Genomic DNA, 112089 nt, shown 5'->3' on the forward strand with positions numbered 1-112089 from the left:
AAAGCTGGCGGTGGGGCGATCCGCGCTATTGGCGGCGGCATTGCGGATATGGCTGAGGATGCGCGCGGGCAAGGCGCGATAGGCGCGCAGGCTGGTGTAAGAGACCGGCACCCAAAGCGCATCGGGGCGGTAGCCTTGGATCAGATCCATCGCCCAGCCGGTGGCCAGATCCATCAGCGCGGGATGCAGAAGCCAGCCATTTTCAGGCTCTAAATCAAAGGATTCGGGCAAGGAGAGCTCTGCCAGCCCTTCCCCTTGGCCTGTCGTGCGACTGGTCAAAACCCGCCAGCGCGGGCCGAAGCTAAGATGCGCTTCCTGCGGGCTTTGCAGCCCCTCGCCCCGCTCGGGCGCGGGCAGACGCGCCGCAATTGCGCTGGGATCGATGCTTGGCGCAGCCGCGCTTAGCGGCAAAAGCCGGGCCGAGGCATGCTGCATCCAGCCCCGCCGACCTTGCAGCTCTTGCGCGGAATGCAGGTCGAAACCATAGCCCTCATCGCTGCGCGTCAGGCGGGCGCGGATCTCGCGGGCCTCGCCCTCGGGGATGTTGAGCGCGCGGAAGAAGGTCAGATCGCGCAGCTCAAAACCGCCCGCCTCGCCTTGGGCGCGCCAAGCCTCGGCGGCGAGTTCCAGATAGCCGGTGCCGGGGATCAAAGCGGTGCCGTCCTTGGTGCGGTGGCCGTCCAGCACCCAGCGGTCAAAGCCGATCTTGGCGGCGAAGATGCGGTTGCCAGCGGCGTCAAAGCCCGCCTCATCCAGCATCTGCGCCTTGATCGGCAGGCGCGGGGCCAAGGGGCGACCGACGCGATCGGCAAGGCTTTCTGCCGCCATGCCAACCCCGGTCCAAATCCCCCAATTCAGCGCCAAGACCTTGGTTTTGCAGCCCTTCCGGCTTTTGGCATAGGCATTGAGATATTCATTCGCCGCCACATAATCGATCTGACCAGCGGGGCCGGTGACGGTGGAAGTCGAGGCAAAAAGGATCAGATGGGCCAGCGTTCCATCCGGGAACAGCCGCTCAAGCACTTGAGTGCCGTGGAGCTTTGGCGCAAAGACCTCTTCCACCTCGGCCGGGGTTTTCGCCAGCAACGGCCCGTCATCGACCACGCCCGCGGCATGGATCACCATATGCACCGGGCCAAACCGCGCCTCGCCAGCGTCGCGGGCGGCCTGCATCTCGACAAGGTTCGCCACATCGGCCTGCGCGATATGAAGCGTGCCACCAAGCGCTTCCAGCCGTTGCAAAGCAAGGATGCGGCGGGCGGTGGGATCATCGGGGCCGAGGTTGGCCAGCAGACGCGGCCAGTCTGCGCGGTCGGGCATCGCACGGCGGGCGATCAGGGTGATTTTGACGCCGTGGCGGCGGATCAGATCCTCGGCCAAAGTCAGGCCAATGCCGCCAAAGCCGCCGGTGATCAGCACATGCGCGCCTTGCGGCAGATCGGTTTCCGCCTTTGGCAAGGGCGCGGGCCGCAGGGTCAGCCCGTAGCGCCGCTCGCCGCGCAATGCGGCGAAGGTCGGCGTCGAGATCAGCTCTTCAAGGATGCGCTCGACAAGGGGCGCTTGGTCCTTCGGCAAGGGGCCAAGGTCAAGACTGCCGGTCACCAGCCCCGGCACCTCGCGCGGGATCACCCGCAGCGGGCCAAGCACCATGGCCTTTTCAGGATAGGGCAGCGCCTCGGCCTTCACCTGAGCCGCCCCGGTGGTGAGGGTGGTCAGATGGATCGGGCCAGAAAGCCCTTCATCAGCAATGGCTTGGGCCAAGAACATCAGGCTGTAAAAGCCCTGCTCAATGTTGCGATGCAGAAAGCTTGAACCGGGGCGGAAGCTTTCCCGCGAAGTCACCAGCCAGAAATGCGCAATCCGTTGCGGCGTCAGATCACGGGCGACAAGATCGCGGATCAGAAGGTCATAGCCCTCCCGGCCCCGTTCGGGCGAAAGGATGTAATCGCTGCCCTTGCGGGCGAAAGTGTCGCCAGCATGGACAAGGGTGACTTTATGCCCAGCCTGCCGCAGCCGCGCGGCGCTGGCGGCGGCAAGGCCGGTCTCATCGGCAAAGAAGAGCCAGTTTTGAGGCGCTAGTTCGGGCAAATCTTCCAGCTCGGCGCTGGTGGTCTCGGGCTTCCAATGCGGCCGCCAACCCCATTGGCCAAGATCCTCGATCCGCTCGGGCAGAGGGTCTTCCTGCGGGGCCGAGGCCACACTCGGCTCAATGAAATAGGGTTTCTTTTGAAAGGCATATGTCGGCAAAGGCACCCGCAGGCGACGTTTGCCGCCCCAGATCGGCGCCCAGTCCACCTTGACGCCGCAAGCCCAAAGCCGCGCGATCGTGGCGATGTGCCACGCATCATCGGCCATCTTCTGCTCGGGGTGCCGCAGCGCCGCGATCACTTGCCCCGCCGCAAGACCATTCGCCTGCGCCAGCGACGACAGCGCCCGGCCCGGGCCCATCTCCATAAAGACCCGGCCGGGTTGGGAAAGGCTCTCCATGCAGGCGCGGAAATTCACCGTATTGCGCAGGTGCTGCACCCAATAATCGGGGCTGGTCGCCTCCGCCGCCGTGAGCGGCTGGCCGGTGCGGTTGGAGACAATCGGCAGCTGCGGTGCGTGCAGGGGGATCGCCCGCAGATAGGCGCCGAAGCGTTCCAAAATCGGCTCTAACATGCGGCTATGGGCGGCAATGTCGATCGCGATGCGCTGCGTCTCAACCCCTTCGGCGCTGAGCTGCGCGGCCAAGGCCTGCAAGGCAGCATCGGGGCCAGAGACCACGCATAGCCCCGGCGCATTGACCGAAGCCATGTCGAGATCCGGGTTTTCGGCCATCCGCTCTCGCAGCACGCTTTCCTCCAGCGGGACCGAGAGCATGCCGCCCGGCGCTATGCTGTCGAAAAGCTGACCGCGCAGAAGCACAAGGCCGATGCAGTCTTCAAAGTTCATCACCCCCGCCAAGGCGGCGGCGGTGTTCTCGCCCATCGAATGGCCGACCAAAGCGCCGGGCGTCACGCCCCAGCTTTCGTAAAGCTTGGCCAGCGCAAATTCTGTGATCATGATCAGCGGCAGCTGAACGGAGGGGCGTTTCAGCGCCGCATCCGCCGCAGCCTCGGCCCCCGGCTCAGGCAGCCAAAGCGCGCGGATGTCATAGTCAAGCTGCGGCTCTAGCACCGCCAAACCCCGGTCCATCCAATCGGCAAAGACCGGCTCGGTCTCGTAAAGGTCGCGCGCCATGCCAGCATATTGCGCGCCGCCGCCGGGGAACATGAAGATGACCTCGGGCGCGGTGCCGAGATGGTCATGGTTAAAGACCCGGCGCGGATCGGCCCCTTCCAGAAGGCTTGCGGCCTGCCTATGGCTCTCGGCCACGATCACCCGGCGCTTCTCGAAAGCGCGGCGCCCCTCTTTCAAGGTCCAAGCCACATCGGCCAAGCTTTGGTCCGGATGGCTGCGCAGATGCGCCGCAAGCCGGGCGGCTTGGGCATCAAGCGCCGCTTTGGAGCGGGCCGAGATCACCAAGGGCTGGAACGGCCAATCGCTGTCCTCGGACGCCGCCCGCAAAGGTGCCTCTTGCAGCACCGCATGGGCATTGGTGCCGCCCACGCCAAGGCTGTTCACCCCGGCGCGGCGCAAGGGCGCATGCCATTCCGTCAGGCGATCATTGACCCGGAAAGGACTGGTCTCGAAATCAATCGAAGGGTTCGGCGCTTCATAGCCCAAAGAGGCCGGGATCTGCCGATGATGCAGCGAGAGCGCCACTTTGATCAGGCTCGCCACCCCGGCGGCGGTGTCGAGATGCCCGATATTGGTCTTGACCGAACCAATGCGGCAGGTGCCGACAGTCTCGGCGCTTTCGGCAAAGGCTTGGGTCAGCGCGGCGACCTCAATCGGGTCGCCCAGATAGGTGCCGGTGCCGTGGCATTCGACATAGCTCACCGTATCCGCGCTTACCCCGGCGATCATCTGCGCCTCGGCGATGCAAGCCGCCTGACCATCGACCGAAGGTGCGAGATACCCCGCCTTCGCCGCGCCATCATTGTTGATCGCCGAGCCCTTGAGGATCGCCCAGATATGGTCGCCGTCCCGCACAGCATCCTTGGCGCGGCGCAAGACCACACAGCCCGCGCCGGAGCCGAAAACCGTGCCTTGGGCGCGGTGGTCGAAGGCGTGGCAATGACCATCGGGCGACAGGATCTCGCCCTCTTGATGCAGATAGCCGCGCGCATGGGGCAGTTCGATCGTCACGCCCCCGGCCAAAGCCATATCGCATTCGCCCGAGAGCAAAGCCTGCGCCGCGTAATGCACCGCCACAAGCGAGGTCGAACAGGCGGTCTGCACATTCACACTCGGCCCCTTAAGGTCAAGGATATGGCTGACGCGGGTCGAGAGGAAATCCTTGTCATTGCCGGTATGGCGCAGAAGGAACATGCCGGTCTGATCGACCAGATCGCGGTTTGAACAGAGGTTGAAGTAGAAATACGACCCCATGCCGCAACCGGCATAGACGCCAATCGCGCCCTTAAACGCCTCGGGCGGGTGGCCCGCGTTCTCCAATGCCTCCCAAGCCACCTCGAGGAAATGCCGGTGCTGGGGATCAAGGATCGCGGCCTCTTTTGGCGAAAAGCCAAAGAACTCGGCATCGAACTCTTTGAACCCCTCAAGCACCGCCGCCGAGGGGACGTAATTCGCCCGCCGCATCCGGGCCGGAGTTTCCCCCGCCGCCAAAAGCTCGGCCTCGCTCAGCACCCGGATCGATTCAACGCCCCCAGCAAGGTTCTGCCAATAGGCCGCGATATCCGGCGCCCCCGGCAGATGCGCCGCCATGCCGACAATCGCAATGTCGGTCTCACTCAGGCCGGAAACATCGGTCGTCGGGGTCATCCAAAACGTCCTTGCGGTCTGCCTCAGCGGCGCGAATCTCAAAGGCACGGCCGCGCCTTAGTTCAAAGAGCCAAGAGGCCGGGGCAAATTAACTTATTTTAACTCAATGCGATACCCAAAGCCCCCCGCCTAGGTGATCTTGCCTAAAGCGAAGACAATGCCGCTTTGGCACCGCAAGATGCAGGGGGATGCCTGTGCAGAATGGGCAATAGAGCTACCAAAACCCCGCGCCGCCGCCGCGCATCATGCGGATTTGCGCCTTTATGTAGACAATCAAATCAAAGCCAAAGCCGATGACCGCGATGGGAAGTCGCTTCAAAGACGCCCGCGCAAGCCGCTTGACCAAGAAATGCAGCGGCACATAGCCTTGCGGAAAGCGCGGCAGGCGCGCGGCCAAAACCCTGCCAAGCGCCTGAGGGTCACTGGCCAAAAGCCGCGCCTCGGCCCTTGGCTTTGACGCCTCGGTCAGATGGGCAAACAGCGCCGCATTGACCGCCGAGCCGATCACGATCCGCTCTTGATGGCGGATCAAAGCGCCAAGGCTGCGCTCTGAGGCATAGATGTGACGCACGCCTTCGGCGCCGTCGATCCGGAAGACATCCTCGGGCGCGGTCAAGTTATCCGTCAGCACCATCGCGCGCAGATAGCCATCCTCGACCGGCAGGCCGATCGGCAGACGGAAGCGGCGGGCGCGGGCGGCTGGCATGGCGTAAAGCTGGCCACAAATCGCTGTGCGCCAATCATCAAGCCCGCCCGAGGCTTTCAACGCCAGCTTCTCGACCAAGGTCTTGGCCCCGCGCAAAGCGGTGTCTTTGACGGGCTGGCTGCTCAGCACCCAAAGCTCAGGCCGCGCGCAAAGGCCTTGGATCAAGCGTGCCAGAACATCGCGCTCCAGCATCTCAATGTCGGCATCGGCGAAGATCAAGATCTGTGCATCTCGCCGCGCAAGCCCGCGGGTAAAGCGGTTCCAAGTGCGGCTTTTGCCGCCCTCGGCCAGCTCGGCCACCTCGGCTCCGGCGGCGCGCGCCTGCGCGGCGGTGTCATCACGGCAACCATTGGCCAAGACCAAGATCCGCAGATCGACCCCATCGGGCAGCCTCTGCGCCTGCACAAAGCCCAGCATCTGAGCGATGCCCGCGGCCTCATTATGGGCAAAGATGCCAAGATCCACTTTGATCATCGCAGCACCGCTTGCACCGGCACCAAGGGCGGCACGGCGGCTTTGCGCGCGGCCCGCATCTGCTCGGCCTGACCGAGAAGCGCGCCGGCCATCAGCCAAGTCAGCGGCACCATCGTGCCATTGGGCAACAAATCCAAAAGGTTGCAGGCGAAGATCAAAGCGAGGCCCGCCAGCTCAAGCGAAAAGCGCGCGCCGCGTGCCAAGGCCTCGCGGCCCAAAAGCGCCAAGGGCAGGCACAAAAGCCCAAAGGCACCGATATAGCCAATCCAGCCGAAACTGCCGATTTGAATGATCCAAGCGCCATCGGCAATATTCATCCGGCCCGTCATTGGATCCAAAATGAAATTACGATTATAGCCGCCCCAGCCAAACCAAGGCCGCAAGCTGGCGCGGTCCAACAGCAATTCCTCATTCACGATACGGAATTGCAAAGACCACGCCCGGTCGGCCGAGACACTGCGCGCAAGGTCCAAAATGCTGTCCAAAGGCACCAAATGTGCGCTGCGCAGCAAAGGATAGCTGATCACCACAAAAGCCAGTCCCGCTGCCGCTAAGACCTGCCAACGCGGCGGCGCCAAAAGCAAAAGCGGCAAGAGCATTGCCGCATAGACCAACACGCCCACGGTTTTACAGATCACCAGCATCAGCAGCAGATAGAGCATGACCATCAGCTGACGCGGCCGCGCCTCGGCCGGGCCAAGCCGCAGAAACACTGTCGCCGCGCCAAGGCACAAAAGCGCCAACATCGCGACCCATAGCCCATGCGGCAGAAAGACCACCGGGCGATAGCCGCCCTGCCGGATGGTCTGGAAGAAATCGTGCTGAAAGAAGCCGTAAACCCAAACGTTCATCTGCGGCGAAAGCCGGCTCTCAATCAGCATCGGCAGCGAATAGGCCAGCCCCGCGGCGACCAAAGCCGCCAAAAGAGCGCGCGCGGCCTGCGGCCTGGCCAAGTAGTGCCGGCCAAGGAAGAGTGGCAGCACATAGATCAGGTGATTGGCCACCGCCGCGATGCTGTCATAGATCCTCATCCCCGGCAGGCCTGCGCCCAAAGCCCCCTCGGCGCCCGGCCGCACAGGCGGGATCGGATCGGTATTGGTTAAAACGGTGAAGAAGGGCGACAGCACGAAAAGCAGCATCAAAATCTGTCCCAGCCGACCGGCGGGCATCAAGCTGATCCGGTCGCGCAGCACAAAGACCGAGATCGCCAGCGCCACCAAGATCGGCAGCGAATCCTTGGTGAAATCCGGCACCACCGGCAGGTCGATCGCGGTCGCGGGCGGCAGCACCAAATAGCCCGCCAGCACGGTCCAAATCAGCGCAACGCCCGGATCCAGCTTGCGGTAAAGCAGCCAGACCACCAAGGGCCAGCTGAGCAACACCAAATAAGCGAATAGATTTGGATCAGACACTTACCGCACATTCCTTGGTCAGGCCCTGCCTCTTTATACGAAATCTTCGATTAAAGTTGGAAACAATGTGTTGCGGCCTCAACCGGGCCGCCAGCGTCGCGGTCCGGCAAGTTTTCAGTTAACTATTTCGCCGAGGAGATCGCCAATGCATTTCGATTTTGGCATGACACGGCTGCGCATTACCCACTCGGCCGCCGCTTTGGTGCTGGCGGATGCGGCCTTGCGGCTGAAGCAGGGCCGCGGCTTTGGCTTGGCGACGATTAACCTTGATCACCTGGTGAAACTGCGGCGCGATCCGGCCTTTCTAAAGGCCTATGCGGCGCAGGATTTCGTGGTGGCAGATGGCAATCCCATTGTCTGGCTGGCACGGCTGGCGGGCCATCAGATCGGCTTGGTGCCGGGGTCTGATCTCATGCTGCCGCTGGTGCAAGCGGCGGCGGCGGCGGGGCGCCCGGTTTCAATCCTTGGCTCGACCGAACCCGCGCTTGAGGCGGCAATGCGCCGCTTGCAAGCACAGGTTCCGGGCTTGCAGCGCGGCCTGCTGATCGCACCTCCGATGGGCTTTGATCCCGAAGGCCAAACTGCGCATGAGGTCTTGCAGCTTTTGGCCCCCTTGGGCGGGCTTTGCTTGGTGGCCCTTGGCGCGCCCAAGCAAGAGCGGTTGGCCGCATTGGGGCGCAAGCTGGCGCCTTCGGTCGGCTTTGCCTCGATCGGCGCAGGGGTGGATTTCGTCGCTGGCACACAAAAGCGCGCGCCGCGCTGGATGCGCGCGATTGCGATGGAATGGCTGTGGCGCGCCCTGTCCTCGCCGCGCCGGCTCGTGCCGCGCTATGCGACCTGCGCCGCAATCCTGCCCGGCCAAGCGCTGCAAGCCTTGCGCCAAAGGATCACCGCAGAGCGGCAACCCGGCTAAGCCCTAAGCCTGCCTCATTTATATTCAATGAGCCGCGCCTTGCGCCCGCGCCAGCGATCCCAGTGAAAGCGGAGCACGCCCCAAGCTTCGGGGAATTTCGCCAGCACCGTGAAGAGTGCCGCCTCAGCCCCGCACCGCCCCTCGTCCCGCCAGCGCCATGCCAGCCGCAGCATTTGCAGCGGCCAAAGGAGCAGCACTAAAAGCCCCGCCGGGCACCCGATGAGCGCAAAACCCATGCCCAGCAGTGCCGCAAAGGGCAGCGCTGCGCCCCATAAAAAAGCGCGCCGCGTTTCGGCCTGCCAATGCCGCTCGGGACCGGCGCCATGCAGATGCGCGCCTTCGGCAAAGGCATATCCCGCGCGCTGGCTGCGCTTGGCCCATTGGCCAAGCCGGGTGATTGCAGCGTCATGCAGGGTCATCTCGACCGGCAGCCGCCAAATCTCGCCCCCTTTGGCCCGCAGCCGCAGGCAAAGCTCAGGCTCTTCGCCGGCGATCAGATCTTCGCGGTAACCGCCCACCGCTTGCACGGCCGAGAGCCGCATCAAAGCATCGCCACCACAGGCCTGCGCGCGCCCGACGGGCGTGTCCCATTCACGGTCGCAGAGCCGGTTGTAGACCGAGGCCTCGGGCGCAACCTCACGCCGCCGCCCACAGACGACGACCGCCGCCGGATGGTCAACAAAGCCCTGCAAGCCCGCCGCAATCCAGCCCGGCTGCAGCTGACAATCGCCGTCAAGAAACTGCACAAACCCCTCGCCTTGCAAAAGCGCCAGCCCGGCATTGCGCGCCCGGGCCGCCGTGAAGGGCTGCGCCATATCCAGCGCCACCACCTCGGCCCCCGCCGCCTGCGCCGCCGCGACCGAGCCGTCGGTCGAGCCGCTGTCGACATAAACCACCCGCCGCACCTGCCCTTGCAACGCCGCAAAGCAGGCCAAAAGCCGCGCGCCCTCATTGCGGCCGATCACCACGGCATCGACATCGCGCGGGCCGGAAGGGGGGGAAATAGGGCTCAGCATGCGCCGCAGCTTAGGCGCAACGCAGGCGCTTTTCCACCGCCTCGGCAGGCGCTTTCGGCGGGTTCGGCGGGTCCCAGAATTGGGGCCTCAGGCTTTCATTTGAACGCTTGATCTGCTAAGAATTGCCGCATCTGGGCGGGGGCCTGGACAGGGGAAAACGGCCTTGCGCAAGCAGGGCTGGCCAGCACTCAAGCGTATGTCCGGTGCGATGTCACCGCAGGGTGGCAAGGTGAAACCGGCCGGCGCTTTTGGCGCGCCCGCCCCTGCGACAAGGCCCTCTGACAGAATGGTCAGACACTACATATTGGGTCCAGAACGGGATCTAGAGGAATACAAGGGGCACATCTTGACGTCCGGCAGTGAGGCAGGTGACGGCTCCAACGCAAGCTCCCGCGCCCGCGCGGGGCATGTTTCGGTATTCCGCACGGGCCAACGCTCGCCCCAAGTCTCGATCACATTGGACCAACGCACGGGGCGCGAGGTCTTTCATTCGAACATGGCTTTGGCGCGATTCAACCCCGGTCGGGTTTGGGAGTCGCTGACCGAAATCACTCCGGATCCGCAATTTCTGGATGGAAACGGTTTGTTCTCAAATCCGAGCACAAGCCCCGCGACCGCCACTTTTGACATCCTGCGCACCCGCGTTTTGCAAACCATCGCCAAGCAAAAGTGGAGCCGGATCGCCATCACCTCACCGACGCATGGCTGTGGCAAATCCTTCGTCGCGGCCAATCTGGCGCTGTCGATGGCGCGGCTGCCCTCATGCCGCACGGTGCTTTTGGACCTTGAGCTACGTGACCCGCAATTGGCGCGGCTTTTCGGCCAAAGTGATGTCGGCGCTTTGGCCGAATTTCTGCAAGGCGAACAGCCGCTGGAAAGCCAGCTGCGCCGCCTCGGGGCCAATCTGGCGCTTGGCTTGAACGGCGCACCGGTCTCGCAAGCGTCCGAGCTGTTGCACGGCCCCGATTTCCCGCAGGCCATGTCCAATCTGCGCGAGCTTTTGGAACCTGACCTCATCTTGATCGACACCCCGCCCGCCTTGGGCAGCGATGATGTCCTTGCCCTTGCCGCCGAGGTTGATGCCGCGATCTTGGTGGTCGATGGCAAGCTCACCACGGCCGAGGATGTCCGCGCCTGCGAGCGGCTCTTTGACGGCCGACTGCCGCTTTTGGGTACGGTGCTAAACCGTGCCCAAGACCGCGCCACCGAACGTTACGCCTATGGGCAGCGGAACTGAGCGATGGGCCATATCCAAAACCTTGAAGATCTGCTGATTTTCCTGCGCCGCCGCTGGCTTTTGATCTGCATCCTCAGCCTGATCGGCACCGTAGCAGCGGGCGTTTTCGCCAAAACCCGCCCCGACACCTATGAGGCCTTTGCCGCCATCGAGGTGCAGGGCCAGCAATTGTCCAGCGCCGATGCCTCGGGCTCGGCTCGGCTTTTGCAATCAATCGAGCAGCGGCTCACCACCCGCGAAAACCTTTTGGCGGTGATCGCGCGGCACGGGCTTTACACCGATATGCCCGCGCTTTCCGATGAAGAACGCGCCACCCTTTTGCGCCTGAGCATCTCATTTGAGGGCATCGCAGCGGTGGGCGACGGCGGTTACGGCAGCCCGCCGCAGTTGTCGGCGATCATCATCAAGGCCAGCGATGGCAGCCCCGATCTGGCCGCCCGCATCGCCAATGATTTCGCGCAAGGCGTGCTCGACATGTCCTCGGCTGGCAAGCTCGATCAGGCCCACGACACGCTTAACTTTTACCGCGAGGAAGAGCGCCGGATCTCGACCGAGATCGAAACGGTCGAGGCCGAGGTGGCCCGCTACAAAAACAGCCATGAGATTGCGGGCCTTGCCACGACCCAGCGCGACGAAATCGCCGCGATTGAGGATGACCTGCGCCGTCTTGAGCAAAGCCTTGTCGCGGCTTTGGAAGAGCAGCGCCCCTTGGCCGCGAAAACCACCCTGCGCGCCACCGAACAGCGCCGGATGCAGGAGTTGGACAATCAAATCCGGGTGCTGAACGAACAAAAGGCTGCACTGATCGAGCGCCGCGAAGCGCGCGCCAGCGCCTTGGCCGCCCAGCCCGAGGTTGAACGCGCCTTGGCGGGCTACCAGCGCCAGCTGGATCAACTCGGCGACAGTCTCAGCGTGGTGACCGCCCGGCTGACCACCGCCGAGACCGAGGCCAAGCTGATCGAACGCCAGCAAGGTCAACGCTTTGCGCTTTTGGACCGCGCCACCATTCCTGCGCATCCCGTCGGCTCGGGCGGCAAGAAGCTGGTGGTGGCCGGTGCGATGGCCAGCCTGCTTGGCGCGGTGGCTTTGGCCTTTGCGCTGGACATGCTGCGCCCTGTGCTGCGCACCTCGGCGCAGATGGAGCGTGAGCTGGGCCTGCGCCCGATCGTGGCGATCCCCGAGCTGAAGCAGGCGCAGCCCCGCACGCGGGACATGGCAGCGCGGCGCGCTTTGACCAAGCTCAGCGCGGTCCCGGTGATGGTGCCGCTCTGCTGCGGTCTGGCAGCCGCGCTGTTCGTCGCGGCCGCGCTGATCTAACCGGGCATCTCCTTCGGGACTTGGGCGCGCCGGGATCGCCGGTTAGCAGCCCGTCCCCTTCACCACGACCGAGACCGTGCGCCGCAAGATCCTAAGATCATTGGCAAAAGTGACATCGGCCTCATAAGCCCCGTCATAAAGGCTGCGCGCTTGAAAGCTGGTGCGGTTGCGCCCTGCGGTCTGCCAAAGCCCGGTCAGCCCTGGGCGCAGTCGGTAATAAGCCGTGCCGTCATACATCGCGCGCTGACACAGCATCATCGGACGCGGGCCAACCAAGCTCATCTCACCGCGCAGCACATTCCACAGCTGCGGCAGCTCATCCAAACTGGATTTGCGCAGGAAGGCGCCAAAGGGCGTAATCCTAGGGTCGCTTTGCAACTTCTGGCTCAGATCCCATTCCGCCCGCGCCGCCGGATGGGCGGCCAAATAGCTCTCCATCCGCTGATCGGCATCGCGCACCATGCTGCGCAGCTTCCACATGCGAAACGGCTTGCCGTCCTTACCGACACGCATTTGGCTGTAAAACGGACGCCCACCATCCCGCGCCACCAAGCAAGCGGCCACGGCCACCACAGGCAAGACCACCGGCAAAGCCACCACAACCGCAGCCAGATCAAAAAGCCGCTTCAGCCCAAGGCGATACGGACCAGCCTTTTGCGGCACGGCGACCACCCGCTCGGCCTTTTGGAACGGTGCCGCCTCAAACAGCGGCTCCGCAAGACTGGGGGTTCCAAGCGCTACGGGAACGTAAGTTTTGGTCGCGAAATTCACCGGCACATAATTCATTGCCCCCCGCTCAGAAGCGGCGGTCGTGGCCTTATTCAAAGCTGGCTTATGCGCCACAGCCGGGCCTAAAGGCCCCAAGGAGTTGGGCGGAAAAATAATGGCCATTGTCAGCTCCGCAACAACAATAAGACTTTAAAAACCATGAAAAAATGAGCACGACGGACCGAAGCCAGCCTTAGAAAGTCAGTTGGTAAGCAGCTTAGGCAGAACATTTCTTGGACCTTTGGCAGGGCCCCCCAAGCACATATTTTACCTGCTGCGCCCAGCGCTTGACCAGACGTCAGCTCAAGGTCGCGCCACAAACTTGACACGATTAGGGCCAAGTTTGGTCCCGAAGTTGACGCGCGGACCGTCGGACACCGGCACGCATTCTATTTAGGTTGCGCAAGAGCCGCCGGATCGGCTTCGGGCTGTGAAACTGATTCGCGACCGCGCCAAGCCTTATGGGCCTCGGCCCGGAATATTTGCGCCGCCCAAAGCTGCGCAGCACTGTTTCCCATAGCGCTGCAATCAAGGAGATCGCCAGAGGAATGGGCGCCGCCGCAAACGGTAATCAGCTGGCCCGTCGTGACGCGGGCACAGCCTGCGGCCCCTCTGAGACTGACGGTGCCAAGGGTTTGCGGCGGGTCAGCACCAAACGGCGCAGGCCGTAAGCGAAAAGCACGCAAGCTCCGGTCAGGATATAGGCCACCAAACCCAGCGTCAGCGATTGCCAGACCATGCCCACCGCCACGCCAACCAGCGTTGCCCCTGCCACCGCCACCGCAAGCGTTCCTGCTAAAGCCATAACTCCCCTGCCTCCGTCAGCGCCAAATTCGACCATCCCTCAACTGGAAAACCGCCTCATCGCGCGGCACACAGCTTGCCGCTCTGCGCAGAAAACCAACGGCTGCACGCCTTACACGCCTGCAGAAATGCGCAGGCCATCATGGTGTGTTAATAAGTATGAATATGTCAGAAAGACTTCGGACGGCGCAAGCACGGTCAATGGCTATCGCCGCGGCCCTCATCCAAGCTTTCGCGCAAGATCGCGGTCAGATATTCACCATAGGCGTTCTTTCCGAAAAGCTCAGCTCTTGCCGCCAGCTGCGCGCGGTCAATCCAGCCCTGACGGTAGGCAATTTCATCGGGGCAACCGACTTGCAGCCCCTGCCGCTCCTCCAAGGTGCGCACGAAATTACCCGCATCCAAAAGGCTGCCATGCGTACCAGTGTCGAGCCATGCAAAGCCCCGCCCCATCCGCTCGACCTGCAGCGTGCCTTCCGCACGGTAGATCTCCAAAAGATCGGCAATCTCCAACTCGCCCCGCCCCGAAGGCACCACCCCCCGCGCCAGACGCGAGGCGCGACCGTCGAGATAGTAAAGCCCGGTCACCGCAAAGTTCGAAGGCGGCACTTTGGGCTTTTCAATGATCGCTTGCACCGTGCCATCGGCGGCGAAATCCACCACACCGTAACGTTCGGGGTCAGCGACGTGATAGCCAAAGACCGTGCCGCCCTCGGCCCGCGCATCCGCCGCCGCCAGCATCTCGGGCAGGCCATGGCCGAAGAAGATGTTATCGCCCAGAACCATGGCCGAGGGCGCACCGTCCAGAAAATCCTCGGCCAGCAGATAGGCCTGCGCCAGCCCTTCGGGTCGGGGCTGCACGATCCATGTCAGGCTCAGCCCCCATTGGCTGCCATCGCCCATCAGCCGCTGGAATTGCGATTGATCCTCGGGCGTGGTGATCATCGCAATCTCGCGGATCCCCCCCAGCATCAGCACCGAAAGCGGGTAATAGACCATCGGCTTGTCATAAACCGGCAGAAGCTGCTTTGAGACGCCCATGGTGATCGGGTAAAGTCGGGTGCCAGAGCCACCGGCAAGGATAATGCCTTTACGCGCAGTCATGCGTTCAACTCCCGCAAAATCTCGGTCAATCCGGCGCGCCAATCGGGGCGGCGGATCCCAAAAGCCTCGGTAAACCCTGTGCAATCCAGCCGTGAATTGGCCGGACGACGGGCGGGCGTGGGGTAGGCCGAGGTGGGGATATCCTCGATCCGGCAAGCCAGCCCCGCCTGCGCCATGATCTCCCGCGCGAAATCCGCCCATGATCTGTCGGGCGCCCCGGCGAAATGATGCGTGCCACCCGCCGCCCCGTCCGCCATCGCTTTTGCGGCCACCAAAAGCGCATCGGCAATCGCCGCAGCAGGCGTCGGCCCGCCGATCTGATCGGCCACCACATTCAGGCTCTCGCGCGAGGCCCCAAGCCGCAGCATGGTCTTGACGAAATTCGCCCCGTGCGCCGACACCACCCAGCTGGTGCGCAAGATCAGATGCCGCGCGCCGCTGTCACGCACGCCGATCTCTCCCACCAGCTTGCTGCGCCCATAGGCCCCCAAAGGCCCGGTCGGATCTTGCGGCTGGAAAGCCCGCAAGCCGCTGCCGTCAAAGACGTAATCGGTGGAGAGGTGCAAAAACGGCAGGCCCAGCGCGGCACATCGCTCGGCCATCGCTGTGGGCGCTTGGCCATTCACCACCTTCGCCGCAGCCTCCTCGGCCTCGGCCGCATCCACTGCCGTCCAAGCGGCGGCATTGATCACCGCATCACAGCCTTGGATCTGCGCCGCGCAAGCCGCGGGGTCCATCAGATCCGCCCGGTCGCGGCCCAGAAAAACGGCGCTCACACCGGCGGGCAAGCGCCGTGCCAGCTCGGTTGCCACCTGCCCGCTTTGGCCAAAGACCAACAGACGCATCGCCGCCCCCTATTTCCCGGCCAAACGGTAAACCACCAAGCCCAGATGCTCTTTCAAAGCAACGTTCAGATCATCAAGATGCGCGTCAAGCTTCCATCCCATCCCCAAGCCCGCCCCAGCCGTGCGGAAATCCACCGGATAGGGAATAAGCCCGGTCCAGCCATTGCGCTCAAACGTCTCAACCGCGCGCGGCATATGGAAGGCCGAGGTGACAAATATCCAATTCTGCCCCGGCTGCGGTTGCAACAATGCCTTGGAGAACACCGCATTTTCCGAAGTGTTGCGCGAGCGATCTTCCAGCACAATTTGCGCCTCGGGCACGCCCATGTTCATCCAAAGCTGGCGCGTCATCACCGCTGAAGCATCGGTCTTAACGTCATAAAGCGGATGGGCACTGCCGCCGGTGAAGATCAACTTGGCGTGCGGGAAAAGGCGGGCAAGCTCCACCCCAGCCGTCATCCGCTCGCCCGCTTCATTCACATTGGGCAGCCCCCAGACCTGCGCCGGGCCGTGATCCTCGGCCCCGCCCAGAACAATGATCCCATCCACATGCGCCGGCAGCGGCGGCATTGCGGGATACTGCACCTCAAGCGCGCGCAAAAGCGGGGTGCCAAGCGGAAAGACCGTCAGCGCCAGCACGGCCGCGAAAGCCAACCCCACCACGCGATGCATGGCCTTAACGCGCCCGGCAGCCCCCAGCAAAAGCGCAGCACCCAGCAGGATCAAGATCCAAGTCTCAAACCGCGCCAGCATTCCAATGGTCTTTGAGGCGATGAAAAACAGGCTCTCCATCAGGGTTTTACCGCGCCATCGCCCGCGCCAAGCCTTTGGCCCAGCTCCGCGCGCTCCAGCAAAGGCCGCCACCATGCCTCATTGTCGAGATACCAGCGCACGGTCCGCCGCAGACCTTCCTCCACCGTCACCGAAGGCCGCCAGCCCAGCTCCTCCCGGATCCGGCTTGGGTCGATCGCATAGCGCGCATCATGGCCGGGGCGATCGGTCACGAAAGCGATCTGCTCGGCATACGAGCCCGCTTTCGGCTGCATCTCATCCAGCAAGGCGCAGATCATGCGCACCAGATCAATGTTGCGCCGCTCATTCTCGCCCCCGATGTTGTAGCTGCGCCCCAAAGCGCCCTTCTCCAGCACCAAGAGCAAAGCTTCGGCATGATCCTCGACATAAAGCCAATCGCGGATGTTCTCGCCCTTGCCGTAGACCGGGATCTCGCGGCCATGCAAAGCGTTCAAGATCACCACCGGGATCAGCTTTTCGGGGAAGTGGTAAGGCCCGTAATTGTTTGAACAATTGGTCAGCACCACCGGCAGGCCGTAGGTCTCATGCCAAGCCCGCACCAAATGGTCCGAAGCCGCTTTCGAGGCCGAATAGGGGCTGCGCGGATCATAGGGCGTCGCTTCCGTGAACTGCCCCTCGGCCCCCAAGGAGCCAAAAACCTCATCGGTTGAGATATGGTGAAACCGGAACCCTTCGGGCTTGCCCGAGGCGGTCCAATAGACCCGCGCGGCCTCGAGCATATTGTAAGTGCCGGTGATATTGGTCTCGATGAAATCCCCCGGCCCGTCGATCGAGCGATCGACATGGCTTTCCGCCGCCAGATGCATCACCGCATCGGGGCGATGGGCGGCAAAGATCCGCTCCAATGCGGCGCGATCGCGGATATCGGCCTTCTCAAAAGCGTAAAGCCCCGAGCCCGCGACCGAGGCGACATTCGCCGCGCAAGCCGCATAGGTCATCGCATCAAGGTTCACCACCTGATGCCCGCGCGCCACCGCCAACCGGACCACGGCTGAGCCGATGAAGCCAGCCCCCCCGGTCACCAAAAGCTTCATGGCAAAGCCTCCCAGCGGAAGGGGCGCGGCGCATCGGCCAGAAGCGGTGCGGCTTGGTCCTTGTCGGACAAAACCGGGTTGCTCACCCCCCAGTCGATGCCCAGCTCTGGGTCATCCCAACGCACCGCGCCATCGCAATCTGGCGCATAAAGAGCGCTGCATTTATACTGCACCTCGGTGTCATCCGTCAGGGTGACAAAGCCGTGCAAGAACCCCTTCGGCACCAGCAATTGACGCCCATTCTCCGCCGTCAACTCAACCGCCGCCCACTGCCCAAACCGCGGTGAGCCTTCGCGGAAATCCACCGCCACATCCAAGATCGCGCCGCGCGTGCAGCGCACCAACTTATCCTGCGCATGCGGCGGGCGTTGGTAATGCAGCCCCCGCAACGTCCCTTTTGCGGCGGAAAAGGACTGGTTGTCTTGCACCCAATCGACCCTAATCCCCGCCTCAGCCATCCGCGACGCGTTATACGTCTCCATGAACCACCCCCTTGCATCGCCAAAGCGACGCGGGGTCAGGATCAGCACTTCGGGCAGGCTTGTGGTGTCAATTTGCATGGTTCCACGCGGATAAAAGGGCATGGGAGGGTGGGGCAGAAAGGCGTGTCTCGAAGTAACCCAAGCGCGCAGCTGATCCTATGCGAAGGGGCTAGAAATTGAACAGCCCCAACAAAGCCGGTCCTGTCACCGACAGCACAAGCAGCATCAGCACCGCCATCAGCCCCAGCATGGCCAGATCATGGCGCATATCCCAAACACCATGCCGATGCGCCAAACGTGCGATCAGCGGCAAAGTGACCAGCCCCGAAAGCCCAAGCCCCAGAAAGGCGCCCCCCAAACCGCCCAACTCGGCCCCCAACAGAAAAGCCAAAGTCTGCGCCAAGGCGCGCTGCGCAATCAGCGTGAAATAGCCCCGCCCATCGCCCTCGGCCAAGGCCGATTGGTCATAGGTCATGCCTATGATCCCCGGCATTTCAGCCAAAGCCACCGCCGTCACAATCAGCCCCGCCGCCAGATAACGCTCATCATAAAGCAGGCGCACCAGCGGCTCCCCGATCAAAGCCAAACCCGCCAGCGCCAGCAAAACCCCCGCCGTCACCGCCCAGCGCGCCTTTCGCAACCGGCCGTCGCCCTCGGCCTTGTTGCGGTAAAGCGGGATCATCACCCGCGCCACCACACTGCGCGCCAACAGCGCCGGAAACGAGGCCAGGAAGTAGCCGACATTGTAAATGCCCAGATCCTCAAGGCTCAGATACCTGCCCAAAATCGCCTTATCGCCCTGCGCCAAAAGAAAGCCGCAGACGGTGGACAAAAGGATCCATTTGCCGAAATGCAAAAGCTCTTGCGCGGCACGCGGCTCCCAATGAAAGCGATTGGCAGCCCCCGGCAGACCAAACCAGCACAAAACCAGCTTGGCGGCCGAGCCCAAAAGCGCCCCCCAAACCAAGGCCCAAACCGAGGGCCAAAGCGCCGCCAAAACCACCATCGCCAGAATGCCAAAGGCCTGCGCGATCAAGTCCAACGCCGTCAGCCGGCCCAGCACCAAATGCCGATTGGCCGTATCAATCCGCGTCGGATTAAAGCCCGAGATCAGCAAGGTCAGCCCCGCCACCGGCAACAGCTGGCGCAGCGCATCCGCCTCCCAAAGCGCCGCCATTGGCCAAGCCAAAGCGCAGCACAAAAGCCACAAAAGCGCCCCGCGCCCGACATTCACCGTCCAAGCCGTGTTCAAAAACTGCGGATCATCGCCGCGCGGGCTGCGGCTGATCGCCGGGCCAATCCCGGTGTCGGAAAACATCTGCAAGCCCACCAGCACCACCGAGACCAAGGCCATCAAGCCAAAAGCCTCGGGGAACAATAGCCGCGTCAGGATCAGGTTCGAGGCCAGCCGCAAGCCTTGGGTCACGACATAGGCCATAGCCGTCAGCGCCGAGCCCCGCAAAGCGCGCCCCATCACCCCCGTTGCCTCTTGCGTCATACTGGCCCGACCCCTCACACCGGCCTGACCCTAGGCTTATGCCGCCAAAAGCGTCAATGCCGGGCCGCTTTGCCCCCCGCCGCCCCGGCCCAAGGCTGACCGCTTTGCATCACCCTGCCACCGAATGCGGCACTGCGGCCAACGCAGGCTTGCGCCCATCCAGAGCTTCTTCGATGGTGCGCGCTGGGTCGCTGCGGCCCGAAGCCTGCGCCTTGCAAAAGGACGTTTATCTTTGCTGCCAAGGGCCCGCTTGTGAAACTGGCATATCTGGTCAACACCTATCCGCAACCCTCGCACAGCTTCATCCGCCGCGAGGTGCAAGCGCTTGAGCGGATGGAATGGCAGATCCACCGCTTCGCCCTGCGCTCCAATCGCGCCGCTTTGGTCGATGCCGCCGATCTGGCTGAAGAAACCCGCACCGAACATATCTTGAAACAAGGCCTTGGCCCGCTGTTGCGCCAAGCCTTGCCCTTTGCCTTGCGCCGCCCGGCGGCGACCTGGCGCTCGTTGCGACTGGCTTTGGCTTGCGGCGCGCGCGGTGCCGGTGGTCCCGCCGGCACCGGAGGCCGCCTGCGCCATCTCATCTACTGGCTCGAAGGCGCTTACTTGGCCGCCCGCTGCCATGCTCTGCGCCTGCCGCATATCCATGCGCATTTCGGCACCAATTCGGCCACCGTCGCCATGCTCGCAGCGGAACTTGGCGGCTTGCGCTTTTCGATGACCGTGCATGGCCCCGAGGAATTCGACGCCCCCCACGCCCATAATCTGGCCGAGAAAACCGCGCGTGCCGCCTTCACCGTGGCGATCTCTTCCTTCGGGCGCGGTCAGCTTTGCCGCTGGGCCGATCTGGCCCATTGGCGCCGCATTTACGTTGTGCATTGCGGGATCGAGCCGTGGCGCTTCCCCGCCCCCGCCCCTTTGCCTCAAACCCCGCCAAAGCTTGTCGCCATCGGCCGCTTGACCGAACAAAAGGGCATCCCCCTTCTGATCGAGGCAATGGCCTTGGTCGCCCGACAAAGGCGCGATCTGCACCTTACCCTGATCGGCGATGGTCCGTTTCGCAGCCTTCTGGAAGCCCAGATCGCCCGCGCCGGTCTGCAACAGCAGATCACCCTGACCGGCTGGCTCGATGAGGCCGGGGTGCGCGACCATCTCGCCCAAGCGCATGCGCTGGTGCTGCCCTCCTTTGCCGAAGGCCTGCCGATGGTGGTGATGGAGGCCTTTGCCGCTGGCCGCCCGGTGATCGCCAGCGCGATCAATGGCGTGCCAGAGCTGGTCACAGCGGACACCGGCTGGCTGGTCCCCTCGGGCGACCCGCAGGCCCTTGCCACGGCCCTGCTCACCTTCGCCGCCACTCCGCCAGAGCGTCTGCAAGCGATGGGCCTTGCCGCCCGCGACCGCGTCCTTGCCCGCCACGACATCCAGACCGAGGCCGAGAAACTGACCGAACTTTTCGCCTCTGGGGGCCGCGCATGAGCCGCTTCACCATCGCCTGCGCCAGCCATTCCGACGCGATCCTGTCGCGCAATCTGGCGCTCTCGCCCTGCCTTGCCAGCATCCCTTTGCATGTCGAGCGGAACGCCCCTTCCGCCGCCACCGCCTATAACCGCGCGCTGGACGCCACCGATGCCGAGGTGGTGATCTTCGCCCATCACGACGTCTACCTGCCGCAAGGCTGGGACCAACTCCTCGCCGCCCGCTTGGCCGAGCTTGAGGCCATAGACCCCAATTGGGCGCTTTATGGCAGCTATGGTGTCGGCCTTGACGCTGCGAATATCGGGCCGGTTTGGTCCACATCTCTGGGCCAAATCGTCGGCCGTGTGCCGCTCGCCCCGGTCGAGGTGCAAAGCTATGACGAACTCCTGATCGTGCTGCGCCGCTCCTCCGGCCTGCGCTTTGATGAGGCGCTGGAAGGCTGGCACTTTTACGGCACCGATATCGTCACCCAAGCCCGCACCCGTGGGCTAAAGGCTTGGGCCGGCGCGCTGCCTTGCATCCACAACGATGGCTTTCACGAAAACCTCGGCCCGGATTACGCCGCCAGCTACCAAGCGATGCGGCGCAAATGGCGCGACCAGCTGCCGCTGCGCTCGCCCATCGTGAAGATCAGCCGATCAGGCCTGCATCTCTTGCGCAGCCAGATCGGCGCGCGCCGCTCCACCAGCTTCCGGGCCGAGATGGCTTTGGACAATGGCACCCCTGTGCAAACCTTGGCCGCCCGCTGCGGCTGGAGCGATCTGAGCGCCTCAGCCTGAACTGCCTCAGCCTGAACTGCCTCAGCGCCCGCGGGTAAACCCCGCAGCGCCGCGCTTCAAACGCACCGCCACAGACACCGCCGCATAGGCGGCAAAGCCCAAAGGATCGCGCAGCGCCAAACGGCCCAGCGCCGGCAGGCCAAGCCGCGCCTTGCCCTCGCGCGCGATCAGCTCAGGCTGCAAAGCCGCCAGCTCCGCCACCCCGCGATCCTGCCGCCGTCGGGTGCGTACCAGCGCCGAGAAGCCCTCGACCATCGGCCAAAGATAGCTGTCTGAGACCTGCACCCGCTCTTCCGGTAAGAACTGCAACCGCACGAAACTATCATCCGAGATGATCTGCGGAAAATCTCCCCAGCGTGCCCGCCCCGCCGCATTCACCGCGTAAAGCCCATATCCCGGAGCGACCGAGCGCGCGAAGGGCAGCTCTTGCCAAAACCGCGCATATGCCCGTGTTAGAGACGATTTTGCCCGCGGGATCACCGGCGTCGCCCCGCCGTAAAGCGGCTCTCGCCGGTCCAAAACCCGCGCCAAAGCCGCCAATACACTCGGCGAGATCACGCAATCCGCATCCAGATAAACCCGCACCGCGCCGCAAGCCGCCCGGTCCCCCGCGGTCAACGCCAAGGGTTTTGAACCCTCGGCCAGTTCCAAAACCTGCAGCCCCGGCAGACGGCCCTTAAAGCCCCGCGCCACCTCGGCGGTGGCATCACGGCAACCATTGGCCACCACGATCACCTCAAACCCGCCCGGCACCGGCTCCGAGCCCGCCACCGCCGCAAGGCAAGCGCCCAGCCACGCCTCTTCGTTCGAGGCTGGGATGATCAGGCTTAGCATTCACAACCACGCGCCAAGGCCGCCCAGCGCGGATTGTCATCGCCAAGATGCCGCAGCGCCCCCCAAGAGCCCCATTTGTTCGGCCCATAGACATCGACAAAGGCATTGAAGGGCTGGTCCGAAACCTCTGCCCAGCCCGTCAGCAACTCTCGATAAAGCTGCCCCATCCCTGCAGAATAATTCAGCGCCACGAAGAATTCTTCCAGCGCGCGGTCATCCACCGCCGCGCCGTAGCCCACCACATGGGTGCCGCCCTCATACATGCCCAGTTTCAAACCATGCGCGGCGGCAACCTTGGCTTGGCGCGGCAGGGTCTGGGTCAAAAGCTGCGCCAAAGTATCTTCGCCCGCGCCGCTGCGGCTGCCATCGCGCAGCTCTGCCACCGCGCGCTCAATCGCCAGATCATAGCGATGCGCGGCGCGATAAGCGGTCAACTCGCGCCCCCGCAAGCCCTTGTCCAGCGCCGCCACCTCGGTCACTGCCGCACTTTCCGCGATCCAAGCTTTGACCATCGGCACCCGGTGCTCGGCCCCCAGAAGGCCCGAGAAATACCCCGTCACCGCCCAAAGATCGAAGCTTTCCGCCGGTGCCGCCAGCCCCTCGGCCTGCGCCAAGGGTGCGGTCAGGATCGCATCCTCAACGCCCTCAACCCCGGTCTGAGTGGCCACCACCCGCACCATCCGCTCGGTGCCACCCATCGCATCAGCGAAAACCGCCATCACCTGCGCGGCGCGCAAGCCGTAGAACTGCAACCAAGTGCCATCACGGCCCCAACGCGCCTTGCCCTCGGCCTCGGCCCAATGGGCTTGGGCGAATTGCCAATTCCAAACCTCGTTTGAAAGCTCCACCCAGACCCGCAACCCGGGGTCCAACTCGGCGCGCACCACCGCCGCATAGGCCTGCACCAAGCCATCATCGGCCAGATGCGGCAGGGTCAACCAAGGCTCGGCCTGCAATTCATTGGCCAAAGCCACCATGATCTCGACCGGCACGCCCGCCCGCGCCCAAGTGAAATCTTGCGGCTTCGGACGGTCCTCGGCGCGGGCCAGCGTCGAGTCATTCGTTGCCATCCAATCCATGAAGCGCAAAAGCCGCACGCCCTTGATCCGGGCCAGCCAGTCGGGATTGAAGATCTGCCCCGCCGCCAAAGCCTCGGCCCGGTCCTGCCGCACCACGACGATATCGCGCAAAGGATCAACGGGGTCGGTCTCGGTCAGCGTCAAGATCACCGCGCCCTCGCCGGGGGTGTAGTCAAAGACCACCTCGCCCACAGCTTCTCGGACGACCCGCGCCCGCCCCTCGACCTTCAGCGCGCCTTTGCCGCTGTGACGCAAGATGTAGCGCCCCGCAACGCCGCCCGCCTCGGCCGGCAGATCGGTCAGGATCAGCGTTGCCAAAGCCGTAACGCCTTCGGGTATATCCTTTGGCCAACCATCAGCATCCAAATGGCCAGCCGCGCGCAGATCGGCATCCTCCATACCGCCCCAGCGCCCCGGCAAATGCCCCACCCAAGGCCGCGCCGTCTTCATCACATTAAGGAAAGGCTGCTGCACCGACCAATCATGCACCCCAGCCAGTCCCAAACCCAAATTGGGATTGGTGATCGGGTCAAAGGCGGGCAGTGGCGCGGCGGCCACCTTTGCCGCCTCAGCCTTTGACCAAACCGGAGCATCGGCCGCGCCATATTCCGCCTGATACTGTGACACCGCCTGCCAAGCGATGCGCTGGAAAGCGGCGGCCTGCGCATCGGTGATCACCGCATCGCGGTTGGCCCAAGTCCGCGACAGCTTGGCCGGCAGGCCTTCGGGGCTTTTGCCGGTCACCGCCGCCAGATGCACCATCGTGATAAAGTAAAAGCCTTTGCCATTGGGATGGATGTCATCCGAGAAAAGCGCGCGGATATCCGCGACCCCCGGCACCTGCCCCGCCGCAATCTCATCGGCCAAAAGCCCCATCGCTTGGCCCGCCGGGATCAGCTGGGCATGCGGCCCTGCCACCTCTTGCCAGCGCGGCAGGTCATCGCGCAGTCTTTGCCGCCACGCCACATCGGCACCGTCATCATGCGGCACCTCGACCCCAAGGCCGGAGTTGAGCGAATGCCAGGTCTCATAAAGCCAAACCCGCGTGTCGGGATTGACCTCGACCGCCGCCTCGGCCCAGCGCGCGACCAGCTCCTCACTGTCGTTCCAGCGCATCTGCGCCAGCAGCGGAATGCCCTCGGTCAGCACCAAATCGGTGACATCGCCTGTCGCCAAACGCTCCCGCGCATCAACGCCGACCGCCGCCGCCGAATGCTCCCATGCATAAGACAAGGGCGCGCCGTCGATGATCTGCGACTGCACCTGCGCGGGCGTCGCCATATGCGCCAGCCCCGCCTCGACCATGCCGGGCAGGTCTGGGCCAACCAAACTATGCCCCACAAACAAGATCTTAGCCGCCAGGCCGAAAAGCCCCATCTTTCACCTACCCCACAATAGGCGCGCGCCTCCCGCGCCAGTTGGACCACATGCAAAACGCGGCCCCGCCAAGTTATAAACCGCGCTTTGGCCCCAAACCAAGCGTTCTGGCCCTTTGGCACCGCCCCACGGTCGCCCTGCCAATCCGGCCCCTACATGCAGCGCCTCTTTTCCCCGCCGCACTATCTGTTATTTAAATCTTAGACACACACCCGGGGGGGATAAAAATGCTGTGTTTTCTGCTGCTAAACGCCCATGCGCGCTTCTACCGCGTCGAGGTGACTGAGACGCTTTTTGGCGATTACACCGTCAGCCGGGAATGGGGCCGCGCCGGTTCGCGCGGGGCCAGTCGGCAAATCTGGCACAGCAACCTGCGCGATGCGGTGCAAGCGGCGGATCGCTGGCGCAGTAAGGCCATGCGTCGAGGCTATGGCTTTGAAAGGATCACGGCATGAGCATTCACCTTTGGGTCCGAGCCGAGCAACGCCCCGCTGAAGAGCGTGTCGGTGTCACCCCCGAAGGCGTGGCGGCGCTGATCAAAGCCGGCATCCGCATCTCGGTTGAGCAAAGCTCGGTCCGCGCCATCCCGATCGACGGCTACCGCGACGCCGGGGCCGAGATCGTGGCCGAAAACTCTTGGCCTGAGGCCCCGCAAGACGCCATCATCTTCGGGCTGAAGGAACTGCCCGAGGATGGCACGCCGCTCACCCATCGCCACATCATGTTCGGCCATGCCTTCAAGGGCCAACCCGCGGGGCAAGTGCTGCTCAAGCGCTTCAAAGCGGGCGGTGGCACGCTTTATGATCTGGAATACCTTGTCGATGAGACCGGCCGCCGCGTCGCCGCCTTTGGCTACTGGGCGGGCTATGCCGGGGCTGCCGTCAGCCTGAAATGCTGGGCGGCGCAACAGCGCGGCACAATCTGCGCCCCGCTGAAGCCCGTGGCCTCGAAAGCCGCGCTTTTGGACGCCCTCACCCAAGAGCTGCGCGGCCTGTCGCTTCCCCGCGCCATCATCATCGGCGCCAAAGGCCGCGTCGGCACCGGAGCCGCCGACCTTTGCCAAGCGCTCAATGTCGAAGCCACCCTTTGGGACATGGCCGAGACCGCCAGCGGTGGCCCTTTCCCCGAAGTGCTCGACCATGAGATCTTCCTCAACTGCATCTTGGCCCGCCCCGGCTGCCCGGTCTTCGTGCCCGCCTCGGCCGTGACCGATCCGGCCCGCAAGCTGACCGTCATTGGCGATATCGCCTGCGATCCAACCTCGGATTTCTCGCCGATCAAAGTCTATGACCGCGCCACCGATTGGGATGCCCCCGCCCTGCGCGTGGCCACCAATCCGCCCCTCGATGTCACCGCCATCGACAATCTGCCCTCGCTGATGCCGGTGGAATCCTCGCAAGATTACGCCAGCCAGCTCTTGCCCACGCTCTTGGCGCTGACCCAACTTGACGCTGGCGTCTGGGCCCGCGCCAAAGCCGATTTCGACCACCATTCCGCCTCGCTTTGATTTGACGATAGGGAATACACAAATGACGATCCATTGGTGCGGCACGGGTCTTTCTTCTGGACCCGGTCTGCGACGGCTGATTGCGGCGGGTCACAAAGTGGTGGTCTGGAACCGGACCGTCGCCAATGCGCGCGAAGCGGTGGGCGATGTCGCCACCGACATCCGCGCCTATACGCTTGCCGACCTTAAAGACGCGCTGGAACCCGGCGATATCGCCATCTCGATGCTGCCCGCCGATCAGCATGTGGCAATCGCTAAGGCCTGCTTGGCCAAAGGCGCGCATTTCGTCTCGTCGTCTTACATCGCGCCCGAGATGCGCGCTTTGGATGCCGAGTTCCGCGAAAAGGGCCTGATTAGCCAGAATGAGGTCGGCCTTGATCCCGGCATCGACCATCTGATGGCGCATGATCTGGTGGCGAAATACCGCGGCTCTGCCGCCTTTGACCCCGAAAACGTGCTCTCCTTCACCTCTTACTGTGGCGGCGTGCCGAAGATCTCCAACGCCTTCCGCTATAAGTTCAGCTGGGCCCCCGCTGGCGTGCTGAAAGCCCTGCGTTCGCCCTCGCGCAGCCTGCGGCATTTCTCTGAACTGCGGGTGGCGCGGCCTTGGGATGCGATCACCTCTTACATCGCGCCGCTGCCGCAGCCCGAAAGCTTTGAGGTCTATCCCAACCGCGACAGCTATCCCTTCATCTCGGATTACCACTTCGACCCGGCATGGAAGCTGAAAGACTTCGTGCGCGGCACCATCCGACTCAACGGCTGGGCCGAGGCTTGGGCGCCGATTTTCCGCGAGATCGAAGGTCTCGAAGGTTCCTCCCCGGCCGAGATTGACGCCGCCCTCACCGCCCGCGCCAATGGCCTTCTGGAAGAAAACGCCTATGCGCCCGGCGAGCCGGACCGCGTGGTCCTCTTCGTCGCCCTGAAGGCTGAAAAAGACGGCAAGCCGGTCTTCGATCAGACTTGGGCGATGGATGCTTGGGGTGACGCGCGCGGCTCGGCGATGGGGCGGCTTGTCTCGGTGCCGGTTTCGCTGGCGGTCGAATCGGTCCTGAAGCGGCAGATCGCAGCGGGCGTCCATTCCGCCCCGCATGACCCGCGTTTGGTCTCGGCTTGGATGGATGAGATCCAAAAGCTCTCGCAATATCTGGCACGGATTGACCATCTGGCCTAAGCGCACTGGCCGCAAAGGCCAGCCGCAGCCCAGCCTGACGTAAACCATACGTCAGCCATACCTAAACCATACGCCAGCCATACGTTGGTTTTGCGGCAAACTCATCAAGCGGCGCGCCCCGATTGCGCCGCCTGATGGCGTGACAGAGCCGCCCTCTCGGGCTATGGTCTAGCCCTGAACCGGGGCAACAACCCGGACCTGCCAGAGGATATTGAGCATCCATGCGCCGCCGCGACAGCAATGCCACCGGAGGCCCGAGCCTGCCCGATCGCTGGGCCGCATGGAGGGCTGCGCGCAGCCCCGCCGCCACTGGTTTCACCTCGCAACCCGACCCGCGCTCGATCGGGCTTTACGCCCGCGGCAAGCAGCTTCTGGCGGGAAATATCCTGCTGGCAGGCTACCTTATCGAAGCGCCGGGCGCGCATCTGTGGGATCTCGACGCCCCTGATCCGGTGTTCGAGGCGGAAGCACAGGGCTTTGCTTGGGTCGATGATCTCGCCGCTTTGGGCGCGGCCAAAGCGCGCGTCTTGGCACAGGATTGGACTTGGGGCTGGATCGCGCGTTACGGCGATGGCTCTGGCAACGGCTGGACGCCCGATCTGACCGGACGGCGCATAATTCGTTGGATTCACAACGCAATTTTTCTGCTGCAAGGCCGCGACAAAGCGCAGTCTGACGCCTTTTACACCTCGCTCTCCCGCCAAGCCGCCTATCTTTCCCTGCGCTGGAAAGCCGCCCGCCCCGGCCTGCCCCGGTTCGAGGCGTTGGTGGGGCTTCTTTACGCCGGCCTCTCCCTGATCGGCAAAGACGCCCTGATCGCCCCGGCGCTGACGGCCCTCTGCCGTGAATGCAGCAGCCAGATCGACGCCGAAGGCGGCATCGCCACCCGTAACCCCGAGGAATTGCTCGAGGTTTTCACCCTCCTCACTTGGGCCATCCGCGCCTTGGCCGAAGCCGACCGCCCGATCCCGACCGAGATTTCCGACGCCATCGGCCGCCTCGCCCCGTCCTTGCGCATCCTGCGCCACGCTGACGGAGGGCTTGCCCGCTTTCACGGCGGCGGCAAGGGCCAAGAGGGGCGGCTCGACCAAGCCCTCTCCTTGGTCGGCCCCGGCACGGCCATCGGCCATATCGCCACTGCGATGGGCTATGTGCGGCTAAGTGGCGGACGAACTTCAGTAATTCTTGACGCCGCCAACCCGCCCTCGGGCCGTGCCAGCGCCACCGCCCATGCCTCAACGGCGGGATTTGAGCTCACCTCAGGCCGCCGCCCGCTGGTGGTGTCCTGCGGCTCCGGCCTGCCCTTTGGCCCCGATTGGCGCCTTGCAGGCCGCGCCACCCAATCGCATTCCGCCCTGAGCCTCACAGGCTTCTCCTCCTCCCGCTTTGGCAAAAAGGTCGAGGCGGCCCTTTTGGACGACACCGCCAAAGTCGCCGATCTGCGCATGGCGGGCGGCGAAGGCGCAATGGTCCAACTCAGCCACGACGGCTGGCTCGCCACCCACGGCCTCACCGCCACCCGCGAGTTGCACCTCTCCGGCGACGGCCGCCGCCTTGGCGGCAGCGACAGCCTGACCGCCATGTCCTTCGCCGATCGCAAGCGCTTCGGCGCAGTACTGGATCGCTCGAACCTCGAAGCCATTGGTTTTGCGATACGTTTTCACCTCCACCCCGATGTGGATGCCACTTTGGACATGGGCGGCACCGCGGTTTCCATGCAGTTGCGCTCGGGGGAAATTTGGGTCTTCCGCCACGATGGCACGGGAAAACTCTCGCTTGATCCGTCGTTTTATCTGGAAAAAGGCCGGATAAATCCGCGTCCGACGCTGCAAATCACCCTTTCCGCCGTTGCGCGCGATGTTGAGACGCGCATCGGCTGGACCTTGGCGAAAGCACAGGATACTCCGCTGGCCATCCGCGATCTGGACCGGGACGATCCGGTTCCCCTCTAAGGAGGCACACCGATGCACCACCCTTCCACCGACCGCGTCTATCTTGGCCGCGCGCTCATTTCCGTCTCCGACAAGACCGGCGTGCTGGATCTGTCGCGCGCGCTCATCGCCAAAGGGATCGAGCTGATCTCGACCGGAGGCACGGCCGCACTCCTGCGCGACGCGGGCCTGCCGGTGCAAGATGTGAGCGAAATCACGGGCTTCCCCGAGATGATGGATGGTCGCGTCAAGACGCTACATCCCAATATCCACGGCGGCCTGCTGGCTTTGCGCGATGATGATGAGCATCTTCTGGCCATGGCCGCGCATTCGATCCAGCCGATCGACCTGCTCGTCGTGAACCTCTACCCGTTCGAGGCCACCGTCGCCAAAGGCGCGGATTACGAGACCTGCATCGAGAATATCGACATCGGCGGCCCGGCGATGATCCGTGCGGCGGCCAAGAACCACAAATTCGTCTCGGTCATCACCGATCCGGCTGATTACGCAGAGCTTTTGGCGCAGCTTGACGCCAATGACGGCGCCACCACTTTGGCCTTCCGCCAGCGTCTGGCGCTGACCGCCTATGCCCGCACCGCCGCCTATGACACCGCTGTCTCGACTTGGCTGGCGGGTGCTTTGGCCGAGCCTTCGCCGAAATACCGCAGCTTCGCTGGCCGTTTGGCCCAGCCCCTGCGCTATGGAGAGAACCCGCACCAAAAGGCCGCTTTCTACACCGATGGCTCCAGCCGCCCTGGTGTCGCCACCGCCAAGCAATGGCAGGGCAAAGAGCTTTCTTACAACAATATCAACGACACCGATGCCGCGTTTGAGCTGGTGGCCGAGTTTGATCCGAAAGACGGCCCCGCCGTCGCCATCATCAAACACGCCAACCCTTGCGGCGTCAGCCGGGGGGCCTCGCTGAAAGAGGCCTATATCCGCGCCTATAACTGCGACCAGACCTCGGCCTTTGGCGGCATCGTGGCGCTGAACCAGCCCTTGGATGCCGAAACCGCGACCGAGATCGTCAAGATCTTCACCGAGGTCGTCATCGCCCCCGGTGCCAGCGACGAGGCCCGCGCGATCTTTGCTGCCAAAAAGAACCTGCGCCTTTTGACCACCGAGGGTCTGCCCGATGCGGCAGCGCCCGGTCTGGCTTTCAAGCAAGTCGCTGGTGGGCTTTTGGTGCAAGACCGTGATTCGCAACCGCTTTCGGTTTCGGATCTGAAGGTCGTCACCACCCGCGCGCCCTCGGACGCCCAAATGGCTGACCTCCTTTTCGCGTGGAAGGTTGCCAAACACGTCAAATCCAACGCCATCGTCTATGTCAAAGACGGCGCCACCGTTGGCGTGGGCGCGGGCCAGATGAGCCGCGTCGACAGCACCCGCATCGCCGCCCGCAAGGCCGATGATATGGCCGAGGTGCTGAGCCTGCCGCAAAGCCCGACCATCGGCTCTGTGGTTGCCTCGGATGCGTTTTTCCCATTTGCTGACGGTCTTCTGACCGCCGCAGCGGCAGGGGCAACCGCAATCATCCAACCCGGTGGCAGCATGAATGACCAAGCCGTGATCGATGCCGCGAATGAGGCGGGTCTGGCGATGGTCTTCACCGGCCAGCGTCACTTCCGGCACTGATATGAAAAAGCTTGCGATTTCAGCCATCGCCATCTTTGCGCTTGATCAAGCGACCAAGGTGGGCGTGCTTTTTGGGATGAACCTGATTGAGCGGCAAGTGATTGATTTCATTTCGCCCTATCTCGATTTCCGCATGGCTTGGAATCGCGGCATCAACTTTGGCCTTCTGAGCGGCGAAGCCGAGCTGACTCGCTGGCTTTTGATCTTGGTGGCCCTGGCAATCTCGGCTTGGGTCATCCACTGGGTCCGCAAAGAGCCGCAGAACCAACTTGCGCAAGTTTCCGCCGGCATTTTGGTCGGCGGAGCCTTGGGCAATGTGGTGGACCGGGTGCTCTACGGCGCGGTGGCGGATTTCCTGAACATGTCCTGCTGCGGCTTTGAGAACCCCTATTCCTTCAATGTTGCTGATATTGCGATCTTTGTCGGCGCTTTTGGTCTTGTGCTTTTCACCGGCAAGCCCACTTCTGGCGACAGTGGCGGGTCAGACGGATCGAATGGCAAGCTGCCCAAAAGCAAGGCTCCAAAACCCACTGCAAAGACCCCGTGACGCGGGGCGCAGCTTGGGTTAAGACGGGGCAAAGGACGTGGAGGCTTCGTTGATGCAGGCAAAGGCTGGCGTAACCGCCATCGCAATCGTGGCGATGCTCGGGCTTGCAGCCTGCGGCGATCGTTCTGAGCCGCCGGAGCTTATGAACCTCAAGGCGACAGAGGGGCCGGATGAGTTTGGCATCCTGCCGCCGAAGCCGCTTGAGCTGCCGAAATCTCTGGCTGAACTGCCAGAACCGACGCCGGGCGGTGCCAATCGCACCGATCCGCGCCCGATGGACGATGCCGCAATTGCCCTTGGCGGCACCGGCCAGTCCAGCACTGGTGGCGGCGTGCCCGCCGCAGATGGCGCGCTTTACGCCCATACCGCGCGCTTTGGCACCCAAGACAACATCCGCGCCCAATTGGCCTCGGAAGATCTGCAATGGCGCCGCGACAACAACGGCCGCGTGCTTGAGCGGCTGATGAATGTGAACGTCTATTTCAAAGCCTATAAGAAGTTCTGGCTCGACCAGCATGGTGAGCTGGCAGCTTGGCGTGCCCGCGGCGTCCGCACGCCCTCGGCCCCGCCGGCCAATGCGTCCGAGAAATAAGACCAACTTCGCTTTGGCGGCTTAAGGGGCTCCCCCCACAGCCACCCTTTTCCTGCCCAGCTGCATTTTGCAGGCCAGGTCTTGCCGCTTTGTCGCCTGCTCAAGGTGGCATCACAACCGCGTTGCCCCCGCTTGCCCCCTGCCCACTTGGCAGGACATAGCTTGTGCACTGCCAAACGGAGGCCTTTTGATGCTCTTTCGCTCGTTCCTGTCGGCTTTGAAGATCCGGCCCGGCAAGCTGGTGCTGCCAACGGCGCTGATGGCCAGCCTGTCCTTGATGACCCCGGCACAGGCCGAAACGGTCTCGACCTTCACGCTAGAGAACGGGCTGCAAGTGGTGCTGATTGAAGACCATCGCGCCCCCGTGGTGGTGCAGATGATCTGGTATCGCGCCGGTGCCGCCGATGAGCCCGCGGGCAAATCCGGCATCGCGCATTTCCTTGAACACCTGATGTTCAAAGGCACCGATACGATCCCGCCCAACGCCTTCTCGGCGATGATCGAGGCGCAGGGCGGCGATGACAATGCCTTCACCTCATGGGACTATACCGCCTATTTCCAACGCATTGCTGCTGACCGGCTGGAACTGGTGATGGAGATGGAAGCCGACCGGATGCGCAATCTGCGCATGACCGAAGAGGATGTCACCACCGAGCGGCAGGTGGTCTTGGAAGAGCGCAGCCAACGGACCGACAGCGATCCCGGCGCGCTGATGGCCGAGCAGATGCGGGCCGCGCAATTCATGAACCACCGCTACGGCGTGCCGATTATCGGCTGGCGTCATGAGATGGAAGAGCTAAGCCGCGCCGATGCTTTGGCTTGGTATACGAAGTTCTACGCCCCGAATAATGCAATCCTGATCATCGCGGGCGATGCCGATCCGGCGCAGGTCAAGGAATGGGCCGAGAAATATTACGGACCCATCCTGCCCTCGCCCGAGATCGGCCCGCGCCTGCGCCCGCAAGAGCCGCCACAGCTGGCTGAACGTCGCCTGAGCTATGCCGATGAGCGGGTCTCGGACCCCTATATCTACCGCAGCTATCTGGCCCCCGAGCGCGATCCCGGCGCCCAGAAAGAGGCGGCAGCTCTGACGATCTTGGCCGAACTTTTGGGCGGCGACGGCCAAACCTCGCATCTGGCGCGGGCACTGCAATTTGACAGCCAAACCGCCGTCTATTCGGCCGCCTATTATAATGGCACCGCGATTGACGACACCACTTTCGGGCTCATCCTCGTGCCTGCGCCGGGCGTGTCCTTGGATGAGGCCGAGGCCGCTTTGGATGCCGCCGTGGCGGATTTCATCGCCCAAGGCCCTGATCCAGCGGCGTTTGCCCGGATCCAGACCCAGATCCGCGCCTCGGAGATCTATGCCCGCGACAATATCCGCGGTCTGGCGCAGCGCTACGGCGAAGGGCTGACCATTGGCCTCAGCCTTGAAGATGTGCAGGCTTGGGATGATGTGCTCGCCTCGGTCACCATCGAAGAGGTGCAGGCGGTTGCGGCGCAAGTTCTGGACCGCAAGAACGCCGTGACCGCACGGCTCTTGCGCGCCGAAGAACCGCCTAAGCCCGAGACAGAGCCCAGCTCTGAAAGCCCTGATGAGGCTGCCGCAGAAGCGCCCGCCCAAATCCCCACCGAGGAGACCCAGCAATGACCCTGCTTTCCCGCCTCGGTCTGGCTTTCGCCACCGTCCTTGCCCTGAGCCTGCCCGCCAAGGCCGAGCTGAACATCCAAGAGGTCACCTCTCCCGGTGGCATCAAAGCTTGGCTGGTCGAAGATCACGGCATTCCTTTTGTGGCGCTTGAGGTGGTGTTCAAGGGCGGAACCTCGCTCGACTCGCCCGAAGCACGCGGTGCGACCTATCTGATGACGGCGCTTTTGGAAGAAGGCGCGGGAGAGTTGGACAGCCGCGGCTTTGCCGAAGCCCGCGACAGCCTTGCCGCCAGCTTCGGCTTCGACACCGGCGGCGATTCCGTCTCAGTCTCGGCCCGGATACTGACGGAGAACCGCGATGCCGCCGTGGATCTGCTGCGCGAGGCTTTGGTCAACCCGCGCTTTGATCAAAGCGCCATTGACCGGGTGCGCGAACAGGTGTTGTCCTCGCTGCGCGCTGATGCCAAATCGCCCGAAGCCTTGGCTCCGCAAAGCTTTTACCGGCAAGCCTTTGGCGAGCACCCTTACGGCTCTGCCGGCGAAGGCACGATCGAAAGCGTCACCGCGCTCAGCCGGGAGAATATTCAAGCCGCCCATAAAGGCGCGCTGGCGCATGACCGGATCTACGTCGCTGCCTCGGGCGACATCACCGCGGATGAGCTGGCAAAGCTTTTGGACCGCCTCTTCGCGGATCTGCCCGCGACAGGCACGCCGATGCCCCCACGCGCACCATGGCTGCTAGAGCCCGGCGTGACCGTCGAGACCTTCCCCTCGCCGCAATCGGTGGTGTTCTTCGGCCATCGCGGCATCCCCCGCGACGACGAGGACTTCTTCGCCGCCTATATCCTGAATGAGGCGATGGGCGGCGGCCGCTTCTCGGCCCGGCTGATGAAAGAAGTCCGCGAGAAGCGTGGCCTCACCTATGGCATTGGCACCTCCCTGGCGCCGATGGACCAGGCAGAGCTTTACCTCGGGCAGTTCTCCGCCTCGAACGATAAGGTGGCCGAGGCGATCCAAGTGGTCCGCGACGAATGGGCCCGCGTCGCTGAAGAAGGCCTGACCGAGACCGAACTTTCGGAGGTCAAAACCTATCTCACCGGCAGCTATCCTTTGCGTTTTGTCGGCAATGGCAGCATCGCCAACATACTGGTCGGCATGCAAATGGAAGACTTGCCGCTCGATTATGCAGTGACCCGCAATGATAAGATCGAGGCGGTGACGCTAGAGGATATCGCGCGTGTGGCAAAAACCTTGTTCCAGCCCGAGGCTTTGCATTTCGTCGTCGTCGGCCAGCCAAGCGGTCTGTGATCCAAAAGCGCGGCTGCCGCCGCAAGCTTTATGCGCGGCTGCCGCTTTGCTCTGCATTGAGCGCGCCTGATGGGGGCATTCTGCCCCCAAACCCCCTGAGGATCTTTAAAGACAGAAAATGAACGCGTTTGATATTTTCTGTCCTGTAAATATCCCCGCCGGAGGCTGCCCGAGCCGGTTGCACGCCCCTGGCGTGCAGAGGCGAGAAAAAGAGAATGCGCCGCAAGGCGCGCGATTGGATTGGCCCGTGTAGACAGATGGCAGCTCTTCCCCGACTCGCTCCTGCCTGCTAGATTTGGCCGCATGACCCTTCACTCCCCCAAAATATCGGATGCCTCTGGGCGTCCCGTCATTCGGCAACTGGATGAGGCGGCGATCAACCGGATCGCGGCGGGCGAGGTGGTGGAGCGTCCCGCCTCGGCGGTGAAAGAGCTTGTCGAGAATGCTTTGGATGCCGGGGCATCGCGGATCTCGGTCGATTATGCCGATGGTGGCAAGACGCTGATCCGGGTGACCGATGATGGGTGCGGCATGACTGCCGAGGATCTGCCCTTGGCGCTGACCCGGCATGCGACCTCGAAAATCGATGGCTCGGATCTTTTGGACATCCGCTCCTTCGGCTTTCGCGGTGAGGCTTTGCCCTCGCTCGGCTCGGTTGGGCGGCTCGTGATCACCTCGCGCGTGCAGGGGCAAGAGGCGGCGCAGATCAGTTGCGATGGCGGGCGGCTTGCCGCGCCGAGGCCGGCGGCTTTGTCGCGCGGCACCGTGGTGGAGTTGCGCGATCTTTTCCACGCCACCCCGGCGCGGCTGAAGTTCCTGCGCACCGACCGGGCTGAGGCGCAAGCGATCCATGAGGTGATCAAGCGCCTCGCGATGGCGGAGCCGACGGTTGGCTTTACGCTCTCGGAGATCTCGGTTGAAGGGGCGCGCAGCATCCTGCGGCTTGACCCTGAGCCGGGCGATCTTTTCGATGCTTTGCACCGCCGCCTCACCCGGCTTTTGGGCGCAGATTTCACCGCCAATGCGATGGTGATCGATGCCGAGCGGGATGGGTTGAAGCTGGTGGGCTATGCCGCTTTGCCGACCTATTCGCGCGGCTCTTCGACCCAGCAATATCTTTTCGTGAACGGCCGCCCAGTCTCGGACCGCTTGCTTTATGGTGCCTTGCGGGCGGCTTATTTCGACGTGCTCTCGCGCGATCGTCACCCGGCGGCGGTGCTCAATCTGATCGTCGATCCCGAGCGGGTCGATGTGAACGTGCATCCTGCCAAGGCCGAGGTGCGCTTTCGCGAGCCGGATGCCGCGCGCAGCCTGATCATCACCGCGATCCGCACCGCTTTGACCGGGGCGGGGCACCGCGCCTCGACCACGGTGGCGTCGGAAACCCTTGCCGCCTTCCGCCCGCAAGGCATGCCCGAGCGACCGCGCCAGCAAAGCCTTGCCGAGGCTTTTGCCTTGCAAGCCCCCGCCTCGCAAACCCCGGCGCCTTACGCGCCCTTTACGGCCCCTACGCCCGCGACCAATGGCTTTGCCGAGGCGCCCGTGGCCCGTGTGGCGATGCCCGAGCCGGCCCCAACTGAGCCCGCCCCTTCGCATCCATTGGGCGCGGCGCGGGCGCAGCTGCATGAGAATTGGATCATCGCCCAGACCGGGGATGGCATTGTTATTGTTGACCAACATGCCGCGCATGAGCGGCTGGTTTATGAACGGCTGAAGGCACAGATGGCCGAGAAGGGCATCGCCCGCCAGCCGCTGCTGATCCCCGAGATCGTGACGCTTTCGCCCACCGATGCGGCTTTGCTCCTCTCCGCTGCCCCGGCTTTGGCCGAGGCGGGGCTGGTGATTGAGCCCTTTGGCGGCGGTGCGATTGCGCTGACCGAGACGCCTGCGATCCTTGGCGCGGTGAATGGCGAGGCGCTCTTGCGCGACATTCTCGACGAGCTGGCAGATGGTGGCCACAGCGGGCTGACCCGCGCCCGGATTGATGCGGTGCTGTCGCGGATGGCTTGCCATGGCTCGGTCCGCTCGGGGCGGCAGATGCGGCCCGAGGAGATGAATGCGCTTTTGCGTGAGATGGAGATCACGCCGAACTCCGGTCAATGCAACCACGGCCGCCCGACGTGGGTTGAGCTGAAACTGCATGATATTGAACGCTTGTTCGGCCGCAGATGATCAGGCTTTTCGGGCAAGATTATCCTTGGACCGCGCCGGAGATCTTGATCCCCGCCGCGGCGCTTTTGGTGCTGCTGCTGTTGCTCTTTGCGATCTTCCGCGCGGCGTCACGCGCCTCATCGAATGCGGCACCTTTGCTGCGCGAGGTCGCTTGGCTGTCGCATAAGGTGCAGGCGATGGGCGACAGCCAAGAGCGGCTGTCGGGCGGGCTTTCGCATGTTGCCGAGGCGCAGGCCAAGTCGCAAAGCGCGATGCTGCATCTGATGGAGAACCGGCTGGCCGAGGTGCAACGGCGGATGACCGAGCAGCTGCAGGGCACCTCAGTCCGCACCGCACGCTCTTTGGGGGAGCTGCATCAGCGGTTGCAAACGATCGACAAGGCGCAGGAAAACATCGAAAAGCTGTCGGGCAATGTGCTGTCATTGCAAGATATTCTGTCGAACAAGCAGACCCGCGGCGCCTTTGGCGAGATCCAGTTGCATGACATTGTGCAAAAGGCTTTGCCCTCGGACAGCTACCGGATGCAGGCGACGCTGTCGAACGGGCGGCGGGCTGATTGCCTGATCCATTTGCCGCATCCGCCCGGCCCTATCGTTATCGATGCGAAATTCCCGCTGGAGGCCTATGAGGCCCTGCGCCGCGCCGACAATCCGCGTGCTGTGCAAGAGGCCAATGTCCAGCTCCGTGCCGCCGTGCGCGCCCATCTGCGCGCCATTGCCGATCGCTACATCATCGAAGGCGAAACCGCCGATGGTGCGCTGATGTTTCTGCCCTCCGAAGCGGTCTATGCCGAGCTGCATGGCAATTTCCCCGAGGTGATCCGAGAGGGCTTTGGGCTGAAAGTCTGGATCGTCTCGCCCACCACCTGCATGGCGACGCTGACGACGATGCGGGCGGTGCTGAAGGACGCAAGGATGCGTGAGCAGGCTGGCGCGATCCGCAAGGAACTCTCCCTGCTTTACGGCGATGTTGAGCGATTGGGGGCGCGGGTGGAGAACCTTGATCGCCACTTTGGCCAAGCGGCCAAGGATATCGAAGAGATCAAGATCAGCACCGACAAAGCCACCAAACGCGCGCGGCGTCTGGATAATTTTGACTTTGAGGAATTGGCCCCTGCCGATCCCTCTCCGGTGCTGATGCCGCGGCTGATCGACTAGTTCATTCGTTTGGGCGCGGGCAGGCCGTTAAGGTCTATCGCAGGTGCTTTGGGCCCGGCGGCTGGGGGGCTTTGCGCCCCCCAGACCCCCCGCAGAGTATTTGGGTCAAGATGAATGGATTTAGGCGTTGAGGCGGAAGCGGGCCATGAAGAAGCCGTCCATGCCGCCTTGGTCGCCCCAGAAGTCAGGCCGGGTGCGCAGGCCCCCAGCTTCCGTCCACCAGCTGTCTTCAACGCCTTGGATGGGCATGCGTTCGACGCTGAGCTTGGGGTGGCGGGCGAGGGTTTGGCTCAATTGATCTTCGCCCTCGGCGGGCAGGAGCGAGCAGGTCGAGAAGACCAAGCGGCCGCCGGGTTTGAGCCAAGTGACGGCGCGGTCGACCAGTTGGGCTTGCAAGGTGACGAGGGTGGCGAGCTCGGTCTCGTCCTTGACGAAGGGCAGGTCGGGGTGGCGGCGGATGGTGCCGGTGGCCGAGCAGGGCGCGTCGAGAAGGATGGCATCGAAAGGGGCTGTCGGCTGCCAAGTCAGCGCATCGGCGGCGATGACTTCGGCTTTGAGGTCCGTGCGGGCAAGGTTTTCGCGCAGGCGTTTGAGGCGCGCTTCGGAGAGATCGAGGGCGGTGACCTCGGCTCCGGTGGCCGCGAGCTGCATCGTTTTGCCGCCGGGGGCAGCGCAGAGATCGAGCACCCGCTCGCCCTTTTGCGCGTCAAGCAGCTTCGCTGGCAAAGCGGCGGCGGCGTCTTGCACCCACCAGCCACCTTTTGCATAGCCGGGCAAGTTGGAGACCTGGCCGGGCGCGCTGAGCCGCAGGCTACCGGTCGACAAAGCTTGGCCCTCGGGTGCTTCGGCCCCGGCGCGCAAGCTTAGATCAAGCGGAGGCTCCACGGCATGGACCGCTTCGATCGCGGTGACGGCTTCGCGACCATAGGCATGGACCATCGGTTGGCGCAGCCAGCGCGGCAGTTTCTGCACCGTGGGCAGCGGGCCTTCCGGAACCGCGCGCAAGACCGCATTGACCAGACCCGCCATATGGGTGGTTTTCTTGCCCGAGCGCGCGATGGCGACCGCCGCATTCACCACGCCATGCCCCGGTGCGCCCATGGCGCGCTCCACCACGGCGAGGCGCAGGATGTTCATCACCCGCAACGCGGGGCGTTTGCGCAGATGCACCGCCAAAGCGTGATCGGCAGGCTCGAGCCGGCGCAACACGGCCGAGGCCAGCCGCAAGGCCCGCGCCCGATCTTCGGGCGGCAGGCCCGCATCTGCGGCCTCGGTCAACATCCGCCCCTCGCCCAGCACCGCATCCAGCATCGCAACCGCTGCTGCCCGCGCCTTCACACCTTCGGCCATCCGCTTTCCCTTTCGACTTGCCGCGCCTATATCATGAGGCAGCACGGAAGGAACCCGACGATGTCTGCTGACGCTTCGAAGACTGCGATTTCTGCCGATTCCGCCGCTGAGACCGCGGTTGACCTGCCGCCCGCCGCGCAGCGCGCCTTGGCCGAGGCCGAAGAGCGCCGCCGCAACGCCGCCCCTGTCGCGTTGCCGCCCGAGCTTGGGGGCCGCAAGAAGGGGCTTGAGCCGGTGCGTTATGGCGATTGGGAGAAAAAAGGCCTCGCCGTCGATTTCTGACGGCAAGGCCCGGTCTTTCGGCTCTCAGTGCGGGGATTAAAGTCCCAGCACATCCATCATGTCATATTGGCCGGGCTTCTGGCCCTGCCCCCAAAGCACCGCGCGCAAGGCGCCACGAGCAAAAATGCCGCGATCGGTGGCAAGGTGGCGCAGCACCACCCGCTCGCCATCGGCGGCAAAGATCACATCATGCTCGCCCACCACATCGCCGCCGCGAATGGCGCTGAAGCCGATATCGCCGCGCTTGCGGGCGCCAGTGATGCCGTGGCGGCCCGAGTCCATATGGTCCTCAAGGCTGATGCCACGGCCTTCCGCCGCCGCACGACCCAGCATCAAGGCGGTGCCCGAGGGCGCGTCGACCTTCATCCGGTGATGCGCCTCGACCACTTCCACATCCCAATCTTCGTCCAAAGCGGCGGCGATCTTTTGGGTCATCCGCACCAAGAGATTGACGCCCAAGGACATATTGCCGGCCCGCACGATGACGGCATGGCGCGACGCGGCCTCAAGCTTTTCTAGATCCGCAGGCTCCAGCCCGGTGGTGCCGATCACATGCACGAGCCGCGCTTGCGCCGCCAAAGCGGCGAAGCCGACCGTTGCAGCGGGGGCGGTGAAATCGACCACGCCTTGCGCCTTGGCAAAGGCCTCAAGCGGGTCATCGGTGACCAAGACGCCCATCGCCGCGCCGCCCATACATTCGCCGATATCGCGGCCGATCCACGGATGGCCCTCGCGTTCAATGCAGGCAACGAGCCGCGCGCGGTCGCTGGCGGCAATGCTGCGGGCCAGCATTTGGCCCATCCGGCCCGAGGCTCCGGTGACAACGATACCCGGTAGATCAGCCATGTTCCGGCCCTTTCTTGCAGCTGCCCCTGCCGGACGTGACCGGCGCGGCCTTTGGCCGATGCTTTACCCCCCGAAACCCCCGCCCCGCAAGCCGCCGTTGCGGGTTGGCGCGAAAGGCCCTATGTGGGTGCCATGTCCAATAAACGTTCCTCCTCGGCCGCAGGCCCCTCGCAGCGTCAGCTTCGCATCGGCGAATTGATCCGCCGCACCCTTTCCGATGTCTTGAACCGCTCGGAAATCCACGATCCGGTGCTGAACTCGATGCCGATCACCGTGGGTGAGGTTTCGGTCTCGAATGACCTGAAAGTGGCGACCGTCTATGTGATGCCGCTGATGGGCACCGGCTCGGTTGATGAGGCGGTAAAGGCTTTGGCACGCAACCGGGGTGAGCTGCGCCGCCGGATTGGCGGGGAACTCACGCTGAAATATGCGCCCGATCTGCGCTTCCGCCCCGATGAGACCTTTGACCGTTTGGACGAGACCCGGCGTCTGTTCCAAGATCCGAAAGTGCAGCGCGATATTGCTGTATCCGAGGATGAGGACGAAGACGGCGAGGACCGCAGCTAAAGATGCGGGCCCTCCTCGCCCTTCTCGCCCTGCTGATGCCGCAGGCGGCTGAGGCGGCCTCTTGCCGAGACGACCAATTCGAAGGCAAATCCTTTACCCTATGCGAAGTGCAGGCGGGCGAAGAGCTGCGGCTTTTTGGGGCTGGCGAGAGCGGTGCCTTGGGCAGCTTTCGCGCCGTCGATGAGGCGCTGAGCGCCGAGAGCAAACGGCTTGGCTTTGCGATGAATGCGGGCATGTATCACCGCGACCGATCGCCGGTGGGGCTTTACATCGGCGAGGGCGCCGAGGCCGCACCTTTGGTCACCCGCGCCGGTCCGGGCAATTTTGGCCTTTTGCCCAATGGCGTCTTTTGCTGGGGTGGAGCGGTCACGGGCTTTGCGGTGATTGAAAGCAACCGCTTCAAAGCCGATCCGCCCGCTTGCCGTTTTGCCAGCCAATCCGGCCCCATGCTGGTGATCGAGGGCGCTTTGCACCCGCGCTTTTTGCCCGACAGCGACAGTGAGAACATCCGCAACGGCGTCGGCGTGCCGAAGGATGGCGGCCGGGCGGTCTTTGTCATGGCCAATGACCCGCTGAATTTCCACCAATTTGCGCGTTATTTCCGCGACCATCTGGGTCTGCAGGATGCGCTTTACTTTGACGGCAGCATCTCGCGGCTTTATGCGCCCGAGCTTGGCCGCCATGACGGCGGTTTTCCGATGGGTCCGATTGTCGGGACCGTGGTTCCGAAGGACTGAGCGATGGCAAAAGTGAAAAAGGGCCGGCCGGTGCACGGCTGGGTGATCGTTGATAAGCCCGCGGGCATCGGCTCTACCCAAGTGGTGGGCAAGGTGCGTTGGGCGTTCAATGCGCAAAAGGCCGGCCATGCCGGGACTTTGGACCCTGATGCGACGGGCGTCTTGGCGATTGCTTTGGGCGAGGCGACAAAGACCGTGCCGCTGATCATGGATGCGCGCAAATGCTATCGCTTCATGGTGAATTTCGGCGCCGAGACCTCAACCGATGATGCGGCGGGTGAGGTTCTGCGGCGCGCGGATCTGCGGCCTTCGGACGGTGAGATTGAAGCGGCATTGGCAGCCTTCCGCGGCGATATCATGCAGGTTCCGCCGCAGGTCTCGGCGGTGAAGGTGGAGGGCGAGCGCGCCTATGATCTGGCCCGCGAGGGGATTGAGATGGACCTCGCCGCGCGCCCCTTGTTTGTCGAGCGGCTGGAGATTTTGGCGCGGCCCAGTGCCGACCAAGTTGAGCTGAAGATGGTCTGCGGCAAGGGCGGCTATGTGCGCGCTATCGCGCGTGATCTGGGCCGGGCCTTGGGGGCTTTGGGCCATGTCGCGTGGCTGCGCCGCGAATGGTCGGGCCCCTTTGAGGCCGCAAAGGGCGTCTCGATGGAAGAGATCGAAGCCTTGGCGCGCAGCGAAGAGATCGACCGTTACTTGCAGCCCTTGGAGCTGGGTCTGACCGATCTGCCCGAGGTCCGCTGCACGCCGGAAGGGGTGCAGCGCCTCCGCAATGGAAATGCGGGCCAGGTTCTGGGCCATCTGCCTTACGGTGAAGAGGCTTGGGCCAGCTTTGACGGCCAAGCCGTGGCCGTGGGCCGCTATATGGGCGGCGAGCTGCACCCAAGCCGCGTTTTCGTGCGCTAAGGAGCCGGCGCGGGGGGCATCGAGCCCCCGCTTGCCGGCGCTGCCGCGGAACAATTTCAGGCGGCGAGGAGCGTGATGTCTTTGGGTGTGAGGCCCGCACCACCGCTGACCCGTGCGATCAGATCGCCGTCTAACATGACCTCGACATCTTCAGTGCCCTCGACCAATGCCAAGGTCAGTTCTGGCGTGGCATGCAAAGCGGGATCGTAGACCAGCACGATCTGATCCTCGGCCGGGTCATAATCGGTGATCGTTGCAAAGCCACCCTGACCCAGCCATTGACTGAGAATGAAGTTGTCACGGCCTTCGTCGCCATAGCCGCAATCGCCCACGCCCAGCACCAGCGTATCATCCCCGGCGCCGCCGTTGAGGAAGTCGGTCTCATCGTCATCACCCTCGGGGAAAGCACCGGAAAGGTGGTCATCGCCCGCGCCGCCGTCCAAAGTGTCAGAGCCTGCGCCGCCGCTGAGCCAATCGTCATCTTCGCCGCCGGCAAGCCAGTCATCGCCTGCGCCACCGTCCAGCAGATCCCGGCCCTCACCGCCGATCAGCGTGTCATGCCCCGCCTCACCGCTGAGACTGTCATCGCCCTCATAGCCGCAAATCGAATCATCGCCAGAGCCGCCGATCAGCCGGTCATCGCCCGCCTCTCCATGCAATGTATCCTCACCATCGCCGCCCAAGGCGAGGTCATCGCCAGCCCCCGCCCATAGGATATCGTCGCCCGCATCGCCCGAGATCGTGTCATCACCCGCCCGTCCCACGATCTGATCATGGCCTTCGCCCCCCATAAGGCTGTCGGCCGCATTGCCGCCGGCCATAAGGTCATCCGCAGGCCCGCCAAACTGCACCGCCGAAGGGTCGGGCGCATCAGGAATGTCATCTGAAACAATGCCATCCGGGCTTGGTGTCGGATCCGGTTCGTCCGGGGGGGCGATGATTTCGTCCAAAGGCGTGCCGCCGCCGCTGGCGGCAGTGTCTGGCCCCAGAGCGTCATTGCCCCCTTCAACATCGGCATTTTCATCCGTGTCCGAAGCGGTTGTGAAAACGGATTCGGCAAGTATTCCGGCAAACATCGCGCCGAAGAGCCCCAGCATTGCCAGCATTCAGCACCCCCAAACTTTACCACGCCACACCCCTGCAGCGTTAACCAAAGTTCCGTTAACCATTTGATCAGGCACATAAAAGTTAACGGGAGTCATAGCATATTTTGAACGCTTTCAAAAGCGCTTTGGCCTTTCGGGCAAAGGAGAATGCGGCAAATGCAGTTTATCTGCCGCCTGCCTTGGTGGGCACGCGGCGCATAAGCGCGCAAGCGAACGGGCTTCCCTTTTGGCCGCAATGCCGGTATAGGCCGCTATCCGCCTTTGCGCGGAGCCTCCAAGGGCCCTGCTGGACGACATCCCGGCTTGTGCCATGACCCTTCATTTTACAGGAGATCCCGATGTCGATCACCGTCGAAGAAAAAGCCCGCCTGATCAAAGAATACGCAACCAAAGAAGGCGACACCGGTTCGCCCGAAGTGCAAGTTGCGATCCTTTCCTCGCGCATCGCTACCCTGACCGAGCACTTCAAATCGCATAAGAAAGACAACCACTCGCGTCGTGGTCTTCTGATGCTCGTGGCGCAACGCCGCAAACTGCTCGACTACCTGAAAAAGACCGACGAAGCTCGCTACAGCTCGCTGATCGCCCGTCTGGGCCTGCGCCGCTAAGCGCTTTTCGATTTCGAAAAGAAGAACGCCCGTCTCGCAAGAGGCGGGCGTTTTCTTTGCATCTCAAAGGCGTCGCGTCACATCGGGCTGCACCTATTGCCAAGCCGACGCTGGCCTCTTAGATCCGCCCTGTCGAGAAGGTTTCAAGCGGTCAGGTTAGTCCGCATCGCGAGGCAGTGCCCTTGCGTAAACCGACATGCATTTCGCATGACCCACGGCGCCGTTCAACGCGGCGTCATGGGTTCACCGGCCAAAAGCCGACGCTCGGGCGCCTTCGATTTCTGGAGACCAAGCGTGACAAAGAAAACCCTGATCATCGCCCAATTGACCATCACCTTTTGCATGGCTGTCACCATGTCGGCTGTGATGAGCTTGATTTTTGGCGGCTATAGCGACGACTTTTTCAGCCGCTGGCCGCTGCAGGCCCTGACCGCATGGCCGATCGCCTTCATCTTCACCCAAGCTTACGGCCCGCTTGGTTTTTTCGTCGCGCATAAACTGACCGCGCGCAAAGGCTAAGCCCGATCATCGCGGAAGTTCTTTGGGCATTGGGGGCGCCCCCCAATGCCCAAAGCGAGAAGCTTAAAGCTTGGGGCCTTCGCCGACCATGCTGGCGTTCATCTCATAGCGCTCGGCCAGCGCCTTGGCTTCCCCAGCCGACCAGCTGTTCCAAAAGCCCTCATAAGCCACGTCGCCTTTCAGCAAAGCGATCAGCAGCTTCGCGGCCTGACCGGGTACGTCGTAGGATTCGATCACCATAACATCGACTTTTGCACCGCAAGCGGCCGAGACGCTGTCCAGATAGCCCGTGCCCGGCATCTCCCGCGCAACCTCAACCGATTGCAGATGGATCGCGGGATCGCAGACCAACTGGTAGGCTGAAGAATCGACCGTGCCTTGCCGATCGTAAAAGCGCGCCTCGCCCACCGAACTGGCCGGACCGTGCTTCTCGTCCAAGGATTTCTTCAGGTTGGCGACCGAAAGCTTGGCACTTTTCGGGATGTCCCAAGACCGCGACAATGCCTCAGCGACCTCAGCGCCAGCGTTTTCACCCAAGGTGCTATAGGTGATGCCAATGATATCCTCGGGCTTGCCCTCGACCACCTCTGAGGCGCCTTTGGTCCAGACATCATAGGCTTGCGTCATGCCATTGGTGTATTCCTTGACCGAGGACTCGTCCTCGGATTTCGCAAAACCCTCGGCTTGCAGCTTTTCTTCCATCTCGGCGCGGGTCATGCCCACCGTCATGCCAAGGATGTCAAAACCCTTGGGCGCGGCCACTTTGAACTCGTCGCGCATCGGCTGCAGCACCGGGAAGAGATCAAAGCTATTCCCCGCCAAAGCGCCACCTTCGGTGAAGGTGATCTTGTAAAGACCGTCTTCACCCGGAGCGACCGAGAAGTTCATGCTCTCGGGGCAATTGGCCGAGTATTTCGTGATGACGGCGGCTTTGTCCTTCACCGCACCCGTCTCATCGCGGGTGAAGTTCATCAGGCACTCGCCGAAAGCCATATCAGCGAAACCATTCGGCGCGACGGTCACTTCGCCATAGCCGCCGATCTGGGTCAGAGTGATGCCGATGTCATTATAGCTGACGTTGAAATAGCCATCATTGGCCAGCGCCCCGCTGGTGCTGCAGGCAAGAATGGCGGCGCAGAGGGCCGTGGACTTCGGCAGGGAAGAGAAACGAAGGCGCAAGTCTAAAGGCTCCTGTCTGGAAAAGATGGGCGAAGGCGGGGCCTTGCCGCAGGTATCGGATCGGATACGGCCAAGTATTTGAGGAAGCAACATACCGCCATCAAACAAAAAATCTCAATCCGCCGCTGCGTTTAACCCGTTAAAAACAAGTGTTGCAAGGCCGCTAGGCGGACATTGCTTGGCGACGCGCTTTTGCGAAAGCGGCAAGCATCGACTTCAAGCAAGCGTCGGAAAAACCGTCATTCAGGTCGCTGGTCGAAGCACGGAACGGATGGTCCGCCCGTAACCTCTGCCTGAACGGAGTGCCTAAGCCATGACCATTGCCGCCGACCATGAACCTCTGCCGTCATGGCAAAGATCCCCTCTCGTCTTCGCGGTTCTGGCTGTGGCTTTGGTGATTTGCTGGAGTTCGGGCTTTGTGGGCATCCGCTTTGCTAATGAGACCGTCTCGGTCGCCGGCATCCTCTTTTGGCGGAGCTTTCTGTCAGGATTGATCCTGCTGCCCTTCTTGCTGCGTGGGCCGAAGCTTGGCCTCCCCGCCTTGGGCGATCAGGCGATCTATGCCTTCCTTGGCATGTTCCTTTACTTGGGCGGCTTTGCGCTTTCGATCTCTTACCGCGTGCCCACCGGCCTCGTGGCACTCATGGCCGATCTGGTGCCCTTGGCGATTGCCATGCTGTCCGCCCCAATCCTTGGGCAAAGGCTAACCGGACGGCAATGGCTGGGCACCTTCATTGCCTTGGCCGGTGTTGTTGCCGTCTCAGCCGATGCTTTGCGGATCGGCAGCGCGCCGCTGGTCGCTTATCTGATGCCCGCCATTGGTATGATCGCCTTTGCCGTCTCGACCGTCATTCAAAAGCGTCGCTCGATGGCCAAGGTGCCAATCCTGCAAAGCCTTTGCCTGCAATGCCTTTTCGCAGCTGCCATGTTCGCGCCCTTTGCCGCCAGCTCGGGTGACCTTGCCCCGCCGATGACCCAAAACTTTGCCATCGCCATGCTCTGGCTGGTGCTGCTGGCAACCTTTGGCGCGTGGAGCATCTACTACCTGTGCTTGCGGCTTTGGTCTCCGGTGCGGGTTTCGGCGGTGATCTATCTTAGCCCGCCGGTCACCATGCTGTGGTCCTATGCGCTTTTTGATGAGCCGCTGACGCTTGCGATGATGCTGGGACTGGTGGTCACTTTGATCGGAGTTTGGCTGGTCTCGATGCCAAAACCGGGCCAGACCGGCTGAAGCCCGCCGAAGCCGCCCCTTCCCATAAGACCGATTTTCCTATATGGCCTCGGCCATCTGTGACGTGAAAGCCCTCCCCCGGGGCACATGCATCAGGATCGGGGGGCGGCGGCAATGGGGCCGCCACATGTGGGACCACCGGCAGGGGCCGGGCCCAAGAGGAAACGATATATGTTCAATGTGACGAAAAAATCGATCCAGTGGGGCGATGAAACGCTGACCCTGGAAACGGGTAAAGTTGCGCGTCAGGCTGACGGTTCGGTCATCGCCACGCTTGGCGACACCCAAGTCATGGCCAACGTGACTTACGCAAAATCGCCGAAGCCCGGCCAGGATTTCTTCCCCCTGACCGTGCACTACCAAGAGAAATACTACGCAGCCGGCAAGATCCCCGGTGGCTTCTTCAAGCGCGAGGCGCGTCCCTCGGAAAAGGAAACGCTGGTTTCCCGCCTGATCGACCGCCCCTGCCGCCCGCTGTTCGTCGAGGGCTTCAAGAACGAAGTGCTCGTCATGGCGACCGTGCTGTCGTGCGACCTGCACAATGACCCCGACATCGTTGCGATGATCGCCGTTTCGGCGGCTCTGACCATCTCGGGCGTGCCCTTCATGGGTCCGATCGGTGCCGCGCGCGTTGGCTTCGTCGATGGCAAATACGTTCTGAACCCCTCGATGGACGACATGACCCAACTGCGCGGCAAGCCCGAGCAGCGTCTGGACCTCGTCGTCGCCGGCACCAAAGACGCCGTGATGATGGTGGAATCGGAAGCCTATGAGCTGAGCGAAGAAGAAATGCTCGGCGCTGTGGTCTTCGGCCATGAGGCGATGCAGCCGGTGATCGACATGATCATCGACTTCGCTGAAGTCGCGGCGAAAGAGCCGATGGACTTCACCCCGCCCGATTTCTCGGACCTCTATGCTTCGGTGAAAAAAGCCGGTGAAGCAGAGATGCGTGCCGCTTTCGCTCTGCGCGACAAGCAAGAACGCACCAATGCGATCAAAGCCGCAGTGGCCACGATCACCGCTTCTGTCACGGAAGAAGAGAAAGCCGACGCGAACTTTGGTTCGGCGATCAAAAAGCTGGAATCGGACATCCTCCGCGGCGACGTGGTGAAGACCGGCACCCGCATCGACGGCCGTGACACCAAAACCGTGCGTCCGATCGTGGTCGAAAACGGCATCCTGCCGCGCGCCCATGGTTCGGCGCTCTTCACCCGCGGTGAGACCCAGTCGGTTTGCGTTGCCACCCTCGGCACCGGCGAAGATGAGCAAATCATCGACGCGCTGAACGGCAACTACCGCTCGAACTTCCTGCTGCACTACAACTTCCCGCCCTATTCGGTTGGTGAAGTCGGTCGTGTTGGCTCGCCCGGCCGTCGTGAGATCGGCCATGGCAAGCTCGCATGGCGCGCGCTGCAAGCGGTTCTGCCGGCTCCGACCGATTTCCCCTACACGGTGCGCATCGTGTCGGAGATCACCGAGTCGAACGGTTCGTCCTCGATGGCAACCGTCTGCGGTGGCTCGCTCGCCATGCTTGATGCGGGCGTTCCGCTGAAAGCGCCGGTGGCTGGCGTCGCAATGGGCCTGATCTTGGAAGACAGCGGCGAATACGCCGTTCTGACCGATATCCTTGGCGACGAGGATCACCTCGGCGACATGGACTTCAAAGTTGCCGGCACCACCGAGGGCATCACCTCGCTGCAAATGGACATCAAGATTGCCGGCATCACGCCCGCGATCATGAAAGAAGCGCTGGCGCAAGCTCGCGAAGGCCGTCTGCACATCTTGGGCGAAATGGCCAAGACCCTCTCGGCTCCGCAAGGCTTCTCGGCCTATGCACCGAAGATCGAAACGCTGACCATCCCGACCGATAAGATCCGTGAAGTGATCGGTTCGGGCGGCAAGGTCATCCGTGAGATCGTTGAGGTTTCGGGTGCTAAGGTCGACATCAATGATGACGGCGTGATCAAGATTGCTTCCTCGGATGCAGCTGCGATCAAGAAGGCGCATGAGATGATCTGGTCGATCGTCGCTGAGCCGGAAGAAGGCCAAATCTACACTGGCAAAGTGGTGAAACTGGTCGACTTCGGTGCCTTCGTGAACTTCTTCGGCAAGCGCGACGGTCTGGTCCACGTCTCCCAGATCGCCAACAAGCGTCTGAACCATCCGAATGAAATTCTGAAGGAAGGTCAGGAAGTTAAGGTCAAGCTCTTGGGCTTCGACGATCGTGGCAAGGTCCGCCTTGGCATGAAGATGGTCGACCAAGAGACCGGCGCTGAGATCGCGCCTGAAGCTGAAGCAAAAGCCGAAGGCTAAGCCCAGTTCGTATCCTTGAAAACCAAAGGCCCCGGAGGAAACTCCGGGGCCTTTTTTGATCGCACCCATCGAACTGCAAGCCATCAAAGAAGGGCACGCTTCTCCCGCCCACCCGGCATAAGACCGAATATTCTTCGCACAAAAGCCAACTACACCGCACAGAATTGCACGACACTTGCATCACGCAGGCAACTTCACCAAAATTTCTTATCGAAATTCCGTTATTCTGATCACGGAATTTGCGGAGCGGAGAATCCCATGCGTGTCGTCGTCCTAGGAGCAGGTGTCGTTGGTGTCACCTCGGCTTGGTATCTGGCACAGGCAGGGCATGAGGTGACGGTGGTTGACCGTCAGCCCGGTCCGGCGCTGGAGACCTCGTTCGCCAATGCTGGTGAGGTCTCCTTTGGCTATTGCAGCCCTTGGGCCGCGCCGGGCATTCCGATGAAGGCCATGAAATGGCTGATGATGGAACATGCGCCGCTGATCCTGCGCCCCAAGCTCGACGCCGCCATGCTGACTTGGCTGGCAAAGATGCTGCGCAACTGCACCTCGGCCCGCTATGCGGTGAACAAAAGCCGGATGCTGCGGCTGGCTGATTACAGCCGCACCTCGCTGGCCGCTTTGAGAGACGAGACCGGCATTGCCTATGACGAGCGGATGAAAGGCACCTTGCAGCTCTTCCGCACCGCCGCGCAGTTGGAAGCTTCGGCCAAGGATGTGCAGGCGCTGAAGGCTGACGGCATCCCTTGCGAGATCCTTGATCCCGCCGGCTGCATCGCGCAGGAACCCGCGCTGGCGCAGGCCCGCGACAAGATTGTGGGCGGCCTCCTCACCCCGCTGGATGAGACCGGCGATTGCTTCAAATTCACCAACCGCTTGACCGAGTTGGCCGCCGCCAAAGGCGTCACCTTCCGCTGGGGCGAACAGATCCGTCGCGTCTTGACCGAGGGCGGCCGGGCCGTCGGTGCTGTCACCGACAAGGGCGTGATCACCGCCGATGCCGTCGTGGTGGCCTTGGGCTCTTACAGCCCGATGATACTGGCCGAGCATGGCATCAAACTGCCGGTCTATCCGGTGAAGGGTTACTCGCTGACCGTACCGATCACCAACCCCGAGTTGGCGCCGGAATCCACCGTGATGGACGAGAGCTACAAGATCGCAATCACCCGGCTTGGCGACCGCATCCGCGTGGGCGGCATGGCGGAAATCTCGGGCTACAACAATAAGTTGGAGCCCGCCCGTCGCCGCACGCTTGAGCATTCGGTCACCGATCTCTTCCCCGGTGGCGATATGTCGAAAGCCGAATTCTGGTCCGGCCTGCGCCCGATGACGCCCGATGGCACCCCGGTGATCGGCGGCACCCATATCCCGGGGCTGTTCCTGAACACCGGCCACGGCACCTTGGGCTGGACCATGTCCACCGGCTCAGCTCGGGTGATTGCGGATGTCGTCTCGGGTCGTCAGCCCGATATCGATGCCGCCGATTTGGCCATCCACCGCTACAGCCCGAAATCCCGCCGCCCCGCCCCGCAGGCGCAGGCCGTTCCAGCCGAATAAGCCCTTAGAATGCAAAACGCCCACGAGGATCTCGCGGGCGTTTTTCGTTTTCAAGGCCGGTATCAGACCGGGCGCTTGGCAAAGCGCAGATAGGGCAGCTTGATGTCCAGCTCACCATATTTCTCGACTGCTTGATCGGTCGGCACCGAAAGCGCCACGATCACATCTTGGCCCGGCACCCAGTTGGCGGGCGTCGCGAACGGCACACCATCAGTGGCTTGCACCGCATCCAGCGCCCGCAGGATTTCCGCAAAGTTGCGGCCCACCGACATCGGATAGGTCATGGTCAGACGGATCTTCTTATCCGGCCCGATGATATAGACGGTGCGCACGGTGGCCGAGTTGGCGGGGGTGCGGCCTTCGGTCGGCAGGTAGAAATCCGCCGGCAGCATGTCATAGGCCTTCGAGACGGTCAGCGAGACGTCATCGATGATCGGGAAATCCGCCGGAGCGCCTGCGAAGCTTTCGATGTCACACTTCCATTTCTCGTGATCCGAGACCGAATCGACGGAAACGCCAATCACCTTGGTGTTGCGCTTCTTCCATTCCGGGATCAGCTGGGCGACGGCACCGAACTCGGTGGTGCAGACCGGCGTGAAATCGCGCGGGTGGCTGAAGAGGATCGCATAGCTGTCGCCGATCCACTCGTGGAACTTGATTTGGCCGGCGGTCGACTCGGCGGTGAAATCAGGGGCGGTGTCGTTGATGCGAACCATGGCGGAATCTCCAAATTGACCCCATAGAGATAGCCGAAAGGGAACAAGGTTTCATCCCCTTGGGTCACTTCGCGACAAAAAGAGAACAAAAGTCCCGCTCGCGCGTTCACGGGGGAACGTTTCCTCTTGAACGAAGCCTTGCACGATACCGCCAATCTGGACAGGCGTGAGCCTGTCGCCCATGTTTCGGGCCGAGATCCGCTTGCGCAGGATCGCAGGGCCTGCAATCTTTGATCAAATTCCCATCCGGCAGCGGAGATCCCCATGCTGAACAAGCGCGACTTCTACATCAACGGCCAATGGGTCAGCCCGGCAAAGCCGCGCGACTGCCAGGTTATCAACCCTTCGAATGAAGAGCCCTGCGCGGTGATCTCGCTGGGCGATCAGGCGGATACCGATGCGGCGGTGGCCGCCGCCAAGGCAGCTTTGCCTGCTTGGTCCGCCACCCCTCCGGCGGAACGCGCCCGTCTGGTGCGCGGCATCCTGGCCCAGTATGAGGCGCGGCTGGAAGAATTCGCCGAAGCGATCTCGATGGAGATGGGCGCTCCGATCGACTTTGCGCGCAGTGAACAAGCGCCTTGCTTGCCCTATCACACCGAGGGGTTCCTCAAGGCCTTTGAGAGCATCGAATGGGTGCGCCCTTTGGGGCCGCAAGCCCCCGGTTCTGCCGTGGCGATGGAGCCGATCGGCGTCGTCGGCCTCATCACCCCGTGGAACTGGCCGGTGAACCAGATCGCGCTGAAGGCCATTCCGGCGATGCTGGCGGGCTGCACCTGCGTGCTGAAACCTTCGGAAGAAAGCCCGCTCAACGCGATGCTTTTCGCCGAATTCTGCCATGATGCGGGCATTCCTGCGGGCGTCTTTAACTTGGTGAACGGCGATGGTGCAGGTGTGGGCGCTCAGCTCTCCACCCATCCCGATGTGCAGATGATCTCCTTCACCGGCTCGACCCGTGCGGGCAAAGCGATCTCGAAAGCCGCTGCCGAGACGCTGAAGCGCGTGACCTTGGAGCTGGGCGGCAAGGGCGCGAACCTTCTGTTCGCCGATGCGCCCGAGAAGGCCGTGGAATGGTCGGTGCGCAAGATGATGTCGAACACCGGGCAGTCCTGCAACGCGCCCTCGCGCCTGCTGGTCGAACGCTCGATCTATGACCAGACCGTCGCGAAGGCCAAAGAAGTGGCCGAGACGATCAAGGTCGGTGCCGCAGATCAGCCCGGCAAACATATCGGCCCGGTGGTCAATAAGCGCCAATGGGACCAGATTCAGGGCTATATCCAAAAGGGCATCGATGAGGGCGCGCGGCTGGTGGCCGGCGGTCCAGGCCTGCCCGAGGGCTTCAACCGCGGCTTCTACGTCAACCCAACGATCTTTGCCGATGTCACCCCCGGCATGACGATTGAGCGCGAGGAGATCTTCGGCCCGGTGCTGGCGATCATCCCGTTTGAGACCGAAGCCGAGGCCGTCGAGATTGCCAATGACACGCCCTACGGCCTAACCAATTATGTGCAATCCGGCAGCCCCGAGCGCGCCAACCGCCTTGCCCGCCAGCTGCAATCGGGCATGGTTGAGATGAACGGTAAATCGCGCGGGCCGGGCGCCTTCTTCGGTGGCGTTAAGCAATCAGGGCGCGCACGCGAAGGCGGGATCTGGGGCTTGGAAGAGTTCCTTGAGCCCAAAGCCATCTCGGGCTGGGATTTTAGCGCGGGCTAACAAGATGAAGGGGCCACCGCAGCGCGCGGCGGCCCCTTTTTTCATGCGCGGGCCATCCGTTGACGCGCCAGATCAGCCCCTCCCGGCGCAGAGAGCGGATTGCCTTCACGGCAGAGCTGTTGAAGATGGTGCCAGAGTTCTGCATCCGCTGATCGGCCTAATCGCACTCCTGCGCCAAAGCCATCGCTTGTGTCATGGATGTTCCCTAGGCCAGCGCGGTTGCGGAGAGCGAGACATGAGTTGGACCGGGCCGCTTGCGGCGCTCAAATTACCCGCGTTTCGCTGGTACAGTCTGGGCAATTTCAGCTCACTCACCGGCACTTGGGCGCAGCGCACCGTGCTTTTCTGGCTGGCTTGGGAGCTGACCGGCTCCACCACCATTCTGGGGTTAATGGCGCTTTTGGACCTGATGCCAGCGGTGATCATGGCCCCGATCGGCGGCAGCTTGGCCGATCGCTTTGACCGGCTACGGGTGGCGCAGCGGGTGCAATATATCGGTGTGGTGCCGCCGGTGGCGCTGCTGCTGCTCTCGGGTCTAGACATGCTGACATTGCCGATGCTTTTGCTGGGCGCGGTGGCGACGGGGATGCTAAACGGGTTGGATCACCCGATCCGTTTGGTGCTGGTCGGCAGCATCACCCCGCGTGAGATGATCCCGCAGGCGGTGGGCCTGAACTCACTGACCTTCAACCTGTCGCGCACTTTGGGGCCGATGATCGGCGGCTGGTGCATCGCCTCTGATGCCTATGCGCTGGTCTTTGCGCTGAATATATGCAGCTTTTTGACCTTTGCTGCGGTCTTGCGCCAGATTGAACCGGCCAGCCGCGAGGGCCAATCCAGCAACGCCCAGCAAAAGCCCGTCGGCTGGCGCGGGCTTTTGCCCGGCATGGGGCGGCTGGAAAAGCTCTCTTTGGCCTATTACGGCGTGATCGCCTTTTGCTTGCGCCCGGTGATGGACCTGCTGCCCGCCTTCGCCTCGACCCTCGCCCGGCCGGGGCCCGAGGCGGTGGCGGCCTTCACACTTTTGTCCTCGGCGGTGGGACTTGGGGCGATGGTTGGCGCCTTTATCGCCTCGGCCCGGCGCGGGCGGGGGATGACCATCACCAGCGGCCTTGGCGCGGCCGCCTCGGTGCTCCTCTTTGTCTTAAGTGCGCAGGTGTGGCTGGCTGCACTGGCCGTGGCTATGGCTTCGGCAGGGATCATGGCCAATGCGATTTCGACCCAAGTGGCGATCCAGATTGGCGTGGCCGAAGAGTTGCGGGGCAAGGCTATGGCGCTATACGCCTTGGTGTTGCGGGTGCTGCCGGCCTTGGGCGCAGTGCTGACAGGGCATCTTTTGGCGCAGCCCAATGGCTTCCAATGGCTCTTCTGGCTCTGCGCAGCCGTGGCGATCAGTGGTGCGACTTTGTGGAGACTTTTGCGCCGTTTGCCCGACGAGGCCTAAGGTCTTCACCTTGCGCTTTGGTTTTAGAACAATGCGTTACGCCATCCGGTAATACTTGACACATATTTCGAATGGCGTTCTTGCTCTCCTGAACGGAGGCCGCCATGACCCAATTTCGCCACCTCACCTCACCCTTGCAACTGCGCGGACATACTTTGCGCAACCGCATCGTGTTCGGGGCCCATACCAACAATATGTCCGATCAGGGCATTCCAGGGCCGCGCCAAGGGAAATACCTTGTCGAGCGGGCACTTGGCGGCGCGGCGATGGTGGTTTGTGAGCCGGTCCCGGCGCATCGCACCGGGGTGCTGACTCGCGGCAATATTGCGCATGAATCCGATGTGATCATCCCGCATTTCCGCAAGATCACCGACGAGATCCAAGAGGCCGGCGCGGTGGCAATCCAACAGATCTACCACATCGGCGCGCATGGCGATTCTGATCTGTCCTTCATGCCGCATTGGAGCCCCTCGGGCGCGCCCTCGTATCACGACTCAGACGGCTCGCACCGGATGACGGTCCGCGAAATCAACGAATTGCTCGACGCCCATGTTGCCGCCGCCCGCCGCGCCAAAGACTGCGGATTCAATGGCGTCGAGATCTGGGCTGCCTATCATGGGCTTCTGGACCAGTTCTGGAACCCTTGGTCCAATACCCGCGATGACAAATGGGGCGGCAGCCTTGAGAACCGCACAAGGTTCTCGCGCACATTGATCGAACGGGTGCGCAAGGACTGCGGCGAGGATTTCATCGTCGGGCTGGCCCTCAGCACCTCCTCGGTGTTTACCGAGGTCACTTTGGGCGCGGAAAGCCTGTGTGAACTGGTCGATCTGCATGACCGCACCGGGCATATTGATTACTTTACCGTGGGTTACGGCGGCTATCAGGATGCCGAGAGCATTATTCCTGCCTTCACGAAAGGCGAGAAGCTGACGACCCCGGTGACCGCACAGCTGAAGGCCTTGGTCAAGCACGCCAAGATCACCTCGGAAGCCGGGATCCGCACGCCGGAAAATGCCGAGACCCTGATCGGCTCGGGCGAGGCGGATCTGGTCTCGATCGTGCGCGGCCAGATCGCCGATCCGCATCTGGCGCGCAAGATGATGGAGGGGCGCAGCGAGGACATCCGGCCGTGCCTCTCGTGCAACCAGATGTGCTGGGGCCGCCGCTCGCGCGACTATTGGATCTCGTGCTTAATCAACCCTTCGGCGGGGCGCGAGTTTGAATGGGGCGGGGATCGCTTCGCCAAGGCGGATGCCCCGCGCTCGGTTCTGGTGGTGGGGGCTGGCCCCGCCGGGCTTGAGGCCGCCCGCGCCGCGGCTGAACAGGGCCATAAGGTCGAGATCGTCGAGGCCTTGCCGGTGGTCGGTGGCCAATTCCGGCTGGCCGGTCAGCAGCCGCGCCGGGCGCAGCTCCTTGACCTCTTGGACTGGTATGAGCGGCAATTTACCAAGCTGGGCGTCACTTTGCGGCTGAACACCTATCTTGATGAGGATGAGATCGCCGCCCATCCGGCCGATGCGGTGATCCTTGCCACCGGCTCTTTGCCCGATGAGAACGCCTTCCAGCGCTGGCTGCCGCATGAGCCGCGTCTGCCGGGCCTGGAAAATGGCCATGTCTTCAGCCCCGAGGCGATCATTCGCCGCGAGGCCCGCCCCGGTCACGAGGTGGTGCTTTATGATGAGGGCGGCAATTGGCGCGGCGTGGGCACCGCTTGGTGGCTGGCCGAGCAGGGCCATAAGGTGACGATTGTCACCCCGGAAACCTTTGTCGGCAAAGAGATTGCCCGTACCTTCGCCGATGGCGATGCGCGGCGGGCTTTGGCGGCCAAAGGCGTGGTCTTTATGACCGAAAGCATGATCCCGCGTTGGCATGGCAATGGCGCCACCGTTCGCAACATGCTGACCGGGACCGAGCAGATGGTTGCGGCCAGCGCTTTGGTCATGGCCACCACCAACCGCAGCTTCGATCCCTACCCCGAGGAATTCGCGGGCAAAGAGGTGCTGCGCATCGGCGATTGCAGCGCGCCAAGACTGGCCGCCTATGCCTTCCACGACGGGCGCAAAGCCGCCTTGTCGCTGTAATAATAAGGCCGGCAGGGTTGCCTAACCCCGCCGGCCTAAGCCTTGCCGCTTGGCAGATGTCAGAACGGCACCGGGGCCTCAAACGCAACCATTTCGCGAGTTTCGGGGTGATGCAGCGCCAGCGTATGGGCGTGCAGCATCAGGCGCGGGGCCTCCAGCGCGGCACCACTGGCATAGATCGGATCGCCTAGGATCGGGTGGCCAAGCGCCAGCATATGCACCCGCAATTGGTGGCTGCGCCCGGTGTGCGGCGTCAGCTTCACCCGCGTCTCCCCCTTTGCGCGACCAATCACCTGCCAATCGGTCTGCGCCGGGCGGCCGTTGTCATGATCCACCATCTGGCGCGGCCGGTTTGGCCAATCGGCGCCCAAGGGCAGATCGATATGCCCGCTTTCGCCCGCAATCTCTCCCGCCACGCGGGCGATGTAGCTTTTCTTGGCGCGCCGCTTTTCGAACTCTTGCCCCAAGAAACCTTGGGCATCCTTGGTCCGGGCAAAGATGATCACGCCCGAAGTGTCGCAATCCAAGCGATGCACCAAAAGCGCATCCCAACGTTCGGCTTGCAGGCGCGAGACCAAGCAATCCTGCCGCCCCTCCAACTTGCCGGGCACAGACAGAAGGCCCGAGGGCTTGTCCAAGACCAGAATATGGCGGTCCTCATAAAGGATCGACAAAGGCACATCGGGCGGGGTGTAGACGAAATCCGGGATCATCTGCCGCTGATCACACGATCTCGTGGCCCGCGTCCAGTAGCGCTTGATGCAGATGGCGGATATGGGCGGGGCCGACTTCGCAGCAGCCGCCGACGATGGTCGCGCCCTGATCGATCCAGCGCAAAGCAAAGCGGCTGTATGCCTCGGGCGTCAGGTCATGGCGCGGGCAATAATCTGGCGTATGCGCATCCTCGGGCAGCGGCAGGCTGGAGATTTCGCTGAAGCCATTGGCATAGGCGCCGAAGGGCAGTCCAAGGCCCCGCAGCTCTTCCATCGCCGCCTCCATCGCTTCGGGCATCGAGCAATTGGCCAGCACCGCCGCAGCCGGAGCCTTGGCCAAGATGCCAGCCAGATCCGCAATCGGCTCACCCGAGCGCAGCAGACGCCCGTTGCGATCATCGACCGAGACCGCAAGCCAGACCGGCTTGCCCGCCGCCTGCGCGCCTTGCAGCGCCCCTAGTGCAAGGTCGAGCGAGGACATCGTCTCGATCAGGATCAAATCGACATGCGGGCCAAGAATGCGGGCCTTCTCGGCATAAAGTGCGGTTGAGGTTTCGATCGAGGGCGTGAGGTCGGGCCGATAACTGGCCGAAAGCGGCCCCATCGAACCTGCGATCACTCCGCGCCCCGCGGCGGCCTTGGCCTCATGCACCTCGGCCAAGGCACGCAGGTGGAGCGCGTGGTAAAGCCCGTCCAGCCCGTCTGGAATAAGCCGGTCGTGCAAGATGTTATAGGTGTTGGCGGTGGCAATGCTGGCCCCGGCGGCAAAGTAGTCTTCGTGGATTTCCCGCACCAGACCGGGGTGGTCCAGCATCACCCGCGTCGCCCAAAGCGCGCCGGGTCTGTCGCCGCTGCGGGCGATCAGCTCTTGGCCCATGCCGCCGTCAAGAAGGGTGATCTGCGCCATGCTGGCCTCCTGTAATTTCCGACCAGCTAGGACTTTAGATTTTGAAAAATCAAGGGCTCAGCTGTCGCCCTCATGCTGCGGCAAGCCGTCATCCAGCGGGTAATAATCGCCCTTATCGGCGACAAAGATATGTGCGGCCAACCGCCCCCCAGTCGGCGTTTCAATGCAACCTGCCTCAACCCCAAAGCTGCCATCGGCTGCGCGGAAGAAAAGCGAGGTCGCACAGTCAGGACAAAATCCCCGCCGCCCGCCGCCCGGTGCGACATGCTCGGCCAGACGGCGCGCATGCCAGTGCAGGTCTTGCTCTTCGGCGGCAAAGCTTGCGGCATAATGGCCCGAGGTTTTGCGGCACTGGCTGCAATGGCAGGCAGTGACGGCCCCCATCGGCCCGGGCAGGGTAAAGTGGTTGCGCCCGCAAAGGCAGCGCCCGGTCAGCTCTTGCGGCTCGTCGGCACAGGAAGGCGGCGGCCCGCCATTTGGATCGTAATAATCCCCGGCATCAGCGTGAAAGATGCTCTCCGCGATATGCAATCCCGTTGCACCGTCCAGCGCCCCAGCCGCGATCGAGATGCTGTCGGAGCCCATGCTTTGCCAAAAGAGAAAGCTGCCGCATTGATTGCAAAAGCCGCGCTTGGCTGATGGGCTGGCCTCGTACCAGGCCAGCGTTGCGTCCTTCGTAAGCCGGACCAAGGCCTCTGGAGCGGCCGTAGCCGCCCAGAAATGCCCCGATTGTTTGCGACATTGGCTGCAATGGCAGGCAATCACCTGACGCAAATCGCCTTCAATTTCAAAGGCCACGCCGCCGCAAAGGCAGGATCCCTTTTGCATCACTGCGCCTCGCGGAAGACCTCGGCCAAAAGCGGCACCAACCAATCTTCATCCGCCTTGGTGAAGGCGGCAGGGGTGTCGCTGTCAAGATCGAGCACGCCGAGAAGCTGACCGGCCCCGTTCCAAAACGGCAAAACCAGCTCAGACCGGGTCGTGGAGGAACAGGCGATATGGCCCGGAAACTCTTCAACATCCGGCACATTCTGGATCTGTCCCGTGCGTGCCGCCGCACCGCAAACCCCGCGCGAAAACGGGATCACCAGACAGCCATGCCCGCCTTGATAGGGGCCAATCTTCAAAAGCTCCGGCCCCACGACGCGGTAGAACCCGGTCCAATCCGACATCGGATGCCGGCGGTGAATCTCGCAAGCCAGCGTCGCCATCAGCGAGACGCTGTCGGTCTCACCATGCGTGATCGCCAAGATCTCTTTGGTCGCCTCAGTATAGTCCATTAACCTCAATACCCCAATGCACAGCCGTCTTTGCGCGGATCCGATGCCCCGGTTAGCCCACCATCTTCGCCGATGAGGATGGCTTGCGCGCCGCCCAAAGGCGTGCCCGGAATCGTCACAGCATGGCCCATTGCCGCCAAAGCACGACGAGCCTCATCGGTGTAACCCCGTTCAACTTCAAGCCCTTCTGAGCCTGCAAAGCTGCGCGGCGCATCGATCGCCTCCTGCGGGTCCATGCCGAAATCGGCAAGGTTTGAGACGAAATGCGCATGCCCGGCGGGCTGATATGCCCCGCCCATCACGCCAAACGGCATGGTCACGCGGCCATTTTGGCGGATCATACCGGGAATGATCGTATGCATCGGCCGCTTGCCGCCCGCGGCCTCATTCGGATGCCCCTGCTGCAAGGTGAAGCCCGCGCCGCGGTTTTGGAAGTTGATGCCGAACTTGTCCGAGGCAAGGCCCGAGCCGAACCCCCAGAAGATCGAATAGATCAGCGAGATCGCCATCCGGTCGCGGTCGACAACGGTCAGATAGACGGTGTCTTTGTGCACCGCCTCGGTCAGTGGGGCGGCGTTGGCCATCGCGTAATCGGGATCGATCAGCGCAGCCAAACGGTCGGCGGTTTCAGCTGAGAGCATATGGTCCAGCCGCTGCGCCGGATCGGCGATAAAGCGGTTGCGCGCGTCATAGGCCAGTTTCGCAGCCTCGGCCTCAAGATGCGCACGTTGGGCGCTGTGGGGCGAAAGCTTTGCGATATCAAAGCGTTTAAGGATGTTGAGCATCAAGATCGCGGTGGCGCCTTGGCCATTCGGTGGATGCTCTAGAAGCTCAAGCCCGTTGTAATTGCCCGAGATTGGCGTGGTGTAATTGCAAGCGGTGGCGGCCAAATCGTCAAGCGTGTGGCATCCGCCAAGCGCGCGCAGCGAGGCGATCATATCCTCGGCCACCTCGCCCTCGTAAAAGCCTTTGCGGCCTTCACGGGCAATGCGGCGCAGCACTTCGGCCTGCAAGGGGTTGCGGTAAAGCTGGCCTGCGCGGGGGGCGGCGCCAGAAAAGCTGAAGATCTCTCGCGCGCGGCCTTGCAGCACCGGCAGATCATCGGCCCAGTCAAAGGCGGTGCGAGGCGCGACGGGGATGCCAGCTTCGGCATAGGCGATGGCAGGGGCAAGGATCTGATCGAGCGGCTGGCTGCCGTGGTCAGTGTGCAGCCGGCAGAAGGCGTCGATCGCACCGGGCAAGGTGACCGGTAAAACACCATGCAGCGGCATGGTCGCGTGTCCCTCTGCGCGGAGCCTTTCAGCGCTCAACCCGGCCGGTGCGCGGCCCGAGCCGTTAAGGCCGATCACATCTTCAGTCCCCGCAGGTTTCAGCAACACAAAGCAGTCGCCGCCGATGCCAGTCATCTGCGGCTCGGCCAATCCCAGCACGAAAGCGGCGGCCAAAGCGGCATCCACCGCATTGCCGCCCGCCCGCAAAGTGTCAATCGCGGTCAGGCTGGCCAGCGGATGCGAGGTGGCCACCATCCCGTTCATCGCATGAACCGTAGATCGGCCCGCCAAGTGAAAATCGCGCATTTTTGCCCCCCTATTTCAGACGAGCCTAGCGGCCTTCGCTTGGTGGCGAAAGCAGGCATGAAAGGTGTTATCGGGGGATTTTGGCAGCGCTTGAAGAACCTCGGCGTCGGGACTGGGTGGGGGCTGTTGATCCCGGCGCCGAGGTGAAGCCTTATGCAGCTACGCGATCAGGATGGCGATTTGGCAGGGCGAATTTGCGGGGAAATAGTGGCAGGATCGCGTCATAATCGTCGGAATTCCAGCCTTGGTGGCTTGAAACCCCGTTTATCCGGCCTCAATCAAGAAGATTAACTGGTTCATATTTTTCCAGCGCCGGTAGCTGAGCCCGTGGCACAAACTGCGAATCAGGTGCCAACCAAAGCCGCCTTCGGGCAGATCCTGCGGATCGGGCAAGACGCCCGCCTCTGGAATGCCGCCACGCATCGGCAAGCCGCCATCTTCAACCCAACAGTGAAGCTGCCCCTGCACCAAATGCAGCCAAAGCGTGATCTGCACTGCGCGCTTGGGTCCAGCGCGGATCCCGGCTGCGGCACTGGCCAACGTCATCGGCGCGTCCTGAGCATGTTCGACCACATTGTTCAGCACTTCGGCCAGCACGATCTGCGCATCGCCGCGCGCGGCATCGGTGAGGAGCGACAAAGGCGGGACGGCCATTGCCTGCCGCAGCCCGAGCTGCACCGAGGCCGGATCGGCCTGCAGCACAAAGCGCACTGCCGCAAGCGGAGGATCAAAGATCAACCGCCCGTCAGCCAGCATCCCGCAAACCTTCGGCCAAGGCCGGGTGGATGGTGAAGATCGTGTCCATCCGGGTCAGGCGAAACACCTTTTCCACCGTCGAATTCAGACCAGACAGTTCCAGCCGTCGCTCTGGCCCCAGCAACTTCATCACCGCAACCACCGCGCCCAAACCTGACGAATCAAGGAAATGTACGTCAGACAAATCCAGAATGACCCGCTGGCTGGGCGTTTCCAAAAGCGCGCGCATGCGTTCCTTGAATTGGATGGCACCGGCGGCATCAATCCGGTCTTCGGCCACGCGGATCACCAGCGTCGTGCCGTTCATCGCAGATTTCAGCAGCATAGACATTCCTTTCCTGAGAGCCCTAAAGCCCAAGGCTAGGCAAGAAATCTTAGCAACCGGTAAGCGAGTGCGGGATTTCCGCCTAGTTCAATTGGAACTGCAGCGGATAACGGCCATTCTCGAAATCTCCGAAAAGATCCCCCAGATCCGGGTGATCCACCGGCTCACCGGTTTCGTCGGGCACGAGGTTTTGCTCGGAGACATAAGCCACATAGTAGCTTTGATCATTCTCGGCCAAGAGATGGTAAAACGGCTGATCCTTCGACGGACGGCTGTCTTCCGGGATATTCTCATACCATTCTTCGGTATTTGAGAAGATCGCATCGACATCAAAGACCACACCACGGAACGGATGCTTCCGATGACGGAGCACCTGGCCGATGTGGTATTTGGCCTCTGTCTTGAACATGCTGCGGCGTCTCCCGGTTCTTTGCGGTGTAAACATCTTGCAAAATGCTGTCCATCCGTGCGGGCGCGCCTTGGGGAAACAGTCTGTGGAGCTATGGGTTATAGTACCCTTCCGGTTGAACAGGCCGCTTGCTCGCGCTTTCCTGATAAGGCCGCTGGTTTTCCCCGCTTTTTCTTGACCCTCAATTCGGCTAGACTGGAAAAAAATAAGACTGCACGAGGGGCATATGAGCAGGTTTCTCCGTGCGTCCATTCTGTTGTTATCGCTTGCCGCTTGTGGCGGAGGCAGTCGTCAGTTTGAGGCGCCGCGTAAATTAGATGACGCCTGTGCCATTGTGGCCGAGCGACCGCAATATCTGCGGGCCATGCGCGCGACCGAGCGCAAGTGGGGCGTCCCGATCCATGTCCAAATGGCCGTTATCCACCAAGAATCAAAGTTCATCGGCAATGCGCAAACCCCGCATCGCTTTGCGCTTGGGGTGATTCCGATGGGCCGGCAAAGCACCGCTTACGGCTATAGCCAAGCGCTGAACGGGACTTGGGAGGAATACCAAAAGTCCGAGGGGCGCGGCCGGGCCAAGCGCGATCGGATCACCGATGCCACCGATTTCATGGGCTGGTATTTCACCGAGACCACCCGCAAACTGGGCATCCCGCTCAGCGATGCGCAGGGCCAGTATCTGGCCTATCACGAGGGCCGCAGCGGCTATTCAAGGCAGTCCTATCTGAGCAAGCCTTGGCTGGTTGAGGTTGCCGCAAAGGTGAAGCGCCGCTCGGAAATGTATGAAAGCCAGCTGAACGGCTGCCGTCGTTAAAACCAAAAAGCGAAACTGGCGAAAATCAAAGGGCCTTACCAAGCGGTAAGGCCCTTTTGCGTTTCCAAGGCGATTAGCCTTCAGAGCTTGCGCTTCGACATCTCATTCGTGATCGAGAACATCCCGTCACGCAAAGCGCCGCCCTTCTTCATCGCGCCCAGAATGACCGTGGTTTGTTGGCCAAGATCATCGGTAATCACCCATTGCCGCAACTCGACCGGATTGGCCGAGAACACCAGCTCGATCGTGCCATATTCGGGATGCTCAGGGTCCTGCGCCTTCACGCGGGTCGTGGTTGCATCGGCGCTGTGCCCAACCACCATCTTGGCCTTCGCAAGGTCAATATTAGCAGCAAGGATCAAGTTCAGCGGCGTGCGCTTCAAAGGATATTGCTCGGGCGGGACATTCGACTTGCCGTCGAAGATCGCCACTTGCTGGCCCCCGGCCAAAACCAACGAGCGATCCGGCGGGTTATACTCAAACCGCACCCGGCCCGGGCGCTTGATGAAAATCCGCCCGGTCGAGACCGAGCCGTCCGAGTTCACTTGCGTGAAATCGGCCTCAACCGTGGTCAGGCTGTTGAGATATTTCGACAAAGTGCCCAGCGAGAGCTTTTCGGCATAAGCAGGGGCCGAAAGCGCCATCAGGGCAAGCGGGGCGAGGAGAAGGGTGCGACGGTTCATGCGCTGAATATAAGTCACTCTTTTCGCAACTCATATCCCTGTTGCAGAAAACTCGCGGCTTTGTGCCAAGGGCGTGATCCCCCCTTTCACAATTGTGGTGCCACGCCAAGCGGAGCTTGCCAAAGCAAAGGCCCCTGATCCTAGGATCAAGGGCCTTTGCAGTCGCTACTTCGCCTTTTCCAGCGGGCTTAGTGCACTTCCGGCACCAAGATCTCACGCTTGCCGACGTGGTTGGCAGCGGTGACCACGCCCTCTTCCTCCATCTGCTCCACCAGACGCGCGGCTTTGTTATAGCCGATGCCCAGTTTGCGCTGGATGTAAGAGGTCGAGCATTTGCGATCCTTGGCCACGATATGCACGGCTTGATCGTAAAGCGCGTCCTCGCCGCCCTCGCTGGAGCCAAGGCCCAAGACCATATCGATATCCGATGCGGTCTCTTCATCCGGGCCTTCCACCACGCCCGACATATAGGCGGGCGGGCCGAAGCTCTTGAGGTGGTTCACGATTTCCTCGACCTCTTCATCCGAGACGAAGGGACCGTGGATCCGCGCGATGCGCTGGCCGTTGCCCATATAGAGCATGTCGCCTTGGCCCAAGAGCTGCTCGGCACCTTGCTCGCCAAGGATGGTGCGGCTGTCGATCTTCGAGGTCACTTGGAAGGAAATCCGCGTCGGGAAGTTCGCTTTGATCGTGCCAGTGATCACATCGACCGAGGGCCGCTGCGTCGCCATGATCAAATGGATGCCCGAAGCCCGCGCCATCTGCGCCAGGCGCTGGATGCAGGCCTCGATCTCTTTGCCCGCCACCATCATCAAATCCGCCATCTCGTCGACGATGACGACGATATAGGGGAAGGCGACGGGGGCGTATTCTTCCGTCTCAAAGACCGGATCGCCGGTTTCCTCGTCAAAGCCGGTCTGGATCGTGCGGCTGAACATCTCGCCTTTGGCCAGCGTCTCACGCACGCGGCCATTGTAACCTTCGATGTTCCGCACGCCCATTTTGGACATCTTGCGGTAACGCTCTTCCATCTCGCCGACGACCCATTTCAGGGCAACGACGGCTTTCTTCGGATCGGTCACCACCGGCGACAAAAGATGCGGGATGCCGTCATAGACCGACAGTTCCAACATCTTCGGGTCGATCATGATCATCCGGCATTCTTCCGGCGTCAGCTTATAAAGCAGCGACAAGATCATCGTGTTGATCGCCACGGATTTACCCGAACCGGTGGTCCCGGCGATCAAAAGGTGAGGCATCTTGGCGAGGTTCGCCACGATGGGATCGCCGCCAATGTCCTTGCCCAAAGCCAGCGGCAGCCGCATCTGGCTGTCGCCAAAGTCGCGGGCGGCAAGGATCTCTTTCAAGACCACTTTCTCGCGGTAGGAATTCGGCAATTCGATCCCGATGACCGAACGCCCCGGCACGGTCGAGACCCGCGCCGACAAAGCCGACATCGAGCGTGCAATGTCATCGGCCAGACCGATCACGCGGGATGCCTTCAGACCCGGAGCCGGCTCCAGCTCATACATGGTGACCACGGGGCCGGGACGGACCGAGACGATCTCGCCCTTCACGCCGTAATCATCCAAGACCGATTCCAGCATACGGGCGTTTTCTTCCAGCGCCTCATCAGAAAGCTGGCGACCCTGACCTTCGGTCGGATCGGCAAGCAGGCCCAAGGGGGGCAGCTCGAACTCTGTCGTCGCCTCTTCAAAGCGCATGCGCGGTTGCGTTTCGGCCACAGCGCGAGTCGATTGCGCAATCGGGCGCTTCACCGGCGCTTGCACCACAGCGCGACGCTCCGGGATCGCAGCGACACGCGGCAAGGCACGCGGCGCAACTGGGGTCGGATCGTAATCCGGCTCAAAGCTGTCATCGGGATGCCAATCGTCCGAGGCTTCGTCCCAGTTCTCCTGCCAATACATGTCTTCGGCCACGAACATATTCTCGACCTCAGCCACCTCTTCAGCGGCAAATGCACTGCCCCTCTCGATAGGGGAGGGGGGTGCAGCGGCCGGAATTGGGGCCACAGCGGGGGCCGTGCGCGAGCGGGTCAAGAAGGCGGGCGCAGCAGGACGCGGAGCTTCCGTTGCAGTGTGATCCATGTGATCTGCCACAGCCTCGACCGTCGGGGCCGCAAAGCTCGTGGCTTGCGCGACAGGCGCCGGGGCAGCATCAACAACGGCGGAGACTGCTGTTACCGGCGGCTCCATCATCATCGACGGACGTGTGTCGGCCAAAAGCGGTTGCGGGCGGCGCGCACGCATCAAAGGCGGCTCGGCGCGGCGGGCGGCGACGGCAGCCTGCAAGGGCGACATCGGAGCGGGCAATGCGCCGGTCAGGCCCGGAGCACCACCGCGCGCGCGGCTGCGGATCACATCGGAGATCCGCGCCTTGATGCGGTCTTCCGAGGGCTGCTCCATATCATAAACAGGCTCGATCGGCTCTGGCTCGACCAATTCCGGCTCAGGTTCAACGACCCGGCGCATCCGGGCCAAGAAGCCCAGCTTCTCTTTCGGCAAGCTCGGCGGAGCTTCAAAGCGGCGCGGCTCGGCCCGCAGGGTCGAGGGCGCATTCCAACCTTGCGCCGCCTCAAGCGGGGCAGGCTCGTAATCGTCATAGGTCGGCTCGACCACCTGCGGCGCGGCGCGGCGCACCACCGAGCGAGCGGCAGCCATCGGCTCTTCGCGAATAGGCTCGCGCAGCGGCGCGCGCGCTTCGGGGGCCATCAGCGGCGGCTCGTCCCACTCTTCGATCACCGGGTCGGAATAGCGCGTATCAGCATAGCGATTGGCGCGGTTGGACGCGGCCGCACGGCCCGCTGCCGCACGATCTTGCAAGCCGCGCGCGCCTTTCATGGCACCCGACAAAGCGGCCGAGCCACCTTTGCCCATGAAGTTCATCGCCGCCGCATAGGCCAAGATCGAGCCGGTTAGCAGGAAATGCCAGATGCCGCGCAACTCATCGCGGTCAAAGCCGGTGACGTAAAGCATCATGCCAAGCAGGCTGAAAAACGCCAGCAGCGAAACGACTTTCAACCCAAAGCCCAATGAGCCCGGGATCACGCCTGCGACCAAAGCGCCGGTGACCGTATCGCCAAAAAGCCCACCCAGACCAAAGGCATGCGGCCAATCAGCGGGCACCGAGAGCGTTGCCGCATAGGCCGAGGCCAAAGCAACCGCGATCACCGCAAAGACCACGCGCGACAGAACCCGCTCACCGCCGCGGTGCAGGATGAAGCGCGCGCCCCATGCAAAGAAAATCACCGGAATCGACCAAGCACCTTTGCCGATCAAGATCACCAAGGTCGAGGCAATCGCCGCGCCGAACCGGCCCAGCATATTGCGTGCCGGCTCTTCGGTGGCGACCATCCAGCCCGGATCATCCGGCGAGTAACTGCCCAGCATTGCGGCGAAAATCACCGCGACCACCACCAAGCCAATGCCGAGCAACTCGCGCGAGCGGCGTTCAAGCATGGCTTGCGTGCCTTGATCAAGAAGCGGGTCGCGTTGTCTCATTTGGTACAAAGCCATTCTTCCCCGTCCTCAATCGTAAAGGCAATCGCGCAGCTGAATCAGCCCGCGTTGCGTTTCTTCACGTGGTGCCACCAAAGCCACTCGAATATACTCTTTGCCGGGGTTATGGCCCCCGGCCTCTCTCGACAAATACGCCCCCGGCAAGACACGCACGCCGGTTTGCTGCCAAAGTTTCAGCGCAGCCTCTTCGCCGTCCTCAACAGGCAGCCAAAGGAAAAAGCCACCGCCGGGGGCTTGATAGCCCTGCATGCCGGAAAAGATCTGCTCTGCATCGGCGAATTTCTCTTGGTAAAGCGCGCGGCTGGCGGTGACATGCGCCTCATCATTCCAGACCGCCTCGGCCACCTTTTGCAAGGGCAATGGCAAGGGCGCACCGGCAAAAGCGCGCAGCTGGCGGATGCGGGCCATCGTCTCGACGCCAGCGGCCACAAAGCCAGAGCGTAGCCCCGGCAGGTTCGAACGCTTCGAGAGCGAATGGAAGGTCACCACCCGTTCTGGGTCCGCGCCAACCTCTTGCGCCACTTCGAGAATCCCTGCGGGCGGTGCCTCGCGCCAAATCTCGGAATAGCATTCATCGGCGAAAATCTTGAAGTCGTGCTTCTCGGCCAAAGCCAAAAGCTCGGCCAGATATTCGCGCGAAGCAACCGCGCCCTGCGGGTTCGAGGGCGAGCAGATATAGGCCACAGCAACGCGATCCAGCACCTCCGCCGGAAGCCCCGCGTAATCGGGCAGGAAACCGGTCGAGGCCCCTGCGGGCACATAGACCGGCTCGGCCCCAATCGCCAAAGCGGCAACGGCATAGACCTGATAGAAAGGGTTCGGGACCAAAATGGCCGGAATTTTGCCGCGCTTTTGCTCGGGGCAGACCGCAACCAGCGCGTTGAACAGACCCTCGCGCGTGCCGTTCAGCACCATCAACCGGTTCTCGGCCACATCGACCCGGTAGCGCCGCGCGATCCAACCCGAAATCGCCGCCAGCAAGGCCGGAGTGCCGTCATTCGGTGGATAGACCGAAAAACCCGAGAGATTCTCGGCCAAGATTCGGCCGACGAATTCGGGCATCGGATGCCGAGGCTCTCCGATGGTCATAGAAATTTGTTCGCCGCCCGGAGCGTGCGCGTCCAGAAGTTTCCGCAAGCGCGGAAACGCGTAATCTGGCAGGTTCGAAAACCGCTCAGGAAATGCCATGACTGCCTCAGATGCCGGGATCGTGAATGCCCCGGTTTGGTTCAGATTAGCGCCAGCGATTGCGATGGTCCAGTTTTTCCCAGCCGTCACTTGGGGTTGGAGCGCAAAATTGTGGCTTTTATGTTTGCCGCCTTGTGAGGGTGCTTCTCAGCCCCGCCTGTCCGCCCTACCCGGCTTGGGTTGCGTCAAATAAGCAAGGGCGGGAAAGGCTCAAACCCTTCCCGCCCTTGATAGAAAGTCATCGCTCACCGGCGTGCCGGAGAGATCAGATCTCGTATTGCAGCAGGCGGTCGCCCTGATCGTCTTTGATGTAAGACGGCAGACCGATCGTGTTCAAAAGGTTGATGAAGGGCCGCGGGTCCAGCTCTTCCACGTTGACCATCTGACCGACATCCCAGACGCCCTCGGCCACCAAGATCGCGGCGGCAACGGCAGGCACGCCAGCGGTATAGCTGATGCCTTGGCTGCCGACTTCCTCATAGGCCTCTTTATGGTCAGCCGAGTTGTAGATCATCACCTCAACCGGTTTGCCGTCTTTCTCGCCCTTCACGAAGTCAGCGATCAGGGTCTTGCCGGTATAGCCGGGGGCCAAAGTAGCCGGATCGGGCAGCACGGCTTTCACCACCTTCAGCGGCACCACTTCCAAACCTTCGGCGGTGACAACGGGTTGCTCGGACAAAAGGCCAAGGTTTTTCAACACGGTGAAGACGTTGATGTAATGCTCACCAAAGCCCATCCAGAAGCGCACATCGGCATCCGGATAGTTGGCCGAGAGCGAATGCACCTCATCATGGCCCGAGAGATAGGCTTTCGAGGGGCCGACGATGGGCAAATCCCAAGTCTTGCCGATCTCGAACATGGCGTTTTCTTGCCACTTGCCGCCCTGCCACGAATAGACCGTGCCGGTGAATTCGCGGAAGTTGATCTCGGGGTCGAAGTTGGTGGCAAAATACTTGCCGTGGCTGCCTGCATTGATGTCGACAATGTCGATCGAATGGACCTTGTCCATCATATCGGCGGCCGCCCGCGCCCAAACGTTCACCACGCCCGGATCAAAGCCGATGCCCAGAATCGCCGTCACGCCCGCCGCTTTGGTGGCGTCGCGCTTTTTCCATTCGTAATTGCCATACCACGGCGGGATCTCGCAGATCTTCGACGGGTCTTCATGGATCGCGGTGTCCATATAGGCGACGCCGGTCTCGATGCAGGCATCAAGCACAGTCATATTCACGAAGGGCGAGCCGACGTTGATGACGATCTGCACGCCGATGTCGCGGATCAGCGCCGCCACAGCGGCTGTGTCCATCGCGTCCAAAGCATGGGCTTTGAAAACCCCAGCGACTTTCATCGCGGATTTTTCATGCACCGAGGCAATCACCGCCTCGGCCTTGGCCAAGGTGCGGCTTGCAATGTGCAAATCGCCCAATTTATCGTTGTTTTGCGCAGCCTTATGCGCAACCACTTGTGCTACGCCACCGGCGCCGATGATGAGAACATTCCGTTTCAAGGAATACCGCCTCCACGAGTTATAGGTGAAAGGGGAGACTGCCTGTTAACCCAGGCTGTCCCGGTAATCGGCATAGCCGAATTCGCGCACGACCGTCTCGGAACCATCCAGTTCCTTGATCACGATGGACGGCATTTTCACACCGTTGAACCAGTTTTTCTTAACCATCGTGTAACCGGCGGCATCAGCGATCGAGAGACGATCGCCAATTTGTAGGGGCTGGGCGAAGTTGAACTCGCCATAGACATCACCTGCGAGGCAGGATTTGCCACAGACCATATAGGGGTGGTCGCCTTCGGTCTCGATCTTGCCCGAGATGCGGTAGATCAAGAGGTCCAGCATATGCGCCTCGACCGAAGAATCGACGATGGCAAGGTCTTTGCCATTGTTGAGCACGTCGAGCACCGTCACCTCAAGGCTGGCGCATTGGGTGATCGCGGCCTCGCCGGGCTCCAGATAGACTTGGACGCCGAACTTCTCTTGGAAGGCTTTCAGACGCGCGGCCAGCTTTTGGACCGGATAGCCCTCGCCGGTGAAATGGATGCCACCGCCAAGGCTGACCCATTTCAGCCGGTGCAGAAGATCGCCGAATTCTTCCTCGATTCGCGCCAACTGCCGGTCGAAGAGGTCGAAGTCGCCGTTCTCGCAATTGTAATGGATCATGAAGCCAGAGATTCGGCCCATCACCGTTTCAATCTTCGTCTTGTCCCATTCACCGAGCCGCGAGAAGGGCCGCGCCGGATCGGCAAGGTCAAAGCCCGAGGTCGAGAACCGCGGGTTCAGCCGCAGACCACGCTCGATATGCGCCGAGGCATTGTCGAACCGCTCCAACTGGCTGATCGAGTTGAAGATGATCTTATCGGCGTAAGAGACCGCCTCTTCGATCTCATGATCGGACCAACCCACCGAATAGGCGTGGGTTTCTTTACCGAACTTCTCGCGGCCCAAACGCAACTCGTAAAGCGAGGACGAGGTGGTGCCGTCCATATGCTGCGACATCTGGTCGAACACGCCCCAAGTCGCAAAGCACTTCAGCGCCAGTAGCGTTTTCACGCCCGAGGCTGCACGCAGCTCGTCCATCACAGCCATGTTCTTGGCCAGTTTTGCGCGGTCGATGAGGTAGTAGGGCGTCTGGTTCATCGCATCCCCCCAGTTAAGAAGAAGAAACGGCCAAACGGCCAGGAAGGGCGCCCCTTTACGGGGGGGAACCGCCGGGTGCAAGCCAAGAATCCGTGTGCGAGTGCTGTTACCCTACAGCAAACGCCAATGTCGCACCGTCACGGAGGAAAAAGTAAGGAGCCGGACATGCGATCCGGCCCCTTACTGCAGGTTTTAACCTTAGCGCATCGCGCGTTCGGCCGCAGCGCCCAGCCGCAAAAGCCGCCCTTCGCCAAAGGCTGGCCCGACAAGGGAGACACCGCAGGACGGCTGCGAGGTCGGCAGGGTCAGCGCGCAAACGCCCATCAAATTGCCCACCCGCGTGTTGCGCAGCGCCAGCAGGTTCTCGGTCACATAATAATCCTGATCGGACATGAGCCGTTCGAGATTGGGCGGCAGAATCGGCGCTGTCGGCATGATCACCGCATCAAACCCGCTGACGCGCGCCGCCCATTCTTCGCGCAGCCGCTCCAACCGCCGCCAATCGGCAACATAATCGGCCGCGTTCATATCAGCGCCCGAGCGGAACCGCTCAAGAATGCGGGGGAACATCACCGAAGGGTTGGCCTCGATCACATCGCGCCAAATGCTGTAAGCCTCGGCGGTGAAAAGCCGTCCCGCAAGGCCCATCGACTCAGGAACTTCGGGCGCAGAGATATGCTCGATCTTTGCCCCCGCGCGGGCCAGCCGCTGGCAGGCATCCTCAAAGGCCTTCGCCGGCGCCTCGCGCAGATCATCGAGCACCACTGTGTCCAAGATCGCCAGCCGCACGCCCGACAGATCCGCACCTTCCAGATCCACCGCTTGGCCACCCTGCAACATCCCAAGCAGCAGCGCGCAATCCTCAACCGAATGCGCCAAGGGGCCGATGGTGTCGAAGCGCTCGCACAAAGGCACCACGCCTTTGTTGGGCAAAAGCCCATGCGTGGTCTTTAGACCCACAAGGTCATTCCAAGCCGCCGGGATCCGCACCGAACCGCCAGTGTCCGAGCCGATCGCCGCTGGCGCCAGCCCAAAGGCCACCGAAGCCGCCGCCCCCGAAGAAGAGCCTCCGGGCACCGCCGCCTCGTCATTCAGACAGGGCGGCGTGCCCATCACCGGGTTGAGCCCGATGCCGGAAAACGCCAGTTCTGACATATGCGTCTTGCCCAAGCAGACCGAACCGGCCAGCGTGGACCGCGTCAAAACCTCGGCATCCTGCGCAGGCGTACGGTCGCGCAACAGCGCCGAGCCCGCCTCGGTCACAATGCCGGCGGTGTCGAAAAGGTCTTTCCAGCTGACCGGAACGCCATCCAAAAGCCCCTTACGAAAGCCCTTTTGCGCCCGCGAGGCTGCGGCGATCGCCTCGGCCCGCGCCCGCACTGGGGTTGCGCGGGCATAGATCCGCTCGGTCAAAGGATGCGAGGCGATCCGGTCCAGATAGGCCTCGGTCAGCTCAACCGGGTTGATCTTACCCTTGCCAATTTCGCGCCCCAGATCGGCCGCTGTCATATGGAACCAAGTCCCGCTCATTTTCGCCCCTCACTCTGCATTGGCGCGAGGCTAATCCCTGCGCGTCGCATGGACAATGGCCCCCAGAGGACCTAGGTCTAGGGGATGGAATATGATGCTGATATCCTGATCGCAGGCGGCGGGCTGAACGGCCCCGCTTTGGCGCTGGCCTTGGCGCAAGGCGGCCTTAAGGTCACCGTGATCGACGCGCGCCCGGCGGCTAGCCGCGCGGTTGCGGGCTTTGACGGCCGCGCCTATGCCCTTGCCATTGCATCAAAACGCCTGCTGCAAGGCATTAGCGTCTGGCCTCGGGTGGCCGAGAAGAGCCAACCGATGCGGCAGATCCGCACCTCGGATGGCCATGCAGGGGCGGGCGCCTCGATCTTCCATCTGTGTTTTGATTCCGATGAGATCGAAGAAGGCCCGATGGGCTTTATGCTCGAGGACCGCTTCCTTTACAGCGCCTTCCTTGACGCTATGGCCGAGACCCCCGGCATCACGCTTCTCTCGGGCGAGACGGTGGTGGCGCAAGAGGTGGATGACACCGGCGTCAGCGTCACATTGGCCTCGGGCCGACAGCTGACGGGTCGGCTTTTGGTCGGCTGCGACGGGCGCAATTCCGGCGTCGCTTTGCGCGCCCGGATCCGCCGGCAAGGCTGGGGCTATGGCCAAACCGCGCTGGTCACCGCCATCCAGCATGAGCGGGACCACGAGGGCGTCGCGCATCAATTCTTCATGCCCTCCGGCCCCTTGGCGATCCTGCCTTTGCCGGGCGGGCATCATTCCAGCATTGTCTGGGCCGAGACCGAGGCCCAAGCCCGCGCGATCCAAGCCCTGCCAGATGCCGAATATCTGCAAGCTCTGCGCCCGCGATTTGGTGATTTCTTGGGCGAGATCTCCCTTGCCGGAACCCGCTTCACCTATCCTTTGTCGCTCTCTTTGGCCGAGCGTTTCGTGGCCCCGCGCGTCGCTTTGGTCGGCGATGCCGCGCATGGCGTGCATCCGATTGCCGGGCAGGGGCTGAACCTTGGCCTGCGCGATGTCGCCGCTTTGGCCGAGGTGCTGATCTTGGCCAAACGGCGCGGCGAGGATATCGGCTCGGCGGTGGCGCTTGAGGAATATCAAAGCTGGCGCCGCTTTGATGCCACCGCACTCGCCTTGGGGATGGACGGGGTCAACCGGCTCTTTTCCAACGACAACCCGCTGCTGCGGCTCGGCCGCGACCTTGGTATGGGGCTGGTCAACGCCCTCCCCGGCCTGCGCCGCAACTTCATTCGTCAGGCCGCCGGCTTGCAAGGAGAGCTGCCGCGCCTTTTGGCCGGTAAGCCAATCTAACGCGCCCGCCCCTCTTTCAGAACATAAATATCCCGGGGGTGAATTGGCCCTATCAGGGCCAAGAGGGGGCTGGCCCCCTCCCCTTCCCCGGAAAAAGCGCGCTCAGTCCAAAGCCCGCGCTTCCGAGACCAGCATCACCGGAATGCCATTGCGCACCGGAAAGGCCAGATTGGCGGCTTTCGAGATCAGCTCCTGACGCTCTGCATCCCAGCTCAGCACCGCATGGGTCACCGGGCAGACCAAGGCCTCCAGCATCCGCCGATCCGCGATCACATCTTCCGTCATTGCACAATATCCTCGGCATCTCCGCCCAATAGGGCAAATTCAATCAATGTTTGCAGCGTCTTGCGCCGCGAAGTTAGGTCTGGCGCTTCCAGCAAGGCCTGACGGTCCTCGGGCGAAAACGGCGCCATCTGCGACAGAGCGTTGATCAACATCTCTGGCTCGGCGCCGCGCAGACTGTCCCAATCCGCCGTCACGCCTCGAGAGGCGAAATAGCGCGCCAGCAGCGCCATAAAGCCCTCGCGCTCAAAACCCGGATCACTTTCCGCCGCCCCGGTGTCACGCTCATAGCCCGACCAATCGACCGCACACCGCCGATAGGGGGCAAACCCGTCGACATCACCCAGAATGCGAAAACGACTGATACCCTGCAGCGTCACCATGTAACGCCCGTCATCGGTCTCGGCAAAACTCACCAGCCGTCCGGCACAGCCCACCGCTTGCAAAGCCTCATCCCCTCCGGCCGCGCGGGGCTGCACCATGCCGATCAGACGAGCCGGGGTCTTCATGCAATCCTCGATCATCGCCAGATAGCGCGGCTCAAAGATATGCAGCGGCAGCCGGGCGCGCGGCAGCAGCAACGCTCCGGACAGCGGAAAGACCGCAAGGGTCTGCGGAAGATCACCAATACGCATCATCGGCCAAGGCTAGGGAGGGCTTGCAAACCAAGCAACTCCAAGAGGGAAAACACGGGCCGCACCGGCAAGTTACGGCCCGGCCAGTGACAGACGCCTTTAAGCGAAGATCATCGAAGAGAGCTTGCGACGGCCCTTCAGCACGATCGGATCTTGCGGCTTCAGCGCATCGAAGATGGTGAAAAGCTGGGCGCGGGCCGCACCCTCGTTCCATTCACGGTCACGCCGGAACAGCTCCAACAGCTGGTCCACCGCCTCATCAACCTTACCGGCGGCATTCAGCGCCACGGCCAAATCAAAGCGCGCTTGGTGATCCTGCGGATCGGCATCGACGGCGGCCTGCAACTCGGCCTCGGGGCCAGCATTCGCGGCTTGGCGCGCCAGATCCAACTGGGCCCGCGCGGCCTCCAACTCTTTGGCTTTGGCAATCGCAGCCGGGGCGGCGGCAAGCAAAGCCTCGGCCTCATCCAGCGCGCCCGAGGCGATCTGGCTGCGGGCAAGCCCGCCATAAGCCAAAGCATTCTCAGGCTCTTCACCCAAGATCGCGGCAAAGGTCTCGATCGCATCGGCGACTTCGCCCTGCTCGAGCATCTCTTCGGCGGCGGCAATCGCCTCACCCAAGCCATCGTCGCCGCCCAAAGCGGTCAGTTTGTCGATGAAGGCTTTGATCTCCGAGGCGGGCAAAGCACCTTGGAACCCGTCCACCGGCTGGCCTTGCCAGAAGGCATAGACCGTCGGGATCGACTGGATGCGCATCTGCGCCGCGATGCCTTGGTTCTTATCAACGTCAATCTTGGCCAGACGCACCTTGCCCTTGGCCGCCGTCACCGCCGCTTCCAAAGCCGGGCCAAGCGTCTTGCAGGGGCCGCACCACGTTGCCCAGAAATCCACAATGATCGGCACCTCGCGCGAGGCTTCGATCACATCGACCATGAAGCTGGCCTCGGTCACGTCCATGATTACAGGAACGGCCGGAGCTGCGGGTTTCTCGCCAAGACCAAGCATATCGTCCTCATTCGTCGGGTGTCGTCAGGTTCGCGGTTTATATGCGCTTTCCATGCGCAATCGCCAAGGGGCGTCAGCCCATTGCGGCGCATTCGGCATGGGCCGGGCAGCTCAGCATATGGTCGTTGACCATGCCCACCGCCTGCATAAAGGCATAGGTGATGGTCGGGCCGCAGAACTTGAAGCCCTTGGACTTCAGGGCCTTGGACATGGCCACTGAGATCTCGGTCTGGGTTGGCACCTGCGAGGGGCTTTGCAACCTTGTCTGCAAGGGCTTGCCGCCGACGAAGGACCACAGGAAGGGTGAAAAGCCCTGCTCTGCCTCGATCTTTAGATAGGCTTGCGCCGAGGCGATGGTGCCCTCGATCTTACCACGATGGCGAATGATGCCGGGATCGGCCAACAGGCGCAGCACTTCCGCCTCGCCCCAAGTGGCAATTTCCTCGGGGTGAAAGCCGCGAAAGGCAGCGCGAAAGTTTTCGCGTTTGCGCAGGATGGTGATCCAAGAAAGCCCAGCTTGGAAACCATCAAGGATCAGCTTTTCCCATAAAGCGCGGCCATCCCATTCAGGCCGCCCCCAGTCGGTGTCGTGGTAATGGACGTAAAGCGGATCAGTGCCGCACCAGCTGCAACGCGTCATGATTGGCCTTTGCGTCAAATTGGCGGGATTTAAACCAGTGTGAGGGGAGCAATCGTCGAAATCTTCACCCAAGCTTTACCGCCCTAGGCCGAAGCTGTCACGCGATGCTGCGGTTCAGGAATGGGGTGCAGGAATGGGCGTAATGGCAGGTCCCTTGGGGAACGCAGCTTTGGTTGAGCCGGAACTGGCCAGCCCCTTGGCCTGCGCTCTGTCGTCGATGGAGCGTGAGGTGCTGACCACCGTCCGCACCGCTCTGTCGCAGCGGCGGATGCGTCTTGCCTATCAACCAGCGGTCTATGCCGCAGACCCTTCGATCATCGGCTTCTACGAAGGCTATATCCGGCTTTTGGACGCGCAAGACCGGGTGATCCCGGCGCGGGACTTTATGCCCGTGGTTGAGATGCAAGAGCTGGGCCGTGAGATTGACCTCGCGGCGCTGCAATTGGGGCTTCAGACCTTACAAGAGCACCCCGGCATCCGCGTGGCGGTGAATATGTCCGCGCGTTCCGTGGGTTATGCCCCATGGACGCAGCTGCTGTGGCGATCTCTGCTCAACCACCCCGGCATCGGGCGCGGGTTGATCCTTGAGATCAGCGAGGCCACGGCTGTGCAGATGCCCGATGTGCTGATCCCTTTCATGAATGAACTGCGCCCCCAAGGCATTGCCTTTACTTTGGACGATTATGCGGCGGGGGCCACCTCGCTACAGCTTCTGGCCGCTTTTCGCTTTGACATTGCCAAGCTGGACGGCCGCTTTGTGCGCGGGATCGACCGCTACGCCGGTCATCAAAAGATCCTGCGTGGCGCCATCGCCTTGGCGCAAGAGTTTGGCATGTTCCTCACCGCTGAATCCGTCGAAACCCATGCCGAAGCGGAATGGCTGCGGGACCAAGGTGTGGGTTGCCTGCAAGGCTTTTTCTTCGGAGCGCCAGATGTTTCTCCCGATTTCGCCGCCTTCTTGGCCGCCCGCCTCTCGGCCGACCGCGCGCTGGACCGCCGATGATGGGTGTTTACGCTGCACTGCCGCGTAACTTTCTTGCGAAAACGTGGGATAAGTCCTAATTCCAAAGCGGGGCGCGGTGGGCGCGGCTCGACCTGAGGAAAGGCATCATATGACCAATGTCGTAATTGTCGCGGCCGGCCGCACCGCGGTGGGGAGTTTCAACGGTTCCTTCGCCAATACCCCGGCGCATGATCTGGGCGCAGCCGTCATCGAAGGCGTGATCGCCCGCGCGGGCATCGACAAGGCCGAGGTTGAAGAAACCATTCTTGGTCAGGTGCTTACCGCAGGTCAGGGTCAGAACCCGGCGCGTCAGGCCCATATCAAAGCCGGCCTTTCCAAAGAAGCCAGCGCTTGGTCGCTGAACCAAGTGTGCGGCTCGGGACTGCGCGCCGTCGCTTTGGGCGCTCAGCATGTCCAACTTGGGGATTCTCGGATTCTGATCGCCGGCGGTCAGGAATCGATGTCGCTCTCGCCCCATGTCGCGCATCTGCGCGCGGGCCAGAAAATGGGCGATATGAACTTCATCGACTCGATGATCCGCGACGGTCTTTGGGACGCCTTCAACGGCTATCACATGGGCCAAACCGCTGAGAACGTTGCCAATCAATGGCAGATCTCGCGCGAGATGCAGGACGAATTCGCCCTTGCCAGCCAGAACAAGGCCGAGGCCGCGCAGAAGGCCGGCAAGTTCAAGGATGAGATCATCCCCTTCACGGTGAAAACCCGTAAGGGCGATATTGTGGTCGATGCTGATGAGTACATCCGTCACGGCGCCACGCTGGAATCGATGCAAAAGCTGCGCCCGGCCTTCACCAAAGACGGCTCGGTCACCGCGGCCAATGCCTCGGGGATCAATGACGGTGCCGCTGCGGTTTTGCTGATGTCGGAAGAAGAAGCGGCCAAGCGCGGCCTGCCGGTTCTGGCCCGCATCGCCTCTTACGCCACCGCCGGGCTTGACCCGTCGATCATGGGCGTCGGTCCGATCTTCGCCAGCCGCAAGGCTTTGGACAAGGCCGGCTGGAAGGTCGGCGATCTCGATCTCGTGGAGGCGAATGAGGCCTTTGCCGCCCAAGCCTGCGCTGTGAACAAGGACATGGGTTGGGATCCGTCGATCGTGAACGTGAACGGCGGCGCCATTGCCATCGGTCACCCGATCGGCGCTTCGGGCGCACGGGTGCTGAACACGCTCATCTTCGAGATGCAGCGCTCGGGCAAGAAGAAGGGTCTGGCCACGCTTTGCATCGGCGGCGGCATGGGCGTTGCAATGTGCCTTGAGCGCGGCTGATCGCCGGCAAATCTGGATAAAATTTCATCAATTGGAAATCAGGCGCGCAATAATGTTGCGCGCCTGATTGCTTTTGGATAACAGGATTTCAAGAATAGGGGAAATTAACAACGGGTTAGGGAGAATCAGATGGCTAGGGTGGCATTGGTCACAGGCGGCACGCGCGGCATCGGCGCGGCGATTTCAGTGGCGCTGAAGGCTGCGGGTTACAAGGTTGCGGCGAATTACGCCGGAAACGAAGAAGCAGCGGCAGCATTCACCAAAGAAACCGGCATTCCGACCTATAAATGGTCGGTGGCAGAGTACGACGCCTGCGCTGCCGGCATCGCACAAGTCGAGGCGGACCTTGGACCGATCGACGTTCTGGTCAACAATGCCGGCATCACCCGCGATGCTATGTTCCACAAGATGACCCCCGGCCAGTGGAAAGAGGTCATCGACACCAACCTCAGCGGTCTTTTCAACATGACGCATCCTTTGTGGTCCGGCATGCGCGACCGCAAATTTGGCCGCGTGATCAGCATTTCTTCGATCAATGGCCAAAAGGGTCAGGCCGGTCAGGCCAATTACTCGGCTGCAAAGGCGGGCGACCTTGGTTTCACCAAAGCCTTGGCCCAAGAGGGCGCGCGGGCCGGCATCACCGTCAACGCGATCTGCCCGGGCTATATCGGCACCGAGATGGTGCGTGCGATTGATGAAAAAGTGCTGAATGAGCGCATCATCCCGCAGATCCCGGTCGGCCGCCTGGGCGAGCCGGAAGAGATCGCGCGCTGCGTCGTCTTTCTGGCCGCCGATGACGCGGGCTTCATCACCGGGGCCACGATCACCGCGAATGGCGGACAATACGTGGCATAAATCCCCTCGCGCACAACATCTTACAAGGCCCGCCCCTGTGGCGGGCCTTTCCCGATGGTGCCTCTCTTGCTACAGCAATGGCAGTTCAGGAGAGTTACATGACCCGCGCCAAGGCCACTGCCATCGGTTTCACCGCCATTCTGATGTGGGCGCTGTTGGCGCTGCTGACCATCCAATCGAGCCCGGTGCCGCCGCTGCTCTTGAACGCGATATGCTTTGGTCTGGGCGGCATCATCGGTCTGATCTGGACAGCGCGGAAGGGCTTCTCGATCCTGCGCGCGGTGTCGTGGAAGGTCTATGCCTTTGGCACGATTGGCCTTTTCGGCTATCACTTCCTTTACTTCACCGCTTTCCGGATCTCCCCCTCAGCCGAGACCGGGTTGATCGCCTATCTCTGGCCGCTCTTCATCGTGCTCGTCTCGGGCCTTTTGCCGGGCGAGAAACTGACCGCACAGCATATCATCGGCGCGCTTTTGGCCTTCGCCGGGGCGGCGCTGATCATTCTGGCCAAAGACAGCAGCGGTGCAGGCAACGCCTTGGGTTTCCTCTTGGCCTTTGCCTGCGCCATCACTTGGACCGCCTATTCGGTGCTGTCGCGCCGCATGGGCGATGTGCCGACCGAGGCGGTGACGGTGTTCTGTCTGGCCACCGCGCTGCTGTCGGCGGCCGCACATCTGAGCTTTGAAGAGACGGTCTGGCCGGCGGGCACCACTGGCTGGCTGGCGGTGCTGCTTTTGGGTATCGGCCCGGTGGGCGCGGCCTTCTTCACTTGGGATATCGGGATGAAAAAGGGCGACATTCAGCTTCTGGGCGTCGCGTCATATGCGGCGCCGTTGTTGTCAACGCTGGTGCTGGTCGCGGCGGGCATCTCGGCCGCGTCTTGGTCCATCTTGCTTGCCGCCCTGCTGATCGCGGGCGGGGCGGCAATTGCGGCCCGCAAAGCGCGGGCCTGACGCGCGGCCTGCGGCACAAAGGGGAGGATGGTGCAGGTCTTCCCCTAACACGCAAGCCTGTCGCCTTTATTGAGACAGGCGCGTAATCTCTTCTTTCAGCTTCATTTTTTGCTTTTTCCACTCGGCGACCTTCAGGTCATCCGACGCGGGGCTGCGTTGCGCATCCTCGACCATGGTGGAAAGATTTTGGTGCTTGCGGCGCAGTTCCTGCAAGTGAGAAGCCAGCGACATGTCCTACCTCCTGTGTTGTAGCTGCCACCTCAACAGTGCAGCACGGAAGCTGAGTCGTGTCATCTGATATTCATGAGAGCCGGCAGAAAGGGTGCCGCGCTCAGGCAAAGAGCGGCAAGATATCGCCGCCGTCGCGCAGCACCGCATTCGCCTGTGGCGTATAGCTCTCGCGGTCGCCACTATGCGCGGGCCCTTGATGGATCACGAAGGGCGCCAGCAGCCGAAAGGCACCCCGCCCGCCTTTGCGCGCGCGCAAGATCACTCGCAAAGGCGCGCGCCCCTCACGCGCGGCCAAGGGCAGCACCGCGGCCGTGCCCATCTTTGGCGCCAAAGCCGAAAGGAGATCGGGCAGGCTATCCGCCCCTGCGATCAACGTCAGACAGCCGCCCGGAGCCAGCCGCCGCGCCGCCGCTTCGACCCAAGTCGACAGCGGCAGGCTGACCTGCAAAGCCGTGGCGCGATCCGGTTGCGGTGAGCGCGTCCCCCCCGGCGGATACCAAGGCGGATTGGCGATCACATGGTCAAAGTCCCGCCGTAGCGCTTTCGGCATCTCGGTCAGGTCACCCTCGACCACCTCAACCGCAACACCATTGCGCGCGGCATTGCGGCGAGCAAGCTCGGCATAGGCCGGTTGCAGCTCAAGCCCGGCATGGTGCAATGCCGGCACACGCGCCGCCAAGCAAAGCGTTGCCGCCCCCGCCCCACAGCCCAGATCCAGCACAGATTGGCCCGAAACTGCGGGACAAGCCGCCGCCAAAAGCACCGCATCCGTCGCTGCGCGGTAGCCCGTCGCAGGCTGAAAAAGCCGCAGCTTGCCGCAGAGAAATTTGTCGTCTGTCAGCTGATCATCAAGGAATATCACGCGCTTGGCTCAATCCCATTGTCCCGGCAGGTGGCTCTGGCGATGAAAAGATCGCGCTCCGCCACCATAAGCCTTTGCGGCAAAAAACCCAAAGAGCCATCAAGGATGCTCATGTGGACGTCGAGGGCGAAGGAAGTTATACCCTCCCCGTCGAGAAGGGCCTGAGCGAAAGCGATCACAGTAGGGTCGTTGGTGCGCAAGAGTTCCTTCATATTACAGGAAATAGCCGTGCCTGCGCCATGGGGCAAGGCCGTGGAAGGATCGCGGATGAACGCTCAGCCAGACAAACCTCAAGCCGGGCCAGAAGTGCGTATTGCCGCGCATTTGGCTGAGGATATGGCTGCGGTAAATGCGCTGATCCGCGACCGCATGGCCTCGGAACACGCGCCGCGTATCCCCGAGGTGACGGCGCATTTGATCGAAGCTGGCGGCAAGCGTCTGCGGCCGATGCTGACCTTGGCCGCGGCGCGGATCTGTGGCTATGAGGGCAACGATCACCAAAAGCTGGCGGCAACGGTGGAGTTCATCCACACCGCCACGTTGCTGCATGATGATGTGGTTGACGAAAGCGAGCGGCGGCGCGGGCGGCCCACAGCCAACCTTCTGTGGGACAACAAGTCGTCGGTTCTGGTCGGCGATTATCTTTTCGCGCGCAGTTTCCAGTTGATGGTCGAGACCGGCTCTTTGCGGGTCTTGGACATCTTGGCCAATGCCTCGGCCGTCATTGCCGAGGGCGAGGTTTTGCAACTGACCGCAGCGCAGGATCTGGGCACGACGGAAGAGATCTATCTGAAGGTCATCCGTGGCAAAACTGCTGCTCTCTTCTCGGCCGCGACCGAGGCGGGCGCGGTGATCTCGGGCGCGCCCGAGGCGCAGATCCGCGCGCTTTATGATTATGGCGATGCTTTGGGGATCGCCTTCCAGATCGCCGATGATCTGTTGGATTACGGCGGCTCGGCGGCGGCGATTGGCAAGAACACCGGCGATGATTTCCGCGAGCGGAAGTTGACGCTGCCGCTGATCAAAGCGGTGGCCGCAGCTGACGCGGAAGAGCGCGCCTTCTGGCAACGGGTGATCGAAAAAGGTGACCAGCGCGAGGGCGATCTTGAGCAGGCTTTGGCGCTGATGACCAAGCATGGCGCTTTGACAGCCGCGCGGGATGATGCTTTGGCTTGGTCGGACAAGGCCCGAAAATCGCTTGAGATTTTGCCCGAGCATCCTTTGCGCGACCTGCTCTCAGAGCTTGCCGCTTATGTGGTCAGCCGGATCAACTGAGCATCTGGCCCGCCGCCACCCACCACGCGGGGTGGCGGGCCGCCAATGCTGCCCGGGCGGTATCGGCTTTGGCCTGATCCTTAAAGAGCCCAAAGCAGGTGGCACCCGAGCCTGACATCCGTGCCAAAGCGCAGCCCGACTGGGCTTCGAGCGCAGCAAGGCAATCTTCGATCACGGGCTGAAGGGCGATCGCTGGGGCTTGCAGGTCATTGCGCTGCGCGGCCAGCCAATCGGCAAGCGCATGGCAATCGCGCCATTCCGGCAGATCCGAAAGCGGCGCATTGTCCTTGCGGCCAAGCGCGCGGAAGATTTCGGGGGTCGAGACTCCGACACCCGGGTTCACCAGCACCAGCCAAGCCGACGGCAGGGAGACAGGCGTCAGCACCTCGCCCACGCCTTGCATCCTTGTGGCCCGGCCTGAAAGGCACACCGGCACATCCGCGCCAAGCGCCAAGACCTGCGCAGGCTCAGGCAAGGTCCGGCCCATCCGCGCCATTGCCCGCAAGACCGCCGCCGCGTCGGCCGATCCGCCGCCGATGCCCGAGGCGATGGGCAGGTGCTTTTCCAAGCCAATGCTCACGCCGCCGCCCATAGCCTCGGCCGCACGCAGGCAAAGATTATCCGGCATAGGTGCAAGCTGTGCGGCTTGCGGACCGGTGATCTTCAGCCCCTGCCCCGCCGTGACCGTCACACGGTCGCCGATATCGGCAAAGCACACCAAAGAATCCAAAAGGTGATAGCCATCAGCCCTTTGCCCGGTCACATGCAGGCAAAGGTTAATCTTCGCAGCGGCGAATTCGGTCTCAGCCGCCATGCGTTGTGGCAGCCTCGGGTTGCGCCTCCACCGGGGCCGAGGCCTCTGCCGCCATCACCTGATCCAAGCCGATCTCAAGCTTCTTGCGGATGCGCTCTGCATCCTTTTCAGTCGGGCTGAAGGAAAGCGCACGGTGCCATTGGAATTCGGCCTCACGCTTGCGGCCCACCATCCAATAGACATCGCCCAAATGGTCGGTCACCACCGGATCGCTGGGCTCAAGCAGCGAGGCCTTTTCCATTGGCTTCAAGGCCTCATCATAGCGGCCCAACCGGAAATAGGCCCAAGCGAGGCTGTCGATGATATAGCCCGACTCCGGCTCGGCTTTGACGGCCTTTTCGATGAGAGACAAAGCCTCTTCCAGGTTGATCCCGCGATCGACCATCGAATAGCCAAGGTAGTTCAGCACCTGCGGCTGGCCGGGGCGCAGCTCTAAAGCGCGGCGAAAATCGGCTTCGGTCTTCGGCCAATCCTTCAGCTGCTCATGGCAAACGCCCCGGCTGAAGAAAAGGCTCCAATGCATCGGCTGAACGTCGTCCACCAATGCCAAAGCGGCATCATAGGCGGCAACCGCATCGGCGCAGCGATCCTCACGCCGCAAGATATCGGCGTAAGAGCTGTGCACCACCACCAGATCCGAGTGACTTTCCGTCAGCCCCTGTAAAGCCGCAACCGCAGCCTCTTTATCGCCCGCGGCATAAAGCGCATCGGCCCGGCCAATCTCGGCCGAGTAAAACACCGGCTGATCGGGCGAGATTTGGGCATAGGTCTCGACCGCAAGGTTATACTGGCCCAACTCTTCCAGCGACTGCGCCGTCATCAGCAGAGCATCGGCATTGGTCGGGTCAAGGAAATTGGCGATGCGGCTGTGGATCAGCACATAGGAGGGATCGGCATCGCTGCGCAAAAGCGCGGCAATGGTGAAGAAGGCCTCGGCCAGACCGGATTTCGCCCCCGTGACGACATCAAAGGGCAGCGTCTCGCCGGTTTGCAGACTGGCGCGCAAGGCGTCGAGCATTGGCTCAGGCTCCGTGCCGAAAGCCTGAGCCAACAGCGCCAACGCATCCTCATTGCGCTCAAGCTGGCTTAGGATCTGCACGCGCGCGATCACGCCGCGCCGGTTGAGGTTCAGCTTGCCCTGCGCCGAACCCGACAGAATCGCATCGGCGCCCTCAAAGTCGCCCGCAACCGCCAAAGCCAAAGCTTTGTGGTAAAGCCCGATCGCCTCAAGGCCGCGCTTTGAGGCAAGCGCATCGAAATCCTTCAGCGCTTCCGAGACCTTACCATCGCCAAAGCGCGACCAGCCGACGATCAGCTCATCAAGAACCGGGCCAACCTGCCGCCCATCCGCTTTGGCCTGCAAAAGGCCCGCCCAGTCTTCCGCACCAATCTGCAACGCATCTTGCACGAAGGCGGCCAGCTGCACATCCTCCATCGGGCCTGCGGCAAGGGCATCGGCCAAGGGCCCCGCGCGTTCGAATTCGCCCAAGGCCAGAACGGCGTAAAGCCCGCCCTCGATCAAAGCCAGATTGCCGGGGTCAAGTTGCAGCGCCACGTCATACCAATAGGCGGCTTCGCGGAAATCCGTCTCCGCCTCGGCCACCCGCGCGGCAAGATAGGCACCAGCAAGGCCCTGCGCTGCGGGCACCACCACCGTCTCGGCGGTGATCTCACGATCAGCGGTCGTGGGCTCCGCCTCGGCCGAACCGGCGCTTGGCAGAGCCAAGGCAAGAACCGCCGTCAGCGCGGCAGCAAGAGCGGGGCGAGAGCTGGAGGACATAGCCGGCCTTTTTCACGAAACGTGTTTCGCCCAAGGCTATCCGCGCGACAGCGGAAGGGCAACGTGTTGCAAGAGGGGCCAAAGCGGCCAGGCCCCTGACAGTTGCGTGAAGGGGCAGCGAAACGCTGCCCCTTCGGTCGTTCTTACATATTGGGGTAGTTCGGACCGCCACCGCCCATCGGCGTCGTCCAGTTGATGTTCTGGCTGGGGTCTTTGATGTCGCAGGTTTTGCAATGGACGCAGTTTTGGAAGTTGATGCGGAAGGATGCATCTGCGCCTTCGCCCAAAACCTCGTAAACGCCTGCCGGGCAGTAGCGCTGTGCCGGTTCGTTATAAAGCGGCAGGTTGACGCCGATCGGGATCGAAGGATCCTTCAGCTTCAGGTGCGCGGGCTGGCTCTCATCATGGTTGGTGAAAGAGAAGGCCACGTTGGTCAGACGGTCAAAGCTCAGCTTCCCATCGGGCTTCGGATAGTCGATCACTTTGTAATCGGCGGCCTTGCCGGTCGAAGCCGCATCGGTCTTGCCATGTTTCAGCGTGCCGAAAATCGTCATGCCAAAGGTGTTCATCCACATGTCGATGCCGCCGCCCATCAAGCTGGCGACCAGACCGAATTTCGACCAGAGCGGTTTGACGTTGCGGACCTTTTTCAGGTCTTTGCCAATCGCGCCGCCGCGAACCTCGGCTTCGTAATCATTGAGCTCATCGCCCATCCGGCCCGCTTTGATCGCGGCATGCGCGGCCTCAGCGGCAGCTTTGCCCGAGAGCATGGCGTTGTGGTTGCCCTTGATGCGCGGCACGTTGACCATGCCAACCGAACAGCCCAGCATTGCGACGCCCGGTGCGACCATCTTCGGCATCGACTGATAGCCGCCTTCCGAGATCGCCCGCGCGCCGTAAGCCACGCGTTTGCCGCCTTCCAGAAGCTCGGCCACCATCGGATGGTGCTTGAAGCGCTGGAATTCCATATACGGATAGAGGTGGGGGTTTTTGTAGTTCAGGTGAACCACAAAGCCGACGTAAACCTGATTGTTCTCAAGGTGGTAGATGAAGCTACCGCCGCCCGCGTTCGAGCCAAGCGGCCAGCCCATCGTATGGGTGACGGTGCCCAGCTTGTGCTTCTTGGGATCGATCTCCCAGATCTCTTTCATGCCAAGGCCGAACTTCTGCGGCTCATGACCTTCCGAGAGGTTGTATTTCGCGATGACTTCCTTGGCCAAAGAGCCACGCACGCCTTCCGACAGGAAGACATACTTGCCGCGCAACTCCATGCCCGGCTCATAAGACGGACCCGGCTCGCCGGTGGTGGCATCAAGGCCAAACTCGCCCGCAACGACGCCGGCCACGCGGTCGCCATCATAGACCAACTCCGAGCAAGACATGCCGGGGAAGATCTCAACGCCAAGCCCTTCGGCCACGCCCGCCATCCAACGGCAGACATTCGCCATCGAGACGATGTAATTGCCATGGTTGTTCATCAAAGGCGGCATCGGGAAGTTCGGGATCTTCACCTTGCCCGCCGGCCCGAGGATGTAGAAGTTATCCTCTTTCACCTCGGTTTTGATCGGCGCGTTCATATTGCGCCAGTCGGGCAGCAAAGCGTCGAGACCCGCAGGATCCAGCACCGCACCCGAAAGGATATGCGCGCCGACCTCTGAACCCTTTTCCAGCACGACCACCGACATATCGGGGTCCAATTGTTTCAGCCGGATCGCGGCGGATAGGCCTGAAGGCCCCGCTCCGACGATGACGACATCATATTCCATGCTCTCGCGCTGGACCTGGCTCATGGCTTAATTTCCGCTTCCCGCTGGTTCCCCGCAGCTAGTTGCCCGATGGTCATGCCAAGGTCAACCTTAACGCAACATCAGATCGCCATCTTGCTGCCGTAAGGAAACATTCTTGCCAGCAGGCAAGAGCCTGCCCAATTCTTCGGCATTGCCGCTTGCAATTCTTGCCCTCATGCGCTGATCTGGTCATGAGCAGACACGAAGACATGGTCCGGGAAAACCCCCAGACCATGTCTTCTCTTTTGACTGGTGGACGTTATGGAAAAGATCCCGATGACCCGGCGCGGTTTTGACGCGCTGGATGAAGAACTCAAGCAATTGAAAACCGAGGCGCGGCCTGCGGTGATCCGGGATATTGCCGAAGCCCGCGCGCATGGCGATCTGTCGGAGAATGCCGAATACCATGCCGCCCGCGAAAAGCAGGGCTTCATTGAAGGTCGGATCAAAGAGATCGAAGGGCTGATGTCGCTGGCCGAAGTGGTGGATCCGTCGAAATTCTCGGGCGCGATCAAATTTGGCGCGACGGTTGTCTTGCTGGATGAAGATTCGGAAGAAGAAAAGACCTTCCAAATCGTCGGCGAGGTCGAAGCGAATATCGAAGCCGGGTTGCTCAACATCCGCTCGCCGATCGCACGCGCCTTGATCGGCAAGGAAGAGGGTGACAGCGTTGATGTCGCCACGCCGGGCGGTCAACGCTCGTATGAAATCCTTTCGGTGCGCTATATCTAAATATGGCCCGCGATCCCGCGCCATTGCCCCGCTCTAAAGGCCTCACCGCCGAGGCCCCTTCGGCACAGCCTTCTCGGCTGATCGAGGGGGTTGCGACGGGGATGTCTCTGGTCTGGGTGATTGCGGTTCTGAGTTACATTTTTACCTCGCCCCCCGGAGATGATGTGAAGACTTTGGGACTGGTGATGACCCTGTTGATTGTGTTCCTGCCGCTGGCTCTGATCTGGGTGGCGGTGATTACCCTGCGCTCGGTGCGCGATCTGCGCGCCGAGGCGGCCCGACTGCAGGCCTCGGTCGATGCGATGCGCAGCTCTTATGTGCAGGCCTCGGGGCAGATGCAGCCGCAGGGGGTGTCGCCTGAGGTTGAGAAGAAGCTGGAAGAGATCGCCGCCGCCACCCGGCAGGCCGAAAGCGTTTTGGCCACGTTCTCCAGCCGTCGCGACACAGCGCTGAGCGTGCCTTCCGCCGATCGCAAAGCCGCAATGGCCCCGCCGCGCCCTGAGCCCGAGGCAGAAGAGCCGCGGCTGGCGCTTGGCACTCCGCCCGAAGATATGCGGGCCCCGCTGGATCTGGGTGACTTCGTGCGGGCGCTGAACTTCCCCGAAAGCCCCGATGACAAAGAGGGGTTTCGCGCCCTACGCATGGCGCTGGAAGACCGCTCGGTCGCCAAGCTGATCCGTTCGGCGCAGGATGTGCTGACTTTGCTGAGCCAAGAGGGCATCTATATGGATGACCTTAAGCCCGAAATGGCGCATCCCGATGTCTGGCGGCGCTTTGCCGCTGGGGAGCGTGGCCGTTCGGTGGCCACTTTGGGCGGCATCCGCGACCGATCTTCCTTGGCGCTGACTTCGGCGCGGATGCGTGAAGACACGATCTTCCGCGATGCCGCGCATCACTTCCTGCGCACCTTCGATCGCAACTTCACCGCGTTTGAACAAAATGCCAGCGATGCCGAGCTGGTCGATCTGGCTGACACCCGCACCGCCCGCGCCTTCATGCTGATCGGTCGTGTCGCCGGGGTATTCGACTAACGCCCTAAAGCGGCCGGAGCATGGTGGTGGCCGCTTTGAACCCAAAGACCAAGCCCAAAAGCCCAAGTCTATCGGTGCGTCCCACCACAAAACCTTGCCGCTCATATAACGCCTTGGCGCGCCAATTGCTGTCGATCACCTCAAGCCGGATCGAGGCATACCCCCGCGCTTGGCCCTCTTGGCACAGCGCCTCAAGCAGCGCGGTGCCAATGCCCTGCCCCCGCGCCGCGCGGGTGACGGCGATCCCATCGATCAGGAAGTTCTCGTTATCAACCTCATGCGCCAAAAGCCAAAGCGCAAACCCGCGCCAGCGCGCGCCGAACCAGCCGTAGACCGCTTGCATCTGGGCAGAAGTGCCATTCACAAAGCCGCCCTCAGGCGTTTTGAACCCCGCAACGCCCAGCACGCGACCCGAAGGATCGATGGCAACGCAGCAATGATCCGGTCGCATGATCTGCGTGATGTAGCGTAAGGCGCGCGCATCGGGTCCAAAGACCTTGCCGAGCTTGCCGCCAAAGGCCTCCCAATAAAGCGCGGCCACGGTGGCGCGCTGATCCTCGGGGAAGCCTTTCGTGATCTGGATCATCGCAGGGCCCCGCCCAGTTGGGCATCGTCCTGCAAGACACTGGCCAGCAGCGCAGGATCGTTGCAGCCAAGGATCCAGCCCTCTTCCGCCGCCTCGGCCGGGCAGTCGAGCAAAGGCGCCAAGGCCTCTTGCTGCGAGAGCCTCCACAAAGCTTGGGCCATCAGCCGCACCTGCGCCTGATCGCGCGGCAGGTTGCGACGGTTCGCCTCGATCGCCACGGGGCCGGCGATCAGCGAGGGGTAAACCTCGGCCAGAACCACCCGCGCCTCTGAGAGTGTCTCGGGCGGATCGAAGGGCCAAACGGCCGTGCCGGGCAAGCTGGCAAGTCGGTGGATCATCGGCAGGCCGAGCAAGGTTTGCGAGCCGACAGAGCCCGGATTGAACAGCATCCAAGGCGATTTCGCGCCCGGGGTCAGGCTTTCGGCGATGCGAAATTCGGCCAAGCCCAAGGCGTCATAAGCAATGCCATGACGGCGCGGCGGCAGGCCGGGCCAATCCTGTTCGGTCGGGTGGCTCCAAAATGGGCCGGGGCCTTCGGGGAATAGCGCATTGATGCTTTGCGCCACGGAAAAGCGGTTGTTGCGGTTGTCGGGCGCATCCTCAACCACCTCGGCCAGCCAGCGCCAGATCGCGCGCGGGTCGGCACTGCCGGTCAGCTTCTCGGCAAAGCCAGCAGGGTAAGCCATTGAGAAATCAAAGCCAATCAAGAGCCGCTGGCCTTCGGCCATCTCGATCAGCGTCATCAGTTGCTCTTCGGCGCTGGCACGGGTGCGGTGATGCCACTCGGCCCCGCCCTCGGCATCATGACAACCCAGCCAAATCGCATTCGAGCGATTGATCGCCGAGGTCGGCAGATTCGCCGCCGACCAATCAGCCATGATCACCCGATCAAAGCGCAAGTCCCACCTCACGCAGGATGAAATCGGCCACCGCGGCGGTGTTGTTCAGATCCAAGACCGGCACCGGCAGATCCAGCGCGGCATCGGTGGCAACAGCCCGCACCAAAGCATCATGGGTCTGGATCAAAGCCTGCCCGGTCTCGGCCCGCCAAACCTCAATCTTGGCATGGGCGTCGCGCTTATAGCCCTCAACCAGCACCAGATCGACGGGGGCAAGGCGCGCCAGAACTTCGGGCAATTCAGGCTCGGCCCCGCGATGCTCGCGCATCAGCGCGAAGCGATGCGCCGAGGCCAGCACGGTTTCCGACGCCCCGGCGACCCGGTGGCGATAGGTGTCCTTGCCGGGGATATCCAAGTCCACATCATGGTGGACATGCTTAACGGTCGAGACCGTGAAGCCGCGCCCGGTGATCTCGGCCACCAAACGCTCCATCAAGCTGGTTTTGCCCGAGTTTTTCCAGCCGATGACGCCGTAGACCTTCATGCCGCACCTGTGATGCGGGCTTCGGCTGCCGCCAAATCCTCGCGCGTGTTAAGATTGGTAAATGCGCCATCATCGGGGAAATCAGCAACCGCGGCGCCCTGCGAATGGGCGAAATCGGTGACCCGAGGCTTCACGCCCGAGGCAAGGAACGCCGCCAGAGCCGGGATCAAAGTGACTGGCCAAAGCCCACAGGTCGGATGCAGCCGCCCGCCCGACCGCGCCAGCGCAGGTCCAACTCCACCCGCCGCCAGCAAGAGCCGAGGCGTCAGATCTTGGGGCACGAAAGGCGCATCGACCGGGGCCGAGACCACAGCATCGGCCCCTTGGGATTGCGCCCATTGAAGCCCTGCCAGCACGCCGGAAAGCGGCCCGAAAGAGCCCGTATCGGGCAAAACCGGAAGGTTGAACGCCGCGAACCGCGCGGCATCTCCATTGGCAGACACAGCCAATTCTTCGACCTGAGGGGCAAGACGCTCGTGCAGATGCGCCAAAAGAGGTCGTCCCGCCAAAGGCAGCAAGGCCTTGTCAGCGCCGGCATCCGAGCTTCCCATACGCCGCCCCTCACCGCCGGCGAGTATGATTCCGAAGATCCGCACTTAATCCTCCGCCCCAGTTTTGCCGCCCGCAGCTTTGCCGCCCGCAGCTTTGCCGCCATGTGGCAGCCACGCAATATTAGGCCGCCCGACCCGCAAGGGCCAAGCGCGCCAAGGGCTGCAGCCCCCTAAGGGGCCGCTTTAGGTCAAATTTTGGTTGGATTGCCGTCTTTGTCGATGAAAACAACGTTGTGATTCTCACTGCCGTCGTTTTCTTCGGTGATCTTGCGGGTCTGCACGCCGGGCAGCTTGCCGAAGGATTCACCCAGAGCAATCGGGAACCAGCTGGATTTCAGCCCCTCGAACCCCGGCACGCCGCGCAGGATGCCCGAGATCGAATTGGCGCATTGCGCTTTGGGCACCGGGCCATTGGCCTGCACGCGCTGCAAAATCAGCTCGGCCGTTTGCGGCGAGACGTAAAGCTTGCGCTCAATAATATGGAACTTTTCCGTTGCCGTATCGCGGGCATGGAAATCGGTGAACGAGGCCAAAGCCGCGTCGGTGATTCCGTAATGCACATCGCCCTGCACCGGCACATTGGGGTTCTCATAGCTGCCCGCCGGATCGAACAACACCCGTTGCGAGGCGTTGATCAAAAGCGCCGAATGCGCGCCCGAGCCATTGCGGTCATTCACACCGGTGTAGAGCACAATATAGGTCGGCGGACCTTCAACGTAGCGGGCCGCGTCCACCTTCTCCTGCGGAGCATAGGTGTTATCGACACCGCCACAGGCAGCGAGGGTCAGCAGGCCAAACAGGGCAAGGGCAAAACGCACCATCTGGGCGATCAGGCGTTGCTCAGGGCCAAGAAGACCAAGACAACGGCCACGATGACCACGGTCCAAACCGACATGCGGATGAAGCCTGCGAAGGTCTTTTCTTGCGCGCGGATGTCCATCGTGCCGTGAACGTGCTTTTCTTGCGAGTGATCGGCCATCTGTCTTCGGGTCCCGTCTTCGGTTCAATTGCCCCTTCCGCATAGCCGATCCAGCCAGCGCTGTCACGGGGCAAGCCGTCGCACGGGGCCGATCTGTGCAAGCTGTGGCAATTGGCGGCGCGAGCTGTGCCCAAGCCTTTGCCTCAGGCCGAGGCGTCGCCGGATTCGCCACCGTTCCAGCCGGTGTTGAGCGCAAATCCAATGCGACGCGGCGGCTCTTGCGGCTGCTCTTTCGGAGCCGCGCGCAGGATCACCGACAGTTGGGTGACGTGCTGGATGAGCTGGGTCTTCATCCCCGATTCGTCACGCCCGTAGAACGTGACAATATCGGGGTCATAATAGCCCAAGCCCTCGATCCGCAGCACGCCAGCGTCACTGCCGGCAAAGCCCATTGCGATCTCTTGGGTCGCGTCCAGCTGCTGCTCGAAGCTGCGGATGTAGCGCACCAGCCGCTCATAGGCCCAAGCGGCCGGACTTTTCGGCGCCTCAGCCCCCTCAGCTTGCGAGACTTCGGGAACTGCGACCTCGCCTTGTGGCGGCAGTTTGGCCAAGGGCTTTGCTGCCGTCTTCGCCTTCACCTTGGTCGAATCTTGAGCCGGCCGCTTGGCCTTGGTGTCTGTTGCCTCGGCCATCGCTCAAAGTCTCTCCCAGTGATATGCGCCTGATTTCCCTAAGGAACGGGAAACCTTCCCCCGGTGCAAGAGCCAGTTGAGATGCGCCACCGCCTCAACCAAAGCCAGCCCCTCTTCGGCAGGACCTATCGGGCGTTTGAAAAGGACGGGGAAGCACTCGACCGCCGTCTTCGGCGTCTCCAAATGCTGCAAAAGCCGCTCAAGGGCGCTCAGATGATTATCGATCATCTGGCGCAGCCGGAAGGGCAGACCGGTGAAAGGCAATTTGTGCCCCGGCAGGATCAGATCGCTGTCTTTCGCATAGGGCTCGAATGCCGCGCAGCTTTGCAGCCATTCGGCCAAGGGATCTGCCTCGGGCTCGGTCGGGTAAACGCCGATATTGGCCGAGATGCCGGGAAGCAGCTGATCGCCACCCAAGACAAGACCATCGGTCCAAAGCGTGGCATGGTCTGGGGCATGACCGCTGCCCAGCCGCACGGTCCAATCGCGCGCGCCGATGCGCAGCACATCGCCTTCAGAAATCCGGGTGAAGCCCTGCGGCAAAGGATGCACCACATCGGCAAAGTTGAAGGGCCGCTCGGCTTGGCGCGCGGCCAGACGCTCCGCCGACAGACCGGCCTTGGCCCAGAAAGCCATCGCTTGCGGCGAGGGCTGTTCTTGCACATCAAGCGTCAGCATACGGGCGTAAAGCCAAGCGGTACGGGTGGCGTAAAGCTCAGCCCCGCGCTCTTGGAACCAGCCAACCATGCCGACGTGATCGGGGTGGTGATGGGTCAAGATGACCTTGGTCACCGGACGGCCCGCCAAGGGGCCTTGCAGAATCTCCTGCCACAAAGCCTCGCCCCGGCGCGACCTCATGCCAGTGTCGATCAGGGTCCAGCCGGGACCATCTTCCAGCGCGTAGATGTTCACATGATCCAAAGCCATCGGCAGCGGCAGGCGCAGCCAAAGCACACCGGGGGCAACTTCAGCAGCTTGGCCGGGGGCGGGAGGCTCGGGGAAGGGGAATTGCAGGGCATCACTCATGCCCTGTCCTCGCCAATTTGGCGAAAGGAATCAAGCCAGTCCGCCGCCCAGCGCCTTATGCACCGGGCGGCGGAGGGGGGTTTAAAGCGCCTCGGGCGAGAGCGCGTAAAAATCGGCCGCGCCCTGCAAGGATCTGGCGAACAGAGCCTGATGCTCGGGCAGCAAGCGGCGGATCATCACCCGCGCCAAGGGCAGACGGCTGGCTTCGGCCAAAGCGGCTTTCAGATGGAAGGCGCTGCCCAAAACCAAGGCAAAGCCACGCAGATAGGGCACGGCACCGGCAAAGCGGTCGTTCATCTCCAGCGCCAGCAGACTGTCGGTGGTCTCGCGCAAAGCCTCAATCGCTTGCCAAAGATCCTCGGCCAGTTCGGGCTGCGCGGCACGGGCGCCGCTCGCGGTCGCCTCCAGCTCTGCGATCATCCGCAAAGCCGCTTCGCCACCATCCATCAGCTTGCGGCCCACGAGGTCCATCGCTTGAATGCCGTTGGTGCCTTCGTAAATCGCGGTGATCCGAGCATCGCGCAGGAATTGCGCTGCACCCGTTTCCTCGATGAAGCCCATGCCGCCGTGGATCTGCACGCCGGTGTCTGCGACCTTGCAGCCGATATCGGTGCCGTAAGCCTTGGCAATCGGCGTCAGCAATGCCGCGCGGGCCTTCCACGCCGGATCATCCGTCGCGGTGCCCATGTCGATCGCGACCGCGCAAGCCAACGAGATCGCGCGGGCGGCAAAAACCTCGGCCCGAGATTCGGCCAGCATCCGGCGCACATCGGCATGGCCGATGATACCCGGCACGCCCTCGGGCGTTTTGCCCTGCACGCGGTCTTGCGCATATTGCAGCGCTTGTTGCAGCGCGGCTTCGGCCACGCCCACACCTTGCGCGCCCACGCCGAGGCGGGCGTTGTTCATCATGGTAAACATCGCTGCCATGCCTTTGTGCGGCCCGCCGACGAGCCAGCCCTTGGCGCCGTCGAACTGCATCACACAGGTCGGGCTGCCGTGGATGCCCAGCTTATGCTCAAGGCTCACGACCTTCAGGCTGTTCGCCTCACCCGGGTTGCCATTGGCATCGGGCAGGTATTTCGGCACCATGAAAAGCGAGATGCCGCGCGTGCCGGGGGCACCATCGGGCAGACGCGCCAGCACCAGATGGCAAACGTTCTCAACGATGTCGCTGTCACCCCAAGTGATGAAGATCTTCTGGCCAGTGACCGCATAAGACCCATCATCATTGGGCTTGGCCGTCGAATTCAGCGCGCCCACGTCCGAGCCTGCATGCGGCTCGGTCAGGTTCATCGTGCCCGACCATTGGCCGGAAATCAGCTTCGGCAGATACAAAGCTTTCAGCTCATCCGAGGCATGATGCTCCAAAGCTTCAATCTGGCCTTGGGTCAGCAGAGGCTTCAGCTGCAAGGCAAGGCAAGCGCCCGCCAACATCTCATTCACCGCCGTGTTCAAAGCCATCGGCAGACCCATGCCGCCGAATTCCGGATTGGCCGCAAGCCCAACCCAGCCACCTTCGGCGATGGCGCGATAGCCTTCGGCATAGCCGGGCGAGGCGCGGACAACGCCATTCTCCAGCCGCGCGGGCGTCAGGTCACCATTGCGGTTCAAAGGCGCGATCACCTCATCACAAAGCCGGGCGGCTTCGGTCAGAATGGCACTGGCAGTGTCGGGCGTTGCATCAGTGAAACGGTCGGTCGCGGCCACTCCATTGAAATTCACCACCTGCTCAAGGATGAACCGATGATCGTCAGCGGGGGCACGATAGGACATAGAGGCTCCGTCCAAACAGAATAAGATATGCGTCTTGTGATAGGAGGCGCGTTGCGATTATGGCAGGCTAGCGCAAGCTACAACACCTTCAAGACGGACGCTGCGTCAGATGCATACCCTTATTTTACCGCAGAATAACGATGGCGTGACTGAAGCGGCTCGGCTGTTGCGGCAGGGGCAGCTCGTCGCTTTCCCGACCGAGACCGTCTATGGTCTGGGCGGTGATGCCAGCGATGATCGCGCGGTGGCGATGATCTTTGACGCCAAGGGCCGGCCAAGGTTCAACCCGTTGATCGCCCATGTTCCAAGCCTTGAGGTGGCAGAACGATACGCGCATTTCGACGCGCGCGCCCGCGCAGTGGCCGAGGCGTTTTGGCCCGGTCCATTGACGCTTGTTTTACCTTTGCGCGCTCATGCGGGGCTTTCGCCCTTGGTCACGGCGGGGCATGACACTGTGGCAATCCGGGTGCCCGCGCATCCTTTGGCGCAAGCGATCTTGCAAGCGGCAGGGCGACCCATTGCAGCGCCTTCGGCCAACCCTTCGGGCCGAGTGTCGCCCACGCGGGCGCAACATGTGATCGACGGATTGTCGGGGCGAATTGCGGCGGTGGTCGATGGCGGCGCTTCGGCGGTCGGGGTGGAATCGACCATTCTGGGCCTTGCCGGCACGCCGCAGCTTTTGCGCCCCGGCGGCATCCCGGCCGAGGCTTTGGAGGCGGCTTTGGGCATGGCGCTAGAGATCGGCGGCAGCGCTGAGACGCCGAATGCGCCGGGGCAACTCGCCTCACATTACGCGCCGGGGGCTGCATTGCGGCTCAACGCCCTATCGGCCGAGCCGGGTGAGGTGCTGGTTGGCTTTGGCTCGGTCGTGGGCGATCTGACGCTCTCAGCCAGCGGTGATCTTGTCGAGGCCGCGGCCAATCTCTTCCACCTTCTGCGCGAGGCGGATCTTCTGGCCGGAGAGCAAGGTCGCATTGCTTTTGCCCCCATCCCGCAGCAAGGCTTGGGGCGGGCGATCAACGACCGTTTGGGCCGCGCCGCAGCGCCCAGACCCTAAGCTCCGCGCACCGCCAGTAAAAACTTGCCGTCTATAGGCAACATTTCCCCGTTAAGCCGCCGACAATTTTGTGGCATGATTCGCCCAGCGCAGCGGAGCGCGGGTGTTGGGCGCCGTCCGAAAAGAGACGGAACTGGGTAAGGAAACGTTCAAATGCTTAATGAATTCAAAACTTTCATCGCGCGTGGCAACGTGCTTGATCTGGCCGTCGGTGTTGTCATCGGTGCCGCCTTCACTGCCATCGTGACCTCGATGGTGGATGACATCATCAACCCGCTGATCGGCTTGGTCGCCGGCGGTGTGGACTTCAGCGGGCTGAGCTTCGGCCTTGGCGATGCGCAATTCATGTACGGCAACTTCATCAACGCTGTGATCAAATTCCTGATCGTGGCTTGGGTGGTCTTCCTTCTGGTGAAGGCTGTGAACCGTATGATGCCGAAGAAGGTCGAAGCCCCGGCAGAGCCGGCCGGCCCCACCGATAACGAACTTCTGCGCGACATTCTGGTTGAGCTGAAGAAGAAGTAAGCCACGCGAAACGACAAACGGCCTGCGACAACCGCAGGCCGTTTGCTTTTAGGGGTTAAAGCGCCAAAGCCTCGGCCCCCGAGATCGAGGGCAGGCCCAGCGCCGCGCCCACCGCCGCATAGGTCAGCTTTCCGGCATGGATGTTCAGACCATTCAGCAGATGCTTGTCCTCGCCGCAGGCCTGTTTCCAACCTTTATTCGCCAAAGCCAGCATGAAGGGCATGGTCGCATTGCCCAAAGCTTGGGTCGAAGTGCGGGCCACCGCTCCGGGCATATTGGCCACGCAGTAATGCATCACGCCATCGACCTCATAGATCGGGTCTTGATGGGTGGTCGCGCGCGAGGTCTCAAAGCAGCCGCCTTGATCGATGGCCACATCGACGAGAACCGAGCCTTGCTTCATCTCTTTCAGCTGCGCGCGGGAGATCAACTTAGGAGCGGCCGCGCCGGGGATCAGCACCGCCCCCACCACCATATCAGCGGTCTTGATCAGTTCGGCCACAGCGCCCGCGCTGGAATATTGCGTGACCAATTGGCCGTGGAAAATGTCATCAAGGTAAGACAGCCGCGCCAGCGAGCGATCAAGAACCGTGACCCGCGCGCCCATGCCAACCGCGACCCGCGCCGCCGCCGTGCCGACGACACCGCCGCCAAGGATCACCACATTGCCCGGCGCCACGCCCGGCACGCCGCCAAGCAAAACGCCCGAGCCGCCATTGGCCTTTTGTAGCGTCCATGCGCCGACCTGTGGTGCCAGCCGCCCCGCCACCTCGGACATGGGTGCAAGCAAAGGCAGACCGCCCCGCGCATCCGTCACCGTCTCATAAGCGATGCAGGTCGCACCCGAGGCCAAAAGGTCTTTGGTCTGCTCAGGGTCCGGGGCCAAATGCAGATAGGTGAACAAAAGCTGCCCCTCCCGCAGCCGTTTCCGCTCTGCCGCTTGCGGCTCTTTGACCTTCACGATCATATCCGCGCGGGCAAAGATCTCTTCCGCCGTCTCAATGATCTGCGCGCCTGCCGCCTGATAGGCCGCATCGGCGAAACCGGCCCCAAGGCCCGCCCCGCGCTCGATCATCACCTCATGACCATGTGCGATGGCCTCGCGCGCCGCGTCGGGACTCATCCCGACGCGAAACTCCTGCGGTTTGATTTCTTTCGGGCAACCAATTCTCATTCTATCCTCCCCAAGGACCCTGATGGTCCGCGGAAAATCCTGCGCCACTTTCACCGTTGATGTTTTGACATTTCGCTGGCGAAACCTGCGCCATGCGGTAAAAATCGCGCTGAAAGGCCCAGCTCGCAGGAAATATCACCGTGGAAAGTGCCCTTGACGCCACCGACCGCAGGATTCTTGCGGCCTTGCAGAAAGAGGGCCGCATCACCAATGCCGAGCTGAGCGAGCGGGTGAACCTGTCGCCCTCGGCCTGCCACCGGCGGGTGCAGCGGCTTGAGGAAGACGGGTATATCGCTGGCTATGTGGCGCTGGTCGATGCCCGCCGCTTGGGCAAGCCGACCACGGTTTTCGTCGAGATCACTTTGGAATCGCAGGCCGAAGAACTGCTCGACGCCTTCGAGCGCGAGGTGGCGCGGGTGCCCGATATCTTGGAATGCCATCTGATGGCAGGCTCGGCCGATTACCTTCTAAAGATCGTGGCCGAGGATACCGAGGATTTCGCCCGCATCCACCGCCAACACCTGAGCCGCCTGCCCGGCGTGCGGCAGATGCAATCAAGCTTCGCTCTACGCGAGGTGCTGAAGACAACGGCTTTGCCGGTCTAACCGAAGGTGTCCCCATGCTGACCGCGCGCAAACTTCTGGCCGAGGGCATTGGCACCGGCTTTCTGGCCATAGCGGCGATCGGCGCTGGGGTGATGGCGCAAGGTCTGACCTCGGATCCGGGGCTGGCGCTTTTGGCCAATGGCATCGCCTCAGGACTGGCCTTGTACATCATCATCACGGTGATGATCCCGGTCTCGGGCGGGCATGTGAACCCGGTGATCACTTTGACCTTTGCTTTGCGCGGCGAGTTCCCGCCGGGGCAGGCCTTGGCCTATATGGCAGTGCAGATCTGCGGGGCTTTGATCGGGGTGGCGCTGGTGCATGCGATGTTTGACCAGCCGCTTTTGCAATGGTCTGAGACCATTCGAAGCGGTTGGCCGCTGTGGTTCGCAGAAGCCTTGGCCACCTTTGGTTTGGTCTTTGTCACCCTTGGCGGGATTGCGGCGCGGGCCAATGTGCCCGCCATCGTCGGAGCCTATGTGGCGGCGGGCTATTGGTTCACCGCCTCCAGCGCCTTTACCAATCCCGCGATCACCGTGGCGCGGGTCTTCACCGAAGCACCGGGCGGGCTGCGCGCTGCCGATCTACCGCCCTATCTGATCGCCGAGGCCTTGGGCGCTTTGGCCGCCATTGCGCTTGGCAGTTGGCTGTTCCTGCCCAAAACACCAGCGCAGAGCAATTAGCCAACAAGCCCTCCTGACCGATCATGCTGCATTGCAGCAAACGCAAGGCGGGGTTGCGAGAGTGGCGCTTGTCCTGCGACCGCTTCGGGACCAGTTAAGCAAGAGCAGGATCCGCCTGCCATGATGACCCTGGAGGTTCCGATGTCGGACCAAGCTACGCTTCACACTTCGCCGCTTTCCACCGCTTTTGACCACCTGCGCCGCGCTGGCAAAGCTTTCGTCAACGGGCTCGACCTGCTCTTCACCGCGCATGACCGCGTGCGTGAGCTGAACCGTCTGGTCCGCTGCACCGATGCCCAGCTGCAAGACCGCGGCACCTCGCGCGAGGCTGAAATCGCGCGCATCCTCGGCCCGCGCTAAGCGCAACCGCTCTTAAAGTTTAAGCCGATTGCATCGAGCCGTCCAATGGGGCGGCTCTTTTCACATCTGCCCCTAAGCCCCCGAAAGAAGCTCAACAGCCAAAAGAAAACCCCCGGCCGAGGGCGCGGGGGTTGACCTTGTGGACCTTGCGGTCCCAGCTTTCGCTAACGCCTGAGAAATCTCAGAGTGCGCCTTCGCGTTGAGCCTTCTTGCGAGCGAGTTTACGGGCGCGGCGGATTGCCTCGGCCTGTTCGCGCGCTTTCTTGACCGACGGTTTCTCGAAATGCTGCTTGAGCTTCATTTCGCGGAAAACGCCTTCACGCTGAAGTTTCTTCTTCAGGGCACGGAGTGCCTGTTCGACGTTATTGTCACGGACGCTGACCTGCATGTGGTTGTCACCACCTTCCTAAGCTAGAGTTGCACTAATGTGCAGGCTCGCGCCCCATAGCAAATGGGGGGCAAGCTGTCCACCGTTGACGCGGAAAGTGAGACGATATGGCCGAAGAAGCGACGCGTGAGGCGATTTTAGGGGCTGCGATGGCGCATGTGCCCTTTGACGGCTGGTCCGAGATGACCCTGAAGGCGGCGGCGGCTGATTCGGGTCAGCCCTTGGCTTTGGCGCGGGCTTTGTTCCCTCGGGGCGGGTTGGATCTGGCTTTGACCTATCACCGCGCCGGCGACCGGGCGATGATCCGCGCATTGGCGGATCAGGATCTGGGCGCTTTGCGCTTCCGCGAGCGGGTGGCTTTGGCGGTGCGTCTGCGGCTTGAGGCTGCGGACAGTGAGGCAGTGCGCCGCGGATCGGCGCTTTTTGCTTTGCCACAGAACAGCGCGGCGGGGGCCAAGGCGATCTGGGGCACGGCGGATGCGATCTGGACCGCGCTTGGCGACACATCGGACGATATCAATTGGTATTCCAAACGCGCCACGCTCTCAGCCGTCTATGGCGCGACGGTTCTGTTCTGGCTGGGAGATGAATCCTCCGATCACCATGCCACTTGGGATTTCCTCGACCGCCGCATTGAAGGCGTGATGCAATTTGAAAAGGCCAAGGCGGCTTTTGCGAAAAACCCGCTGGGGAAGGCGCTGCTCAACGGGCCTTTGAAGGTTTTGGAAAGGATTCATGCGCCAAAGATAGCGGATGACCTGCCGGGCCGCTGCCAAGACTGAAGACCCTGCCGAAGATTTGGCCTCAAAGACGTTAAGACAGAGTGAAGGACGACCGTAGATGACCCTTTCGCATTCCATGCTGGCGATGGAGATCGTGGCCCCCGGAGGGCCGGATGTGCTGAAGCCCTGTTCGGTGCCAGTTCCGATGCCCGCGCATGGCCAGATCGTCATCCGCGTCGCCTATGCTGGGGTGAACCGCCCTGATGCCTTGCAACGTGCCGGTGCCTATGCGCCGCCGCCCGACGCCTCGCCTTTGCCGGGGTTGGAATGCTCGGGCACGGTGGTGGAATGCGGACCGGGTGTCACGCGCTGGAAGATCGGCGACAAGGTCTGCGCGCTGCTGCCCGGCGGCGGCTATGCCGAATATGCCGTGACGCATGAGGCCCATGCTCTGCCAGTGCCCGAGGGGCTGTCGCTGCGCGAAGCCGCCTGCCTGCCCGAGACCTGCTTCACCGTCTGGTCCAATCTGGTGATGCGCGGCAAGCTGAAAGCCGGGCAGAAGCTTTTGGTGCATGGCGGCACCTCGGGCATTGGCACCACGGCGATCCAGATCGCGAAAGCCTTGGGCGCGCGGGTCTTTGCCACCGCCGGATCGGAAGAGAAATGCCAAGTCTGCAAGGATTTGGGCGTTGAGCAGGCTTGGAACTACCGCGACCGCGACTGGTCGCATCTGATGGCCCAAGCGGGCGGCGCGGATGTGATTTTGGATATGGTCGGCGGCGCCTATATCCAGCGCAATATCAAGGCTTTGGCCAATGATGGCCGTCTCGTACAGATCGCCTTCCTGCAAGGTGCCAAGGCCGAGGTGAACTTTGCCGAGGTGATGACGCGGCGGCTGACCATCACCGGCTCGACCTTGCGGCCGCAAAGCGAAGCCGCCAAGGCCGAGATCGCCGCTCAGGTCGAAGCGCAGGTCTGGCCGATGATCGCACGCGGCGCTTTGCGGGTGGTGATGGACAGTGAATACCCCCTGCCCGATGCCCCGCAAGCGCATTGGCGGATCGAAGCGCCCGGCCATATCGGCAAGATCGTTCTGAAGGTCGAAGAGTAAGCCGCGGGCTTTTCTTTGGCCCAAATTCAATCGGGCCGCGCGGAACGCTTCAATAGGCAAAAGCGCATATCGCAATCTATGGGCGCGGAATTGCTGCGCCCATAAGCCTTTAGTCCAGCGTCACTTTCCTGCTTTTCTATAAAGCCCGCCGCGCCAAATTGGTTAGCGGACCGCTTCCAAAATGGCATCCTTCATTTTGCAATCGCGGATTGTGTCAGGGCCACAGCGGCGCGGCTCAAGATCCTTGGTCAGGCAAATTCGCACCTCTTGGATGCGGCCATCACGGCAGGTGATGGTGACTTGGTCGCGGCTCAGTTGCGGGTTCGCCTCAAGAAAGGCGCTCTCAATCACCTCGGCCGGGACTTTCAACCGCTTAGAGATCTCATCAAAGACCGGCGGCACTTTCACGCTGTCATATGCCAGCCGAGACGTCTCGAAATAAGCCTCGGCCGAAAGGCCTGAACAGCGGCCGTGCTTTTTCCATTGATAAAATGCCGGGCCCGAGCTGCCCATGATATCGGCCATCGCCGCGGTCTCGGCGCGCGTCGGATCGCGCTCGGTTGTCCGGCAATATTGCGGCCAGCCGCGTTCATGCTGCGGCCATAGCCCGTGCAGCACAAAGGTCAGCCCCCGGCCCCTATCGCATTGCGGATCATCCCGCGCATCGCCCGTGGCGGCGCACCAACCTGAGGACCAAGATAATGCCAACACATAATGGTCAAAGACCCCCGCCTTTTCACCATCCGCCCTTGCCACAAAAGGCAATAGCACCGCCAAGAGGCAAAGGACCAAACGCATTTTGACTTTTCCTTCACTGCGATTGACAGTATATGGCAAGTGAATTCCCCACATCGGAGAACTTGCGGGCCGGGCCCGCAGCCGTTTTCCCGGCCCGGGGAAGATTTGTAAAGGAGCCAGAGATGAACAAGCCGATCATGGCGCGCGCAACCGCTGTCTGGCTGGTGGACAACACCACGCTGACCTTCCGTCAGATCGCGGATTTCTGCGGGATGCATGAGCTGGAAGTGCAGGGCATTGCTGATGGCGACGTCGGCGGCGGGGTCAAAGGCTTCGACCCGGTCAGCAACAACCAACTCGACCCGGCTGAGATTGAGAAGGGTCAGGCTGATCCGCTCTATAAGCTGAAGCTGAAATTCATCGCCTCGGCCGTGGGCGAGGACAAGCGTCGTGGCCCGCGCTACACGCCTTTGTCGAAGCGCCAAGACCGCCCGAATGCGATCCTATGGCTGGTGAAATTCCACCCCGAGCTTTCGGATGGTGCCATTGGCAAACTGGTCGGCACCACCAAGCCCACCATCCAATCGATCCGTGAGCGGACCCATTGGAACATCCAAAGCATGACCCCGATCGACCCGGTGGCGCTTGGCTTGTGCAAACAGTCCGAGCTGGATACCGCGGTGCAAGCAGCCGCCCGCAAGAAGGCAGCCGAAGGCGGCGTGATGAGCGACGACGAGCGCCGCAAGCTGGTCTCGACCGAGCAGTCCTTGGGCATGGCGGCGGAAGAGCCGAAAATGCCGACCGGCCTGACCGGTCTCGAGGTCTTTGGCGAAGAAGAGAAAGAAGAAGCTCCGGCGGGCGATTTCTCGGATGCTGACAGCTTCTTCAACCTGCCCGGCGGGTCGGATGATGATGAAGAAGACGAGGACGACCGCCGCTAAGGCCCCGATCTTTCAAAAGAACAGAGCCCGGCTCCGCAAGGATCCGGGCTTTTTCTTTGGACTTAAGGGCTAGCCGCCCCGCGCCTGATCTCGCCGTCCTGCGGCGAAAGCTTTGCTGAGGAAATCTTCACTGCGGCGCAGATAATCCTCCACATTGCTGCGGCGAAAAACGCCGTGACCTTCGTTATCGTAAAGCAAAACCTCATGCGGGATGCCAGCCTCGGTCAGTTCACGCACCGCGACATGGGTGTTTTCAGGGCCGACATTGGTGTCGGCCAGCCCATGCACGATCATCACATGGCCCCGGATATCTTCGATAAACCGCCCCGGTGAGGCATTGTCGTACTTCTCGGGCAACTCCTCGGGCGTGCCCCCCATCATCTCTTCGGAATAGGCCTTGCCATGCGGCATCTCGGTGGCGTGGTAGTCGATATCCAGCCGATACATGCCGCACATCGGGATCGCAGCCGTCACCAGATCGGCAAAGCGGGTGATCGCGTACCAGCTGGAAAATCCGCCATAGCTGTTGCCCGCCAGGGCTACGGGGCCTGGAATGCCGGTGGCGCGGGCCGCCTCAAGCCCAGCGCGGATGTCGGTCTGCTCACGCCCCCCCCAACCATCGTCTTTCACCGCTTCGCGATGCGCAAAGCCGAACCCGGTGGAGCCGCGGTAATTGGGATCAAGCACGGCAAAGCCACTGGCGAGCCAGAACTGGATCTTGGGGTTCATCCAATCCTCGGAATGCCAGGTTGGCCCGCCGTGAATATAGCCGATCAACCCGCGCGGCGTGCCTTTGGGGCGGTAGAGCCAGCCCTGCATCGGGCGGCTATCTGCGGCGGTCCAGCGGAAATCCTCTGGAGCAATGCCCGCATGCGCGGCGGGATTGGGCGCGCGCGCGATCACCCGGCAGCTGCCATCCGCCGCGACGGCCACCAGCTCATGCGGGGCATCGGCGTCATAGGCCTCGGCCAGCCAGCCGCCATTCGGCAAAGCGGCATGAGGCAAAAGGCTGCGGCGGCCAGAGCGATTGGGCAGCGGGGCAATCGAGCGCCCCTGCACCAAAGCGGCACGGGTATGGCTTTGCTCATGGTGGATGCAAAGGAAAGCCGCCCCTGTCCCCGCAAGGCAATCATGCGGGAAAAGCGCGGGCTCCGCGGCGATCCACTCCATCTCGCCCGAGGAAAGCGTCAAAATGCCAAGCCGGTCCTGCCCCTCGACATCCGCGACCACCGCGATCCGGTCGTCATCGATCCACGTCCCACGGGCGTTGTTCGTGGGGCCAAGGTTCAGGACCTCCGAATGTCCCGCACCAGCGGCCGTCATCACCCAAAGCTGAGAGCCTCCGGGCGCGCGATCATGGCGGTGCCAAAGGATAAGCTCCCTGCTCGGCGAGAATTTCGGCCCCACCCCAAGCGGCCCGTCGCTGCGCCCGAGGCAACTGCGCGTCCCGGTCCTGATGTCTTGCCACCAGATACAGCAGCCTTGCGTGACCTCATCCGTCTCATAGTCGAAATCTGCGGCGAAGATGATGCCCGTCTCATCGCGTGTGAAGGAGCCCCCCGTAAGGTAGTGGCGATCCTGCGCCGGGGTCAGCGGCTGCAGATGGTTCAGCCTGCGATCCAGAAGCAAGAGCTGGTCCTGATCGCTGCCGAACCGCGACTGTGCCAGGATCAACTGGTTGCCGTTAGAGCTCACATCGCGGATTTGGTAATGATCCGTGCCTTGGGTCAACTGCTGCGGCGGAGCGGATCCATCCAAGGGCACGCACCAAACGTTCTCCGTCTCGGAAAGCCCAGCCCAGCACCAAAATGCCCATTTACCATCGCCGCTGGCATGGATGTTCGTCATCTGCGGCAGTTCGGACCAGAGCTTGGCGAGATCAGTCATTCAGGCACCTTCAACGAAATGGCAGGCGACATGGCGCTCGGGCGCAACCTCGCGCAGCAGCGGCCGTGAGTTGTGGCACATCTCCGCGGCCAAGGGGCAGCGGGTGGCAAAGACGCAGCCTTTCGGCGGGTTCAAAACCGAAGGCAATTCGCCGGGCAAAGCCGTGCCGACACGGCCCTTTTCGCGCCTCGGATCAGGCTCGGGCACTGCATCCATCAACGCTTTGGAATAAGGATGCAGAGGGCGTGCGTAGAACTCAGAGCGCGGGGCCTTTTCAACCACCCGGCCCAGACACATCACCATCACCTCATGGCTGATGTGCCGCACCACGGCGAGGTTATGCGAAATGAAGACCAGCGCCAGACCCATGCTTTCTTGCAGGTCCATCAAGAGGTTAATCACCTGCGCTTGGATTGACACATCCAAGGCCGAGACCGGCTCATCGCAGATGATCATCTTCGGGCGCCCCACAATGGCGCGGGCAATCCCCACCCGTTGCGCTTGGCCACCCGACAGCTCATGCGGATAGCGGTCGGCGAAATCCGCCGAAAGACCGACCTGCTGCAATGCCTCAACCGCGCGGGCGCGGGCGGCGGCTTTGCTCAACTCAGGCTCAAATGTCGCAAGCGGCCGACTCACGATTTTGCCCAGCGTCATGCGTGGATCCAAAGCGGCGATCGGGTCTTGGAAGATGATCTGCATTTCAGACCGGCGGCGGCGCAGATTGGGAATCTTCGCCATATCCTGCCCCTGCCAGAACACCTGCCCCGCGCTAGAGGGGATAAGCTGCAACAAGGCCCGGCCAAGGGTAGATTTTCCGCAACCGGATTCGCCCACCACCCCCAACGTGCGGCCCGGCTGAAGGCTGAGCGAGACTTCATGCACGATCGGCAAATGCCGAGGCGCGCCAAAGAGACCCGCGCCGGGAATCGTGTAGCCAACGCCAAGATTGCGCGCTTCCAGAAGGCTCATGCTGGGGCTCCGGTCAAATGGCAGGCGGTGCGGCGGCTGGGTTCAAGGCCTGCCACCCCGCGCAAGGTGGGGCGGGCGGTGGTGCATATCGGCAGGCGCACTTCGCAGCGGGCAACGAAGGGGCAGCCCGCGACCTCGCGACCGGCCGAGCGCGGCGTGCCGGGGATGGTGCCCAGCCGCGGCGTCAGCTCGGTCTCCAGCCGAGGCATCGCCGCCAAAAGGCCCTTGGTATAGGGATGCGACGGCGTATCGAAGAGCGCCTCGGCTTGCGCCTCTTCCATCACGCGGCCACCGTACAGCACCATGACCCGGTCACAAAGCCGCGCCACCACGCCCAAATCATGGGTGACAAGGATAATGGCTGTGCCAGTCTCACGACCAAGTTCCGCCATCAAATCCAGTACTTGCGCTTGGATGGTCACGTCCAAGGCCGTGGTCGGCTCATCGGCCAGCAAAAGCTTTGGCCGCGCCAACAGCGCCATCGCGATCATCACGCGCTGCCGCATCCCGCCCGAAAACTCATGCGGATAGCGCCGCGCGCGGCTGGCGGCATCGGGGATGCGCACGCGATCAAGCATCCGCACCGCCTCGGCCTTGGCGGCATCTTTCGACATGCCTTGATGCACGATCAACCCCTCGGCCAGCTGATCGCCAACCCGCATAAAGGGGTTCAAGCTGGTCATCGGATCTTGGAAGATCATCGAGATTTCAGACCCGCGCACCCGGTCTAGCAGGCGCGGTGAGAGCGTGAAGAGATCTTGGCCGTCAAAACAGGCCTCGCCCCGCGCCTCACCGTTTGAGGCGAGAAGCCCCATCAAGGCGTAAAGGATCTGGCTTTTCCCCGAGCCGCTCTCGCCGACGATCCCCAGCACCTCACCGGGGGCGAGGTCGAGGTCGACGCTGTCAACGGCCACGGTGCGCCCACCCTCCATGCGAAAGCGGACCGAGAGGTCGCGGAGTGAGAGCAGCGGTTCGGGGTTTGATTGGGTCATGCGATCAACGGTCATTGGGGTCAAAGGCATCGCGCAGCCCATCGGCGATGAAGTTCAGGCAAAAGAGCACGGTGGCCAGAAGCCCGCCGGGCAATAGGAGAAGCCGCAGATCGGTGCTCATCGCCGAGGTGCCAACTTGGATCAGGTTGCCCCAGCTCGCCTGCGGTTCCTTCACACCGATGCCAAGGAAGGACAGGAAGCTTTCCGACAAGATCACCTCGGGCACCAAAAGACTGCCGTAGACGATCACCACCGAGACACAGTTCGGCACAATATGTTGCAGCACGATGCGCCCGCCGGTCATCCCCCCTGCGCGGGCGGCCTGGATGAACTCGCGCTGCGCCAGACTTTGGGCTTGGGCGCGAACGATCACGGCGGGGGTGAGCCAAAGGGTGAAGACGATGGCGGCGAACAACGAGACCGTGCCGCCGCCGAAGAGAAGGCTCAGGAGGATCACAAGGATCACATAAGGAAAGCCGTAAAGCACCTCGACCAGCCGCATCATGAAGCCGTCGAGCCGCCCGCCGACATAACCCGCCGCCGCACCGTACAGGACGCCAATGCCACCCGCGACCAAAGCGCCAAGGAAACCGATGGTCAGCGAGACTTGCCCCCCCTCAAGCACGCGGATGAAAAGATCGCGGCCATAGTCATCGGTGCCAAAGGGGTGGATCGAGAAGAGGTTCACCGGCGCGCCAATGTTGTCGAAATCGGCATCCTCCCCGGTGAAGGGGAAGAACATCGGGCCAAAGAAGCACATCAACACGATCAGCGTCAGCAGATAGACCGAAGCCATCGCCAACCGGTTCTTGCGAAACCTCCGGAATTGCAGCCGAAGCGTCGAAGCTGGCTCTGCCGTTGGCGCGGCGAAGGGGGGGGAGATGTCGCTAGGCATGGCGCAACCTCGGGTCCATCCAGGCACGCAAGACATCGGTGCCGATGTTGAAAAGAATGACGATGCCGCCGTAGAGAAGCGTGATCCCGGTCACGAGCGGATAGTCGCGGTTCAAAGCCGCATCGACAAAGTGCCGCCCGATGCCGGGCAGAGCAAAGACCGTCTCGATCAACACCGAGCCGGTGATGATCGCCGCCGTGGCGGGGCCAAGATAGGCCACCACCGGCAGCAAAGCTCCTTTAAGCGTATGTTTCAGCAACACCCTTCGCCCGCCGATCCCCTTAGCGCGGGCAGTGCGGACGTAGTTTTCACGCATCGTCTCGATCATCGACGTGCGGGTGAGGCGGCTGATATAGGCGATATTGGGCAAGGCCAGCACCAGTACGGGCAAGACCCAAGATTTCCACCCTGCCCCCATGCCGCCCACTGGCAGCCAGCCCAAATGCAGCGCGAAATAGGCCTGCGCCACCGGACCGATCACGAAGATCGGAATGGCGATGCCGATCACGCCGATCGTACCTGCAACGTAATCCGTCATCCCATTGCGCCGCAAAGCGCCAAGGATGCCCAGCGCGATGCCGACGAAGGTCGCCACCACCATCGCCCAAAAGCCGATGGTCAGCGAATAGGGCAGGCCCGAGGCGATCAGGTCGTTGACGCTATAGTCGCGAAACCGGGTCGAGGGGCCAAGGTCGAAATGCAGCAAGCGCCAGACGAAGCGGCCAAACTGCTGGATCACCGGCTCATCAAGATGAAAGGCCGCCTCGATATTGGCCTGGACTTCCTTGCTGATCTTGCGATTGCGCGAGAAAGGGCCGCCGGGGGCCAACCGCATGACGAAAAACGTCAAGGTGACCAAGGCCGCAAGCGTCAGCGCGCCATTCCATAACCGCTTGCCGATAAAGCGTAACATACAATGTTCCTGCCTAAGTAGGGCGGCCCCGATAATACCAAGGGGCCGCCCGCCAATCGGTTGGTTATTCCAGACGCAGATACTGGCTGTTGTAATAACCGGTGGCCGAGGGGATCCAGCCATTGACCTTGGTGCTGACCAAAGCGCGCATCGGCTCAACCGCGATCGGGGCCAGGGTCATATCGTCGAGCAGGATCTTCTCGGCCTTCGCAAGTTCAACATCACGACTGGCCTTGTCAGCCTTGGTGCCTGCCACATCCATCGCCGCGTCATATTCGGGGCTGACCCAGTTGTAGCCGGGCTCGGCCGAGGGGCGCATGTAGGACAAGAAGGTCTCGGCCCCGGCGAAATCGCCGATCAGACCATCCGAGAAGACATCCCAATTGGTGGTGTAGAACTCATCGAGCCAAGCCTTGCGCTCCATGCCGCGGATGTCGGTCTCGACCCCCAGCACCTGTTTCCACATCAGCGCCACCCCTTGCGCGATGCGCATGCGGTCTTCGGCCACAGTGGTCACAACGTTGATCTTCAAGGGATTGTCGGGACCAAAGCCCGCCGCCGCCATCAACTCTTTCGCTTTGGCCTCACGCTCTTCCTGGCTCAGCTCAAAGCCCGGCATCTGCGGGCCGTTATATTCAGGATCCACGCCCCCCGCGAAAGCATAAGAGGGTGT

The 112089-nt window shown here is 62.4% G+C and carries 106 protein-coding genes (2 of these 106 running past the window's edge); 45 read left to right on the plus strand and 61 right to left on the minus strand.

The window, feature by feature from the left end:
* From Q9295_RS07575 to Q9295_RS07585, 3 genes are all read right to left on the minus strand, one after another.
* On the minus strand, positions 1-4869 hold the 5' portion of the coding sequence (locus Q9295_RS07575; RefSeq protein WP_306679929.1) for a type I polyketide synthase. Its footprint begins 1467 nt before the window's first position; only the first 4869 of its 6336 coding nucleotides appear in the window; its start codon is at positions 4867-4869; its stop codon lies beyond the left edge, outside the window.
* Positions 4870-5083: 214 nt separating this feature from the next.
* Positions 5084-6049 carry a glycosyltransferase family 2 protein gene (locus Q9295_RS07580; protein WP_306679930.1) on the minus strand — a complete coding sequence of 322 codons (966 nt, stop codon included), beginning with the start codon at positions 6047-6049 and terminating at the stop codon, positions 5084-5086.
* Positions 6046-7461: a hypothetical protein gene (locus Q9295_RS07585; protein ID WP_306679931.1), complete on the minus strand. Its 1416-nt coding sequence runs from the start codon at positions 7459-7461 to the stop codon at positions 6046-6048. The genes Q9295_RS07580 and Q9295_RS07585 overlap by 4 nt, the downstream gene beginning before the upstream one ends.
* 145 nt (positions 7462-7606) lie before the next feature.
* Here Q9295_RS07585 and Q9295_RS07590 point away from each other — a divergent pair, with 145 nt between their 5' ends.
* Entirely contained in the window at positions 7607-8374 is a 768-nt protein-coding gene (locus Q9295_RS07590; RefSeq protein ID WP_306679932.1) for a WecB/TagA/CpsF family glycosyltransferase, read from the plus strand.
* Between the two features lie 14 nt (positions 8375-8388).
* Here the strand turns inward: Q9295_RS07590 and Q9295_RS07595 are convergent, their stop codons facing one another.
* Positions 8389-9390, minus strand: coding sequence for a glycosyltransferase family 2 protein (locus Q9295_RS07595; RefSeq protein WP_306679933.1), 1002 nt, complete (start codon positions 9388-9390; stop codon positions 8389-8391).
* 346 nt (positions 9391-9736) lie between these two features.
* Between Q9295_RS07595 and Q9295_RS07600 the strand changes: the two genes are divergently transcribed.
* Positions 9737-10627, plus strand: coding sequence for a CpsD/CapB family tyrosine-protein kinase (locus Q9295_RS07600; RefSeq protein ID WP_306679934.1), 891 nt, complete (start codon positions 9737-9739; stop codon positions 10625-10627).
* 3 nt (positions 10628-10630) lie between these two features.
* Complete coding sequence (locus Q9295_RS07605; protein ID WP_306679935.1) at positions 10631-11944, plus strand: GumC family protein; 1314 nt, start codon at positions 10631-10633, stop codon at positions 11942-11944.
* A 42-nt stretch (positions 11945-11986) separates the two neighbouring features.
* Here Q9295_RS07605 and Q9295_RS07610 read toward each other — a convergent pair whose 3' ends face one another.
* The 8 genes from Q9295_RS07610 to Q9295_RS07645 all read right to left on the minus strand — a co-directional run bounded on the left by Q9295_RS07610 (position 11987) and on the right by Q9295_RS07645 (position 19292).
* Positions 11987-12835, minus strand: coding sequence for a sugar transferase (locus Q9295_RS07610; protein ID WP_306679936.1), 849 nt, complete (start codon positions 12833-12835; stop codon positions 11987-11989).
* A gap of 448 nt (positions 12836-13283) precedes the next feature.
* Positions 13284-13517: a hypothetical protein gene (locus Q9295_RS07615; protein WP_306679937.1), complete on the minus strand. Its 234-nt coding sequence runs from the start codon at positions 13515-13517 to the stop codon at positions 13284-13286.
* Positions 13518-13714: 197 nt separating this feature from the next.
* Positions 13715-14620, minus strand: coding sequence for a glucose-1-phosphate thymidylyltransferase RfbA (gene rfbA, locus Q9295_RS07620; RefSeq protein WP_306679938.1), 906 nt, complete (start codon positions 14618-14620; stop codon positions 13715-13717).
* Positions 14617-15465, minus strand: coding sequence for a dTDP-4-dehydrorhamnose reductase (gene rfbD, locus Q9295_RS07625; RefSeq protein ID WP_306679939.1), 849 nt, complete (start codon positions 15463-15465; stop codon positions 14617-14619). The genes rfbA and rfbD overlap by 4 nt, the downstream gene beginning before the upstream one ends.
* 9 nt (positions 15466-15474) lie before the next feature.
* Positions 15475-16257, minus strand: a complete 783-nt coding sequence (locus Q9295_RS07630; RefSeq protein ID WP_306679940.1) for a YdcF family protein — start codon at positions 16255-16257, stop codon at positions 15475-15477.
* On the minus strand, positions 16257-17312 hold the full coding sequence (gene rfbB, locus Q9295_RS07635; RefSeq protein WP_306679941.1) for a dTDP-glucose 4,6-dehydratase: 1056 nt from the start codon (positions 17310-17312) through the stop codon (positions 16257-16259). Before rfbB ends, Q9295_RS07630 begins: the two co-directional genes overlap by 1 nt.
* A complete protein-coding gene (gene rfbC, locus Q9295_RS07640; RefSeq protein WP_306679942.1) occupies positions 17309-17872 on the minus strand; it encodes a dTDP-4-dehydrorhamnose 3,5-epimerase in 564 nt (187 codons plus the stop codon). Before rfbC ends, rfbB begins: the two co-directional genes overlap by 4 nt.
* A 91-nt stretch (positions 17873-17963) precedes the next feature.
* Positions 17964-19292, minus strand: coding sequence for an oligosaccharide flippase family protein (locus Q9295_RS07645; protein WP_306679943.1), 1329 nt, complete (start codon positions 19290-19292; stop codon positions 17964-17966).
* 252 nt (positions 19293-19544) lie between these two features.
* Between Q9295_RS07645 and Q9295_RS07650 the strand changes: the two genes are divergently transcribed.
* Positions 19545-20768 carry a glycosyltransferase gene (locus Q9295_RS07650; protein ID WP_306679944.1) on the plus strand — a complete coding sequence of 408 codons (1224 nt, stop codon included), beginning with the start codon at positions 19545-19547 and terminating at the stop codon, positions 20766-20768.
* Positions 20765-21547 (plus strand): glycosyltransferase family protein, encoded by a 783-nt coding sequence (locus Q9295_RS07655; protein WP_306679945.1) that lies wholly within the window; start codon positions 20765-20767, stop codon positions 21545-21547. Before Q9295_RS07650 ends, Q9295_RS07655 begins: the two co-directional genes overlap by 4 nt.
* Before the next feature lie 21 nt (positions 21548-21568).
* On the opposite strand, the gene Q9295_RS07660 is transcribed toward Q9295_RS07655, so the two are convergent.
* Positions 21569-22381, minus strand: coding sequence for a glycosyltransferase family 2 protein (locus Q9295_RS07660; RefSeq protein ID WP_306679946.1), 813 nt, complete (start codon positions 22379-22381; stop codon positions 21569-21571).
* Positions 22375-24837 (minus strand): hypothetical protein, encoded by a 2463-nt coding sequence (locus Q9295_RS07665; RefSeq protein WP_306679947.1) that lies wholly within the window; start codon positions 24835-24837, stop codon positions 22375-22377. Before Q9295_RS07665 ends, Q9295_RS07660 begins: the two co-directional genes overlap by 7 nt.
* 227 nt (positions 24838-25064) lie before the next feature.
* On the opposite strand from Q9295_RS07665, the gene Q9295_RS07670 reads away from it, so the two are divergent.
* The 11 genes from Q9295_RS07670 to Q9295_RS07720 all read left to right on the plus strand — a co-directional run bounded on the left by Q9295_RS07670 (position 25065) and on the right by Q9295_RS07720 (position 38513).
* Positions 25065-25292, plus strand: a complete 228-nt coding sequence (locus Q9295_RS07670; RefSeq protein WP_306679948.1) for a WGR domain-containing protein — start codon at positions 25065-25067, stop codon at positions 25290-25292.
* Complete coding sequence (locus Q9295_RS07675) at positions 25289-26344, plus strand: saccharopine dehydrogenase (protein WP_306679949.1); 1056 nt, start codon at positions 25289-25291, stop codon at positions 26342-26344. The genes Q9295_RS07670 and Q9295_RS07675 overlap by 4 nt, the downstream gene beginning before the upstream one ends.
* Positions 26345-26366: 22 nt before the next feature.
* Complete coding sequence (locus tag Q9295_RS07680) at positions 26367-27518, plus strand: saccharopine dehydrogenase family protein (protein ID WP_306679950.1); 1152 nt, start codon at positions 26367-26369, stop codon at positions 27516-27518.
* A gap of 221 nt (positions 27519-27739) precedes the next feature.
* Positions 27740-29470 carry a heparinase II/III family protein gene (locus tag Q9295_RS07685; RefSeq protein WP_306679951.1) on the plus strand — a complete coding sequence of 577 codons (1731 nt, stop codon included), beginning with the start codon at positions 27740-27742 and terminating at the stop codon, positions 29468-29470.
* A 12-nt stretch (positions 29471-29482) separates the two neighbouring features.
* Positions 29483-31084, plus strand: a complete 1602-nt coding sequence (purH, locus tag Q9295_RS07690; RefSeq protein WP_306679952.1) for a bifunctional phosphoribosylaminoimidazolecarboxamide formyltransferase/IMP cyclohydrolase — start codon at positions 29483-29485, stop codon at positions 31082-31084.
* A 1-nt stretch (position 31085) separates the two neighbouring features.
* Complete coding sequence (gene lspA, locus Q9295_RS07695; RefSeq protein WP_306679953.1) at positions 31086-31631, plus strand: signal peptidase II; 546 nt, start codon at positions 31086-31088, stop codon at positions 31629-31631.
* A gap of 52 nt (positions 31632-31683) precedes the next feature.
* On the plus strand, positions 31684-32223 hold the full coding sequence (locus tag Q9295_RS07700) for a DUF3035 domain-containing protein (protein ID WP_306680092.1): 540 nt from the start codon (positions 31684-31686) through the stop codon (positions 32221-32223).
* A 190-nt stretch (positions 32224-32413) separates the two neighbouring features.
* Positions 32414-33877 carry a M16 family metallopeptidase gene (locus tag Q9295_RS07705; protein ID WP_444860515.1) on the plus strand — a complete coding sequence of 488 codons (1464 nt, stop codon included), beginning with the start codon at positions 32414-32416 and terminating at the stop codon, positions 33875-33877.
* On the plus strand, positions 33874-35184 hold the full coding sequence (locus tag Q9295_RS07710) for a M16 family metallopeptidase (protein WP_306679954.1): 1311 nt from the start codon (positions 33874-33876) through the stop codon (positions 35182-35184). Before Q9295_RS07705 ends, Q9295_RS07710 begins: the two co-directional genes overlap by 4 nt.
* A 303-nt stretch (positions 35185-35487) precedes the next feature.
* Entirely contained in the window at positions 35488-37356 is a 1869-nt protein-coding gene (mutL, locus tag Q9295_RS07715; protein WP_306679955.1) for a DNA mismatch repair endonuclease MutL, read from the plus strand.
* Positions 37353-38513 (plus strand): DNA recombination protein RmuC, encoded by a 1161-nt coding sequence (locus Q9295_RS07720; protein ID WP_306679956.1) that lies wholly within the window; start codon positions 37353-37355, stop codon positions 38511-38513. The genes mutL and Q9295_RS07720 overlap by 4 nt, the downstream gene beginning before the upstream one ends.
* A 120-nt stretch (positions 38514-38633) precedes the next feature.
* On the opposite strand, the gene Q9295_RS07725 is transcribed toward Q9295_RS07720, so the two are convergent.
* The gene (locus Q9295_RS07725; RefSeq protein WP_306679957.1) at positions 38634-39863 is read right to left on the minus strand and encodes an RsmB/NOP family class I SAM-dependent RNA methyltransferase; all 1230 of its coding nucleotides are present in this window, start codon (positions 39861-39863) and stop codon (positions 38634-38636) included.
* Between the two features lie 60 nt (positions 39864-39923).
* Here Q9295_RS07725 and Q9295_RS07730 point away from each other — a divergent pair, with 60 nt between their 5' ends.
* Positions 39924-40145 carry a DUF1674 domain-containing protein gene (locus Q9295_RS07730; protein WP_306679958.1) on the plus strand — a complete coding sequence of 74 codons (222 nt, stop codon included), beginning with the start codon at positions 39924-39926 and terminating at the stop codon, positions 40143-40145.
* Positions 40146-40181: 36 nt separating this feature from the next.
* On the opposite strand, the gene dapB is transcribed toward Q9295_RS07730, so the two are convergent.
* On the minus strand, positions 40182-40991 hold the full coding sequence (gene dapB, locus Q9295_RS07735; RefSeq protein ID WP_306679959.1) for a 4-hydroxy-tetrahydrodipicolinate reductase: 810 nt from the start codon (positions 40989-40991) through the stop codon (positions 40182-40184).
* Between the two features lie 132 nt (positions 40992-41123).
* Here dapB and rbfA point away from each other — a divergent pair, with 132 nt between their 5' ends.
* The 3 genes from rbfA to truB are packed head-to-tail and all read left to right on the plus strand — an operon-like array spanning position 41124 to position 43201.
* Positions 41124-41558: a 30S ribosome-binding factor RbfA gene (rbfA, locus tag Q9295_RS07740; protein ID WP_306679960.1), complete on the plus strand. Its 435-nt coding sequence runs from the start codon at positions 41124-41126 to the stop codon at positions 41556-41558.
* Between the two features lie 2 nt (positions 41559-41560).
* On the plus strand, positions 41561-42295 hold the full coding sequence (locus tag Q9295_RS07745) for a phosphodiester glycosidase family protein (protein WP_306679961.1): 735 nt from the start codon (positions 41561-41563) through the stop codon (positions 42293-42295).
* A 3-nt stretch (positions 42296-42298) separates the two neighbouring features.
* Positions 42299-43201 (plus strand): tRNA pseudouridine(55) synthase TruB, encoded by a 903-nt coding sequence (gene truB, locus Q9295_RS07750; RefSeq protein ID WP_306679962.1) that lies wholly within the window; start codon positions 42299-42301, stop codon positions 43199-43201.
* 56 nt (positions 43202-43257) lie between these two features.
* Here truB and Q9295_RS07755 read toward each other — a convergent pair whose 3' ends face one another.
* Positions 43258-44307: a calcium-binding protein gene (locus tag Q9295_RS07755; RefSeq protein ID WP_306679963.1), complete on the minus strand. Its 1050-nt coding sequence runs from the start codon at positions 44305-44307 to the stop codon at positions 43258-43260.
* A gap of 338 nt (positions 44308-44645) precedes the next feature.
* Between Q9295_RS07755 and rpsO the strand changes: the two genes are divergently transcribed.
* Both rpsO and Q9295_RS07765 read left to right on the plus strand, forming a co-directional pair.
* Entirely contained in the window at positions 44646-44915 is a 270-nt protein-coding gene (gene rpsO / locus Q9295_RS07760) for a 30S ribosomal protein S15 (protein ID WP_306679964.1), read from the plus strand.
* A 294-nt stretch (positions 44916-45209) separates the two neighbouring features.
* Entirely contained in the window at positions 45210-45434 is a 225-nt protein-coding gene (locus tag Q9295_RS07765) for a DUF2798 domain-containing protein (protein WP_306679965.1), read from the plus strand.
* Positions 45435-45497: 63 nt separating this feature from the next.
* On the opposite strand, the gene Q9295_RS07770 is transcribed toward Q9295_RS07765, so the two are convergent.
* On the minus strand, positions 45498-46613 hold the full coding sequence (locus Q9295_RS07770) for a hypothetical protein (protein WP_306679966.1): 1116 nt from the start codon (positions 46611-46613) through the stop codon (positions 45498-45500).
* A gap of 313 nt (positions 46614-46926) precedes the next feature.
* On the opposite strand from Q9295_RS07770, the gene Q9295_RS07775 reads away from it, so the two are divergent.
* The 3 genes from Q9295_RS07775 to Q9295_RS07785 all read left to right on the plus strand — a co-directional run bounded on the left by Q9295_RS07775 (position 46927) and on the right by Q9295_RS07785 (position 51714).
* A complete protein-coding gene (locus tag Q9295_RS07775) occupies positions 46927-47844 on the plus strand; it encodes a DMT family transporter (RefSeq protein ID WP_306679967.1) in 918 nt (305 codons plus the stop codon).
* 171 nt (positions 47845-48015) lie between these two features.
* Positions 48016-50157 (plus strand): polyribonucleotide nucleotidyltransferase, encoded by a 2142-nt coding sequence (pnp, locus tag Q9295_RS07780; RefSeq protein ID WP_306679968.1) that lies wholly within the window; start codon positions 48016-48018, stop codon positions 50155-50157.
* A 15-nt stretch (positions 50158-50172) separates the two neighbouring features.
* The gene (locus Q9295_RS07785; protein WP_306679969.1) at positions 50173-51714 is read left to right on the plus strand and encodes a D-amino acid dehydrogenase; all 1542 of its coding nucleotides are present in this window, start codon (positions 50173-50175) and stop codon (positions 51712-51714) included.
* A gap of 62 nt (positions 51715-51776) precedes the next feature.
* Here the strand turns inward: Q9295_RS07785 and Q9295_RS07790 are convergent, their stop codons facing one another.
* Positions 51777-52430, minus strand: a complete 654-nt coding sequence (locus Q9295_RS07790; RefSeq protein WP_306679970.1) for a peroxiredoxin — start codon at positions 52428-52430, stop codon at positions 51777-51779.
* A gap of 264 nt (positions 52431-52694) precedes the next feature.
* Here Q9295_RS07790 and Q9295_RS07795 point away from each other — a divergent pair, with 264 nt between their 5' ends.
* The 3 genes from Q9295_RS07795 to Q9295_RS07805 all read left to right on the plus strand — a co-directional run bounded on the left by Q9295_RS07795 (position 52695) and on the right by Q9295_RS07805 (position 57668).
* Positions 52695-54140, plus strand: a complete 1446-nt coding sequence (locus Q9295_RS07795; protein WP_306679971.1) for an aldehyde dehydrogenase family protein — start codon at positions 52695-52697, stop codon at positions 54138-54140.
* A gap of 235 nt (positions 54141-54375) precedes the next feature.
* Positions 54376-55584, plus strand: a complete 1209-nt coding sequence (locus Q9295_RS07800; RefSeq protein ID WP_306679972.1) for an MFS transporter — start codon at positions 54376-54378, stop codon at positions 55582-55584.
* 104 nt (positions 55585-55688) lie between these two features.
* Positions 55689-57668, plus strand: a complete 1980-nt coding sequence (locus tag Q9295_RS07805; RefSeq protein WP_306679973.1) for an oxidoreductase — start codon at positions 55689-55691, stop codon at positions 57666-57668.
* 59 nt (positions 57669-57727) lie between these two features.
* On the opposite strand, the gene Q9295_RS07810 is transcribed toward Q9295_RS07805, so the two are convergent.
* The 8 genes from Q9295_RS07810 to hspQ form a co-directional block, all read right to left on the minus strand.
* Complete coding sequence (locus tag Q9295_RS07810) at positions 57728-58381, minus strand: RluA family pseudouridine synthase (RefSeq protein ID WP_306679974.1); 654 nt, start codon at positions 58379-58381, stop codon at positions 57728-57730.
* A gap of 10 nt (positions 58382-58391) precedes the next feature.
* On the minus strand, positions 58392-59288 hold the full coding sequence (locus Q9295_RS07815) for a homocysteine S-methyltransferase family protein (RefSeq protein ID WP_306679975.1): 897 nt from the start codon (positions 59286-59288) through the stop codon (positions 58392-58394).
* 57 nt (positions 59289-59345) lie between these two features.
* Entirely contained in the window at positions 59346-60116 is a 771-nt protein-coding gene (locus Q9295_RS07820; RefSeq protein WP_306679976.1) for a GFA family protein, read from the minus strand.
* A complete protein-coding gene (gene msrC / locus Q9295_RS07825; RefSeq protein ID WP_306679977.1) occupies positions 60116-60568 on the minus strand; it encodes a free L-methionine (R)-S-oxide reductase MsrC in 453 nt (150 codons plus the stop codon). Before msrC ends, Q9295_RS07820 begins: the two co-directional genes overlap by 1 nt.
* Before the next feature lie 5 nt (positions 60569-60573).
* Entirely contained in the window at positions 60574-62145 is a 1572-nt protein-coding gene (locus Q9295_RS07830; protein WP_306679978.1) for a gamma-glutamyltransferase family protein, read from the minus strand.
* A gap of 264 nt (positions 62146-62409) precedes the next feature.
* A complete protein-coding gene (locus tag Q9295_RS07835; RefSeq protein WP_306679979.1) occupies positions 62410-62901 on the minus strand; it encodes an ATP-binding protein in 492 nt (163 codons plus the stop codon).
* Entirely contained in the window at positions 62891-63226 is a 336-nt protein-coding gene (locus tag Q9295_RS07840; RefSeq protein ID WP_306679980.1) for an STAS domain-containing protein, read from the minus strand. The genes Q9295_RS07835 and Q9295_RS07840 overlap by 11 nt, the downstream gene beginning before the upstream one ends.
* 82 nt (positions 63227-63308) lie before the next feature.
* Positions 63309-63635, minus strand: coding sequence for a heat shock protein HspQ (hspQ, locus tag Q9295_RS07845; protein ID WP_306679981.1), 327 nt, complete (start codon positions 63633-63635; stop codon positions 63309-63311).
* Between the two features lie 226 nt (positions 63636-63861).
* Here hspQ and Q9295_RS07850 point away from each other — a divergent pair, with 226 nt between their 5' ends.
* Positions 63862-64449 (plus strand): transglycosylase SLT domain-containing protein, encoded by a 588-nt coding sequence (locus Q9295_RS07850; RefSeq protein WP_306679982.1) that lies wholly within the window; start codon positions 63862-63864, stop codon positions 64447-64449.
* Positions 64450-64529: 80 nt separating this feature from the next.
* On the opposite strand, the gene Q9295_RS07855 is transcribed toward Q9295_RS07850, so the two are convergent.
* The 6 genes from Q9295_RS07855 to Q9295_RS07880 form a co-directional block, all read right to left on the minus strand.
* Positions 64530-65132, minus strand: coding sequence for a LolA family protein (locus Q9295_RS07855; protein ID WP_306679983.1), 603 nt, complete (start codon positions 65130-65132; stop codon positions 64530-64532).
* Positions 65133-65320: 188 nt separating this feature from the next.
* Positions 65321-68668, minus strand: coding sequence for a DNA translocase FtsK (locus Q9295_RS07860; RefSeq protein WP_306679984.1), 3348 nt, complete (start codon positions 68666-68668; stop codon positions 65321-65323).
* Positions 68669-68680: 12 nt separating this feature from the next.
* Entirely contained in the window at positions 68681-69859 is a 1179-nt protein-coding gene (locus Q9295_RS07865) for an aminotransferase class I/II-fold pyridoxal phosphate-dependent enzyme (protein ID WP_306679985.1), read from the minus strand.
* A 265-nt stretch (positions 69860-70124) separates the two neighbouring features.
* Positions 70125-71366 (minus strand): saccharopine dehydrogenase family protein, encoded by a 1242-nt coding sequence (locus tag Q9295_RS07870; RefSeq protein ID WP_306679986.1) that lies wholly within the window; start codon positions 71364-71366, stop codon positions 70125-70127.
* Between the two features lie 45 nt (positions 71367-71411).
* On the minus strand, positions 71412-72506 hold the full coding sequence (gene nspC, locus Q9295_RS07875) for a carboxynorspermidine decarboxylase (RefSeq protein ID WP_306679987.1): 1095 nt from the start codon (positions 72504-72506) through the stop codon (positions 71412-71414).
* Between the two features lie 198 nt (positions 72507-72704).
* Positions 72705-74036, minus strand: a complete 1332-nt coding sequence (locus Q9295_RS07880; protein WP_306679988.1) for an amidase — start codon at positions 74034-74036, stop codon at positions 72705-72707.
* A gap of 84 nt (positions 74037-74120) precedes the next feature.
* Here Q9295_RS07880 and Q9295_RS07885 point away from each other — a divergent pair, with 84 nt between their 5' ends.
* Entirely contained in the window at positions 74121-75350 is a 1230-nt protein-coding gene (locus Q9295_RS07885) for a UbiH/UbiF/VisC/COQ6 family ubiquinone biosynthesis hydroxylase (RefSeq protein ID WP_306679989.1), read from the plus strand.
* Positions 75351-75452: 102 nt separating this feature from the next.
* Here the strand turns inward: Q9295_RS07885 and Q9295_RS07890 are convergent, their stop codons facing one another.
* The 4 genes from Q9295_RS07890 to Q9295_RS07905 all read right to left on the minus strand — a co-directional run bounded on the left by Q9295_RS07890 (position 75453) and on the right by Q9295_RS07905 (position 77912).
* The gene (locus Q9295_RS07890) at positions 75453-75635 is read right to left on the minus strand and encodes a Trm112 family protein (protein ID WP_306679990.1); all 183 of its coding nucleotides are present in this window, start codon (positions 75633-75635) and stop codon (positions 75453-75455) included.
* Positions 75632-76270 carry an LON peptidase substrate-binding domain-containing protein gene (locus tag Q9295_RS07895; protein WP_306679991.1) on the minus strand — a complete coding sequence of 213 codons (639 nt, stop codon included), beginning with the start codon at positions 76268-76270 and terminating at the stop codon, positions 75632-75634. Before Q9295_RS07895 ends, Q9295_RS07890 begins: the two co-directional genes overlap by 4 nt.
* A 96-nt stretch (positions 76271-76366) precedes the next feature.
* Positions 76367-77272 (minus strand): thioredoxin, encoded by a 906-nt coding sequence (gene trxA, locus Q9295_RS07900; RefSeq protein ID WP_306679992.1) that lies wholly within the window; start codon positions 77270-77272, stop codon positions 76367-76369.
* A 73-nt stretch (positions 77273-77345) separates the two neighbouring features.
* Entirely contained in the window at positions 77346-77912 is a 567-nt protein-coding gene (locus Q9295_RS07905; RefSeq protein ID WP_306679993.1) for a DNA-3-methyladenine glycosylase I, read from the minus strand.
* 142 nt (positions 77913-78054) lie between these two features.
* Here Q9295_RS07905 and Q9295_RS07910 point away from each other — a divergent pair, with 142 nt between their 5' ends.
* The 4 genes from Q9295_RS07910 (at position 78055) to yddG (ending at position 82008) form a co-directional block, all read left to right on the plus strand.
* Positions 78055-78915 carry an EAL domain-containing protein gene (locus Q9295_RS07910; protein ID WP_306679994.1) on the plus strand — a complete coding sequence of 287 codons (861 nt, stop codon included), beginning with the start codon at positions 78055-78057 and terminating at the stop codon, positions 78913-78915.
* Between the two features lie 109 nt (positions 78916-79024).
* The gene (locus tag Q9295_RS07915; RefSeq protein ID WP_306679995.1) at positions 79025-80200 is read left to right on the plus strand and encodes an acetyl-CoA C-acetyltransferase; all 1176 of its coding nucleotides are present in this window, start codon (positions 79025-79027) and stop codon (positions 80198-80200) included.
* A gap of 129 nt (positions 80201-80329) precedes the next feature.
* Positions 80330-81055 carry an acetoacetyl-CoA reductase gene (gene phbB, locus Q9295_RS07920; RefSeq protein WP_306679996.1) on the plus strand — a complete coding sequence of 242 codons (726 nt, stop codon included), beginning with the start codon at positions 80330-80332 and terminating at the stop codon, positions 81053-81055.
* Positions 81056-81153: 98 nt separating this feature from the next.
* Entirely contained in the window at positions 81154-82008 is an 855-nt protein-coding gene (gene yddG, locus Q9295_RS07925) for an aromatic amino acid exporter YddG (protein WP_306679997.1), read from the plus strand.
* Positions 82009-82074: 66 nt separating this feature from the next.
* Here yddG and Q9295_RS07930 read toward each other — a convergent pair whose 3' ends face one another.
* From Q9295_RS07930 to Q9295_RS07940, 3 genes are all read right to left on the minus strand, one after another.
* Positions 82075-82239, minus strand: a complete 165-nt coding sequence (locus tag Q9295_RS07930; protein ID WP_306679998.1) for a YdcH family protein — start codon at positions 82237-82239, stop codon at positions 82075-82077.
* Positions 82240-82339: 100 nt separating this feature from the next.
* Positions 82340-83098 carry a tRNA1(Val) (adenine(37)-N6)-methyltransferase gene (locus Q9295_RS07935; RefSeq protein ID WP_306680094.1) on the minus strand — a complete coding sequence of 253 codons (759 nt, stop codon included), beginning with the start codon at positions 83096-83098 and terminating at the stop codon, positions 82340-82342.
* Entirely contained in the window at positions 83098-83313 is a 216-nt protein-coding gene (locus Q9295_RS07940) for a putative signal transducing protein (protein WP_306679999.1), read from the minus strand. Before Q9295_RS07940 ends, Q9295_RS07935 begins: the two co-directional genes overlap by 1 nt.
* 55 nt (positions 83314-83368) lie before the next feature.
* Between Q9295_RS07940 and Q9295_RS07945 the strand changes: the two genes are divergently transcribed.
* Positions 83369-84376: a polyprenyl synthetase family protein gene (locus Q9295_RS07945; RefSeq protein WP_306680000.1), complete on the plus strand. Its 1008-nt coding sequence runs from the start codon at positions 83369-83371 to the stop codon at positions 84374-84376.
* Here Q9295_RS07945 and Q9295_RS07950 read toward each other — a convergent pair.
* The 3 genes from Q9295_RS07950 to Q9295_RS07960 form a co-directional block, all read right to left on the minus strand.
* Entirely contained in the window at positions 84369-85190 is an 822-nt protein-coding gene (locus Q9295_RS07950) for a 4-(cytidine 5'-diphospho)-2-C-methyl-D-erythritol kinase (RefSeq protein WP_306680001.1), read from the minus strand. The genes Q9295_RS07945 and Q9295_RS07950 overlap by 8 nt on opposite strands.
* On the minus strand, positions 85180-86970 hold the full coding sequence (locus Q9295_RS07955; protein ID WP_306680002.1) for a tetratricopeptide repeat protein: 1791 nt from the start codon (positions 86968-86970) through the stop codon (positions 85180-85182). The genes Q9295_RS07950 and Q9295_RS07955 overlap by 11 nt, the downstream gene beginning before the upstream one ends.
* A gap of 143 nt (positions 86971-87113) precedes the next feature.
* Positions 87114-88760, minus strand: coding sequence for an electron transfer flavoprotein-ubiquinone oxidoreductase (locus Q9295_RS07960; protein WP_306680003.1), 1647 nt, complete (start codon positions 88758-88760; stop codon positions 87114-87116).
* A 258-nt stretch (positions 88761-89018) separates the two neighbouring features.
* Here Q9295_RS07960 and greA point away from each other — a divergent pair, with 258 nt between their 5' ends.
* Positions 89019-89489: a transcription elongation factor GreA gene (gene greA, locus Q9295_RS07965; RefSeq protein WP_306680004.1), complete on the plus strand. Its 471-nt coding sequence runs from the start codon at positions 89019-89021 to the stop codon at positions 89487-89489.
* Between the two features lie 2 nt (positions 89490-89491).
* Entirely contained in the window at positions 89492-90520 is a 1029-nt protein-coding gene (locus Q9295_RS07970; RefSeq protein WP_306680005.1) for a hypothetical protein, read from the plus strand.
* Positions 90521-90524: 4 nt separating this feature from the next.
* On the opposite strand, the gene Q9295_RS07975 is transcribed toward Q9295_RS07970, so the two are convergent.
* The 9 genes from Q9295_RS07975 to Q9295_RS08015 all read right to left on the minus strand — a co-directional run bounded on the left by Q9295_RS07975 (position 90525) and on the right by Q9295_RS08015 (position 97453).
* The gene (locus Q9295_RS07975; protein ID WP_306680006.1) at positions 90525-91106 is read right to left on the minus strand and encodes a GNAT family N-acetyltransferase; all 582 of its coding nucleotides are present in this window, start codon (positions 91104-91106) and stop codon (positions 90525-90527) included.
* Positions 91103-91984, minus strand: coding sequence for a molybdopterin guanine dinucleotide synthesis (locus Q9295_RS07980; protein ID WP_306680007.1), 882 nt, complete (start codon positions 91982-91984; stop codon positions 91103-91105). The genes Q9295_RS07975 and Q9295_RS07980 overlap by 4 nt, the downstream gene beginning before the upstream one ends.
* Positions 91985-91994: 10 nt before the next feature.
* Positions 91995-92489, minus strand: a complete 495-nt coding sequence (mobB, locus tag Q9295_RS07985) for a molybdopterin-guanine dinucleotide biosynthesis protein B (protein ID WP_306680008.1) — start codon at positions 92487-92489, stop codon at positions 91995-91997.
* The gene (gene mobA / locus Q9295_RS07990) at positions 92486-93085 is read right to left on the minus strand and encodes a molybdenum cofactor guanylyltransferase MobA (protein WP_306680009.1); all 600 of its coding nucleotides are present in this window, start codon (positions 93083-93085) and stop codon (positions 92486-92488) included. The genes mobB and mobA overlap by 4 nt, the downstream gene beginning before the upstream one ends.
* 143 nt (positions 93086-93228) lie before the next feature.
* Positions 93229-93861 (minus strand): hypothetical protein, encoded by a 633-nt coding sequence (locus Q9295_RS07995; RefSeq protein WP_306680010.1) that lies wholly within the window; start codon positions 93859-93861, stop codon positions 93229-93231.
* Positions 93862-93869: 8 nt separating this feature from the next.
* Complete coding sequence (locus Q9295_RS08000) at positions 93870-94019, minus strand: aa3-type cytochrome c oxidase subunit IV (RefSeq protein ID WP_306680011.1); 150 nt, start codon at positions 94017-94019, stop codon at positions 93870-93872.
* 143 nt (positions 94020-94162) lie between these two features.
* Positions 94163-94651: a DUF6173 family protein gene (locus Q9295_RS08005; RefSeq protein WP_306680012.1), complete on the minus strand. Its 489-nt coding sequence runs from the start codon at positions 94649-94651 to the stop codon at positions 94163-94165.
* A 3-nt stretch (positions 94652-94654) separates the two neighbouring features.
* Positions 94655-95677, minus strand: a complete 1023-nt coding sequence (locus Q9295_RS08010) for an MBL fold metallo-hydrolase (protein WP_306680013.1) — start codon at positions 95675-95677, stop codon at positions 94655-94657.
* Positions 95678-95758: 81 nt separating this feature from the next.
* The gene (locus Q9295_RS08015; protein WP_306680014.1) at positions 95759-97453 is read right to left on the minus strand and encodes an acyl-CoA dehydrogenase; all 1695 of its coding nucleotides are present in this window, start codon (positions 97451-97453) and stop codon (positions 95759-95761) included.
* A 109-nt stretch (positions 97454-97562) separates the two neighbouring features.
* Between Q9295_RS08015 and Q9295_RS08020 the strand changes: the two genes are divergently transcribed.
* Positions 97563-98510 carry an L-threonylcarbamoyladenylate synthase gene (locus Q9295_RS08020; protein ID WP_306680015.1) on the plus strand — a complete coding sequence of 316 codons (948 nt, stop codon included), beginning with the start codon at positions 97563-97565 and terminating at the stop codon, positions 98508-98510.
* Positions 98511-98663: 153 nt separating this feature from the next.
* Positions 98664-99035 (plus strand): large-conductance mechanosensitive channel protein MscL, encoded by a 372-nt coding sequence (gene mscL / locus Q9295_RS08025; RefSeq protein ID WP_306680016.1) that lies wholly within the window; start codon positions 98664-98666, stop codon positions 99033-99035.
* Positions 99036-99090: 55 nt separating this feature from the next.
* Here the strand turns inward: mscL and ald are convergent, their stop codons facing one another.
* A complete protein-coding gene (ald, locus tag Q9295_RS08030; RefSeq protein WP_306680017.1) occupies positions 99091-100209 on the minus strand; it encodes an alanine dehydrogenase in 1119 nt (372 codons plus the stop codon).
* A 140-nt stretch (positions 100210-100349) separates the two neighbouring features.
* Here ald and Q9295_RS08035 point away from each other — a divergent pair, with 140 nt between their 5' ends.
* The 3 genes from Q9295_RS08035 to Q9295_RS08045 all read left to right on the plus strand — a co-directional run bounded on the left by Q9295_RS08035 (position 100350) and on the right by Q9295_RS08045 (position 101857).
* Positions 100350-100814: an Lrp/AsnC family transcriptional regulator gene (locus tag Q9295_RS08035; protein ID WP_306680018.1), complete on the plus strand. Its 465-nt coding sequence runs from the start codon at positions 100350-100352 to the stop codon at positions 100812-100814.
* A gap of 14 nt (positions 100815-100828) precedes the next feature.
* Complete coding sequence (locus Q9295_RS08040; RefSeq protein WP_306680019.1) at positions 100829-101497, plus strand: aquaporin; 669 nt, start codon at positions 100829-100831, stop codon at positions 101495-101497.
* Positions 101498-101617: 120 nt separating this feature from the next.
* The gene (locus Q9295_RS08045) at positions 101618-101857 is read left to right on the plus strand and encodes a hypothetical protein (RefSeq protein ID WP_306680020.1); all 240 of its coding nucleotides are present in this window, start codon (positions 101618-101620) and stop codon (positions 101855-101857) included.
* 181 nt (positions 101858-102038) lie between these two features.
* Here the strand turns inward: Q9295_RS08045 and rpsU are convergent, their stop codons facing one another.
* Positions 102039-102245: a 30S ribosomal protein S21 gene (gene rpsU / locus Q9295_RS08050; protein WP_082400860.1), complete on the minus strand. Its 207-nt coding sequence runs from the start codon at positions 102243-102245 to the stop codon at positions 102039-102041.
* Between the two features lie 107 nt (positions 102246-102352).
* Here rpsU and Q9295_RS08055 point away from each other — a divergent pair, with 107 nt between their 5' ends.
* Both Q9295_RS08055 and Q9295_RS08060 read left to right on the plus strand, forming a co-directional pair.
* Positions 102353-103027 (plus strand): COQ9 family protein, encoded by a 675-nt coding sequence (locus tag Q9295_RS08055; RefSeq protein WP_306680021.1) that lies wholly within the window; start codon positions 102353-102355, stop codon positions 103025-103027.
* A gap of 58 nt (positions 103028-103085) precedes the next feature.
* Positions 103086-104078: an NAD(P)H-quinone oxidoreductase gene (locus Q9295_RS08060; RefSeq protein WP_306680022.1), complete on the plus strand. Its 993-nt coding sequence runs from the start codon at positions 103086-103088 to the stop codon at positions 104076-104078.
* 162 nt (positions 104079-104240) lie between these two features.
* Here the strand turns inward: Q9295_RS08060 and Q9295_RS08065 are convergent, their stop codons facing one another.
* A complete protein-coding gene (locus Q9295_RS08065) occupies positions 104241-104876 on the minus strand; it encodes a ribonuclease T2 family protein (protein WP_306680023.1) in 636 nt (211 codons plus the stop codon).
* Positions 104877-104998: 122 nt separating this feature from the next.
* Here Q9295_RS08065 and Q9295_RS08070 point away from each other — a divergent pair, with 122 nt between their 5' ends.
* Positions 104999-105757, plus strand: coding sequence for a DUF1013 domain-containing protein (locus tag Q9295_RS08070; RefSeq protein WP_306680024.1), 759 nt, complete (start codon positions 104999-105001; stop codon positions 105755-105757).
* A gap of 69 nt (positions 105758-105826) precedes the next feature.
* Here Q9295_RS08070 and Q9295_RS08075 read toward each other — a convergent pair whose 3' ends face one another.
* The 6 genes from Q9295_RS08075 to Q9295_RS08100 form a co-directional block, all read right to left on the minus strand.
* Entirely contained in the window at positions 105827-107644 is a 1818-nt protein-coding gene (locus Q9295_RS08075; RefSeq protein ID WP_306680025.1) for a S9 family peptidase, read from the minus strand.
* Entirely contained in the window at positions 107645-108616 is a 972-nt protein-coding gene (locus tag Q9295_RS08080) for an ABC transporter ATP-binding protein (protein WP_306680026.1), read from the minus strand. It abuts the gene before it with no gap.
* Positions 108613-109608: an ABC transporter ATP-binding protein gene (locus Q9295_RS08085; RefSeq protein WP_306680027.1), complete on the minus strand. Its 996-nt coding sequence runs from the start codon at positions 109606-109608 to the stop codon at positions 108613-108615. Before Q9295_RS08085 ends, Q9295_RS08080 begins: the two co-directional genes overlap by 4 nt.
* A gap of 4 nt (positions 109609-109612) precedes the next feature.
* Positions 109613-110503: an ABC transporter permease gene (locus tag Q9295_RS08090; RefSeq protein ID WP_306680028.1), complete on the minus strand. Its 891-nt coding sequence runs from the start codon at positions 110501-110503 to the stop codon at positions 109613-109615.
* On the minus strand, positions 110496-111416 hold the full coding sequence (locus Q9295_RS08095; protein WP_306680029.1) for an ABC transporter permease: 921 nt from the start codon (positions 111414-111416) through the stop codon (positions 110496-110498). Before Q9295_RS08095 ends, Q9295_RS08090 begins: the two co-directional genes overlap by 8 nt.
* A 64-nt stretch (positions 111417-111480) precedes the next feature.
* Positions 111481-112089, minus strand: the 3' end of a protein-coding gene (locus Q9295_RS08100; RefSeq protein WP_306680030.1) for a peptide ABC transporter substrate-binding protein. Its footprint extends 984 nt past the window's final position; 609 of the gene's 1593 nt are visible here — the last part of the coding sequence; the start codon falls outside the window, past its right edge — the gene reads right to left on this strand; it ends in the stop codon at positions 111481-111483.

Source organism: Pseudogemmobacter lacusdianii (assembly GCF_030848395.1).
Taxonomy (GTDB): domain Bacteria; phylum Pseudomonadota; class Alphaproteobacteria; order Rhodobacterales; family Rhodobacteraceae; genus Pseudogemmobacter; species Pseudogemmobacter lacusdianii.

Excerpts from the sequence above, each read along its gene's own strand:
- Q9295_RS07580 (WP_306679930.1), bottom strand. The coding sequence starts at position 6,049 with ATGATCAAAGTGGATCTTGGCATCTTTGCCCATAATGAGGCCGCGGGC.
- Q9295_RS07590 (WP_306679932.1), top strand. The coding sequence starts at position 7,607 with ATGCATTTCGATTTTGGCATGACACGGCTGCGCATTACCCACTCGGCC.
- Q9295_RS07595 (WP_306679933.1), bottom strand. The coding sequence starts at position 9,390 with ATGCTGAGCCCTATTTCCCCCCCTTCCGGCCCGCGCGATGTCGATGCC.
- Q9295_RS07605 (WP_306679935.1), top strand. The coding sequence starts at position 10,631 with ATGGGCCATATCCAAAACCTTGAAGATCTGCTGATTTTCCTGCGCCGC.
- Q9295_RS07610 (WP_306679936.1), bottom strand. The coding sequence starts at position 12,835 with ATGGCCATTATTTTTCCGCCCAACTCCTTGGGGCCTTTAGGCCCGGCT.
- Q9295_RS07615 (WP_306679937.1), bottom strand. The coding sequence starts at position 13,517 with ATGGCTTTAGCAGGAACGCTTGCGGTGGCGGTGGCAGGGGCAACGCTG.
- rfbA (WP_306679938.1), bottom strand. The coding sequence starts at position 14,620 with ATGACTGCGCGTAAAGGCATTATCCTTGCCGGTGGCTCTGGCACCCGA.
- rfbD (WP_306679939.1), bottom strand. The coding sequence starts at position 15,465 with ATGCGTCTGTTGGTCTTTGGCCAAAGCGGGCAGGTGGCAACCGAGCTG.
- Q9295_RS07630 (WP_306679940.1), bottom strand. The coding sequence starts at position 16,257 with ATGGAGAGCCTGTTTTTCATCGCCTCAAAGACCATTGGAATGCTGGCG.
- rfbB (WP_306679941.1), bottom strand. The coding sequence starts at position 17,312 with ATGAAGCTTTTGGTGACCGGGGGGGCTGGCTTCATCGGCTCAGCCGTG.
- rfbC (WP_306679942.1), bottom strand. The coding sequence starts at position 17,872 with ATGCAAATTGACACCACAAGCCTGCCCGAAGTGCTGATCCTGACCCCG.
- Q9295_RS07645 (WP_306679943.1), bottom strand. The coding sequence starts at position 19,292 with ATGACGCAAGAGGCAACGGGGGTGATGGGGCGCGCTTTGCGGGGCTCG.
- Q9295_RS07655 (WP_306679945.1), top strand. The coding sequence starts at position 20,765 with ATGAGCCGCTTCACCATCGCCTGCGCCAGCCATTCCGACGCGATCCTG.
- Q9295_RS07660 (WP_306679946.1), bottom strand. The coding sequence starts at position 22,381 with ATGCTAAGCCTGATCATCCCAGCCTCGAACGAAGAGGCGTGGCTGGGC.
- Q9295_RS07665 (WP_306679947.1), bottom strand. The coding sequence starts at position 24,837 with ATGGGGCTTTTCGGCCTGGCGGCTAAGATCTTGTTTGTGGGGCATAGT.
- Q9295_RS07670 (WP_306679948.1), top strand. The coding sequence starts at position 25,065 with ATGCTGTGTTTTCTGCTGCTAAACGCCCATGCGCGCTTCTACCGCGTC.
- Q9295_RS07675 (WP_306679949.1), top strand. The coding sequence starts at position 25,289 with ATGAGCATTCACCTTTGGGTCCGAGCCGAGCAACGCCCCGCTGAAGAG.
- Q9295_RS07680 (WP_306679950.1), top strand. The coding sequence starts at position 26,367 with ATGACGATCCATTGGTGCGGCACGGGTCTTTCTTCTGGACCCGGTCTG.
- Q9295_RS07685 (WP_306679951.1), top strand. The coding sequence starts at position 27,740 with ATGCGCCGCCGCGACAGCAATGCCACCGGAGGCCCGAGCCTGCCCGAT.
- purH (WP_306679952.1), top strand. The coding sequence starts at position 29,483 with ATGCACCACCCTTCCACCGACCGCGTCTATCTTGGCCGCGCGCTCATT.
- lspA (WP_306679953.1), top strand. The coding sequence starts at position 31,086 with ATGAAAAAGCTTGCGATTTCAGCCATCGCCATCTTTGCGCTTGATCAA.
- Q9295_RS07700 (WP_306680092.1), top strand. The coding sequence starts at position 31,684 with ATGCAGGCAAAGGCTGGCGTAACCGCCATCGCAATCGTGGCGATGCTC.
- Q9295_RS07705 (WP_444860515.1), top strand. The coding sequence starts at position 32,414 with ATGCTCTTTCGCTCGTTCCTGTCGGCTTTGAAGATCCGGCCCGGCAAG.
- Q9295_RS07710 (WP_306679954.1), top strand. The coding sequence starts at position 33,874 with ATGACCCTGCTTTCCCGCCTCGGTCTGGCTTTCGCCACCGTCCTTGCC.
- mutL (WP_306679955.1), top strand. The coding sequence starts at position 35,488 with ATGACCCTTCACTCCCCCAAAATATCGGATGCCTCTGGGCGTCCCGTC.
- Q9295_RS07720 (WP_306679956.1), top strand. The coding sequence starts at position 37,353 with ATGATCAGGCTTTTCGGGCAAGATTATCCTTGGACCGCGCCGGAGATC.
- Q9295_RS07725 (WP_306679957.1), bottom strand. The coding sequence starts at position 39,863 with ATGGCCGAAGGTGTGAAGGCGCGGGCAGCAGCGGTTGCGATGCTGGAT.
- Q9295_RS07730 (WP_306679958.1), top strand. The coding sequence starts at position 39,924 with ATGTCTGCTGACGCTTCGAAGACTGCGATTTCTGCCGATTCCGCCGCT.
- dapB (WP_306679959.1), bottom strand. The coding sequence starts at position 40,991 with ATGGCTGATCTACCGGGTATCGTTGTCACCGGAGCCTCGGGCCGGATG.
- rbfA (WP_306679960.1), top strand. The coding sequence starts at position 41,124 with ATGTCCAATAAACGTTCCTCCTCGGCCGCAGGCCCCTCGCAGCGTCAG.
- Q9295_RS07745 (WP_306679961.1), top strand. The coding sequence starts at position 41,561 with ATGCGGGCCCTCCTCGCCCTTCTCGCCCTGCTGATGCCGCAGGCGGCT.
- truB (WP_306679962.1), top strand. The coding sequence starts at position 42,299 with ATGGCAAAAGTGAAAAAGGGCCGGCCGGTGCACGGCTGGGTGATCGTT.
- Q9295_RS07755 (WP_306679963.1), bottom strand. The coding sequence starts at position 44,307 with ATGCTGGCAATGCTGGGGCTCTTCGGCGCGATGTTTGCCGGAATACTT.
- rpsO (WP_306679964.1), top strand. The coding sequence starts at position 44,646 with ATGTCGATCACCGTCGAAGAAAAAGCCCGCCTGATCAAAGAATACGCA.
- Q9295_RS07775 (WP_306679967.1), top strand. The coding sequence starts at position 46,927 with ATGACCATTGCCGCCGACCATGAACCTCTGCCGTCATGGCAAAGATCC.
- pnp (WP_306679968.1), top strand. The coding sequence starts at position 48,016 with ATGTTCAATGTGACGAAAAAATCGATCCAGTGGGGCGATGAAACGCTG.
- Q9295_RS07790 (WP_306679970.1), bottom strand. The coding sequence starts at position 52,430 with ATGGTTCGCATCAACGACACCGCCCCTGATTTCACCGCCGAGTCGACC.
- Q9295_RS07795 (WP_306679971.1), top strand. The coding sequence starts at position 52,695 with ATGCTGAACAAGCGCGACTTCTACATCAACGGCCAATGGGTCAGCCCG.
- Q9295_RS07800 (WP_306679972.1), top strand. The coding sequence starts at position 54,376 with ATGAGTTGGACCGGGCCGCTTGCGGCGCTCAAATTACCCGCGTTTCGC.
- Q9295_RS07805 (WP_306679973.1), top strand. The coding sequence starts at position 55,689 with ATGACCCAATTTCGCCACCTCACCTCACCCTTGCAACTGCGCGGACAT.
- Q9295_RS07810 (WP_306679974.1), bottom strand. The coding sequence starts at position 58,381 with ATGATCCCGGATTTCGTCTACACCCCGCCCGATGTGCCTTTGTCGATC.
- Q9295_RS07815 (WP_306679975.1), bottom strand. The coding sequence starts at position 59,288 with ATGGCGCAGATCACCCTTCTTGACGGCGGCATGGGCCAAGAGCTGATC.
- Q9295_RS07820 (WP_306679976.1), bottom strand. The coding sequence starts at position 60,116 with ATGCAAAAGGGATCCTGCCTTTGCGGCGGCGTGGCCTTTGAAATTGAA.
- msrC (WP_306679977.1), bottom strand. The coding sequence starts at position 60,568 with ATGGACTATACTGAGGCGACCAAAGAGATCTTGGCGATCACGCATGGT.
- Q9295_RS07830 (WP_306679978.1), bottom strand. The coding sequence starts at position 62,145 with ATGCGCGATTTTCACTTGGCGGGCCGATCTACGGTTCATGCGATGAAC.
- Q9295_RS07835 (WP_306679979.1), bottom strand. The coding sequence starts at position 62,901 with ATGCTGGCTGACGGGCGGTTGATCTTTGATCCTCCGCTTGCGGCAGTG.
- Q9295_RS07840 (WP_306679980.1), bottom strand. The coding sequence starts at position 63,226 with ATGCTGCTGAAATCTGCGATGAACGGCACGACGCTGGTGATCCGCGTG.
- hspQ (WP_306679981.1), bottom strand. The coding sequence starts at position 63,635 with ATGTTCAAGACAGAGGCCAAATACCACATCGGCCAGGTGCTCCGTCAT.
- Q9295_RS07850 (WP_306679982.1), top strand. The coding sequence starts at position 63,862 with ATGAGCAGGTTTCTCCGTGCGTCCATTCTGTTGTTATCGCTTGCCGCT.
- Q9295_RS07855 (WP_306679983.1), bottom strand. The coding sequence starts at position 65,132 with ATGAACCGTCGCACCCTTCTCCTCGCCCCGCTTGCCCTGATGGCGCTT.
- Q9295_RS07860 (WP_306679984.1), bottom strand. The coding sequence starts at position 68,668 with ATGGCTTTGTACCAAATGAGACAACGCGACCCGCTTCTTGATCAAGGC.
- Q9295_RS07865 (WP_306679985.1), bottom strand. The coding sequence starts at position 69,859 with ATGGCATTTCCTGAGCGGTTTTCGAACCTGCCAGATTACGCGTTTCCG.
- nspC (WP_306679987.1), bottom strand. The coding sequence starts at position 72,506 with ATGAACCAGACGCCCTACTACCTCATCGACCGCGCAAAACTGGCCAAG.
- Q9295_RS07880 (WP_306679988.1), bottom strand. The coding sequence starts at position 74,036 with ATGAGCGGGACTTGGTTCCATATGACAGCGGCCGATCTGGGGCGCGAA.
- Q9295_RS07885 (WP_306679989.1), top strand. The coding sequence starts at position 74,121 with ATGGAATATGATGCTGATATCCTGATCGCAGGCGGCGGGCTGAACGGC.
- Q9295_RS07890 (WP_306679990.1), bottom strand. The coding sequence starts at position 75,635 with ATGACGGAAGATGTGATCGCGGATCGGCGGATGCTGGAGGCCTTGGTC.
- Q9295_RS07895 (WP_306679991.1), bottom strand. The coding sequence starts at position 76,270 with ATGATGCGTATTGGTGATCTTCCGCAGACCCTTGCGGTCTTTCCGCTG.
- trxA (WP_306679992.1), bottom strand. The coding sequence starts at position 77,272 with ATGCTTGGTCTTGGCGAGAAACCCGCAGCTCCGGCCGTTCCTGTAATC.
- Q9295_RS07905 (WP_306679993.1), bottom strand. The coding sequence starts at position 77,912 with ATGACGCGTTGCAGCTGGTGCGGCACTGATCCGCTTTACGTCCATTAC.
- Q9295_RS07910 (WP_306679994.1), top strand. The coding sequence starts at position 78,055 with ATGGCAGGTCCCTTGGGGAACGCAGCTTTGGTTGAGCCGGAACTGGCC.
- Q9295_RS07915 (WP_306679995.1), top strand. The coding sequence starts at position 79,025 with ATGACCAATGTCGTAATTGTCGCGGCCGGCCGCACCGCGGTGGGGAGT.
- phbB (WP_306679996.1), top strand. The coding sequence starts at position 80,330 with ATGGCTAGGGTGGCATTGGTCACAGGCGGCACGCGCGGCATCGGCGCG.
- yddG (WP_306679997.1), top strand. The coding sequence starts at position 81,154 with ATGACCCGCGCCAAGGCCACTGCCATCGGTTTCACCGCCATTCTGATG.
- Q9295_RS07930 (WP_306679998.1), bottom strand. The coding sequence starts at position 82,239 with ATGTCGCTGGCTTCTCACTTGCAGGAACTGCGCCGCAAGCACCAAAAT.
- Q9295_RS07940 (WP_306679999.1), bottom strand. The coding sequence starts at position 83,313 with ATGAAGGAACTCTTGCGCACCAACGACCCTACTGTGATCGCTTTCGCT.
- Q9295_RS07945 (WP_306680000.1), top strand. The coding sequence starts at position 83,369 with ATGAACGCTCAGCCAGACAAACCTCAAGCCGGGCCAGAAGTGCGTATT.
- Q9295_RS07950 (WP_306680001.1), bottom strand. The coding sequence starts at position 85,190 with ATGGCGGCTGAGACCGAATTCGCCGCTGCGAAGATTAACCTTTGCCTG.
- Q9295_RS07955 (WP_306680002.1), bottom strand. The coding sequence starts at position 86,970 with ATGTCCTCCAGCTCTCGCCCCGCTCTTGCTGCCGCGCTGACGGCGGTT.
- Q9295_RS07960 (WP_306680003.1), bottom strand. The coding sequence starts at position 88,760 with ATGAGCCAGGTCCAGCGCGAGAGCATGGAATATGATGTCGTCATCGTC.
- greA (WP_306680004.1), top strand. The coding sequence starts at position 89,019 with ATGGAAAAGATCCCGATGACCCGGCGCGGTTTTGACGCGCTGGATGAA.
- Q9295_RS07970 (WP_306680005.1), top strand. The coding sequence starts at position 89,492 with ATGGCCCGCGATCCCGCGCCATTGCCCCGCTCTAAAGGCCTCACCGCC.
- Q9295_RS07975 (WP_306680006.1), bottom strand. The coding sequence starts at position 91,106 with ATGATCCAGATCACGAAAGGCTTCCCCGAGGATCAGCGCGCCACCGTG.
- Q9295_RS07980 (WP_306680007.1), bottom strand. The coding sequence starts at position 91,984 with ATGGCTGATTGGTCGGCGGCGAATCTGCCGACCTCGGCGATCAATCGC.
- mobB (WP_306680008.1), bottom strand. The coding sequence starts at position 92,489 with ATGAAGGTCTACGGCGTCATCGGCTGGAAAAACTCGGGCAAAACCAGC.
- Q9295_RS07995 (WP_306680010.1), bottom strand. The coding sequence starts at position 93,861 with ATGGTGCGTTTTGCCCTTGCCCTGTTTGGCCTGCTGACCCTCGCTGCC.
- Q9295_RS08000 (WP_306680011.1), bottom strand. The coding sequence starts at position 94,019 with ATGGCCGATCACTCGCAAGAAAAGCACGTTCACGGCACGATGGACATC.
- Q9295_RS08005 (WP_306680012.1), bottom strand. The coding sequence starts at position 94,651 with ATGGCCGAGGCAACAGACACCAAGGCCAAGCGGCCGGCTCAAGATTCG.
- Q9295_RS08010 (WP_306680013.1), bottom strand. The coding sequence starts at position 95,677 with ATGAGTGATGCCCTGCAATTCCCCTTCCCCGAGCCTCCCGCCCCCGGC.
- Q9295_RS08015 (WP_306680014.1), bottom strand. The coding sequence starts at position 97,453 with ATGTCCTATCGTGCCCCCGCTGACGATCATCGGTTCATCCTTGAGCAG.
- Q9295_RS08020 (WP_306680015.1), top strand. The coding sequence starts at position 97,563 with ATGCATACCCTTATTTTACCGCAGAATAACGATGGCGTGACTGAAGCG.
- mscL (WP_306680016.1), top strand. The coding sequence starts at position 98,664 with ATGCTTAATGAATTCAAAACTTTCATCGCGCGTGGCAACGTGCTTGAT.
- ald (WP_306680017.1), bottom strand. The coding sequence starts at position 100,209 with ATGAGAATTGGTTGCCCGAAAGAAATCAAACCGCAGGAGTTTCGCGTC.
- Q9295_RS08040 (WP_306680019.1), top strand. The coding sequence starts at position 100,829 with ATGCTGACCGCGCGCAAACTTCTGGCCGAGGGCATTGGCACCGGCTTT.
- Q9295_RS08045 (WP_306680020.1), top strand. The coding sequence starts at position 101,618 with ATGATGACCCTGGAGGTTCCGATGTCGGACCAAGCTACGCTTCACACT.
- rpsU (WP_082400860.1), bottom strand. The coding sequence starts at position 102,245 with ATGCAGGTCAGCGTCCGTGACAATAACGTCGAACAGGCACTCCGTGCC.
- Q9295_RS08055 (WP_306680021.1), top strand. The coding sequence starts at position 102,353 with ATGGCCGAAGAAGCGACGCGTGAGGCGATTTTAGGGGCTGCGATGGCG.
- Q9295_RS08060 (WP_306680022.1), top strand. The coding sequence starts at position 103,086 with ATGACCCTTTCGCATTCCATGCTGGCGATGGAGATCGTGGCCCCCGGA.
- Q9295_RS08065 (WP_306680023.1), bottom strand. The coding sequence starts at position 104,876 with ATGCGTTTGGTCCTTTGCCTCTTGGCGGTGCTATTGCCTTTTGTGGCA.
- Q9295_RS08070 (WP_306680024.1), top strand. The coding sequence starts at position 104,999 with ATGAACAAGCCGATCATGGCGCGCGCAACCGCTGTCTGGCTGGTGGAC.
- Q9295_RS08075 (WP_306680025.1), bottom strand. The coding sequence starts at position 107,644 with ATGACTGATCTCGCCAAGCTCTGGTCCGAACTGCCGCAGATGACGAAC.
- Q9295_RS08080 (WP_306680026.1), bottom strand. The coding sequence starts at position 108,616 with ATGAGCCTTCTGGAAGCGCGCAATCTTGGCGTTGGCTACACGATTCCC.
- Q9295_RS08085 (WP_306680027.1), bottom strand. The coding sequence starts at position 109,608 with ATGACCCAATCAAACCCCGAACCGCTGCTCTCACTCCGCGACCTCTCG.
- Q9295_RS08090 (WP_306680028.1), bottom strand. The coding sequence starts at position 110,503 with ATGCCTAGCGACATCTCCCCCCCCTTCGCCGCGCCAACGGCAGAGCCA.
- Q9295_RS08095 (WP_306680029.1), bottom strand. The coding sequence starts at position 111,416 with ATGTTACGCTTTATCGGCAAGCGGTTATGGAATGGCGCGCTGACGCTT.